This is a genomic window from Paraburkholderia graminis (genome assembly GCF_003330785.1).
Taxonomy (GTDB): Bacteria; Pseudomonadota; Gammaproteobacteria; order Burkholderiales; family Burkholderiaceae; genus Paraburkholderia; species Paraburkholderia graminis.
Genome location: NZ_CP024934.1, coordinates 1 through 115,343, shown reverse-complemented (window position 1 = coordinate 115,343; position 115,343 = coordinate 1). Strand labels below are relative to the sequence as shown.

At 60.1% G+C, this 115,343-nt stretch carries 88 protein-coding genes and 7 pseudogenes (1 of these 95 running past the window's edge); 27 read left to right on the top strand and 68 right to left on the bottom strand.

The annotated features are described in order from the left end of the window. Window positions 1–261: the 5' portion of a helix-turn-helix domain-containing protein gene (locus tag CUJ91_RS00465; protein ID WP_114155664.1), read on the bottom strand. 108 nt of this gene lie to the left of the window's left edge; 261 of the gene's 369 nt are visible here — the first part of the coding sequence; the start codon lies at window positions 259–261; the stop codon falls past the left edge of the window. 236 nt (window positions 262–497) lie between these two features. Here CUJ91_RS00465 and CUJ91_RS00460 point away from each other — a divergent pair, with 236 nt between their 5' ends. Both CUJ91_RS00460 and CUJ91_RS00455 read left to right on the top strand, forming a co-directional pair. Beyond that, window positions 498–2,219: a hypothetical protein gene (locus CUJ91_RS00460; protein ID WP_153067605.1), complete on the top strand. Its 1,722-nt coding sequence runs from the start codon at window positions 498–500 to the stop codon at window positions 2,217–2,219. 178 nt (window positions 2,220–2,397) lie between these two features. Continuing rightward, window positions 2,398–3,096 (top strand): hypothetical protein, encoded by a 699-nt coding sequence (locus CUJ91_RS00455; RefSeq protein WP_153067604.1) that lies wholly within the window; start codon window positions 2,398–2,400, stop codon window positions 3,094–3,096. A 274-nt stretch (window positions 3,097–3,370) separates the two neighbouring features. Here the strand turns inward: CUJ91_RS00455 and CUJ91_RS00450 are convergent, their stop codons facing one another. From CUJ91_RS00450 to CUJ91_RS00420, 8 genes and pseudogenes are all read right to left on the bottom strand, one after another. Continuing rightward, entirely contained in the window at window positions 3,371–3,661 is a 291-nt protein-coding gene (locus CUJ91_RS00450) for a hypothetical protein (protein ID WP_153067603.1), read from the bottom strand. Window positions 3,662–3,709: 48 nt separating this feature from the next. Next, window positions 3,710–3,934: a hypothetical protein gene (locus CUJ91_RS00445; RefSeq protein ID WP_244230957.1), complete on the bottom strand. Its 225-nt coding sequence runs from the start codon at window positions 3,932–3,934 to the stop codon at window positions 3,710–3,712. A 24-nt stretch (window positions 3,935–3,958) separates the two neighbouring features. Next, window positions 3,959–4,015, bottom strand: a pseudogene (locus CUJ91_RS35255) (hypothetical protein); the annotation flags it as partial. A 48-nt stretch (window positions 4,016–4,063) separates the two neighbouring features. Then, window positions 4,064–4,453, bottom strand: a complete 390-nt coding sequence (locus CUJ91_RS00440) for a hypothetical protein (RefSeq protein ID WP_114155659.1) — start codon at window positions 4,451–4,453, stop codon at window positions 4,064–4,066. Window positions 4,454–4,465: 12 nt separating this feature from the next. After that, window positions 4,466–16,372, bottom strand: a complete 11,907-nt coding sequence (locus CUJ91_RS00435) for a two-partner secretion domain-containing protein (protein WP_244230956.1) — start codon at window positions 16,370–16,372, stop codon at window positions 4,466–4,468. Window positions 16,373–16,497: 125 nt separating this feature from the next. After that, on the bottom strand, window positions 16,498–17,412 hold the full coding sequence (locus CUJ91_RS00430; RefSeq protein WP_114155658.1) for a peptidylprolyl isomerase: 915 nt from the start codon (window positions 17,410–17,412) through the stop codon (window positions 16,498–16,500). A gap of 10 nt (window positions 17,413–17,422) precedes the next feature. Continuing rightward, window positions 17,423–19,276 carry a ShlB/FhaC/HecB family hemolysin secretion/activation protein gene (locus CUJ91_RS00425; RefSeq protein ID WP_425273890.1) on the bottom strand — a complete coding sequence of 618 codons (1,854 nt, stop codon included), beginning with the start codon at window positions 19,274–19,276 and terminating at the stop codon, window positions 17,423–17,425. 44 nt (window positions 19,277–19,320) lie between these two features. Further along, window positions 19,321–21,486, bottom strand: a complete 2,166-nt coding sequence (locus CUJ91_RS00420; RefSeq protein ID WP_425273889.1) for a two-partner secretion domain-containing protein — start codon at window positions 21,484–21,486, stop codon at window positions 19,321–19,323. A 747-nt stretch (window positions 21,487–22,233) separates the two neighbouring features. Between CUJ91_RS00420 and CUJ91_RS00415 the strand changes: the two genes are divergently transcribed. Beyond that, window positions 22,234–22,518: a hypothetical protein gene (locus CUJ91_RS00415; protein WP_114155655.1), complete on the top strand. Its 285-nt coding sequence runs from the start codon at window positions 22,234–22,236 to the stop codon at window positions 22,516–22,518. 906 nt (window positions 22,519–23,424) lie between these two features. Here the strand turns inward: CUJ91_RS00415 and CUJ91_RS00410 are convergent. Continuing rightward, window positions 23,425–25,023, bottom strand: a complete 1,599-nt coding sequence (locus CUJ91_RS00410; protein ID WP_114155654.1) for a SagB/ThcOx family dehydrogenase — start codon at window positions 25,021–25,023, stop codon at window positions 23,425–23,427. A 179-nt stretch (window positions 25,024–25,202) separates the two neighbouring features. Beyond that, window positions 25,203–25,457 carry a DUF2513 domain-containing protein gene (locus tag CUJ91_RS00405; protein WP_244230955.1) on the bottom strand — a complete coding sequence of 85 codons (255 nt, stop codon included), beginning with the start codon at window positions 25,455–25,457 and terminating at the stop codon, window positions 25,203–25,205. A gap of 608 nt (window positions 25,458–26,065) precedes the next feature. Here CUJ91_RS00405 and CUJ91_RS00395 point away from each other — a divergent pair. After that, entirely contained in the window at window positions 26,066–26,332 is a 267-nt protein-coding gene (locus CUJ91_RS00395; protein ID WP_244230954.1) for a hypothetical protein, read from the top strand. Between the two features lie 77 nt (window positions 26,333–26,409). Here CUJ91_RS00395 and CUJ91_RS34255 read toward each other — a convergent pair whose 3' ends face one another. From CUJ91_RS34255 to CUJ91_RS00380, 3 genes and pseudogenes are all read right to left on the bottom strand, one after another. Next, entirely contained in the window at window positions 26,410–26,565 is a 156-nt protein-coding gene (locus CUJ91_RS34255) for a hypothetical protein (RefSeq protein ID WP_167450643.1), read from the bottom strand. Between the two features lie 544 nt (window positions 26,566–27,109). Next, a pseudogene (locus CUJ91_RS35345) lies at window positions 27,110–27,303 on the bottom strand (ATP-binding protein); the annotation flags it as partial. Between the two features lie 435 nt (window positions 27,304–27,738). Next, window positions 27,739–27,885: pseudogene (locus tag CUJ91_RS00380) on the bottom strand (ATP-binding protein); the annotation flags it as partial. A gap of 98 nt (window positions 27,886–27,983) precedes the next feature. Between CUJ91_RS00380 and CUJ91_RS00375 the strand changes: the two are divergent. After that, a complete protein-coding gene (locus CUJ91_RS00375; RefSeq protein ID WP_114155651.1) occupies window positions 27,984–29,282 on the top strand; it encodes an NRAMP family divalent metal transporter in 1,299 nt (432 codons plus the stop codon). An 8-nt stretch (window positions 29,283–29,290) separates the two neighbouring features. On the opposite strand, the gene CUJ91_RS00370 is transcribed toward CUJ91_RS00375, so the two are convergent. The 5 genes from CUJ91_RS00370 to CUJ91_RS00350 form a co-directional block, all read right to left on the bottom strand. Then, a complete protein-coding gene (locus tag CUJ91_RS00370; RefSeq protein WP_114155650.1) occupies window positions 29,291–31,024 on the bottom strand; it encodes a molybdopterin-dependent oxidoreductase in 1,734 nt (577 codons plus the stop codon). A gap of 87 nt (window positions 31,025–31,111) precedes the next feature. Continuing rightward, window positions 31,112–31,429 carry a chaperone modulator CbpM gene (locus tag CUJ91_RS00365; protein WP_114155649.1) on the bottom strand — a complete coding sequence of 106 codons (318 nt, stop codon included), beginning with the start codon at window positions 31,427–31,429 and terminating at the stop codon, window positions 31,112–31,114. Further along, window positions 31,426–32,448, bottom strand: a complete 1,023-nt coding sequence (locus tag CUJ91_RS00360) for a DnaJ C-terminal domain-containing protein (protein ID WP_114155648.1) — start codon at window positions 32,446–32,448, stop codon at window positions 31,426–31,428. The genes CUJ91_RS00365 and CUJ91_RS00360 overlap by 4 nt, the downstream gene beginning before the upstream one ends. A gap of 465 nt (window positions 32,449–32,913) precedes the next feature. Next, a complete protein-coding gene (locus CUJ91_RS00355) occupies window positions 32,914–33,120 on the bottom strand; it encodes a hypothetical protein (RefSeq protein WP_114155647.1) in 207 nt (68 codons plus the stop codon). Next, complete coding sequence (locus CUJ91_RS00350; protein ID WP_114155646.1) at window positions 33,117–33,371, bottom strand: hypothetical protein; 255 nt, start codon at window positions 33,369–33,371, stop codon at window positions 33,117–33,119. The genes CUJ91_RS00355 and CUJ91_RS00350 overlap by 4 nt, the downstream gene beginning before the upstream one ends. A 507-nt stretch (window positions 33,372–33,878) precedes the next feature. Between CUJ91_RS00350 and CUJ91_RS35250 the strand changes: the two are divergent. The 3 genes and pseudogenes from CUJ91_RS35250 to CUJ91_RS00335 form a co-directional block, all read left to right on the top strand. Beyond that, window positions 33,879–34,019: pseudogene (locus CUJ91_RS35250) on the top strand (BPSL1445 family SYLF domain-containing lipoprotein); the annotation flags it as partial. A 238-nt stretch (window positions 34,020–34,257) separates the two neighbouring features. Next, a complete protein-coding gene (locus CUJ91_RS00340) occupies window positions 34,258–34,908 on the top strand; it encodes a chemotaxis protein CheB (protein WP_114155644.1) in 651 nt (216 codons plus the stop codon). Between the two features lie 444 nt (window positions 34,909–35,352). Continuing rightward, on the top strand, window positions 35,353–35,589 hold the full coding sequence (locus tag CUJ91_RS00335; RefSeq protein ID WP_114156654.1) for a hypothetical protein: 237 nt from the start codon (window positions 35,353–35,355) through the stop codon (window positions 35,587–35,589). Window positions 35,590–36,115: 526 nt separating this feature from the next. On the opposite strand, the gene CUJ91_RS00330 is transcribed toward CUJ91_RS00335, so the two are convergent. The 5 genes from CUJ91_RS00330 to CUJ91_RS00310 all read right to left on the bottom strand — a co-directional run bounded on the left by CUJ91_RS00330 (window position 36,116) and on the right by CUJ91_RS00310 (window position 43,019). Then, complete coding sequence (locus CUJ91_RS00330) at window positions 36,116–36,706, bottom strand: glutathione S-transferase family protein (protein ID WP_244230953.1); 591 nt, start codon at window positions 36,704–36,706, stop codon at window positions 36,116–36,118. A gap of 191 nt (window positions 36,707–36,897) precedes the next feature. Beyond that, window positions 36,898–37,149, bottom strand: coding sequence for a PAAR domain-containing protein (locus tag CUJ91_RS00325; RefSeq protein ID WP_114155642.1), 252 nt, complete (start codon window positions 37,147–37,149; stop codon window positions 36,898–36,900). Window positions 37,150–37,158: 9 nt separating this feature from the next. Then, complete coding sequence (locus CUJ91_RS00320) at window positions 37,159–37,515, bottom strand: lysozyme inhibitor LprI family protein (protein WP_114155641.1); 357 nt, start codon at window positions 37,513–37,515, stop codon at window positions 37,159–37,161. Window positions 37,516–37,537: 22 nt separating this feature from the next. After that, on the bottom strand, window positions 37,538–40,456 hold the full coding sequence (locus CUJ91_RS00315) for a lytic transglycosylase domain-containing protein (protein ID WP_114155640.1): 2,919 nt from the start codon (window positions 40,454–40,456) through the stop codon (window positions 37,538–37,540). Window positions 40,457–40,508: 52 nt separating this feature from the next. After that, entirely contained in the window at window positions 40,509–43,019 is a 2,511-nt protein-coding gene (locus CUJ91_RS00310) for a type VI secretion system Vgr family protein (RefSeq protein WP_114156653.1), read from the bottom strand. Between the two features lie 406 nt (window positions 43,020–43,425). Between CUJ91_RS00310 and CUJ91_RS00305 the strand changes: the two are divergent. Then, a pseudogene (locus CUJ91_RS00305) lies at window positions 43,426–43,824 on the top strand (transposase); the annotation flags it as partial. Window positions 43,825–43,986: 162 nt separating this feature from the next. Here CUJ91_RS00305 and CUJ91_RS00300 read toward each other — a convergent pair. Further along, window positions 43,987–45,036: an IS110 family RNA-guided transposase gene (locus tag CUJ91_RS00300; protein ID WP_167450642.1), complete on the bottom strand. Its 1,050-nt coding sequence runs from the start codon at window positions 45,034–45,036 to the stop codon at window positions 43,987–43,989. A gap of 70 nt (window positions 45,037–45,106) precedes the next feature. Between CUJ91_RS00300 and CUJ91_RS00295 the strand changes: the two are divergent. After that, window positions 45,107–45,982: pseudogene (locus tag CUJ91_RS00295) on the top strand (IS3 family transposase); the annotation flags it as partial. A 238-nt stretch (window positions 45,983–46,220) separates the two neighbouring features. On the opposite strand, the pseudogene CUJ91_RS34655 reads toward CUJ91_RS00295, so the two are convergent. Then, window positions 46,221–46,457, bottom strand: a pseudogene (locus CUJ91_RS34655) (SET domain-containing protein); the annotation flags it as partial. A gap of 149 nt (window positions 46,458–46,606) precedes the next feature. Between CUJ91_RS34655 and CUJ91_RS00285 the strand changes: the two are divergent. After that, window positions 46,607–46,891 carry an H-NS histone family protein gene (locus CUJ91_RS00285; RefSeq protein ID WP_114155639.1) on the top strand — a complete coding sequence of 95 codons (285 nt, stop codon included), beginning with the start codon at window positions 46,607–46,609 and terminating at the stop codon, window positions 46,889–46,891. 178 nt (window positions 46,892–47,069) lie between these two features. After that, window positions 47,070–47,249: a hypothetical protein gene (locus CUJ91_RS00280; protein WP_020071541.1), complete on the top strand. Its 180-nt coding sequence runs from the start codon at window positions 47,070–47,072 to the stop codon at window positions 47,247–47,249. Between the two features lie 748 nt (window positions 47,250–47,997). On the opposite strand, the gene CUJ91_RS00275 is transcribed toward CUJ91_RS00280, so the two are convergent. From CUJ91_RS00275 to CUJ91_RS00260, 4 genes are all read right to left on the bottom strand, one after another. Then, window positions 47,998–49,230, bottom strand: coding sequence for an MFS transporter (locus CUJ91_RS00275; protein ID WP_114155638.1), 1,233 nt, complete (start codon window positions 49,228–49,230; stop codon window positions 47,998–48,000). Window positions 49,231–49,386: 156 nt separating this feature from the next. Next, window positions 49,387–51,258 carry an amidase gene (locus tag CUJ91_RS00270; protein WP_114155637.1) on the bottom strand — a complete coding sequence of 624 codons (1,872 nt, stop codon included), beginning with the start codon at window positions 51,256–51,258 and terminating at the stop codon, window positions 49,387–49,389. Window positions 51,259–51,320: 62 nt separating this feature from the next. Further along, window positions 51,321–52,580, bottom strand: coding sequence for a D-amino acid dehydrogenase (locus tag CUJ91_RS00265; protein ID WP_114155636.1), 1,260 nt, complete (start codon window positions 52,578–52,580; stop codon window positions 51,321–51,323). Between the two features lie 134 nt (window positions 52,581–52,714). After that, a complete protein-coding gene (locus CUJ91_RS00260) occupies window positions 52,715–53,599 on the bottom strand; it encodes a LysR family transcriptional regulator (RefSeq protein ID WP_114155635.1) in 885 nt (294 codons plus the stop codon). Between the two features lie 198 nt (window positions 53,600–53,797). On the opposite strand from CUJ91_RS00260, the gene CUJ91_RS00255 reads away from it, so the two are divergent. Both CUJ91_RS00255 and CUJ91_RS00250 read left to right on the top strand, forming a co-directional pair. Further along, a complete protein-coding gene (locus CUJ91_RS00255; RefSeq protein WP_114156651.1) occupies window positions 53,798–55,264 on the top strand; it encodes an N-acyl-D-amino-acid deacylase family protein in 1,467 nt (488 codons plus the stop codon). A 97-nt stretch (window positions 55,265–55,361) separates the two neighbouring features. Continuing rightward, window positions 55,362–56,339 carry an MBL fold metallo-hydrolase gene (locus CUJ91_RS00250; RefSeq protein WP_114155634.1) on the top strand — a complete coding sequence of 326 codons (978 nt, stop codon included), beginning with the start codon at window positions 55,362–55,364 and terminating at the stop codon, window positions 56,337–56,339. Window positions 56,340–56,489: 150 nt separating this feature from the next. Here CUJ91_RS00250 and CUJ91_RS00245 read toward each other — a convergent pair whose 3' ends face one another. The 6 genes from CUJ91_RS00245 to CUJ91_RS00215 all read right to left on the bottom strand — a co-directional run bounded on the left by CUJ91_RS00245 (window position 56,490) and on the right by CUJ91_RS00215 (window position 60,827). Next, entirely contained in the window at window positions 56,490–57,623 is a 1,134-nt protein-coding gene (locus CUJ91_RS00245) for a sensor histidine kinase (RefSeq protein WP_114155633.1), read from the bottom strand. A gap of 208 nt (window positions 57,624–57,831) precedes the next feature. Then, on the bottom strand, window positions 57,832–58,158 hold the full coding sequence (locus CUJ91_RS00240) for an H-NS histone family protein (protein WP_114155632.1): 327 nt from the start codon (window positions 58,156–58,158) through the stop codon (window positions 57,832–57,834). Between the two features lie 387 nt (window positions 58,159–58,545). After that, window positions 58,546–59,121: a hypothetical protein gene (locus CUJ91_RS00230; RefSeq protein ID WP_114155631.1), complete on the bottom strand. Its 576-nt coding sequence runs from the start codon at window positions 59,119–59,121 to the stop codon at window positions 58,546–58,548. Window positions 59,122–59,441: 320 nt separating this feature from the next. Beyond that, window positions 59,442–59,672, bottom strand: a complete 231-nt coding sequence (locus CUJ91_RS00225) for a hypothetical protein (RefSeq protein WP_114156650.1) — start codon at window positions 59,670–59,672, stop codon at window positions 59,442–59,444. A gap of 193 nt (window positions 59,673–59,865) precedes the next feature. Next, complete coding sequence (locus CUJ91_RS00220) at window positions 59,866–60,069, bottom strand: cold-shock protein (protein WP_025527573.1); 204 nt, start codon at window positions 60,067–60,069, stop codon at window positions 59,866–59,868. A gap of 305 nt (window positions 60,070–60,374) precedes the next feature. Continuing rightward, window positions 60,375–60,827 (bottom strand): DUF2934 domain-containing protein, encoded by a 453-nt coding sequence (locus CUJ91_RS00215; RefSeq protein WP_114155630.1) that lies wholly within the window; start codon window positions 60,825–60,827, stop codon window positions 60,375–60,377. A gap of 277 nt (window positions 60,828–61,104) precedes the next feature. Here CUJ91_RS00215 and CUJ91_RS35075 point away from each other — a divergent pair, with 277 nt between their 5' ends. Further along, complete coding sequence (locus tag CUJ91_RS35075; protein WP_279635406.1) at window positions 61,105–61,527, top strand: PAS domain-containing protein; 423 nt, start codon at window positions 61,105–61,107, stop codon at window positions 61,525–61,527. Further along, window positions 61,524–62,549 carry an ATP-binding protein gene (locus CUJ91_RS00210; RefSeq protein WP_279635429.1) on the top strand — a complete coding sequence of 342 codons (1,026 nt, stop codon included), beginning with the start codon at window positions 61,524–61,526 and terminating at the stop codon, window positions 62,547–62,549. The genes CUJ91_RS35075 and CUJ91_RS00210 overlap by 4 nt, the downstream gene beginning before the upstream one ends. A gap of 105 nt (window positions 62,550–62,654) precedes the next feature. Here CUJ91_RS00210 and CUJ91_RS33940 read toward each other — a convergent pair whose 3' ends face one another. Further along, a complete protein-coding gene (locus tag CUJ91_RS33940) occupies window positions 62,655–62,903 on the bottom strand; it encodes a hypothetical protein (RefSeq protein ID WP_153067602.1) in 249 nt (82 codons plus the stop codon). 229 nt (window positions 62,904–63,132) lie between these two features. Here CUJ91_RS33940 and CUJ91_RS00205 point away from each other — a divergent pair, with 229 nt between their 5' ends. Both CUJ91_RS00205 and CUJ91_RS35070 read left to right on the top strand, forming a co-directional pair. Beyond that, window positions 63,133–63,507 (top strand): DUF2471 family protein, encoded by a 375-nt coding sequence (locus tag CUJ91_RS00205; RefSeq protein ID WP_208716142.1) that lies wholly within the window; start codon window positions 63,133–63,135, stop codon window positions 63,505–63,507. A 95-nt stretch (window positions 63,508–63,602) separates the two neighbouring features. Further along, window positions 63,603–63,725 (top strand): hypothetical protein, encoded by a 123-nt coding sequence (locus tag CUJ91_RS35070; RefSeq protein ID WP_279635405.1) that lies wholly within the window; start codon window positions 63,603–63,605, stop codon window positions 63,723–63,725. A 1,836-nt stretch (window positions 63,726–65,561) separates the two neighbouring features. On the opposite strand, the gene CUJ91_RS00200 is transcribed toward CUJ91_RS35070, so the two are convergent. The 5 genes from CUJ91_RS00200 to CUJ91_RS00180 all read right to left on the bottom strand — a co-directional run bounded on the left by CUJ91_RS00200 (window position 65,562) and on the right by CUJ91_RS00180 (window position 69,282). Then, the gene (locus tag CUJ91_RS00200; protein WP_244230952.1) at window positions 65,562–66,827 is read right to left on the bottom strand and encodes a hypothetical protein; all 1,266 of its coding nucleotides are present in this window, start codon (window positions 66,825–66,827) and stop codon (window positions 65,562–65,564) included. A 79-nt stretch (window positions 66,828–66,906) separates the two neighbouring features. Further along, window positions 66,907–68,277, bottom strand: a complete 1,371-nt coding sequence (locus CUJ91_RS00195) for a DUF3987 domain-containing protein (protein WP_114155629.1) — start codon at window positions 68,275–68,277, stop codon at window positions 66,907–66,909. Then, window positions 68,277–68,624, bottom strand: coding sequence for a hypothetical protein (locus CUJ91_RS00190; protein WP_244230951.1), 348 nt, complete (start codon window positions 68,622–68,624; stop codon window positions 68,277–68,279). Before CUJ91_RS00190 ends, CUJ91_RS00195 begins: the two co-directional genes overlap by 1 nt. 14 nt (window positions 68,625–68,638) lie before the next feature. Continuing rightward, window positions 68,639–69,034, bottom strand: coding sequence for a hypothetical protein (locus CUJ91_RS00185; protein ID WP_114155628.1), 396 nt, complete (start codon window positions 69,032–69,034; stop codon window positions 68,639–68,641). After that, window positions 69,034–69,282, bottom strand: coding sequence for a hypothetical protein (locus tag CUJ91_RS00180; protein WP_114155627.1), 249 nt, complete (start codon window positions 69,280–69,282; stop codon window positions 69,034–69,036). The genes CUJ91_RS00185 and CUJ91_RS00180 overlap by 1 nt, the downstream gene beginning before the upstream one ends. A gap of 178 nt (window positions 69,283–69,460) precedes the next feature. Between CUJ91_RS00180 and CUJ91_RS00175 the strand changes: the two genes are divergently transcribed. Beyond that, entirely contained in the window at window positions 69,461–71,035 is a 1,575-nt protein-coding gene (locus tag CUJ91_RS00175) for a hypothetical protein (protein WP_114155626.1), read from the top strand. Between the two features lie 408 nt (window positions 71,036–71,443). On the opposite strand, the gene CUJ91_RS00170 is transcribed toward CUJ91_RS00175, so the two are convergent. Together CUJ91_RS00170 and CUJ91_RS00165 are read right to left on the bottom strand one after the other, a co-directional pair. After that, a complete protein-coding gene (locus CUJ91_RS00170) occupies window positions 71,444–72,820 on the bottom strand; it encodes a tyrosine-type recombinase/integrase (protein ID WP_114155625.1) in 1,377 nt (458 codons plus the stop codon). A 278-nt stretch (window positions 72,821–73,098) separates the two neighbouring features. Beyond that, window positions 73,099–73,584 (bottom strand): hypothetical protein, encoded by a 486-nt coding sequence (locus CUJ91_RS00165; protein ID WP_114155624.1) that lies wholly within the window; start codon window positions 73,582–73,584, stop codon window positions 73,099–73,101. Window positions 73,585–73,990: 406 nt separating this feature from the next. On the opposite strand from CUJ91_RS00165, the gene CUJ91_RS00160 reads away from it, so the two are divergent. The 5 genes from CUJ91_RS00160 (at window position 73,991) to CUJ91_RS00140 (ending at window position 79,734) form a co-directional block, all read left to right on the top strand. Further along, window positions 73,991–76,228 (top strand): TonB-dependent receptor, encoded by a 2,238-nt coding sequence (locus CUJ91_RS00160; protein ID WP_114155623.1) that lies wholly within the window; start codon window positions 73,991–73,993, stop codon window positions 76,226–76,228. Window positions 76,229–76,281: 53 nt separating this feature from the next. Further along, window positions 76,282–76,968: a Fe2+-dependent dioxygenase gene (locus CUJ91_RS00155; protein WP_029971146.1), complete on the top strand. Its 687-nt coding sequence runs from the start codon at window positions 76,282–76,284 to the stop codon at window positions 76,966–76,968. Between the two features lie 285 nt (window positions 76,969–77,253). After that, complete coding sequence (locus CUJ91_RS00150) at window positions 77,254–77,907, top strand: peroxiredoxin (protein WP_029971147.1); 654 nt, start codon at window positions 77,254–77,256, stop codon at window positions 77,905–77,907. A 78-nt stretch (window positions 77,908–77,985) separates the two neighbouring features. Then, the gene (locus CUJ91_RS00145) at window positions 77,986–79,056 is read left to right on the top strand and encodes an MBL fold metallo-hydrolase (protein WP_114156647.1); all 1,071 of its coding nucleotides are present in this window, start codon (window positions 77,986–77,988) and stop codon (window positions 79,054–79,056) included. A 90-nt stretch (window positions 79,057–79,146) separates the two neighbouring features. Next, window positions 79,147–79,734, top strand: a complete 588-nt coding sequence (locus CUJ91_RS00140; protein ID WP_006050565.1) for a LysE family translocator — start codon at window positions 79,147–79,149, stop codon at window positions 79,732–79,734. A gap of 28 nt (window positions 79,735–79,762) precedes the next feature. On the opposite strand, the gene CUJ91_RS00135 is transcribed toward CUJ91_RS00140, so the two are convergent. From CUJ91_RS00135 to CUJ91_RS35180, 7 genes are all read right to left on the bottom strand, one after another. After that, window positions 79,763–80,608, bottom strand: a complete 846-nt coding sequence (locus tag CUJ91_RS00135) for an AraC family transcriptional regulator (protein ID WP_114155622.1) — start codon at window positions 80,606–80,608, stop codon at window positions 79,763–79,765. 151 nt (window positions 80,609–80,759) lie between these two features. Next, window positions 80,760–81,554: an ABC transporter substrate-binding protein gene (locus CUJ91_RS00130; RefSeq protein WP_114155621.1), complete on the bottom strand. Its 795-nt coding sequence runs from the start codon at window positions 81,552–81,554 to the stop codon at window positions 80,760–80,762. A 130-nt stretch (window positions 81,555–81,684) separates the two neighbouring features. Continuing rightward, entirely contained in the window at window positions 81,685–82,839 is a 1,155-nt protein-coding gene (locus CUJ91_RS00125; RefSeq protein WP_114155620.1) for a pyridoxal phosphate-dependent aminotransferase, read from the bottom strand. A gap of 243 nt (window positions 82,840–83,082) precedes the next feature. Further along, window positions 83,083–84,486: an ATP-dependent RNA helicase DbpA gene (gene dbpA / locus CUJ91_RS00120; protein ID WP_006050569.1), complete on the bottom strand. Its 1,404-nt coding sequence runs from the start codon at window positions 84,484–84,486 to the stop codon at window positions 83,083–83,085. 35 nt (window positions 84,487–84,521) lie between these two features. Then, window positions 84,522–84,722, bottom strand: coding sequence for a hypothetical protein (locus CUJ91_RS00115; protein WP_006050570.1), 201 nt, complete (start codon window positions 84,720–84,722; stop codon window positions 84,522–84,524). Between the two features lie 44 nt (window positions 84,723–84,766). Continuing rightward, window positions 84,767–85,198 carry a Cd(II)/Pb(II)-responsive transcriptional regulator gene (gene cadR / locus CUJ91_RS00110; protein ID WP_029971152.1) on the bottom strand — a complete coding sequence of 144 codons (432 nt, stop codon included), beginning with the start codon at window positions 85,196–85,198 and terminating at the stop codon, window positions 84,767–84,769. Between the two features lie 48 nt (window positions 85,199–85,246). Then, window positions 85,247–85,513: a hypothetical protein gene (locus tag CUJ91_RS35180; protein WP_167450637.1), complete on the bottom strand. Its 267-nt coding sequence runs from the start codon at window positions 85,511–85,513 to the stop codon at window positions 85,247–85,249. Here CUJ91_RS35180 and CUJ91_RS00105 point away from each other — a divergent pair. Beyond that, on the top strand, window positions 85,508–87,619 hold the full coding sequence (locus tag CUJ91_RS00105) for a heavy metal translocating P-type ATPase (protein ID WP_341868924.1): 2,112 nt from the start codon (window positions 85,508–85,510) through the stop codon (window positions 87,617–87,619). The two genes, CUJ91_RS35180 and CUJ91_RS00105, sit on opposite strands and share 6 nt — an antisense overlap. Before the next feature lie 48 nt (window positions 87,620–87,667). Here the strand turns inward: CUJ91_RS00105 and CUJ91_RS00100 are convergent, their stop codons facing one another. Beyond that, entirely contained in the window at window positions 87,668–88,741 is a 1,074-nt protein-coding gene (locus CUJ91_RS00100; RefSeq protein WP_114155619.1) for a helix-turn-helix domain-containing protein, read from the bottom strand. Between the two features lie 345 nt (window positions 88,742–89,086). On the opposite strand from CUJ91_RS00100, the gene adh reads away from it, so the two are divergent. After that, window positions 89,087–90,607 carry an aldehyde dehydrogenase gene (gene adh, locus CUJ91_RS00095; protein ID WP_053857327.1) on the top strand — a complete coding sequence of 507 codons (1,521 nt, stop codon included), beginning with the start codon at window positions 89,087–89,089 and terminating at the stop codon, window positions 90,605–90,607. 72 nt (window positions 90,608–90,679) lie between these two features. Further along, window positions 90,680–91,075, top strand: coding sequence for a DUF779 domain-containing protein (locus CUJ91_RS00090; protein ID WP_114156645.1), 396 nt, complete (start codon window positions 90,680–90,682; stop codon window positions 91,073–91,075). Between the two features lie 8 nt (window positions 91,076–91,083). On the opposite strand, the gene eutC is transcribed toward CUJ91_RS00090, so the two are convergent. The 16 genes from eutC to dnaA form a co-directional block, all read right to left on the bottom strand. After that, entirely contained in the window at window positions 91,084–91,899 is an 816-nt protein-coding gene (gene eutC, locus CUJ91_RS00085; protein WP_006050577.1) for an ethanolamine ammonia-lyase subunit EutC, read from the bottom strand. Next, window positions 91,896–93,290, bottom strand: a complete 1,395-nt coding sequence (locus CUJ91_RS00080; protein WP_114155618.1) for an ethanolamine ammonia-lyase subunit EutB — start codon at window positions 93,288–93,290, stop codon at window positions 91,896–91,898. The genes eutC and CUJ91_RS00080 overlap by 4 nt, the downstream gene beginning before the upstream one ends. A 56-nt stretch (window positions 93,291–93,346) precedes the next feature. Beyond that, on the bottom strand, window positions 93,347–94,750 hold the full coding sequence (gene eat / locus CUJ91_RS00075) for an ethanolamine permease (protein ID WP_029971158.1): 1,404 nt from the start codon (window positions 94,748–94,750) through the stop codon (window positions 93,347–93,349). Between the two features lie 559 nt (window positions 94,751–95,309). Beyond that, window positions 95,310–96,047, bottom strand: a complete 738-nt coding sequence (locus CUJ91_RS00070; protein WP_053857322.1) for a putative type VI secretion system effector — start codon at window positions 96,045–96,047, stop codon at window positions 95,310–95,312. After that, complete coding sequence (locus CUJ91_RS00065; RefSeq protein ID WP_114155617.1) at window positions 96,044–98,881, bottom strand: T6SS effector BTH_I2691 family protein; 2,838 nt, start codon at window positions 98,879–98,881, stop codon at window positions 96,044–96,046. The genes CUJ91_RS00070 and CUJ91_RS00065 overlap by 4 nt, the downstream gene beginning before the upstream one ends. Before the next feature lie 104 nt (window positions 98,882–98,985). Beyond that, window positions 98,986–99,237, bottom strand: coding sequence for a PAAR domain-containing protein (locus CUJ91_RS00060; protein ID WP_053857320.1), 252 nt, complete (start codon window positions 99,235–99,237; stop codon window positions 98,986–98,988). A gap of 61 nt (window positions 99,238–99,298) precedes the next feature. Continuing rightward, a complete protein-coding gene (locus CUJ91_RS00055) occupies window positions 99,299–100,045 on the bottom strand; it encodes a putative type VI secretion system effector (RefSeq protein ID WP_114155616.1) in 747 nt (248 codons plus the stop codon). A gap of 19 nt (window positions 100,046–100,064) precedes the next feature. Beyond that, window positions 100,065–100,823, bottom strand: a complete 759-nt coding sequence (locus tag CUJ91_RS00050) for a putative type VI secretion system effector (RefSeq protein ID WP_114155615.1) — start codon at window positions 100,821–100,823, stop codon at window positions 100,065–100,067. Then, a complete protein-coding gene (locus CUJ91_RS00045; RefSeq protein WP_114155614.1) occupies window positions 100,820–103,702 on the bottom strand; it encodes a T6SS effector BTH_I2691 family protein in 2,883 nt (960 codons plus the stop codon). Before CUJ91_RS00045 ends, CUJ91_RS00050 begins: the two co-directional genes overlap by 4 nt. Window positions 103,703–103,738: 36 nt before the next feature. After that, window positions 103,739–104,746 carry a DUF4123 domain-containing protein gene (locus CUJ91_RS00040; protein ID WP_114155613.1) on the bottom strand — a complete coding sequence of 336 codons (1,008 nt, stop codon included), beginning with the start codon at window positions 104,744–104,746 and terminating at the stop codon, window positions 103,739–103,741. A gap of 7 nt (window positions 104,747–104,753) precedes the next feature. Then, on the bottom strand, window positions 104,754–107,312 hold the full coding sequence (locus CUJ91_RS00035) for a type VI secretion system Vgr family protein (RefSeq protein WP_114155612.1): 2,559 nt from the start codon (window positions 107,310–107,312) through the stop codon (window positions 104,754–104,756). An 835-nt stretch (window positions 107,313–108,147) separates the two neighbouring features. Further along, window positions 108,148–108,819: a hypothetical protein gene (locus tag CUJ91_RS00030; protein WP_153067601.1), complete on the bottom strand. Its 672-nt coding sequence runs from the start codon at window positions 108,817–108,819 to the stop codon at window positions 108,148–108,150. Further along, the gene (locus tag CUJ91_RS00025; protein ID WP_114155610.1) at window positions 108,761–109,390 is read right to left on the bottom strand and encodes a hypothetical protein; all 630 of its coding nucleotides are present in this window, start codon (window positions 109,388–109,390) and stop codon (window positions 108,761–108,763) included. Before CUJ91_RS00025 ends, CUJ91_RS00030 begins: the two co-directional genes overlap by 59 nt. 399 nt (window positions 109,391–109,789) lie before the next feature. Continuing rightward, a complete protein-coding gene (gyrB, locus tag CUJ91_RS00020) occupies window positions 109,790–112,261 on the bottom strand; it encodes a DNA topoisomerase (ATP-hydrolyzing) subunit B (protein ID WP_006050600.1) in 2,472 nt (823 codons plus the stop codon). A gap of 113 nt (window positions 112,262–112,374) precedes the next feature. Then, window positions 112,375–113,478 (bottom strand): DNA polymerase III subunit beta, encoded by a 1,104-nt coding sequence (gene dnaN, locus CUJ91_RS00010; RefSeq protein WP_006050601.1) that lies wholly within the window; start codon window positions 113,476–113,478, stop codon window positions 112,375–112,377. A gap of 236 nt (window positions 113,479–113,714) precedes the next feature. Then, window positions 113,715–115,343 carry a chromosomal replication initiator protein DnaA gene (gene dnaA, locus CUJ91_RS00005; RefSeq protein WP_029971174.1) on the bottom strand — a complete coding sequence of 543 codons (1,629 nt, stop codon included), beginning with the start codon at window positions 115,341–115,343 and terminating at the stop codon, window positions 113,715–113,717.

Sequence of the window (115,343 nt, the reverse complement as noted above, 5' to 3'; positions counted from 1 at the left end):
GCTCAAGTGACTCGCCTGATCGCTGGACCGGCTGCTGGCTTCCGTCAGCAAGTCGGCCGCATCACACTGAAAGATGTCTGCCAACTCGAACAGGCGCACGACTGTCGGGATCACTACCCCTCGTTCCATCCGTGAGACTGCCTCCAGACCGATTCCCAGCCGTTCGGCCACCTTGTCCTGCGTAAGACCGCTAATAACACGCTGTTTCGCAATCGCCCGCCCCACCACCACTGCCAGATCTTCGGTTTTCGATTTCGGCATGCACCCTCCAAGTCACCCCGAATGGTTGGGCATCACCCGTTTGACATGAAGGGCTTTTACGGTTGATATTCAACTTTTTGAGCGAATTGCCGTTGTACAGGTAGGACTTCAGGGGCGGTGCCGTCCGCCGGGCCTCCTGACTGTCGTCCAAGGCGATCGTTCATCCGTCAAGGGAAGCGTTTCTCCGGCTGCAGTGATTGGAGTGACGCGGCCCTTTTATCTACAAGGTGGAAACAATGAAAATGAAGTTTGATCCGGGGTTTGCCAAGCACATCTTGGGCGTAGCTATTGCGGCCAGCCTCACCGCCTGCGGCGGTGGTGGAGGCGGCAGCGCCTCATCGGGAGCCACAACCACGCCGACGTCCCAGTTGTCGGGCAAGGCGATCGACGGCTACCTCGTGGGCGCGACCGTCTGTTTCGACAACGGTCAGGGTGCGTGTGACGCGTCGCTGCCTGCCGCCACGACCGATGCAAACGGCAACTACGCTCTGCCTGACACCGGTGGACTGCTCGGCAAGACGCTGCTCGTGAGCATCACGCCGCATACGAAAGACCTCTCGCGCCCGGACTATGTCTTCCCGGCTACTGTCACGCTCAGCCAGATCGTGACAGCTACGGGTTCGCAGAACATCAGCCCCTTCTCGACGCTGATCACGGCCCAGATGGAAACGGGTCTCTCCCAGCAACAGGCAACGGCGGCAGTGAGCGCAATGCTCGGCGGCATCGACCCCAACGCCGATTACATAGCATCGGGTAACGCAAAGGCGCTGTCGACGGCAACGGCAATCGTGAACAAGCTGACCTCGCTCGCGACGAATGGGGTCACCGATCCGGCAACGGTTCGCAATGCAGCGAACGCCATGGTCGCGAACAACACTACGGACGTCACGGCTGACCAGATCGCAGCGCAAGCTTCGAAGCCGGTCTACGCCGGCGTCGAAGCCTCGCAAGTACTTTCGCAAACAACCTACGCGCTCGACGGCTACCTGCCGTACTTCGCGAACTACAACAGCGCCCCGGTGAGCTCGATCGTGCAGGACGTGCGCTCGATCAGCAACGGTTCTGTCGTGACACAGCAGCAGGAGCTTTCCTCGGGCACATGGCAGCCAGTCACGAACGGCAAGTACGAGACGATGTACGGTGTGTACGAAATGAAGAGCGACGCTTCCTGGTCGAACTTCGTTCCGGTGTCGACATATCGCGCTCCACTGCCGGTAACCGTTAACGGCGCTGTGCTCTCAGGCACGGACGCAACGACTGGCATCAGCTATACGTACGAGTTCCGTCAAGCCGACCTGTCGGGTCAGACGTTGGCAACGGCTGTGCCGACGAACTACGCGATCAACAACCTGTGGCAACTGCCGCCGCTCACCACGGCCACCTTTGCAAGCGGTACGAAGACGTATCTGGGTCTGCTGTCCTACACCGCCGACCAGGTCATCCTGCCGGTGTGGACGCCTGCCTGCGACAATCCAGCAATCGTCAATGGTCAGGTTTGTGACGGTTCGCAACCGGCAGTGTTTGAAGACGGCGTCATCTCCCTCATCACGGGCGATGCAGCGACGACCTATACCTCGGTGCAGCAGGCAGTCGGTCTTTCGTTGGAAGGTCGCGCCGGTGGGTTTGGCATGACCATCACGGCCGATGGCAAGATTACCTACAGCACGTATGACCAGAACGGTACGACCGTGAACCAGGGTGGTACCTGGTCGGTCTACAGCCGCAACAGCAACGTTCTCGTGCTCGATCTCTCGAGCACTGCGCTGTCGGCTATCGGTACAGACCCGCTGCTCTCGCCGCTGAACGATGGCGCAAAGCTCGTAATCGCGCTGCGCAATGGTCATCTGCGTATGGGCTGGCTGTATCCATCGACCTACGCGCAACGCACCTATCAGTTCACGGGCGCGCTCAACGCACAACTGCTTGCAGGCGTGCAGGCAGCAACCGCACCGCAGTAAGTCATGCATAGGAAAGGAGGGGGCCCGTCCCCTCCTTTCCTGCGCTTTCTTTCATTGCCCTGATGAGGCCAAACATGATTGCCTGGCTCCCTCTTGCCATACGACACCATGGCGACGTCGATGCGGGTGGCAGCGTCCAGCTTGGGCATCGCCCATAACTCGTAAAACACGCGTCTCCATGCCTGATCCGCCACAGGAGCGATCTATTTTTCTCTATCCCATCATCATGAAACAGAACATTCGTCTCTTCGCGATTTCAGTTGCGCTTGGCGCCGCCATGACGCTCTCCGCATGCTCCAACAGCCCCTCTGAAAGCGACGCGAGAAAGGTCGTCGAAAGCACGCTTGCCGGATGCAAATACCTCGAACTCAGGGACTTTCAGAAAGTGAACGGTATTCCGGGCGAGACCGGAAACGGCTACCGGGTCGACGTCAAATACACCATCCGCCTGTCGCCGGACAGCGACATCAAGGCCAACGCGAGGCAGTGGAAGGAGGAATACGACAAGTATCAATCGCTGAAGGCTGATGCCGATGAGAAAGCGAAACAGTACTACGACCAGCAGCAGGCGTATATCGACGCCAACCCGAGCGATCCTACCGCGCGGCAAACCTTCGAGCAGCAACATCAGGACAGGTATCAGGCCATGTCGAAGGCAAAAATCGAAGAAGGCAACTTCGCCGCGCTGCTGAACAACACCGCGCCCGGTCCGTTCTTCCGGCGAACCGTCGCTCAGGCCTGTCCAGGTATTGACCTTGGGCTGCTCGGCAGCTTCTTCAACGGGAAGGACACGGACTATAGCGATGATGTCGACGTGCAGTTCACCCAGACAATTTCCATGATGAAGACCGACAACGGCTGGCAGCAGGACCGCTAATTACGCTCATCCGGCAATGGAACCTCTGGCGCTGACGTAAGGTCAGCGCCAGAGGTTCCTCAACACACCAAACCTCAATTTTTTTTGAAACGTGAATGATAAGACGCCGACCTAAGTCGCGAACGGTAAGCAGCTGACAGCTCCCTACGTCTCAGAGGCATTCGCAGTTATCGGATGCAATCAGTGGCCCCTCACATGACGACTAAAGCCGCGGCAGTCCGACAATGAACACCTTCAAATTTTCGCGTCAAAGTAGGTAGTCCTGCTCGTGCGTTTAGCCTCGCACTATTTCATCAAGCTCCGTGAGGTATCGGGCTAGGTCGGCAGTGTGGAGTTCCTCCTGCTTCGGAGTGTCGAGGATCAAGAAGCGGAATGGACGGGATCTATCAGACAGATACGCCTCCAACAGAGCGGCGTGTATGGCGAGAACTAGTCTGATCGTCGTGCTGCTGCCGCCGCTGCCAATGACATCAAGCGTCTCGCCTTCGAACGTAAAGCGGAGATTCAAGTCAATGTCGACGTTCGTCGACACGTTCTTCATCTCAGGCCCCTGCATCCACTTCACGGTGAGTTCGCGTAGGGCCAGCCGAAGCTTGTCGAACTCATGGTCAGCTCAACCGGTGTTGGACAGCCCGTCAATGCGATCCTGGATACGATCGCGTTCTCGCTCCAGCTTGAACAGCTTCGAGCGTTCTTCCTTCAACCCAGAGATTCGGCCCAGTTCGCCCTGCACGCCGACAAGTTGCTTGGTCAAGGCCTGCACAGCCGTCACTAATTGATCGACGCCCGAGGTACTGGGCCACCCATCTGGAGTTTTCCCCGCCAATCGGCTATCCATCGTCGTTCCGACGGGTCCCTCGCTAACGACCGCTTGCACATCTTGTTGCGTACACCCACGAGCCCCAAGTTGGCCGCCGATCTTGCCGTCGATAATAACCTCGCCCGTGTTTGTGGCAACAGAAACACGTTAAAACCCGGGGGCGTCCCTCCAGCGGACGTTCGCAGGAAATGCCTCGCCGTTCAGGAAGGCGACAAACACCTCTGTCACTTGATTAGACATGAACCATTCATCAGATCGCATTGGAATATTTCCGGCGCGAAACGAAAGGATGGTGCCATCCGGACGGACAGTATTTGGCTTGTCATGAAACGCGCGAAAACGCTTTCGACTAGCTGCGTCATATCTCTCAATCATGCATGTCACTCCACCACCAGCGACCTGCACATAATTTCCTCTTGCATCTGTCAACGATGCATACGAGGAGGGACCATAGCTCTTCAGTGACTTAATTGCTCGCGCCACTTGAGATTCCCGTGGCTCGTGAATCTCAGGCTTACCTTCTGCTTCAAGTTTCATGGGCTGTATCTCTTACGGAACATATACCGTCGTTGCACTGCTTACGCTCTTTCCGGCGAATCGACCGGTGGCCGTAGCGCCAAACTGATTTACGAACTGATCCGTAAATTGTTGATATGTACTCGGGGTTGCACCGCCGCTTTTCACCTCGATTCCATGCAAAGCACCATTTGCATCCTGCGTAACAATATCGTAACGCCGCAGACCAAGCGGACCATTGACCACCACCTCCTGACCTACTACGTTAATGCCATTTTTGCTCAACAAATCCGCAAACTGTGACGCGGCTGTTGTTCCGGGTGGCGGACTTCCCGAGACACTTGCAAATTTTCCGTCCGGTGTTCTGAGACTACCATCCGGGTACAACTGGACATTGTTCCCGAGATTTTGTGGACCGGTCGGAGTGTTTGTGGCCGGTCCTTGACCGGTCGAGCTGCTACCCGAGTCGCCTCCACCGTTTCCGCTCGACAGACTCGCATTGCTTGGCGCACTGCCGCCCGATATGGGTGCCAGCGTCGCGCCACATCCGAGCCCGTCCGTGAACGCCATGCAAAGCGCCGCCGCGAACGACGTCACAGGTGCGGCCCCAGTATGTGGCGTGTTGCTGTTGTCTGCCCCCGGAATCTGGTTGTTTGCATCCGCCTGAGGGTTCTGTCCTCCGTAGTTAGCTTGTATCTGTGACACCACTCCCTTAAAGGTCGAACTCACCGTTTGACCCAGAGCCTGCGCCGCAGGGTTGCCCGGCAACCACGGCATAACCGAATAGAGACCGGCAAGAGCGACGGAGCCAAGCCCTCCGCTTTTCACGGCGTTGGCTGTATGCTCGGCAGTTCCCCCATCATTGTTTAACGCCTCGTTCTGTGCCGCAGTCCCGGCACCGCTTGCGTTCACGCCGGCCAGTGACCCAAGACCACCGCCCAGCAAGGTGGAAAAGCCTGCCAGTGCGGCCAGTTGCCCCGCATCGAGCCCAGCCCCCGTTGGGTCAATCGACTTGAGAAAGTCTGGCGAGAACGCCGCACTCGCCGCCCCGCCGATGGCACCGCCACCGCACCCCGTGCCGAGCGCCGCCGAGCTCACACATCCGAGAGCGGCGTGGGCCGCCACATAGCCCAGCTCACCGGTCGCCCCTGTCCCAAAGAACTCCGCTCCGTTCAGGTCGCCAATCGCATACGCCCCTGCAGCGGCCAAGTCGCTGACCGCGCTGGTACGCAGGTTATTGAGGAAGCTGCCACCCTCGATAGCGGTCTCAACACCAGCGCTGATCGTCGCACTAGCGCCCAGCGCAGCCAGTTGACCTGGCAGATTGCCGGCCGTCGTCGACGCGGCCTGCGCCACCTGCCCCAGCGAATTTCCAATGTTGCTGATCCCCGCCAGTTGCCCCAAGGTGCTAACCCCCTTTGGAAGCGTATTCAGTCCCTGGCTTAAGTCGTTAAAGCCGAACGAACCGGTCCCGCTGTTATAGGTTATTCCGTTCGTAATGCCTGCGGTGAGCGCGCCCACAGCGCCAGCCTCCAGCAGCGATCCGATGTTCAGGCCCTGTCCTGAGGCCAGTTGGCTTGCCGCACTGCCGGCCATTGCCGACAGAGCACCGACAACCATAGACTCACCAAGTGTCATGCTTGCCAGGGCAACGCCCATGGCTGCAGCCGCTGCTCCCGCCGTCACAATCGAAGCTGCAATCGCGATCGCCGCCACCACGAACGTCGGCAACCCGCCGCCATCCTTCACAAAGTCCGTGTGCAGGTTGTCGCTAACCGCAGTCTGCGTGAAATTCGTACCAAGCTGCTGCTGAAGCGCAGCCAGCACCTGCTCCGTACCAGCCTGATCGACCGTGCCGTCCGCGTTAAGCTTCTGCAATGCACCACCGATCTGATCCAACGTCTGAACGTTGAGATCCATGTTCGCCGCGCTCATGAAGCCGCCCGGCTGAACTGTCGTGCCAGTGGTATCGACGTAACCACCTTTGACCTTGGCCCAAATCTGACCGACGTCGACCTGGTTCGCCTGACTGGTCAATGTGTCGGTATCGACCGTCAGCGTGTCGGAAGCAGTAATGCTTCCGGTATTCAGAATGCTGCCGCCACTACCCTTGCCAAAATTGAGCGTGACATCCTGCCCGGAAATGTTGCCGCCGGCTGACATCGCACTTGTATTGCTGGGCAGATAGACCTGCGGCATCAGCGCCGTAATCGTGGGACACGTAGCCGTGCCGGTTACCGTGCACGATGGGTCCGGAACCGTCTGCTCCACGTACCAGAGCATCGGCTTGTCGAGCGCGTTGATCTGCGTCTGGGTCAGTGCAGCGCCGAGTTGCAGGTTGTTAGCTTTCGCATAATCGAGCGCGTTCTGATACAGGTATGCCTTTTCCTGCTCCGTGACGGATGTATTCGTCTTGCTGTCGTACGTCAGCCCGTCGATGAAGCTAGCCTTGCCAGTCTGCTGCAGCGCCGCCTGCTGCAGCATCAGGTCTTCTTCCTGCGGGTTGTAGTAGAACAGCGTCGAGCTCGGCTGCAGATTTGCCGGCAGTGCCGTGAGCAGATCCTGCGGCCCCAGATCGCCCAGCGCCGAGGCACCCAGTGAGTTGTTGACAAACGATGCCTTGCCAGCAACCGGCGTCGGAAGCGCGCCGCCCACCGCACGCGGCACCGAAAGGTTCAACCCTGGCAGATTCACTGGGCTAAGCGAGATCACCTGCGACGGCGCATTGACGCGCGGCGTGTAAGTGTTCGCCGTCGTAATTCCATTGATGAGTTTCTGCCCCGTCAGGGTTACTGACGTGCCGATCACATTCCCGACGTTCTCGATCTGACCACCCGAAGTGATCGACAGATTGGGCGCCTGAATCGTCGCCGCGATATTGCCGACCGGCTGCGGCGGATCGATCGTGCCGCCGGTGCTCGTATATGCGCTGCCGTACAGCGCCGTACATTCAGCTGGCGATCCACACGCCCACACATCGTGACGCTTGTCGCTGCTGAACATCCCGGTTTCCTGCACCCAATGCGAATGCCAGTACGCGTTGAGCGTCTGCGCTTCGTTGACCACCGGTCCAGCAACCGCAATCGTCGCAGTGTTGCCCGCCGCAATAAGGCTGCCGATGTTCGTCAGGCTGCCCGCGTTGATCTGCAGGTTGTTGCCGGCGCTAATGACGGACGAACTTCCTGACTGCTGATCGACGTAGCCTTCGCAGTAGCTTTCTTTGTAGCCGCCTGCCGTCATACAGCCGGAGTACTGTTCCTTCGAGCCGTAGTTTTCATGCACAGGTACGGGCGGCGGCAGGTTGTTGGTGATCGCGCCCGACACGTTGAGCGTGATGTTATTGCCTGCGACGATATTGCCCGACGTGTTGTTGAGGCTGCTGGCGGGCGTCGTGGAACTCGCCGTCGAGCCAACGCCACCGATCACGATGTCATGGCCTGCAAGCAGATTGCCGAACGTATTGTTGATGTCGCCCGCGGCGATTACAAGGTCGTTGCCAGCATATATCGTTGCGTCGTTCTGGTTATAGCCGAACGTCGTCGTGGTTGGATTGGAGCCGCGCGTAGAGCCAGCCGTACCGCAAGCGGAATTGGGCACACCCGCGGCGCAACCGGTCTGCGTCGAATAGTTCTGCTGGTTGCCGCCTTGGTTGGTCAGGCTCGCAGCGCCGATCTGCACATTGTTGCCTGCGTACAGCAGGCCTTCATTAACCAGATTGCCGCCATAGATGCCCAGGTTATAGCCGGCCGCGATCATGCCGGTCGGGAACGTGGATGTGGTGTAGCCAGTCGCTGTGGGCGCTGCACCGGGAGCTATATTGAATTCGTTCGGTGGAAGAACGTCGACAATGGCGCAGTAGTTCTGCGCATCGCAGCTTGTACCACTCGCGTTGCCCGTTCCCGCTACGGCGATTATTCCAAGGGACTTCAACTGCGCGAAAAACGCGGAATATTGGCCCTGGTCTATCGTCTGGACGGATTGATTCAACGACGCAGGCGCCACGGCACCATTGCTCAGCGACTGGACATTAAGCGTCACATTCCCTTGCGCCGCGATCTGGCCGCCACGGTTAGACAACGAATTGGCAGTGAGCGAGATCGAGTTACCGGCCGAAATGACGCCCGACGTTCCGGCTTGTTGCGTGGTCGTCGTTTGATTGATCGTGGGCAACGCCAGAGTAACCGACGCTATCGCGGTCGGGTCCGGCCCCGTTCCCACGTACCAGAGATCTTCATACACGGGCACACTGCTATCGCCGCTTGAACTCATGCCGGCCTGGACATGACGTTCATAAAAGGTCACAGTGCCCGAACCGGTTACGGGCTGTGAGGCGTTTGGCGCTGACGCATTAGCGCCAATGGCTTGTGTCCCTGTGGGGGAAAGAAGATCGCCGAGCGTTGCGCTCGTTGTCCCGGATGCGGGCTGCAGAAAGCCGTTCTCTCCGCCGTAGCTCTGCTCGTACCAGTATGTCTGCGTCCCCGCCACAGCCGACCAAAGCAGCGAAGGATTGGTGACTGTCGTCGTCGACGTCGAGGTTGCCCCGCTCGGCGCCGTCTGATCATTAACCACCGCCCCCGCATTGATATTGACGTTATTCCCGGCAAAAATAGACCCACTGGTATTCAGCAGCGTCCCTGCGAGATTGAAGTTCGCATCACCCCTCGACTGCGTCGTCGCACCCTGATTGTCGTAATTCCCGCCAGTGACCGACAGCAGCCCCCCAGCCTCAACCGTCCCACGATTCGTCGTATTCCCATTCAACGCAAGCGTGCCGTCCGCATGCATCACCGCGCCAGCAACATTATTCAATGTCCCATTGAACGTAACGTTGCCACCGCTCACCTGCCCAAAATTCGTAAACGTGCCATTGGTAGAAAGCGTCAGCGGCGCGGTCCCCGTCATCGTCCCGTAGTTATTGATGCCGTACACGCCGGTCAGCGTCACTCCCTGGCCACCGTAATTCCACGTACCGCTATTACTGATCGACGCCGCGGTAATCGACAGCTGCCCGCCCTGGCTGATGGTCCCCTGCGATGGATCGAACGCCATGTTCACCGCGCTCACGCCCATATTGCGCTGCGCGAGCAACTGGCCGCCGCCGTTATAGAACGAACCGTCACCGCCATTAATCGTCAGCGAAACGTCGCCGGTCGTGGGTCCATTCGGCGTGTTCGGATTCCCCGCAAAAATAATCCCGTTCTGGTTGTTGAGCGTCCCCGTGTTGATGTTGAGGCTATTGACCGCCATCAACGAGCCGCCGCTGTTGTTCAGCCCGCCCGCCACCGTGACATTGGTTGTCGAGCCGTTCACCAGACCCGCGTTGATGAAGTTCGTGGCGTTGATCGTCGTGGTAGTCGTCGAAGCCAGCGACGCATTCGCTGCGTTCGTCATATTCGGCGCCGACACATAGAGTGCGCCACCCGAAAGCACCTGACTCGCGTTATAGAATCCGTTGCCCGCGGTCAGCGTCGCCGCACCGACCGCGTCCACTGCGGCGCCCACGAGCGACAGCTGGTTCGACGCTGTGGCCGTCAAGGCGCCGCCGACAATCGCCGTCCCCAACGTTACGTTGGTGCCGCTGAACTGCATGTTCTGCGTCGACACCATCGACGCGCCGCTCGCATCGAGCGTCCCTTGCGCAGTCACGCTGACATTCTTCGAGCCGCCTTGCGAGCCGCTCAATGTGACGTTGCCGCCGCTCAGCGTGAACTGTCCTGCCACGGTGCTGGTGCCGCTGAGGGTGAGCGTCTGTCCGGCGCTCATCGTCGCATCGCCGTTGGACGACACACCCGCCACGCTCACATTGCCCTGCGTGCCAGTGACGTTCACAGTGCCCATCGACGACACAGCGCCCACCACCGTCGCACTCTTCGAAGCCAGGATCGTTACATTGCCGCCTGACTGTAGATTGCCGCCGACGCTTACGCTGCCGCCCGTCGACTTCGCACTCACATTGCCCACGGCCGTCGTCGCGCCAAGCGACATGTCGCCGACCGAGGTCGCCGTAAACTGACCCGCGCCCTGGATCGCGCCGAGCGCCACGCCACCACCCGCGCTCACAGTGATGTCCTTGCCGAACGTCAGCGAGCCACCGCCGTTCACCGAGCCGCCCGCGTTGATCGTCGCGAGACCGAGGCCGAGGAACGCGCCGCTCAGCGTCGCGGTGCCGCCCGCGCTCAATGTCGTATTACCGTTGACGAGTTCGCCGTTCAACGCAAGTGCGCCGCCGGAAGTCGCGTTGAAGTTGCCCTGACTCGTGACCGCACCGCCGACCGCCAGGTTGCCGCCCGTCGCCGTCAACGTCACATCGCCGTTTGCACCGGCGGTTCCGCTCGCGGTGACATTGCGCCCGGCGCTCACGGCGAGCGCGCCGCTACTGCTTGCATTGCCGCCGATCGTTGCATCCCGCGCGGCATTGACCGTCATGGCGCCACCGGACGCCAGTGCGCCGTTCACCTTCACGTCGCCGGCACCGTTATGGCCTTGCGCCTGCAATAGAAGCGCGCCGCCCGCCTGCGCGGAACCGATAGACAGATCGTTGCCCGCGGTCGCATTCAACGCGCCATTGGTCGCCACAGCACCGGTCACGCCGATGCTGCCGCCCGCATTCAACGTGGCCTGCTGACCGAACGCGACCGACGCCGCGCTGATCGAGCCGCCTGCCGCCAATGTGCCCGCGTTCTGCGCGCCGATGCCGCCCGTCAGCGTCATGTCGCCACCCGACGCGAGCTGCGCATTGCCACCCACGGTCGTGGCGCCCAAGATGCTCAGCGTCTGCCCGGAGCGTCCGGTCAGGTTGCCTTGCGTGGTGAGGTTCGCCGCGCTCGCGTTGCCGTTCGTCGCGGTGAGCGCAAGGTCGCCTGCCGAATTCACCTCGGCAAGCGTAATGTTGCGGGTTGCGTCGATTGTCGTCGTACCGCCGGTGTTGATCGCGCCGCTCACGCTGACATCGCGCGCCGCCTGCACAGCCAGCGCGCCGAGCGCGGTCGCTGCACCGCCGATCGTCACATCGCCACCACCTGCATTGCCGTTGGCCGTCACGCGCACATTGCCGGTCACTGCCTGCACGCTGCCGAGTCCGGCATTGTTGCCGCCCGTCACCGTGACGCTTGCGCCCTGCAACGCGCCAGTCAATGCCAGGTCATGCGAAGCGTTGAGCGTCGCAGCCTGAGCGAACGCAGCCGTGCCCGCTCCGGCAATATCGTTCGATGCGTTCAGCGTGCCGCCAAGCTGCCCGGCAAGTGCGCCGCTCAACGTAATGTCGCGGCCCGCCTGCACAGTGACATCCTTCGCCGCGTTGATCTGGCCACCGAGTTGCGTGTCAAGCGCCGAACTCAGATTCAACGCGCCGGATGTCGTCGTGCTTCCGGCCAGCGCGATACTGCCGGTCGCCGCCGTGGCGCTCAGATCGCCGGCTGTGGTTTGCAGCGTGCCGCTCGCCGATACATTGCGAAGCGCTGTGAGTGTGAGCGCGTCGCGGGTGGTCAGCGATCCGCTCACCAGCACATCGCGTGCGCCGCTCACCGTCACCACGCCTGGCGCCGTGGCCGTGCCGGTGATCGCCGCATCGCCACCGCCGGCGTTGCCGTTCGCGGTCAGCGCCAGCGTGCTCGCCGAGTTCACGTCGTGAAGCGCGGCGTTGTTGCCGCCCGTCGCCGTGATCACATTGGCCTGAACGCCGCCCGTCAATGCGATATCGCGCTGCGCCGTGTAACTCGCGGCTTGCGCGAAGGCCTGTGTCCCTGCGCCGCTGATATCGCGGGCCGCCGTCACCAGGCCATTCGCCTCGCCGATCAGCAGGCCGTTCAGCAGCGCATCGCGGCCCGCGCTCAGCGTTGCATCGCCGACTGCACTCGTGCTCGCACCGAGTGAGAGATCGAGCCCCGTCGCAATGTTGAGCTTGCCGCCGCTGTTGATGCCGCCCGTCGCATTCAGGCTGCCTTGCTGCGCAGTGAGCGCCGCATCGGCAACCGACTCGACGGCGCCACCAATGTTGATGTCATGCTGCGCATCGATCGCGACTGTCGTGCCGCTTGCGATCTTCCCGGTCGATGCGACGGATACGTCATTGCGCGCCGTCGCCGTCACCGCGCCCGCCGCGGCGACAGAACCGTTCACCGTCGCATTGCCCGGACCGTTAGCCGTGTTGGTGCCATTGGCATTCAACGCAACGGTGCTCGCCGACTCGACGTTGTTCACGCCGACATTGCCCGCAGCGTTGACCTGCACGGACCGGCCCTGGATCAGCCCGCCTTGCAAAACATCGCGACCAGCACTGAGCGTAGCCGCCTGCGCGAAGGTCATCGTGCCCGCGCCGCCGATGTCACGGCCCGCTGTCACGCTGCCCTGCCCTTGCCCGGCCAGCATGCCCGTCACGTTGACGTCGCGCGTTGCGCTGAGCGTGGCATCGAGCGCGGCGGTTGTCGTGCCGCCGAGATTGATATCTGAGCCGGCCTGCGCGTTGAAGGCACCATTGCTGGCGATCATGCCCGTCGTACTGACGCTGCCGTTCTGCGCGCCGAGCGTGGTGTCGTTAGCCGACTGAATCGAACCGCTGATACCGATGTTCTGGCCGGCGCTAAGTGCAACTGCCGCGCCACCCGTCACAGCGCCGGTAATGTTCAGATCATGAGTCGCCGCAAGCGAAAGGCTCGATGCGGCCTGCACGTCATGCAGCGATGCTGAGCCGCCCGCAGTGGTTTGAACAGAGCCGCCGCGCAGCGAGCCGGTGAGGTTCGTATCGCCGCCGGAAGCGACGTTCGCCGCGAGACCGAAGGCGCTGGCTGCAGCACCCGCTATCGCACCGCCCGCGGTCAGCGTGCCGTTGCCCTGCGCGACGACAGAACCATTCATCGTCAGATTCTGGCCGGCGTTGACCGCGAGGTCCCCAAGTGCGGACGTGCCCTGCGTGCCGAGATCGACCGACTTAGCCGCGTCGATCAGCAGGTTGTCGCCCGACTGGATATTGCCGGAACTGACCAGCGAACCGTTCGCATTTGTCAGCGTGACGTTCCCGTTCGACGCAACGCTGCCCGCAATCGACGTATTGCCGCCACTTGTCACGCTCAACGCATTGGCGCTCTGCAACGCGCCATTGATCGACGTGTCGCCACCCGAGTTCAACGACGCCGTGGAGAGCGAAGCGACGAGCCCGTTCACCGCAAGCGTGCCGCCCGTCGCCGTCACCTGCAGCGCGTTGTTGGCCTGCACATTGTTCAGCGTCACCGAATGGCCCGCCGTCAGCGAAACCACCGCGCCTTGCAGTGCGCCAGTCACCGAAAGATCGTTCGCCGCCGTGACGCTCGTGTCCTTCGCGAAGCCGCTGCTGCCGCCCGCAATCACGTCGTGGCCGGCATTGAGCGTCGCCGCGCCCTGGCCCGCGAATGTGCCGCCGATCACAACGTCGTGGCCGGCCGTGAGCGTCGTATCGCCGGTCACGCTCGTCGCGCCGGTCAACGCGACGTCCTGCGCGCCGCTGGCCGACAGGTTCGCCGCGCCGTTCAGCGTACCGCTCGAATTCACGCTGCCGTTCACCGCAGCGACTGACAGATCGCCGACGGCCTGCACCGTACCGCTGGTTGCCACCGTCACGTTGCGCTGCGCCGTCAGGGCGACCTGCGATCCGCCTGCGAGCGTTCCGTTCACGATGACATCGCGCGCGGCCTGCACGGTCGTCGCATCAACCGCCGCCGCATTGCCATTGAAGCTGACGTCGCCGCCGCCGGTCGGGTTACTGGTCGACCCATTCGCGGCGATGCTGAATGCACCGCCTGCCTGCACATCGGCGACGCTCGCGTTATTGCCCGCCGTCACGTTCAGACCGTTAGCCAGCAGCTTGCCGGTGAACGCCACGTCCTGACCCGTCGTCAGCGCGCCGTTCTGCCCAAACGCAACCGACCCGCTGCCCGTCAGATTGTTCTGCGCGTTGACCACGCCGTTCTGCTGCACGATGACGACGCCGGGCACATCGACATTGCGGCCTGCGTTCATCTGCGCATTGGTGCCGACGAGGAGCGACCCTGCCACGGACACGTCGCGCGCAACGTTCGCCGCGAGCGTCGTGCCGCTCGCGAGCGATCCGCTTACCGCGAGATCCTGGCCCGCTGCGACAGTGACTGCATTCTGCGCAGTGGCCTGCCCGGTCACGTTCGTATTCTTGCCGGAGGCCAGCGCAAGATTGTTGCCGCTCTTTACCGTGCCGCCCGCGTTCACGCTGCCCTGCGTGGCGTTCAGCGCAAGATCGCCCGATGTCTGCAACGCCGCGTTCACATTGACGTCGCGTTGTGCAGTCGCTTGCAGCGTGCTGCCGTTGGTTTGCCCGTTGACGTTGATGTCGCGCGCGGCCTGCAGGCCGGTCGCGCCGCTCACGACCGACGTGCCGTTCAGGTTGACGTCGCCCGCTCCGTCGTTACCTTGCGCCGCGACCGAAAGTCCGCCACCTGTTTGCACGTCGCCGAGCGTGACGTTCGCGCCGCCCCTGACCGTCATGTCGCCGTTCGACTGTGCGTTCGCGACATTCACGTTGCCGCCCGCGGTGACTGCAAGCTTGCCGCCGGTCTGGATCGTGCCGCTCGACGTCACGTCGCCGTTTGCATTGATCGTGTAACCGGCGACGCCCACGTGAGCGCCGGTCATCGACAGATTGCCGCTTGCCTGCAACGTCGCCTGCCGCTGAGCGGCCGAGCCGTTCACAGTGAGATCGCCGTTCGACGACAGCAGCAGGTCGCCGGTGTTCGCCGCCATTTGCGCATCGGTGCGCACGCCCATGCCGGCCGCCGTGCCGATCACCTGGATCTGGCCCGCGGTCATCGCGCCAAAGGCGGTTGCGTCGATTGCGAGACCGTTGTTGGCGCGGCCATTTGCGCTGTTGATCGCGCTCGCCGTGTTGTTCGCGCCATTGGCCGACGTCGCATACGTGGTGCCGCTGCCCGTCACGGCCGTGGGCAGCACGAACTGGCGGCCCGCGATCGCATTGATACGCTGGCCCGCATACAGCGGCGCATTGATGCCGATGGTTTCGCCGATCAGATCGATCGTGCCGACCGTGCCTTCGATGCCCGCGCCGGGACCGTTCACGCCCGCGTTGCCTTCGATCTGGATATGACCGCCGGTGACGCTATAGCCGATTGCCTGTGCGTTGCTGAAGTCGGTGACGGTGCCTTTGAGATCGCTCAGGAATTGCGGCGTGCCGGTCGATAACGTGACGCCGATCGTATTCGTGAAGCCCGTACCGTTCGTCGTGATGCCATTCGGATTCGCGATGATGACCGTGGCCGGCGCGCCGAACACTTCGAGCGGACCGTTGAGCAGGCTCGCGAATGCCGCGCCCGTCGACGTGACCTGGTTGACGATCACGCTTGCCGTGCGGCCGGAGAGATTCGGATTGGCCCGCACGTCGCCGCCGGTGAGCGACGTACCGGACATCAGGCTGTTGTTCAGGATCAGCCCGACCGGATCGATGTTGAAGCTCTGATACTGGTTCAGCGAAATGCCCGCGGCGTTCGGCGCGGTGATGTTGACCACAGGTACACCGCCGTTCGCACCCGTCGTCTGCGTGATCTTCGGCTGAAACGAAATGGGTGCAGTCGGGTCGACGATAGGCGCGGCCTGCGCCTCTCGCATCATGAAGTGAACGCGCAAGCCGGCGAGGTCCTGGATCTGCTGCCACGCTTCGTCATCGAGACGCTGACTGCCCGCAGCAAGCACGCCCGCCGCGTCGCGGCTTTGCTCGAATGTGATCGACAGGGGTCCCGCGAAAAGCGTCAACGCGACGAGCGCCGAGACGGCGCGCTGCCAGAGGTGATACATGCGATACATGCGCGCAGGCGTCGGCATCGACCAGCGTTCGCGCGCGGACTGTATGCCGCGTTCGTGCCGCTCGTCATGGATCTGACGGTTCTGTTCGAGTTGTCGTAAAGCGTGGCGCGTTGACGCGTTCATGATGCTCTCGTCTTTTTCTGGTTTTGGCACTTCAGGCACTTCTTCTCCGGCCCGGGCGTTCAAGCCCGGAACGGCGTGGCAGCGGTCGAACCCCCGTCCGCTGCCACCTTTGGAAAGCAAGGCTTTTACTGCTGCTGAATCCGTGCGTTCTTCATCAGATCCACAACCACCTGCGCGGTCGCTTTTTGCAGCGCGACCTGCTCGAGCTGCTTGCGCAGCGCGTCCTTGATCTGGTCGTATTGCGGAACCTGCGTCGCGCGCTTTTCGTCGACGCGCAGAATCCAGAACGCGTCGCCGACCTGCACCGGCGCGCTCGATACACCGCCTTGCGGCAGCTTCACCAGTGCTTCGGCAAGCGGCTGCGGCCAGTTCTGCGTGTTGCCCGGCTGAATCGGCGTCTTGAACGAAATCCAGTTCAGCGCACCGCCTTGCGCGGCGCCTGGACCCTGGCTGTACTGCTTCGCGAGTTGCGCGAAATCAGTGCCCTTCTTCAATTGCGTGAGCACCGTCTGCGCCGTGTCCGCATCTTTCGCGGCGATTGCGCTCGGCTTGTATTCGAATTCGCCGAGCGTGGCGACGATCGCGTCGTACTTCGCTTTGACGTCTGCGTCGGTTACCGGCGCTGGCTTCACCTGGTCGCGCAGATACGCGGCGGTCATCGCGACGGTCTTCGCCTGTTCCACTGCGGCCACCACCTGCGGACGCGATTCGTAGTGCTGTTTCTCCGCGGCCTGGCGGAACAGTTCGCGTGCGATCAGCTGGTTTTTTATCGACGTGCGCAGCACCGGCGTGTCCGGTGCATTCGACGCGCGCACAGCGTCGTCGAGTTGAGCCTGTGTAATCACAACATTGTTCACGCGCGCGACGGCATTCGCGGGTAGCGGACCCGTTGCCGCTTCCACGCTCTTTTCCGCCGACGGCTTCGGCGAAGGCTTGCTGGCCGCATGCGCGAGCGGCATGCCGCCAGCCAGGCCCGCTGTGGCAAGCATGACGAGCAGCGCGGCGTGGCGAAGCGTGACAGCGATCGGGCGATGTTTCATTTGAACCTCTTCAGAGTGACCAGTTGAGCGTGGCGAGCAGCACGGTAGCCTTCTTGCCGAGTGCGGCCGGTTGAAGCAAGGCCTGCCCGAGCAGCACCTCGCTGGTGACGGTTTGGGTTTTGTAGCGCCATTGCGCGCGTGCGCCGACGCCCGTGCCGATCAGCGTCGGCCAGCCGCCTTGCGCGACGAGATGCGATTTGCCGCCGTCGAGAAACACATACGGTTCGACACGCGCATCGTGCCAGGCGGGCACGTTCTGCCAGGCGGCCTCGTTGCGCAGATAAAAGCCGCTGTCGCCGGCAATGCCGCCTTCGGTGAAGCCGCGCACGGAGTCCATGCCGCCGAGGAAGATCTGCTCGTTGCCGAACAGCGCAACGCGGCTGTACTGGCCGCGCAAGGTTCCCCGATACGTCCATTGCGTGCCCGCGAGCGTGCCGAGCGCAACCTGGAGCGTGGCGGTCGCGTCGAGCCGCGTGAACTGACTGTGAGCCTCGACCTCGTCGATGCCGGGACTGTCGTGGCTCGCCGAAAGCCACGGCAAACCTCGCGACACGCCGACGTCCCATGTCGCGGCCGCGCCCTGATCGTTCGCAACGAAGCGGCGCAAACCATTGAGGCCGACACGCAATACGGTAAGGTCCTGCGGCGTCAGCTCGATGCCGTTCAGCGTGCGCTCGGTGCGCATCTTCGTGAGCGTGACGTCGACGCTGGTGCGTCCGGCGCGCGAGCGGCTCAGCACGTCGTTCCAGCCGAGAATCTGGCTGAAGGTGCGGCCCTGCAGCAAAGCGATATCGCCGATGGCCTGCTGATATTCGGACAGCGAGGTCGTATAGCTGAACGTCTGATAGCCGTACGGCGCGGCAGCGGAAAACACGACCGCGTTGCTGTCCTGCGTGCCGACGAAGTTGAACGACAGCAACTCCTGCAAGCCAATCAGGTTGTTCGCCTGCACACCGGCGCGATAGCGCAGCGTGCCGGTTTGCGAGCTGCCATAGTTGTCGATGCCAAGGTCGTAGAAGACGCGGTCGCCGTAGTGATTCGTGATCGCCACCACCGAATCGCCAGGTGTCTCGCCGGGCATGATCTGGATCTCAGCCTGGTTGCGGCGCAACCGGTTGATCTGATCCACGCCCTGCTCGAGATCGGGCAGGCGCAGCACGTCGCCTACGCTGTCGCCGAACGCCCACGCAGTGCCCGCGTCCGTGATGAGGCCGCCGCCGTGTGTCGTGTACCAGGGCTCTTCAGGATCGCGCGGACGCAGCGGGTGGCCATTGAGCGTGAACGCCGAAACCTTGCCGTCGACGATATTGATCTTCAGCGTGCCCGACGCGAGGTTCTGCGCGCCGAGATAGGCGCGCGTCGTGATGTAGCCGCGCGCGATGAACGCTTCGGTGACACGACGCAGCAGCAGGTTGATGCGGTTGCGGCCAAGCTCTTTGCCGATGAACGGCGCGGCTATCATGTCGAGTTCGCGCTGCCCGAGCACCGTGTCGCCGATGAATTCGATGTGATCGATTTTGAACAACGGCTCCACGTCCGGCAGCGTGTCGACATCAGCACCTTCGGGAAGATTGACCACGGTCGGCTGCGGCACCTCGATCTGCGCGGGCGCCTGCTGGATTTCGTCGCGCCGCTGACGGTCGCGCTGCTCCTGAAGCAGCCGTTGCGCCGGGTCCTGCTCCGCGCGCATCGGCACGCCGAATGAAGCGCCGGGAGCGCCTGCGAGTGCCGGGATGTTCGGCAAGCCTGGCGGCAGCGTTTGCGCGAAAGCTCTGGCTGATGCGGTGCCGGCAAGTAGCGCGAGCGTGCAGTGCGCGAGGCAGTGTATGCGGTGCCTGGACGCGTGCTTTCCAGCGCGCTTCATGGCCCGCTTCATAGCCTGCTTCGCGACCCGCCTCATGGCCCGCTTCAAAGCCCGAACCATGACACGAGCCCGAGGTGATTGTGATTGCCGATCGTGACCGGCGCGCGGTACGGCGCGCGAATCGTGTTCACACCGCCTGCGGCCTTGATACCGCCAGGCGCATTGAACGCGCCGCCTTCGATATCGGCTTCGCCGGTCAGCTCCACCTGGCCTGTACCGCCGGTGAAAACGCCGCCGGTATCCGCCGCGAAAATCGCGGACCACGAATTGCCGAACCACGCCTTCAGGTCGTGCGTGCGGTTGATCGCGCTGTAACCGAGCACCGCCTGAGCGAGCGTCTTCGGCGCGTCGAGTTTCAGCGCGTTGAGCGCGAGCACCGTGCCGCCGGTGTTGGTAATCTGCGCGCCGGCTTTGAGCGTGATGTCCTGCGACGCTTCGATCACGCCGCCAAACGCCTGCACGTTGCTCGATGAAGACGAGCTGCAGAAAAAAAAGCACGTCTGCCGATACGAAGCCTGGCCCGTGAACACGCCTTGCGTCAGCAACTGATTGCGCGCAGTGATCGCAATCGAGCCGCCGTTGGCGAGAATCGACCCGCCCACGTTCGCCACGTTTGCGCCGGAGATAGAGAGCTTGCCGTCGTCGGCCGTGATGTAGGAGAGCTTCGACGGGTCGGCGATGGCACCGTAATCCACGTTGAAACCGCTTTCGCGATGCTCGACGAAGACGAGTCGCCAACTGCGATCCGAATAGCCGACCGGCGCCCCGCCGTTCGTACCGGCCGAATGATCGACGATGTTGTTCACATCGCCGCCAGCAGCGATCGTCAGCGCCTTGTTCGACAGGATGCGGGCGTTCTGATTGGTCACCGAACCGCCGGCAGTAATCGATACGTCGCCCGCGACGCCGAAAAGAACTGCGAGCGCGCTATCCGCGGTGGAGTGGTTCAGCACGTTGCCCGTTGCGTTCAACGTCACTGCGCCGAGCGATGTGGTGTCGAGGGCGTTGCTTTGCTGGCCCTGGATGAGCGAGCCGAAGTTGGTGATGTCGCCGATGCTCGTCAGCACTACGCCGCTGTTGGCCGAGGCCACCACCGACTGCGCCGTGGCGTCCTGCGTCAACGCGATGCCCGCGCCGCTGATATTGATGCCCGTTGCGGCGAGCAGACTGCTGCCCGTCACCGTAACCGCGCCGCTTGCGGCGAGGGTAGCCGAGCCGTTGTTCGTGGTGAGCTTCGTGTCGGTCAGTGCGATGCTGTCCTGCACCTGCAAGTCGAGATTGTTCTGCGCAGTAAGCGTGGTGTTGGAGAACTGCACCGAACCGTTGGAAGACAGCGTGAAGTCGCCAAGCGTTGCGTTCATCGGCCCCGCGCTGCGCACACCGGGGCCCTTGTCGGTGACGATCAGTTGCACGCGGCCGCTTGTCAGGCTGCCTGCTGCGGTGATGTCGATGGCGAATGTGTTTGCGGTGGCGAGCGTTGTCGAGGGGCTCAGTGTCAGCCAGTCGTTGCCGTTGTCCGTCGGTGAGACTGCTGTGTTCAGCGTGACGTTGCTGTTGCCCGCGACCGCGCGTATCGCGGCGGTTTGCGACGTGAATGTGTTAGTCAGCGGGCCGTTGATCAGCAGGTTCTTCGCGATCAGGTCGAGACCGATCAGTGCGCCCGTCAATCCTTGTGGGCCGACGACGATGGTGCCTGTGCTCGTGTCGAGCACGATGTCACGTTCGGGAAGTCCGGCTACCGGCACTGTGTCCTTGAAGCTGACATGCCCGGTTGTCAACGCCACGCGGCCGGTATTGACGAACGATCCGCCATTCACCGTAATGCCGTTTGGATTGGCCAATATCACATTGGCGCGAGAGCCGAGTACGTCGATACGGCCACTGATAATGCTGGGATTAGTGCTGGTGACCTGATTGACAATCGTTCGGGCATTAATACCGACGTTGTTCAGCGAAGCGCCTGCCGCATCGACATTGAAACTCGTATAGGTGTTACTGGAAACACCGGCGAATGCTGGGGCGATATTAACGGTTTGGTGGCCATTTGTGGCAGTAGAAACCGTCGTCGCAGTCGCGCCGTCAATGACAATACCTGCCGCACTGGCCGGCATTGGCGCAGCAGCAATCAGCAAGGTAAGCAAACAGGCGACGCGAGCAATCGCGCGCCGGCTCCCACATTGGGGGAGTCGTTGATAATACCGGCCTTCCATGAAACCCCGTCGGACTGACTCTCTCGTTTGTTTTTTGTCTGGGCGCGGGTTCTGTTGACCCATGCGCTCGCATTACGAATGTCGGCCCGTGGAGAGAAAACTTTAGTAAGTTTCTGAGAGATTTTTCTTACTTTTTCATTACAACATCGACATAGAGGGGGAGAAGTGATCAACCGTCACCAATTATCTGTTTCGCATAATTTCTAATCTTTCGTTCAGGCTTTTGACATATACGGAAACTCGTCATACGCCGTGCTTTTTCACGGCCTCCCGGTTTCGTCCACTGCACCAACGAGTTGCGAAACCGGTAGGCGAACGCATCGTACGTTTCCTTCACGGCTAACTACGGGGGTCCGATACGCCGAAAGCCAGCGCACGCGCTGAAAAACGAATAGTGCAATGCCAAGACGCCAAAGATCTGTCGTCCATAGCCGATATTCAGTCACCGCGTGATCGTACAACGTGGGTAAGTCCTGGCAAGTACGCCGACTCCACCGCAAGCCTTTGCCCCGGACTTTCCGCCGGCCTCGCTTCCCCAAACTGGAAACTATCAATGCGTCTCGTCCCGCTTTCAGCCATCTGCGTCGTCCTTCTCTCCGCGTGTGCGGGAGCTCCGGCCACCAATTCACTACCTGCCGACAGCGGACACGAAGTGGGCGCGGTGCTCAGTGGCGGTGTAAGCGATCTGCAGATCGATGCAGGATCTTCGACATTTCCGCCGAAGCAAGGCAGGAAGTCGTCGGGGCGTTGCGTGCCGAGCTGACGAAGATCGGCGTGCCCGTCGCTGCGTCCGGTGCGCCGGTCGTTCTTCACGTCACGGAATTCAAGACGCGTCCCGTCGCGGCACGAATCATGTTTGGTGCGCTGTCCGGCAGCGACCACATCAAGGGAACGGTGACGGTCGCAGGAGCCACGTTTGAGGTGGCCGACACAGGCGTCACCATGATGGGCGGCCTGGGTGTCGTCGCGAGAAACGTGGGTAAGCAAACGGCAGATCGCATCGGACAGCTCGCCGGTGTCGCCACCCGATAGCAGGCGTAACATTCGTGCGCGGTCAGCACATCGGCAGACCGCCCATAACCCTTGAAGACACGATGAGAAGCAAGTCATCACTGGACATGAGCGATGCCAAAACCGAATCTTCGGTCGATGCGGCGATGCTTCGACGGGCGCTCGCTCTGGGGAACGTCCCGACAGCCCTCATGAGGCCGCAGTCGCGCCACTCCGGTCAGATAACTTTCTCCAAGCCGGTCAGTCAGCCAAATTTAGGTTTTGCGAACTGGAAAGCCAATAAGCAGCCCTTGGCGACCTTTTCGAGGTTTGCTCAGCGTTCACTCGCGTTACGGCCTGCACACTCGCGCTGCCACCAATTCGTGACACGCATCACCGAAGGCTTCAACCGTTTCGTTACCTGCACGATTGCTCCGGTAGCTTCCGGCTGGAGCATTTGCCGGGTGGGACTTACACCCACTGGAAAGCGCCACCTTTTCACGGCGCACACCCACTTCTGCCCTTCGACCTTGCGCGACCGCAACGGCAGCTTCCAAGGTGCAAAGGTCATTCTTGTAGTCAGGTGTGTCGGCCAGCAAGTGCTTGGCCTTATAGAAACTTCTCACAAGGCCGAGTACTTGCCTATCAGTGCGGCATCCCGAACCACCGTTCGTCGGCCGCGATAGGCGGTAGACCTTTGTCACCTTTGTCGCCGTTGCGCGCCCGGGCGGTCAGGCATGCAGCACAAGTTTCTCTAGGCGCCAGTTCAGCAATTCAGCGACGAATAGCACGTCTTCCGAAGGACCGGCCATTTGAACGGCGACCTTTCGATCCTTACGTTTGGTTCGCCACGCCACTGTAAGGAAAACGAGGAATACGTTCGCCGTTCATCTGCCGAGTGCCCCCGAAGAAAACCGTTTCGCCACGATCGGATGTGGGGCTCTCCCCTCAAGGCTGAACCTCATACGGCGGAACTACGGATAGGCGTTGATCGTCCACCGCGCCGCCGACGGTGAAGTGATACAGGCTTTGCCACGTGTGATCCTTCACCCCGAGTAATGTGTGCATTTCATCGTCAAAAAAGCAGCCGATCCCCGTGGCGCGAATTCCGGCTGCCTCAGCTTCGAGATAGAGCGCCTGGCCGAGAATGCCACATTCCCACAAAAGATAGCGATATCGCCATGGTTGATTCAAGGCGATTTCGAATCTCGCGATCATCCCCAGCGCAAAGCACGAGTCAGCGCCGATGTCCTGGTGGCAGCAGATCAACTTTGCCGCCGCGCGCAAATCGTAAGGCAGTAGAAGATAGAGCGGCAGATGGTTCGGCCCGGTCTGTTGCCACAGCCATTCTGGACGCAGAGACCGCTTGAGATTCGGCAGCGCTCCTGGATTTCTGACGAGCATATAGAGGCCCGGCTCCAGGCCGTCGACGCGGTGCACCAAGAGTGCCGCATGCACTTCGGCAGGAGACGTCAGCGCATTCCACGGCGGCGTGTCGGGATGTGTCAGCAGGCAGGCCAGCATGCCGAAAAACGCCGCGTCGCTGATGCGCGTCGTTCCATCGAAGTTCACGGCGCTGCGACGCTGTCTGGCGATTCGGGCGAAGCTGAGATCAAGGGCTGGCGTCGCCGGCGCTGAACGCCGCTCCGGATTCGGCGAGAATGGTTCACGAGTACGGGTCTTGTGCGTGGCGCGATGAATCGAATCGATGTCCGGCCACATCACGTGTCCCGAACTCAGCTGATTTGCGCGTCCGTGCCACTGTGCCTTATCCAAAGCGATCAGCATGCTCTCGAGATCGGGCCGCGTCTCAGGGTTGCCAATCCAGAGCAAAAGATCCGGCGCCTCCGTCTCGGCTTCCCTGAAATCTTCGCGGCGGTCCACTCCAAGCAGGTCGGCCACTGCATCATCCGCAACCGCCTCCATCAACCGCGTCTGCCAGCCGAGCGCCGCCGCTGCGTAACTCATCGCGGCGATGACATGGCCGCAATCCTGTTGGCAGTAGCGCCAAGCTCGCATGCCGTATTTCCACGCTTCGCGCCAATGGATCGAGCTTATGCCGATCAGCACACCACTTTCCGAAAACGCTTCCGTCCATTGTGGCTCGTCCAGCGCAGCGCGCTGTTCAAGCGCATGATCCCGGCTCAGGTAGTGATAGACGCCTGCGGACAAGCCGGATAGAGCCGGACACAGAAGATAGCCCTCGGTCGGATGCAGATTTCCGCTGGAAGGGTTGCAGCGTAGCGCCCACCGCTGGGCGCCATATGTTTTCCACGCCGACAAGCCGAGCGAGAGTTCGAACAGGATTGCCAGATTCGATAGATCGATTCCGTGTGCGGGCGGCAGGGTGCCGCAGCGTAACTCGTTGTAGAGTGTGGCCAGGGTGTCCGCGGCTAACGGCAGACCAACGCGCGGTGTGCCGCGAAACACCCGGAACGGATCCGGCTGGGTTGTCCAGTCGAGCCCCCCAGGGCCAGGAGCGTAGAAGTTGAGACGGTGCTTGCTGCGTTCGTGATAATCAAGCAGCGCATGCTTTAACTGATCCATGTCCACTCACACCTCGAATACCCGCACACACGGCTGTACAAAACGGGATGGCTCGACGTTGGAGCGTGGCCGTCATCGTGGACCCTGGTGCGCTTCGGCCAACTGCCATCGCCTTAGGTGCCCGCCGCGCCGTGCGCGGCACTCGGGCAGGGCGGCGTTTCTGGCGCGCGAGTCGCCCTTCAGGTGTTTACGAAGGCATTCGGAGCTGAAGACTTCAAAAACTCGTGGCCATCCCAGGTTAGCCGCCAGTCGCTTCCCAATGAGCGCACCAGATTTGCGTCGGCCAGCAGGTTCAACTGATACCATACCCCTCGGTTCGAAATATCGAACTCGTCCTTGAGCGCGCCCTCAAGGTCGAATTCACTGAGGTGCGGGGCCTTGTTTTCCTCGAGGGTCTTCAGTATGGCGATCGCCAGATTCATATTGCGTTTCACGATCTCATCGTCTCGTAGATAGGATCACTTCTCGGGATGACGCGACGGCGCAACGTCCACGCAAGCGCTCCGGGAGCGGTGTGCTGCACACCTGTCGCACTTCTTCAAGTTCCGCGGATCAAAGAAGCACACACAGTGTCTGGAAGCGTCGTAGGTGCGACTGGGATCAGGAAAGTTGAGTGTCACGTCACTTGTCGCCATCTAACCCTCCTGATAGATATAACGCCACTTATCGCGTTGACATTGATGCGGGCGTTGCTGCTATCGATGCAACTCCGAATACCGCACAGGCTTCTGCCACGAGCCGAACGCGCCGATTGACTCTCGGCACCGGTCGTGCGCATCGTTCGGGATTCAACGTCTGGATCCCTTCATACCTCCGGTTTCCATGGCCGCATTTCGCTCCTCGTTTGCCCCAATGGGGTCCATGGTCTCGTCGATGGAGGGTGTGGCGCGCTCGGTGGCCGATCTCGTTTCGTCGCCGGAGGTCTCCGATCCTCCAATACACTTTTCGCGGTCTTCCCTTGACGCCGGAGTTGACGGGCGATGCTTAAAAATATGCTGGAGCCTCCGCGCGACGAAGATAGGTCTACGGTTGGCTTCTCCGCATGGGCGCGGCGCTGGAACCCGAGGTCTTCGTGCAACGAACAGTCGAATATCGCGGATTCAAAATTCAGATCGATCTGCTTTCGACATCGACGGACATGTTCGATGTCTGGTTTCGCATTGAAGGGGCCATCAAGCCTCCTGGTGCGGCAGCACTTGGCCAGCGCATCAAAATTCGCGGTGGCCCATTTTCCCGCCGCTGGGCTTACCTTATTGCGGAGATCGCCGGCCAAGCCCCTATCGACGTAGTCCTCGGGCCCACTGAGTAGACGCGAACTGCGGGACGCGTCGTATCTCGTAACGATGGCGTTACACGCTGACCGGAACCGCATCGTTGACCGCGCCGTCAATGGTTACGGTGCATCCAACCCATGTGATGTGCATCAAGCCACCGAACCAACTCGTCACCCTTGTGATCGCGCATGTAACGTTGCGCCAGCACGAACGCGACGACCAATAGGACCGCAAGGCCGACCACAAAGCTGATCATGGACTGAGTCATGGCAGCCTCCTTACTAGGTCGTGCCCACCTTTACATTGTAGGCGATGCGCTCACGGATACCGGTATCCGCCCGGTTTCTGTCCCTCAGGAACAAATCAGCGATTCCCTGGCCCGGCGGTCGAATGGAGGCCGTCCGCTCCGCTTTGGTTCCGGCCAATTTCTCATACGCCAGGTAAAAAAGCGGCCGACTATCGCTGAGAGAGTTAAGCGTTTCCATATCAATCTCTTGAATGAACGGAGATCGATTGTGCGCGCCCCGCAGCGGTCGCTGTTCGACTCCCGCTCCAGCCGTTCGGCGAGTTTTTGCAAATGTCACTACGCCGTTCGAAAGCGGCCGTCCCAGTCGCTCAACGCGGGGCGGCCTCGGATGGAGCCGATCAACGCCGTTCCAGTCCATCTTCGCGAAACATGATGCCATTGTGGACCTCCCTGTGCGGGGCCATCAGCACGTCTACATTTGTCGCCGAGTTCCGTTTTTATGTAAACGATGCGCCCGCTATGCTGGGCACCCTTCTGGGCCGTGCTCGCCGCGCGGCGGCAAACACGCGTCACCAAATACCTCGCCCCATTCACCGAAGCTGCGGTCGGAAGTCAGGGCGATGGCGCACTTCTCGTGACACGCATTGACGAGCTGGAAGAATAGATTGCCGCCGTTCGAGCCGATCGACACCTACCAATCTCATCAACCATCAGCGAGCTGTTGCGCGCGAGGAATCGTACACGTTGCATGAGATACCCGTTCACCAAGGGATACGTTTTTGGGGGCAAGCTTAAGGGTGGGCACGCGACGCTAATTGCGAGGGCCTCGACGTGTTTTTGGATCGACCCATGTCTCCCGGAGGCGCGTCGCGTCGTACACTGTCAAACACCAGATAAAAGGAGGCCATCATGAGCAAAGCCCAAGACGCCAAGAAGACGGAAAAGAAAGTCGCCACCAGAACGCCCAAGGAGAAGAAGGACATGAAGAAGCTGAAGAAGGAGGCTTCGAAGCGTCAGTGATCTCGCAATGTCACGGGGCGCCGCTGGATTCGACTTCGGGACAGCGGCGCTCTTGTCAGTGTAGTAGCAACGGTTCCGCCTGATAAAAGCTTCAAATGAGGGGTTCGGTCGCGCCGACTCGCGAAAGAGCACGCCCCATCTTCGGGATGAAGTTCGGGCGGCATCTCGCTATCGGCTGGTGCGCGCGAACCGCACCCAGCAGCCAGCGTCGATCAGCGCGTGTCCGATGGCCGATCCCAGATGACTCTTGGCGGCGCCAGGCGGCCCGAACAGGAGAATCGTGGCGCCTTTCTCCAGCCAGGATTCCCCGGTTGCCAGCGCATGTCAGCGTCGGATAGATATTCCTCATTTGCAGGTGCGCCGCATAAATAGCTGATTCGCTACTACAATAAACAGATGCCGCACGACTCCGGGCGTTTATGGAACACGACACGGTCGCGTCCGCAAACATCGATATCCAAGCCGATAGTCAGGCCGACTCGTGGTTTGCGAAGCTCGGACCAGGACTCATAACCGGCGCGGCGGACGACGATCCGAGCGGTATCGCCACCTATTCGCAGGCGGGTGCGCAATTCGGCTTCAACATGCTCTGGACCGTCCTGCTGACGTATCCGCTGATGGTCGCCATTCAGGTCGTGAGCGCGAGAATTGGGCGGGTGAGCGGTCATGGTCTCGCGACGAATCTTCGGCGCCATTACCCGCGATGGCTGCTGTACGGCACCGTCATCCTCCTGCTGGTGGCGAACACGATCAACCTTGCAGCCGACCTGACGGCCATGGGTGCGGCCGTCAATCTGCTCGTCGGCGGCCCCACGCGCGCTTACACGGTCGGACTGGGTTTGGTTTCGCTGGCGTTGCAGGTGTTCGTGCCGTACCGCGGGTATGTTCGCGTGCTCAAGTGGCTCACCCTGACACTGTTCGCGTACGTCGGCGTCGTCTTTGCAGTGCAGATCCCGTGGGCGACTGTGGCGCTGCGGACGGTACTTCCGCACGGCTCGTGGAGCGCCGGCTACATCACGACGGTGGTCGCCGTGTTCGGCACCACGATCAGCCCGTACCTGTTCTTCTGGCAGGCGTCGCAGGAGGTCGAGGAACTGCATGCCAAGAAAGGACAGCAGGCGTTGACTAAAATGCCGTCACAGGGTCCGGCAAACCTGAGCCGAATCCGCCTGGATACGTCGATCGGGATGGCGTTCTCGAATCTCATTGCGTTTTTCATTATTCTCACCACCGCGGTCACACTGCATGCCCATCACATCACCGACATCCAGACTTCGGCGCAGGCCGCCTCCGCGCTGAAACCGATCGCCGGCCAGTTCGCGTTCCTGCTCTTCAGCCTCGGCATCATCGGCACGGGGCTGCTCGCGCTGCCCGTGCTGGCCGGCTCGGCCGCCTATGCGATGGCCGGCACTTTCCGGTGGAAAAACAGCCTCGCGCTCGAACCGCAGCTGGCGAAACGGTTCTACGCGGTTATCGTGCTCGCGACGGTCGTGGGCCTCGCGCTCGATTTCACGTCGATCGACCCGATCAGGGCGCTGTTCTGGAGCGCCGTCATCAATGGCGTCACATCGGTGCCGATCATGATACTGATGATGCTGATGGCGTCGAACCCGAAGGTCATGGGCACCTTCGTGACGCCCGCGCCGCTGCGGATGCTGGGATGGCTTTCAACCGCGGTGATGGCCGCCGCGGTGATCGCGATGTTCGTTTTCATCTGAGAAGTGACTCAGATCGGTACGCGGTAGCCGTAGAATTCGTGATCCTCGTTGTAGCCGCCTTGTCCCGCGCCGAGATCGGCGAAATCGTGCACGAACTCGATGGCCGCAACCCACTTAACCATCTTGAAGCCGAGTTCGTTCTCGCATCGCAGCCGCAACGGCGCGCCATGCAGCACGCTGAGCGGCGCGCCGTTCATCTCATAGGCGAGCATCGTCAATTCGTGCCGCATGTTGGCGATGCTGTGGACGTCGTAGTAGCGTCCGCCATCGCCACCATCGGCCAGTGAATAGAACACCGCGAAGCGGGCGTCGGCCGTCGGTTTCACCAGATCGAGGAGATGACGCATCGGAACGCCGCCCCACCTGGCGACGCCGGACCATCCCTGAATGCAGAAATGCGTGGTGATCTGTTCCTGCTTCGGCATCGCTTTCAGCTCGGCGTATGTGAGCTCTGCCGGCTTTTCGACCAGCCCATCGATTCTCAGCCGGTAATGCGCAAAGCCATCTCTCACGAGTTGATCGAACCCGGCCGATGCCGGCATCGTCCCGTTGGGCCAGAAGTACGGCGAGATGTCCTGTTCGGTGAGCTGGCTCGTCGGGTCCCACCACTGCGTCACGCTATTGAATGGCCGGGCCAGGAACGCTCCGATCCGCTGAACGAGACGCGCATGACGAAGCGTGAACGGCGACGCCAGCCACCAGGTGACGGCCACGAGGGCCATGGCCGGGACGAAGACCAGCACGCCGCTCCAGGAGTCGCCGTTCACACCCGCGAACATCATGTTCAGGTTCACCCGGGCTCCGGTGATGAACACCAGCGTCACGTGCGCGAGGATGTAGAACAGGAACCAGCACAGCGCGATGAAATGAATCGAGCGCGCGCGCTGCCGGTTCAACGCCCGGCCGACCCAGCCGAGCCGGTTGGAAATCGCCGGGCTCTGCACGAAGCCGGTCAGGATGGAGGTGGGCGCCGCGATGAACACGGTAATGAAATAGGTGATTTGTTGCAGGCTGTTGTAGCGCAGCCAGCTGTGATCGGCGGGGAACGTGAGCGACAGATACTGCAGGGCGGTCGAGGCCGCGTTGGGAATCACTTTCCATGTCGTTGGCACCAGCCGTAGCCACTGGCCTGTCGTGAACAGCAGCGCGTAAAAGACGATGCCGTTGATCATCCACAGTAGCGTGATCGAAAAATGCCACCATCGCGCAAGGCCGATGGAGTGACGGATTCCAGGAATGCCGAGCCACCCGGGGAGCGTGACCGAATCGTCCTTGGCGGTCCACACGCGGCCGGCGGGCACCGCCTTCTGGAAGCGAAACCATTCCGTGCCGGGCGTGCAGTCGCGTTTCCAGTACAGCCGCGGGTGGTCGGCGAGAATCTGAAATCCCGCGCGAATGATGAACGCCATGAAAAACAGGTTCAGGAAATGCTGCAGCCTCAGCCACGCCGGGAATCCCGTGACGACCGCCACCGCGGATGGCGGGATGCCCGGGTAGCGCACGAGGAATTCCTGCACCGCCGGGACTTGCCGCAGTGCTTGCGCGATGGCTACGCCGACAACCAGCAATACGAAAGCAATCGGCAGCGTCCACAGCACGTTGACCCAGCGCTGACCGATCCGGATCCTGGGCACAACGCCTGCCTGCGGCGGTAGCCAGTGATTCAGGCGAACCCGGTCGTCCGCGGGGCTTAGACTTGCCTCCACCGGATCATGCGGAGGTGCCGGGCGAATGTGTGCCATCCTTGTCTCCTCCTGCAGTCCCGCAACCTCGTGCCTGGACCACGTGTCTAGCGCGCCATCGAGTCGAGGAGGACGTGAAAAATTCGCTCAACGACCGGACGAGCGCCTGGAACGCGCCCGCAATGCGTTGATTTCATCGAGCAGGTCGAGGGCGAGCGCAATGCCCGGTGCGTTGATCTCCAGATCCTGTGCGAGCCGCCGGGCGGTTCGCACGCGGCGCAGTGCGACACCGCTGAAGCGCCATTCGCGCGGCGTGGTGCCTTGCGGCTCGACTGCGCCTTCTGCGATCCATAACGTCACTTGTTCTTCCGACGCGCCGCTTGCCCGGCACAATTCAACGAGCGTGAACTCGACGTCCTCCTCGACAATCTCACCTTCCACAAAGAGCGTCACCGATTCTTTCATGGTCGACCACCCGTAAAATGCGCGCGCGGATCGAAGTGGAATGCGTGCCGCATCGTTTCGTAGGCCGCCCGCGCGCTGTCACTGTCGGCCGGCGGCAGCACGATCGTCAATATGACGTACAGGTCGCCCGGCGTCTTCCCCGGAATCCCCTTGCCCTTTAGCCGCAGTCGCCGGCCGCTGGCCGATCCAGCTGGCACGGTCAGCTCCACCGAGGCATCAGGAGTAGCAACGGTGACCTGGGCACCGAGCGCGGCCTCCCAAGGCGCCACCGGTAGATCGAGCGAAACATCGCGTCCGTCGACACGAAAACGCGGATCGTCGCGAAAGGAGATTTCCAGATACAGGTCACCGGCCGGTCCGTGTCCCGGGCCGGCGCCACCCTGACCGGCAAGGCGCAGGTGCTGCCCTGCCCGCACGCCCCTGGGAATGGTAACGTTCAGCGTACGCAGTTGCAGGATGACCTGACCGTGGGCAAGGACCGGCATTTGCAGCGAAACGGAACGCTGCGCGCCGTAATAGGCGTCCACCAGATCGATCACGACTCTGGCGTGATGATCCTGTCCGGGGATCGGACGTCGCCCGCCACGATAGGCATCCTCGAGATCGTCCGCGGTCGCGGCGCCGCGATCGGGTGCCGCGCCATGTCTTTCCGTTTGCCGCGAACGTCCGCCTGTGTGCGCACCGCCGAACATCGCTTCAAAGAATTCACTGAAATCCGCATGGGCGCTGGGCCCGTTGCCTGCGCCGCTGAATTCGAAGCCCTCGTCCCAGTCGGGCGGCGGCCGAAAATCCTGGCCGTTCTGCCACTCGCGGCCCAAACGGTCATAGGCTGCGCGTTTCTCCGTGTCCTTGAGGACCTGATAGGCCTCGCCCAGTTCCTTGAAACGGTCCTCCCCATCGGCCTGCTGGCTGACGTCCGGATGATATTTGCGCGCGAGCTTGCGATACGCGCGCCGGACCTCGTCCTGCGTTGCAGTGCGTGGCACTCCTAGAACCTCGTAGTAGTCCTTGTATTTCATTCCAGAGTCCGCCTGATTCGAGCAGTGCAGCCCTTTCGTATTCCGTCGGCCTCTTGCGCCTACCTGTCGTGCTTCCTTCAGCTCACCATACGGGGTTTACGTGAGTAAAGGAATCGTCCGTTCAAGTTGCGTCAGGTCTCTTTCGCATCGGTAGCGCGGCATCAGGAGCATTGCAACGGTGATTCGGTGTCACCGAACAGCGCTGTGTCGGCCGGGCTACATGTCTACGCTCTATCGTACAGGGTGTGAGGGCCCCGGCCTTGTCACACGAGCCATCGATGGCTTCACCCGCGCGGCTTCACGTCGAAATCCATTCGGCCTCGCCTGGATGGCGGTATGGAACCGTACCCGTTCTTGTCATATCTGCGCCAGCAGACCTGACATCAGAGCCCCTTTATGATTCTTCTACCGGGACGATGCACGCGCCACCGGAAAAAAACCGGCGCTTCGCCGATTCTTCCACGTTCAGGGTCGCATAAAGCCGCTTCCAGCACCCAGCAATTTGCTTGCGTGCCTGACCCATTGCTTCGGCCGTCTGTACTGAGTCCCGTCGACGACCCGCTTTTGATCTTCGGGGGCCACCGGCATGCCATCATCCGTCGCATTCGCTGCGGCTTCTCTCCGCTTCCTGCTTTCTGCCAGTTCTTCGGCATTTACCTGGTCATCAATCATGATGCACTCCTGCTGTGGAAAAACTGGTTCGCCAAAAGGCAGTTGGCGTCGCCCACGGTGGCGGGACCTACCGCAACGAACAACGTTGCATAGCGCCGGGGCTTGACCTCGCTGGAGGGAATGGTGTCGATTCGCACGACGGATGAGAACTGGCGCGGACCTTTCGCATACGGGTCACGGTGCAGCGGGAATACCTGGTGAGAGTACGCACGTAGCTCGTCCCCTCTGTACTCGATGGTGGGGATGGTCATGATGGCGCGCTCCTTAAGCGATACTGACCGTCATGAACCCATGCCTGTCCGGATGCGAAAAAGGGCGGTCAGGTCATCTGGATCTTTTCACCATGCGCTCAATGCCATCGAAAAGCACACTAAATGGTGACGTGGTGAACCTGACAGCTTGCGTCGTGCTGGCATCGCAAAGACGACCTGCTGATGCACGTGGTTTTGGTGCTGCACGCGAGCCGCACACCGCAATCGCCTACGCAATGTATCCGGATCCAGATGTGGAGGCGTTAGTCGTGCAGCCAGCCCGAGCGAAGCCGCTCATCGCGAGGGCGGCGCTCGCGGTACGGCCATTCTGCGACCTTCGACTTGCTTGCGGGAACGGGCGCGGACCGTGGCGTCGATTAACGGCCCGTCCGAAAGCCCGCGACGTGGTGTTTGAACCGCGCAGTAACGCGGCTGTGGCAGAGACAGGCGAAGACCTGGATAACCAATAGAACGCCAACCGGACGCAGACTCCGGCCAACCGCCGCCAGCGGCTCGCGCGGGCTTGTCGCGAAAGCCCGCGCCATGCTGGTTTTCCCGTCAGTCCTCCGGGCCGGTTTCTGGATCGGCGGCCAGTACGGCGAAGGCGCACTGCGTGTACGGGGCGAGACGGCCGGCTACTCCCGCACGGCTGGCCACCCCGCCAGTTGGTCGCGCTGATCACAAAGCTTGCTCGGTGACGGGGGCGAACGTGCAGCCGTGCCGTACAGGCCGGCCAGCTTCTGGCGACATCTTCGGGCCGGTTTGCGCCCAGCTGCCTGACAGGAAGTTCAGACGGTGATCCATCTCTCACCGATTCGGCAGCGCTGCCACGAAAACAGGCGCGGCGTTTGCTCGGAATGCTATCGGGAACACAGGGTCAAAAAACATGAAAACGACGTCGAATGCGCGAGATATCGTGGTGGTGGCGGCCTCGTTTGGCGGTCTGCAGGCACTCAGAAAAATCCTGCCCTCGTTGCCCACTGATCTTCCCGCAAGCGTCCTCGTTGTCCTGCATATCGGGGCGTGGCCCAGCCTGCTACCCGAAATTCTTCAGACTGACTGCCTGCTGCCGGTCATGCATGCACAGGACGGCCAGCCCATCGCCCAGGCAACGGTCTATGTGGCGCCGTCCGACCGGCACATGCTGATGCGCAACGGCGTGATCGTTCTGTCGACCGGCCCCAAGGAAAAGTTTGCGCGTCCGGCCGCTGACCCCCTGTTCCGTTCCGCAGCAGTCGAGTATGGCTCCCGTGCGATCGGCGTTATCCTGACCGGAAAACTTGACGACGGCGCAGCGGGACTGAGGGCTGTCGACGCGTGCGGTGGTTTTACGATCGTCCAGGATCCGTCGTCCTGCCTCGCCGCGGATATGCCGAAGGCGGCCCTCCGGGCAGTTTCACCGGACAAGGTTGTGCCGCTCGAAGGCATCGCCGCAGCCATCGTCAGCGCGCTGACGGACGATTCGCGTAAAGGAGTCAGCATGGACGAACGCGAGCAGATTGCGCTGGAAACGAAAATCGCCTTGACGGGAAGATGATCGCCCGGCGACCTCGAGCAGCTCGGTCATCGGTCGGGCTTGACGTGCCCCCGACGGTGCCGGCGTCGTGTGGCGCATCAGGGATGACCTGCCGTTCCGGTACCGTGCCATACCGGGCATGCATTTTCAGCGCTGTCGCTCAGGTGCGAACAGCGCAGCGGGGCTGAAAAATGCGTTCTGGTCGGCGGTACGACGCCTGCAGTAGAGTTGCTACGGGCAGAAGAGCAGCTCTCGCTGACGGAAGCCGCGGGCAGCCCCGGAGCATCCGATTCGCGCGTGGAAAAACACCGTTTGCCGGCGGCCATCGAGGGTAACCAGGCGACTGGCGCCCGACTCGGGAACAGCGACGCCGGAAAGACCGACGTAAAAGGATGCATTCTGGTCCCGGCAGTAACATCTGAAATGGGTCACATGCTAGTCTCCGTCGACAGAGGGGAGGCTTCCATGCAGCGAACGATCACGTACCGCGGCTTCGAGATTCACGTCGAATTGACTCCGGCTGCAGAGGAAACGTTTGACGTGACTTTTCTGATCAAAGGCGGAACCAACCTCGAAGTGCTCGGCGCGCGGGGAGGCCGCATAAGGTTGCGCAACGGCCCTTTTACCGAACGATGGGCCTACCTGGTGGCCGAAATTGCAGGTCAAGCCGCAATCGACGTGTTACTGGGGCCAGTCGACTGATTCCGCTTCTGTTTCTTGACTCCGTATCGGCATAAAGGTGCAAGGTCGACGTCGGCCAGCGCTATGCTTATACCCGGACCAAGCCGGGTTTGGTTGAAGTCACACAGGTCATCGGGAAGCGTCTGCATCCGGGCATGCGTCCGCCCCCGGCGGACGAAGTGCCTCGGTGAGAACGGACATAGCGTCTTCCAAGATGAATGCGCACTCAGTATCTCGACCGTTTGATGTTTTCGAAAGCGACCGTTAGCAAAAGCCGATTTCCTTGATAATCGGATGCCCGCTTCGGCGGACGACGGGATATGCGCGATCGGCGGAGAATGTCCGTTATCTGTGGCGGAGCCGACGTCTGAACGTCCGACTGACGACACCGGCGAATGACGCTTCATGGCCGCCTTGAGGCAACACCGCTGTCAATTTGATCGCCGGAAACCGGTCATTGCGCGGGGACATACGAGACCTCGGGCATGTAAACTGGATAGACGCCTCGACCGGCGGCTCCTGGCCGTTGCGTGCCGCACGCGGCTGATCACGGCTGCGTCCGGAACATGCTGTCGCGGATGGCGAATCGTTGCCACCAGTAGATCAGTTTTTCGAATCCTTCCATTAGTGAAGCGGCTTCAGGAGTCTGCATGAAGCATGCGAAGATTGGCGCGGCGTACAGATCGGCAAAGGTCACGCCACCGCCGATCAGGAACTCTTGGTCGTCCATCAACCTGTTTAGCTCAGATAAACAGACAGTCGCGCGCGGCAGCGCGGCTGCGATCTTTTGTTCATTTGCTAACCGGCCGTCGCGAGTTGCAACGACTCTTTCAACGTATATGTCCCAAATGAGCGTTTGATAGGCGTAGGCGTCCAGTATCCCAACGATCTGGTTTACCTGGGCGCGAGCTTTTGGATCAGTGGGCTGCAACTTGCATCCCGGAAAAGCGTCGTCAATGTAGCGCACGATCGCGCCTGTCTCGTAAAGGTGGAAGCCGTTGTGCTCAGATGCCGGAATACGACCGAACGGGTGCCGTGTCAAATGCTCCTTTGGAACACCAGTCTCGGCGAACACATCGACTTCAACCAGGTCGTACTTGACCTGCTTCTCTTCCAGCGCAAGCCGGACGATCCGCACGTAGACGCTCCATGCGACGCCGTATACTGTCACCACTTCGGTTGCCGGGCATGGCATCGCCCCTCAGTCGCGCATGACAGGGCGCGAACACTATGATTTGCTTTAGCGAAGAACTGCGGCCTTCAATTCAACGTCGCGACTCGGACCGGCGCGCTGATTGTCGTCGATCTGGACATTCGCAATAATCGCAGTCAAATCAAACTCGAAATGAGGTGGCAGCCACACGTGGCCCGGTGACCATGGCGAGCAATCGGCATGCCGCCATCGGTCATCGACGGATCACCTTCCTCGATCAAGTTCGGCGACACGTCAGGATGCAGCGGGCACGAAACGCGGTCGCCTTTACGGGCGACGAAGCGGCCATCGTAACGCATCGTCGCCGAGCCAGTCAGCACTTTGCCGCCGTGATCCGTATCGTCACCGGTGCGAATTAAATTCATCATATCAACCTGCTACTTATCCAGAAGAGTCTTCAAATAGTCAACTCGTTGCCTGGTGATTGTGACGAGACAGTCTTTCGTGATTAAACCAGCGCCAACACCTTGAGATTGCGAGGCTTCAGCTGCAATATAGCCATTACACTGCTTTTCTCTGTAGTTAAGCCAGGCCTTCTGTGACTGTTCAAATTCATCCTTGTACTGGGTGGATGTATATAACTTTTGATAGATTGCATTCAGCTCTCTTTTTGAGCTATCCAGAGCGTGATTCGCGCAGGATAAATCGCCATATACGTTCCCGCCGTCGGCGCATGTCTTGGCAAAGGCACTCGGAGACAGCACTAAAAGGATCACACAAATGATTTTTCTCATAACACTCTCAACAGATTGTGATTTATAACTCTGGAAGCTCTATGGCATAGGGTTCTGGCCTAGAGGACATCAGCCCTTGCGTAGTGCCGTGCACATGAACCGCATGCCCACTTCCATACCTGTAGCCAGTAATGCTTGCTTGATGGATGACATCTTCAACCCATGCCCTCGTCGCCGCCGAAGCCTCGTCTAAAGCATATGGATTCGCATAGCTCAGGTTATTTCCAACCAAGGAAGGCCCGCCGTTGGCCCGATCTTGTAGATGAGCAATAACCAGGGACCTCACTCTCGGAGAAACCCGGCTCTCGGGGACATTTTGCACACTTCCATAAGCAGTTGGCCTCGGAGCATTGATGTCTGAGAATTGCCATCTTTCGTTAATTACACCTCTAATGGTGCTCCACTTTTCAAGCCCAGACATGCGACGGTTCAAAATGGTATCAACCACGGCACCCGCCTGCTTTCCCAAATTATCATCATTCAAGCTCAGCGCCACCTCGGTTGCCGTAACTTTAATCAGATCATCTACATCCTGAGCGGACAGCCGAAGAACCGTTGTCTTATCAATAGAGCCAATGAAATTTCCAATCAATCCGATGGGGTGCAAGTGCCACGGCGTTGGCTCCTTCGGGAAGCCCTCGACGCCCGTCACCTGTTCCCACCATTGCAGCTTGTTGATCCGCTCAAGCTCGCTTTTCCAGAGCCACAGAAGCTGTTTCATCAACGGTGAGAGGTCATCCCACTTGCCCGGTCCGCCACCCCATTCGCTCTCGCAACGCACTACCAGATGCGAAAGCGCTTCGGCGAGCCACGGCGTCTGTTGGGCCTGCCTCAACTCCTGCGCCGTTACCTTGCCGTCATGATTCGTATCGACTGCCTTTTCCAGCTTCGTGATGAGTTCACCACCATTCACGAGCGACGCGCTCGACTCGAATTCCGACTTGTCCTCGCCTTCGATTAACTGCTGTGTGACATGCAGGTAACGCTTGAGCATGTCAATCGGCTTGATACTGCTGTGATCGATCAGCTCAAAACCGGGCCAGTCCCACGGTCTACACATACGGGTGAGCGGATGGTCCTTCTCACACACCCAGCCCTGACGGGTTGCGCCGTCCTTCGTGCCGATCGTGATGTTCCACCAGCGCACGCCTTTGTCATCCTTCGCAACGTTCTGTGCGCCAAGCTTGTCCAGATCGACACGACGGAACACGTCACGGAAATCCGCACCGGGTCCCTTCGCGTTCGCGACCTTCAAAGGGAAGTCTTTCCAGCCTTTGACGACGCCTGTCGTCGTCTGGTTCGCCAAAGTCGCATCGACCCATAGCGGCGTTCCGGTGTTCTGGAGCGGCGGCGCTGGATGGTGCCCATGATGGCCGCCGGAATGACCGTGCGGGGTCTGAGCCGATGTGTTCGGCGTCGCTGGCGGAGCGATCTTCGGCTGCACCCTGACCCAGCGTGAGCCTTGCAGATTAGCGAGCGGCACCAGATGCAGGCCGGTCTGCGTCAACGTCTGGTCGGGTTCGGGAACATCCGTCACCAACAGTGCGCCCGGCGAAATTTCAAGGAACGCTTTCGACTCCGGCAACTGCTTGACCCGTTCCCGACTCCTGCTGATGAAGTCCTGCAGATCCGGTCCGGCAAACGTTTCCAGATGGAGCATGGGGTGCGTGCGTCCCGGCGGCAGTGAGCTTGAATCGCTGTAGTCCTGATACTGGCCGAGATAGCCGACCACCGTGCCCGCCGTCACGGCGAACGGGGTCTTGAGCACCACCACCTGATCGAGCGGCTTCGGGTCAATCACGACATCCAGTTCATTGACATACACCCAGCCATACGGCACGTGGGGCGACGCCGGCTGACCCGCTACCGCCCCGACCGGCGTGCCGCTCCTGATCGTCGCGATCTTCGCCCAGCCGGGCTTGTCCGATTTTTCCGTCGTGGAGACAATCAGTTCAGAGCCTGTCGGCAGCAGTCCGATAATCTTTCCGTTTGCTGAATCGCGCACACGGATGCCGGTGACGGGTGAAGGCGGGGGCGTATCGTCCTTCGCATCGCTGGCGTCGCCAGCGGCTGGCGGCGGCAATTTGAAATCATTCCGGATGAGGGTTGCGATCGGATCGCTGTCCTCGCTGCCTGTCTGTTGCGTCAGCGGTGCTGGCGACGCAGGGGGCTTCGGCTTCGGTACCTGCTGTTTGTCTTTTGCCTTCGCGCCGACCCGGTAATACCGGTCACCCTCCCAGAACGGCATCGGCTGGATTTGCGGCGCCTTCGGGTCAACGGGAGCCTCCTTCGCCGCTTCCATCGCGATTCTGTACCCGACCCAGTCCAGCAGGTGCATATACAGACTGAAAAACACCAGCGTGTCGGCGGCGGGAGCTCTCGGGGGCTGCGCAGGGGCGCCTGGAGTGCTCGCTGCAGCTGGGGCGCTCGCAGTGCTGGCCGCAGAAGCTGAGGCCGCGGGCGTGCTGGATGCGCCCGGCGCACTGGCCGCGTTCGGTGAGGCCGCATCCGGTTTCGGTTGCGGCGGCGGAAGCTGCAGCTTGTGACGGATGAGCACGAAGCCCGTCGAATACAGCGCCGAGCGCTTGTCCTTGTATTCGAGTTCGGGGTATTTCGAATCGAGCCGGTACGCAACCACTTCGCCATCCGCAATCGCGCGGATGCCAACGTCCTGCTTCAACGCGTTGCCGGTCTTTCCATCAAAGTGTATTCCGCCGTGCCACAGGCCATTTGCGCCGAGCGGGTAGAAGCCGTTCTGCGCATTGCCGAGCGCCTTCATGTAGGTCATCGGGTCGGCTGCGTCGTCCTTCCCTGCTGGCGCAAACGGAAAGCTGAAGCTCAGCGGCTTGTAGGGCGGTGAGGCAGGCATTGCGGGCGTCGCCGCAGCCTGCTGTGGATGCGCGGGTTGAGAATGATGCGCGCCGTGGTGCGAGTTACTCATGGGATTCAGTTCCCGTTGTTATTCAAGACAGATGGTCTGCAGGCAGAATAAGTCACCCGGAAAACGACAGGCCGCGTCCGCCCTTCGTCGCGACGGGTGTTACCTGCAACGGATCGAGGTTCGTCGCACTCGCCCCGCCGGGCTTGTCCCACGATGCGCAGCGCTCCAGAATGTGCCCGGTCGTGACGTTCTCGATTCCTGCACCCTTGATGCTGATGTACGAACCGCCCGCGCCGAGCCACACTTCTTCTTTGGCCGTGAGGATCAGACGACCCGTTGCGCTCTCCACTTTCACATCCAGTTGCGCAAGCAGGTTCATCGCGTCGCTGAGCGCCTGAACGTCAATCTTTCCTTTCCCCGCGATAAGCTTGATGCCAAGGTTCTGCGCGAACAGACTGATTCCATCCATCACACTCGCAAGCAGCGATTTACCCGCCGCGAAAATGACGTTCTTGCGCGCGACGGTGTTGACGTGCTCGTCGGCCGCCAGGTGGAGCGACTGCTGCGTGCTCGCCGCGATCCCTTCGGGACTGGACAGCAACATGACGGGCTTCGAGAAACCGTTCGCGTTGCCCGTCCCGCCGCCCGCCGTACGGCCACCTTTGCCGACCGAGGCCGCCACGCTGTGCTCGGTCGCGTCGGTGAACGTCTTGAGCGCATCATGCCCATCCTGCAGGCTCTCGCCCCGGTTCGTCTCGCTCGCCTTCGAGACGGTTTCGAGGACTGCCTCCGCGCCAGCCAATTGTCCGGTGGCTGCCGCGACATTCAGCGGCTGTGTGGAGACGGGTTGCGTCGAAATGACCATGCCCTGCGCCGCGCGCAATGCGCCATACGCTCCCGACCTCAGATCGAAACCGGTGCCGATGAACGGGCCGCGCGTATTGTCCGTATGCTGGATCAGATACCCCATGTGAAGGCCGGTGCTGTAACTCGTTGAGTACAGACTCAGCCGATTCTGCCCGCTGGCATCATCCATCAGGATTTCGTTAAAGCCGTCGCCCCCGTACTCCTTCGACCGGTGCCCGGAAAACAGCCCGTGAGAATGGAACACCGGTTTCGTCGCGCCTCCGTGCAGCCTCGAAATGATCACTGGCCGGTCGCAGTCGCCGTTCACGAAACCGACAAGTACTTCGTCCCCCTTCCTCAAGGCGAAGTGGCCGCCGCGTTGATTTCCCGCATCCGGCATCGCCGCGCGTATCCACGCCGACGCACGTTCGTTGCGACCCTTGCGACTCCACGAAAGCCAGACCTTCGAGCGGTTCAGGGAGTCGATAAAGATCTCTTCGTTGTCCGGCGTGCCGACGATGCCCGTCTGCAGATGCATCTCGGGCTTCTGATGTGTGAGTGGGCTGCGGAACGGTACGCGCCGCCGCTGCGCTTCGATCTCTACCTGAAAGAATCCCGCACTGCCGTCTGTGTGGCGAACAGTCGATCCCGCGCCCGCCGCCCGCGCCTGCTCGACTTCGGCGCGCAGGCTCTTCGGGAACCGCGCGAGGGCCTCAATACCCGGCACGTTGTTCTGGATCAGCCAGTCGACGGCGATGATCGCCATCTCACGTTCGTTTGCTGGTTCGCTGTCGTGAATGGGATGACCATCCAGCCTGTACCAGTAGCCGGGTAGCGCGCAACGCAGGCTGCCGACGCCGAAGTAACGTTTCGAGCGGCTTGCCATTTCCTCCGCGCGAATGCGTGCCTGCGCCTCGCCCATCTCGCTGTCCGACCATGAGTACCCGCCGGTATAGATGTACCTTTCACCCTGTGCAGGCAGCTCATCCCGATTGAACGCGGGGGAACTGATCTCCTTCGGCAGGTCAGGTCGCATGTAGTCGAAGGTGTTCGTCGTAATCGCTTCGCTTTGCGTATCCTGCTGCTCACTCCACTGTGTCAGGCCGTCGAATTCCTCGTTCGTGCCCGAGCGGCTGAACTTCACCACCTGTTCCGGCAAAGGCGGAACAAAGTACAGATCGTCCATGATGACGACGGTGTGTGACTTGCCGTCCTTCGCGAATTCGAAGCGCGGGAAGATGCCGACCTCTTCCATGCTACGGTAGACGAAGTTCCAGTCGTCTTCCCACTGCACGCGTTGCGAATACGAGCGGATCGGCGAGCGCAGATCGAAGCGATACTGGCCCTGCGCCTGCGGCGTTTTGGCGAACACATCGGAGAGAATCTGCCTGCCGTCAGCTTCCTGCCAGTCGCGGCAGTCACTGCTGAGCTTGAGAAAGCTCAGCCATGATGAAAATTGAAGCTGGTAATAGGTCATTGGCCCATCACTTCCCAGACGGCGGGCGTGCTGCACATAACCGTGGATCGGCATATAGCTGCCATCGTTCTGCTGAATCCACAGTGTGACCGGCTTCAGCACGAGCGCCCCAAGCTTGATCTTTTCACCATGCGCGGACACGGCATCAACAGTGAATTCGAAATTGCTACCAAGGCGGGCCGAACCTTTCACGTACATCGGTACGAGCCAGTCCTCGCCGAGCGGCGTGTCGAGCTTGTTAAGACGCCCCAACTGCGTGTAGCCGGCGCGCAGCGCCTCCTGCAGCCGTTCGTAAGCCATGCTGAACCCCGTGTATGGAAAACGCTTACGGCCGCCGCTCAAACCGGGGCAGCCGGTTTACTTCGAGATTGCCTGTATACGAGAAACGAAGCCTGCTGGGATCGGAGGTGCCGACCAATTCGACCGAAACAGGGAGAGACAAACCTGAATCCTTATATCAGCACGACTCCGATTACTCACGTCGCATAAACGCGAAAAAAGCTGACGTTATTACCATATTAGCCATGCGCGCGATTTTACCCGAATCGATAGCGGGCGCCATATTGGCATTGTGTCAAATCCTGTCTAATCGATGAATGCGATCAACCTTCATGGAGTAGCCCCTTGATTCTCAGGACACGAGACACCCCTTAAAATAAGAGGGAATCTTGTGACTAGTTTCAAGCCTAGGCAAATCGTGGAAAGCATTGAAGTTCTGACCGAGCCGGAGCGTCGTCGTCGACGTTCGGTCCAGGAGAAAGTGGCCATCGTGCAGGAAACCCTGGAGCCGGGAGCAACAGTTTCAGCGGTTGCCCGGCGACACGGGGTCAACCCAAACCAGGTGTTTGCGTGGCGCAAGCAATACGAGGAAGGCAGCCTGGCTGCGGTGAAGGCTGGAGAAGCCGTAGTGCCCGCCTCGCAGTTAGCCACGGCGATGAAGGAAATCAGGGAGCTGCAGCGTCTGCTTGGCAAGAAGACGCAGGAGGCAGAAATCCTGAAGGAAGCAGTCGAGTATGGCCGCTCAAAAAATGTATGGTCCGCTCCGGTTTTGCAAGCGGGTTTTTTAGGCGAGACAGTTTGCGTAAATGTATCCGGCCTCTCGCGAGTCAGCTGCTTTTGGCAGCAAGGCCATGATGGGATATGCGCGCTCGGTTCCCAATAAATGGACAGACCTCACGGGCCGGTTTTTTGTACCGGGCTTACCGAACGCCGGTGCACTGTTTCGTCATCAATTACCGTCCGCAAACTTTGAAGAGAGTACGACTGATCATCGCGCTTGGGGTTGTCGCAGGTAGAACGTTCCTTGTCGTGTGAGAATCGTCCACGCGATACGTGCGAGTTTGTTAGCAAGCGCAACAATGACTTTGTTTCGATGGATTCCCTTCGCCTCCATCTGCGAGATCCAGACTCCTAGGTGATCTTTGGTTCTGTCGAGATGTAAAACACACGCGCGTGCGCCGTGAATCAATAGTCTGCGCAGGTAGGGGTTTCCACGCTTCGTAATCCCGAGCAGATGTTGTTTGCCGCCGGTGGAAAACTCTCCGGGCACAAGTCCAAGCCACGCTGCAAAATGGCGACCGGATTTAAACTGCGTGCCGGTGCCCGAGAAAGCAGTAATGGCTGTCGCGGTGAGGTGTGCAATACCCGGAACCGAGGTCAGTCGCGTTGCGACATCGTCGGCGCCAGCGATTGCTTCGATCTGACGACGCAATTGCAAAAGCCGAGCTTCGACGGAGCGATATTCTTGCCACTGCTCCTGCAAAACTTGTCGCATCGATGCCGTCAGGCCATTGTTCTCGTCGGAGAGGATGCTCGGCATATCGCGAACAAAGTATGCGGGACCTGTGCCGATAGTAATGCCATATTCCAGCAAGAAAGCGCGGGACTGATTGACGATGGCCGTCTTGCAGGACACCAGGCGTTGCCTGACTCGATGGAGAGCCTGCAGATCGAGCTGAGCTTCGGTCTTGGGCTGGGTAAAGCGCATGGTAGGACGGGAAATCGCTTCAGCGATGGCTTCCGCATCGACGATATCGGTCTTGTTGGACTTGACGAAGGGCTTGACGAACTGCGCGGGGACGATGCGAACCTGATGTCCTTGGGCGGCCGCTTTGCGTGCGAGCCAGTTGCTACCGGGACAAGCTTCCATACCAACGATGGTCGAAGACGCGCGAGCAAGGAACTCCAATAGCCGTTCACGATTGAATCGGCCCTTGAATACTGGCTTGCCTTTCGCATCCAGACCGACGACATGGAAGACCGACTTCCCGATATCAATACCCATGCGGGCGACAATGGTGGAACTGGATTGACTCATGACACACCTCCGAAAAGGGCCGGCGTCAGCGTCGATTATGCCCCGAGGAGAGGAGCGGACCATCCTATTACTGGATTGCGCGCTCGCCCTTACTGCCCGGGGACGACCAATGAAAACGGTCTGCGATGTTCTCGGCGTAGCGCGCTCTGCTCTGGCAGTCAGAAAAGCCCGCTCCCCGGACTGGCTGGACGGCCGCCGTGCCCGACAGACCGACGACACGGCGCTGGTAGCTGCAATCCACGAGCATGTGGCGGGCTTGCCGACTTATGGATACCGGCGAGTTTGGGCACTGCTGCGACGTAGTCACGAAATGACTGGTGTGCCGTGCGTGAACGCCAAGCGGGTCTATCGCGTCATGCGCGACCACCAGTTGCTGCTTCGGCGCCTTGGCCAACGTCGCGATACCCGCCGGCATGACGGACGCATTGCCGTTGACCAGAGTAATGTCCGCTGGTGCTCGGACGGCTTTGAGTTCCGTTGCGACGACGGCTCGCCGTTGCGCGTGACGTTTGCGCTGGACTGCCATGACCGGGAAGCTATCAGTTGGGCAGCGACTACCGGCGGTCATAGTGGCGACGTCGTGCGTGATGTGATGCTCGCAGCGGTCGAGCAACGCTTCGGCACGACGCAGGCAGGCGCACCCATCGAGTGGCTGTCGGACAACGGCTCTGCCTACATTGACCATCGCACGCGCAGTTTCGCTCGCGAGCTGGGTCTGGAGCCGTTGACTACGCCCGTTCGTTCGCCGCAGAGTAACGGCATGGCTGAGTCGTTCGTGAAGACAATCAAGCACGATTACATTGCCTTTATGCACAAGCCTGATGTGCCAACAGCACTCGCGCATCTGGCCGGCGCCTTTGAACATTACAACGAACGCCATCCGCATAAAGCACTGAAGTACCGTTCCCCCCGGGAGTTCCGGCGAACCGCTGCATCGTCAACCTAACGGTGTCCGAGTGTCCTGAGTTACAGGGTCAACTCCACTTCAAATTGATGCATACATAAGCGTCATTTTTTGACGGACAGATTGCCCGGCATCAGGTCCTTCCTGCGCGGCACAGGACGCGGCAACATCAACCAGTGCGGTCCACCGGCCACATAGAACGCATGCTGTAACTTGCCACTGGCTAATGGCCGGCCCCCGTTGCCCGACGCTAGCAATCTGTCGGAATGAGAACTGCCATGTGGTTCAGCCAGCGCGCGCTGTTACCCCCGAGCGAACCGTCGATGACGCGGCCATCCGAAAGGCCAAAGAGGAACGTATGCCCCTCCTCTCCGAATCGCCGATGGCGACTGATCGCGCGCTGCCAGCTCATCACGGGGCCGGTGTACTCAAGGATAAGCTCGTTGGCGCATATTGGCCGCAGCGCAAAAACGCCGCGACCGTGAACGCCTGAGCGGCGGACAGAGATTCTCTTCATCGATGATCGAGACAGCGAATGTCGGAGTTAAACTATTTCTGGTGATGACTTGAGCAAACATTTCGCCTTGCGCCTTTCACCACGCATGGCGCTTGACGACGATTTTCGCCTGGTAGAATGGTCCATCATCCCAACGGAAATTCAAGACGATGGCAGGTTACAGAGAACTACTTGCGCAAAAAGATCAGCTTGAGAAACTGGTCGCTGAGGCGCGGGAGCAGGAAGCCGCGTGTGCGCTTGAAAAGGTACGCGCGACTGTTGCGGAGTTCGCATTTACGCCCGAGGATGTGTTCGGCAACCCTCGCAAAAAAACTCCCCGCGCGGCGGCAGCGAAATACCTTAATCCTGAGACTGGCGATACGTGGAGCGGGCGCGGGCGAGCACCGCGATGGCTTAAGGATCAGGACCTCGAACGCTTCCGCATCACCGAATAACCTTGGTACAGGACGGTATCGTTAAGGAGGAACGAATTTCGGTTCTGGAACATCTACGTGCCCGAGCACGCTCCACTTCGTGCCTGTCCGCGACGATGAACGAAGAATCATGGAGCCAACGGCCGCGCTAACGTATCGCCGTCCCAGGACGTTAAAGATTCAGATACTGGAGGTTTGAATGGTCTACGCCATCCTGATTCCCGGGGGAGACGCTCCGCTCGGATATTTCCTGTCGACCGATGCACCATCGCCAGAAGCGCTTGCCGATCACATGGCGAAAGAGGCGGGTTTCGCCGATCGCGAGGAATGGATGGAGCAGACGGGCGTCGGTGTAATCGGCTACGCGCCCGTGCATTGAGCCGGCCTCGGTCACCTCCACGAAGCCGTTACCTTCGCTACCAGGGTGTCTGCCGCGCAGCCAGTGGGTGGTGAAACTGGCGCCGCCCGAGGACACCCTTGCCATCATGAAGATCTGGGGCCGACGTTAAGAGTTTCGTTCTACGTGGTCGATTACCTTCTGCTCGCCGGCTCTGAATGCCGCGTCGACGATCTTCTGGATCATAGCCAACAACTCCTCACGCTTGTCACCCAGTCGGCGACCACGGCGTTGTTCGAGTGCAGATCAATTCCGCTAAATTTCATTTCAGCCTCCTGAACGGGTCGGTTGAGCGTTGCATCCCAACTCTAGACCTTGGCCGCCCCCTTCTCTAGGCGGCCAGGAGGCCGATACCGGGCACCTGAACGCCTGGATGGCAACGACTGACATGCATGGGCGGCACTTGCGCACCGGCTTGCGGTTTTTGAAAATACAGTGGCGACGACACAAGTCCTGCTACGTGCGTCGCGCAAGAATTGGCTAGACGCGACGTGATGTCTTTGCAAGACGAAACCATGTCGCGAAATGTGCAAGTCGCAGCCCACTATCCCGCGCCCGAACCGTGGCACGCCGAACAGTCTCTCGACGTATGTGGACTCGCCGTGATGTTGCTTTCTCGTGGTTTCGGTTTGCCATGCGGCGGGGGCCCGTTCGAAGCTTTAATCTGACGAGTTCCCGCGCCGCATAGGAGGACTTGCCGTGAAGCGGAGCATGACCTACGCGTCGGGAATCACGGGTTGGCCAAGGCTGCTCGCGCCGGCTCCTCATTAGCCCCTGGCGTCTTCAACGTGCACGCAATGGCGCTCGCTATCGCCGCTGACAGCACGAGGTAGAGGAAGGCCCCCACGTACGAGCCGTTGAAGGCTCCTATCAGATGACCCATTATCACCGGGGCGATGAATCCGGCCATCTGACCGCCAAAGTTGATCAGACCCGTTGCGCTGCCGACGTGCTCGTTCGGAAAATATTTGAGGGGAACGGTGAAAACGGTTGCGTACACCATCGTGAAGGCGCCGATACACAGCGTCCAGTACAGCACGAGCAGCGGCAGTGACGACGTTGTCATCATCAGGATCAGGAATAGTGCGCAAAGTAGCGCGCCGCATGCCATCAGCGGCCTGGATCGCTGAGCGCCCGCCTTGTCGATCACGTGGCCGACGGCGTTGGTCCCGAAGAATGCCACGACATAAGGGATCATCGACGCAACGCCGATGTGCTGGATATCGATGCCTCGTACCTTGAGCAGATACGATGGCATCCACGATTGAAGCCCGAGGAATAACGTGCTACTGCAGAACCAGATGAGGCCCACGCGCCAGGTCAGCGGATTACGCAGCAACTGCATGTACTGGGCGCGGTTCTGGGTGCCGCCGCTGTCGCGTTCAACGCGCATGCGCTTGCGCGGCTCCAGCATAAAGACGAATGCGGCGGCGACCATCACACCGCATACGCCCAGCGCAGGAAACGTCCATCGCCAGCCGTAAGCTGCAATAACGGTGGCGACAAAGATGGATCCGGCTGCGTTGCCCAGGAATACCGTGCTCGACATCAGCGATTGCACGCGGCCACGTTCGCGCTTCTCAAAGTTCTCGGCGATTGCTACCGCGTTCGCCGGAGCGAAACCGCCTTCACCGATTCCGAAGAGTAGGCGGATCACGAGAAGCGATGTGAACGACCACGACATCCCGGTGAGTGCGGTGAAGACGGACCACATCACGATACATGCGGTGAGTACACGCTTCGCGCCGTGGCGATCGGCCAGCCAACCTCCGCCAAGCTGCATGAACGCATACGTAAAGTAAAAAGCGCCCAGCACATAGCCGCGCTCCTGGTCGTTGAGTCGAAACTCCTGTGCGATCGGAATCACTGCCGTGCTCATCACGATCCTGTCGGCGTACGCGACCACCCAGGCGACGAAAATGACTGCGATGAGCGCCACTTTGCGCCAGTTCTTTGAACCCATTCCTGATGCCTCCATATATCGTTCTCGCTCTGTCAACCAGCCGAATCGGCCCGAAAGACCGCAAGGCTTCAATGTGCGACGGCCAATATGTCAATGCAATTGACGATATGGCACCGGCCTATAAACGCACGTTATGGTTCAGGGAACGACGCCCGGCTAACGCCGCACGCTGGCGGTCGTGTCGGAACATACCGGCACTGCATCCTCGGTGCTATTCGTCGTAGTGAGCCGGAACACAACATCGCCTCTTACCCATCGCGCGAGTTGGTGAGGCGCGAGCGTAAGCGTGTCGGTTCGCTGTCGTTCACCTCTCGCGACCAGGTTGGCGAAGACCGGACCGGTCGACTGATCGCGTGCCGCATGGACGGTGACCGCTATCAATCGATCGACGACGTTCGCCCCCACGGACGCCTCGTACCGCAGTTCTGCCGTCAGCACGTCCAGCGCATAGTCCACGCACACGCGGTCTTGATCGCCGCTTTGCGCGCGAAAGCAAACGCGTGCACGGATCGTACGGCCGGTTGACGACAGCGCGCCAATGGACGGCGTGGAAGCTGGCGCAGCGCGCGTCCATGCCTGGGCTTCCCACTGGCTCGCATAGCTGAGCAGGTCCTGCTCGCGATAGCGCGCACCCATCAGCTCGATGCCAACAGGCAGGCCGTCGCTCGTCCAGCCGGCCGGCATGACGATGGCGGGGAGCCCCGTGCCCGGTGCAAGCTGGCTATTCGCGGCGGGCAGGATTTCCCCGATCATCGTCGGCTTGCGGCGCAGCGCAGGATAGGCGAGCACCTGGACAGCGTGTCGCCCCATGCACGTTTCGACCATGTCGCGCAGTTTCGCTTGTTGCGCAATGGCCTGCCGGTACGCTTCGCTGTCGCGGTGCTGGATCGCATCTCTCGCCCTGAGCACGAATTCGAGCTGCTCGTGGTGCAAACCAGCAGCAATCGCATCGCTCAGTGAGCGTATCGCCGAAGCAGGATAACGGCTCAGGTAGTCAGCCAACGCAAACCGGAACTCGTGCGCGATCACGTTGCTCGCCCGCATCACCTGTTCGAGCTCGGGGATGTCAATGTCGACCAGTTGCGCTCCTAGCCGCTGCATCACTTCCAACGCGTGGCGGCTCAGCGCCGACACATCTTCTTCATCGGCGGCGCTGCCGAACAGCTGCGCCACTACTCCAATCCTGAGTCCGGCCAATGCATCGGCGCGAATTCCAGTCAGATAAGAGCGGGGGATATGGGCTCCCGCGCCGACCGTCGAAGCATCCGCGGGATCCGCACCCACGATCGCGTCTAGCGCGATGGCGAGATCATCGACGGTGCGAGCGAGCGGCCCGGGGATGTCCTGTGTCGTCGACAGCGGCATCATGCCTGACCGGCTTGCGAGTCCGCGCGACAAGCGCAGCGTATAGAGGGATTGACACGACGCCGGCACGCGCAGCGAGCCACAGGTATCGCTGCCGATGCCCACAGCGGCGAAGCTCGCCGCAATGGCCGCGGCCGTGCCGCCACTTGAGCCGCCGGGCACCCGACGCAGGTCGTACGGGTTGCGTGTAAAGCCGGTCAGAGACGAGACATTGGTTACCCCCGCGGCGAGTTCGTGCATCGTTGTCTTGCCTAACACAATGGCACCTGCCGCCCTTAGCTTCTGAACGAGAAACGCGTCGGTCTGCGGGTAGAGGTTGGCAAACGCAAGCGAGCCGCCGGACGTCGGCAGACCTGCAACGTCGATATTGTCTTTGACGAGTACCGGAATGCCATGAAGAAAGCCGCGCATGCCCTTCGCGCACCGCTCGGCGTCGAGCGCCGCCGCTTCGCCCAAGGCGGACGGGTTGATTGCAACGATCGAGTTCAGTCTGGGACCGGCCCGATCGAACGCTTCGATCCGGTCGATGTAACTCTGCACGAGTTCGACAGCCGTGAGCTGGCCAGAAGCCAGTGCGCGATGCAGCTGCTGCACCGACTTTTCGCTCGCGTCGCAGCTGGCCTCTGGTTTGAAGCCATGGTCTGCTGTATGGTCGATCGACATACCAGTTCATTCCCTGTTCGCGATCGCGGCGCGAACGTAGCACTTTTATCCTGCGCCCGTGCCTACGATGGCAACGCGAAACCGTCGAGTGGAACGGACGGCCTGCGTCCTGTGACGAGCTCGCTAATGAGCAAACCACTTCCAAGGGCCAGCGTGAAGCCGAGCGCGCCTTGCCCGAGGTTGAGCCAGAGATTGGCGAATCGTGTCGCGCCAATGACCGGTGTGCTCGTGGGTGTTGCCGGCCGCAATCCGCACCACGCCTGCGCTTGCGCATAGTCGCCAGCCAGCGGAAATGCGCGTGCGGCTTCGCTACGCAATGATTCGATCCGTGAGGGATCGGGCTTCGCATCGCGCCCGGCGATGTCAGCCATGCCCGCGATTCGAAGTCGATCGCCCAGCCGCGCGTAAACTATCTTTCGATCGAAATCGGTGACGCTCATGTGCGGGGCCGCATCGCGCGCGCGAATCTGGGCTGTCAGGCTATATCCCTTGAGCGGATAAAGCGGAATTCTGATGCCAAGCGGTCTAAGCAAATCCGGGCTGGCGGCGCCCGCACAGACGACGACCTGATCGGCAGCGATCTCCCGACCGTTGGCATGAACCGTGATGCGATGCGCTCGGCGTCCGCGGTCGGCGCGCAACGAGGTGACTTCCGTGCCGAGCAGCAAGCGTACCTTCTTCGACCTGAGCTTGGCGGCCAGGCCAACACAAAACTTGTAGCAATCGGCCGTCTCCTCGCTCGGCGTAAAAATGCCCCCCGCGAGATTCAACCCCAACCCGTCGAGCGAAGGCTCGGCTGCCGTGCATTCGCGAGCCGTCAGCACGTGTTGCTCGCATCCGAGAGATCGTTGAAAGTGCAGCAAACGGCGAGCCGATGCGAAGCTATCTTCGTTGCGGTACACGACTAACTTGCCCGTTTTCGCGTAATCGAAAGACAGCGTCGGCTCGCGGTTCAGCAGGTCCCGCATAAGGTCACGGCTGAGAAATGACAGCGCCACGAGGCGGCGCGTCGCTAGTTCGCTCTGTGCGCGGGTGCAAGCCAGGACGAATTTCAGTAGCCATCGCCATTGGTCGGGATCGGCACGTGGACGGAATTGCACCGGAGAGTGCGGTTGCGTTAGCCACTGCGGCAATTTCGAAAGCACACCGGGGCCAGCGAGCGGGGCCACGTAGCTGTACGAAAGCTGTCCGCCATTCGCGTAGCTGCTTTCTAGCGCGACCTCGGCATTGCGTTCCACCACCGTGACTTCATGGCCGTCACAGGCCAGGTACCATGCCGTCGCCAGGCCGGTCACTCCGCCGCCCAACACCATCACGTGCATTTGCGTGTCCGTTAAAAGTCTATTCACGCATTGTTGATTGCCTTGCTGATCTCGTCCAATATCGAAACAGCCCGCGGCGATAAACCGAGGTTATAGGCGTCTGGCCAATGCATTCGACCGGGGCTCCTTGCTGGTTACCCGGCGGCTTCGCGCAGGGATTGCAAAAGGCGCTCGCCGAGCTTGAGCGGCGGCCGCGAGCGCTCAGTGACGGCATAGACGTGCAGGGTCTGATCCGATGCGACCGGCCTCGTCTGTACGCTGTACCGCTTGCCTGTCGATCGGGCGGTTAGTGAATCGACGAGCGCGACCCCGACGCGGTTTTCGACGAGCGCATGCGCAAGCGGATAGGTCTGGACGGAGACCCGCGACACGACACCCGGTGTGTCGGCCACCCAGCTTGCGAGCAAGGCGCCCAGGTAGTCGTCCGCATCGATCGAGATCAGTTGCGTGTTGGCGAGCTCACTGGGCTGAACGGGGTAGGTCAGCAATTCCTCCGGCCACCAGCCCGCGGGCGCAATCGCGCAAAAGCGGCAATCCAGAATGGGCGTCGCGATCAGGTTGGGGTGCGAGATCGGTCGCATGGTCAGCCCCAATTCCGCTTCGCCGAGCAGCAGTGCCTGCTCGATTTCGCGTGTATGCGCGACGGCGAGCTCACAGTTTGCGTCCGGGAACGCTTCGCACCACGCGGCGACCGCCTGCGGCAACACGGTGTAGGCGATCGCCGGCGTGACCGCGACGGCCAATGGGCGGACAGCGCCGTGAGCCAACGTTGCCGATAACCGTCGAATGCGCCGCAACTGGTCTTCAAGCGGGCCGAGCTCTTCTCTGAGCCTCAATGCCTCCGGCGTGGGCACCAGTTTTCCCTTGTCCCGTATGAACAGCGCAAATCCGAGCGACTGCTCGGCGTGCTTGAGTACCTTGCTGATGGCAGGCTGCGATATATGCAGCAGTTTGGCTGCACCCGCCGCGGAGCCGGTTGAAATGATCGCGCTGAAGACCTCGATATGACGTAGCCTCACGCTGTTTTCCTTATCAGTCGGATTCGTCTGGCCGTCAACTCTACGCCACGCAAGACAAAGCGCGCAAACGCGACGGTGCCCATAAACTTCGGTTATGGCCAACCTACGTAAATTCACTAGACGACGTTTCCATCTCCGGCAATATTTAACACCGACGAAGGCCCGAAGCGCCTTCCCCCACTCGTGGAAGTGAATCGCATGACCCAGCGAAAAGATTTCAAGCTCGATACCTTGATCCGCGGTGGAACACTGATCGATGGAACAAAACGGCCTCGATACGATTCGGACATCGGAATAGCGGGCGGCGAGGTGGTCTTTATCGGCGATGCGTCGCATCTGTCCGCCGAGCGGGTTATCGATGCGTTGGGAAAGATCGTCGCCCCTGGATTCATCGATTCGCACACTCACGATGACGCCGCCCTGCTGCTGGATCCGCAGATGATGCCAAAAATCTCGCAAGGCGTGACAAGCGTCGTCACGGGCAACTGCGGCGTCAGCACGGCCCCATTGGCCAGCGGGGCGAAACGTCCGATGCCGCTCAGCCTGATTGCAAGCCGTGAGTTTCACGAAGCCGCCACCTTTGCCCGCTTCGACAGCTATCTGACGGCGCTCGAGCAGGCACCCGCCTCGGTCAACGTGATACCGATGGTCGGACATACGACGTTGCGCGTATCGACGATGGATGCCCTCGATCGCGAGGCGCGCGCGGACGAGGTGCAGGCGATGCGGGCTTTATTGGCGGAAGCGATGGATGCCGGTGCGGTAGGGCTATCCACTGGGACGTACTATCCGCCCGCAGCAGCCGCTACGACGGATGAAATCGTCAGCGTCTGCAAGCCGCTCGCCGAGAAAGGTGGCATCTACGTGACGCATATGCGGGATGAAGCCGACCGGTGCGTCGAATCGATTGAAGAAACGCTGCGAATTGGGCGGGCGCTTGGCATCCCCGTCATCATCTCGCATCACAAGTTGGCGCGCGAGCAGAACTTTGGCAAGTCGCTCGTCACGCTACCGATGATCGAGGCTGCGATGAGATGCCAATGCGTCGGTCTCGACTGTTACCCTTACGACGCGAGCTCGACGATGCTTCATCAGGACGAAACGCGTCTGCGGGGCCGCGTGCGGATTGCATCGAGCGGAGCCCACCCCGAGTTGGTCGGCCGTGAACTTGCGGATATCGCAGCATTATGGGGCGTCTCACTTGCGGAAGCGTCCAAGCGCTTGCAGCCCGCAAGCGCGATCTATTTCAGCATGGATGAGTCGGACGTCCAACGCATATTGGCGTTCGAGCAAACAATGATCGGCTCGGACGGTCTGCCGAGTAGTGAAAAGCCGCACCCGCGCCTATGGGGCACATTTTCACGTGTGCTCGGCCGTTATTGCCGCGAACTCAGCCTCTTTCCGCTAGAAACGGCCGTATGGAAAATGACGGGCCTCACGGCGAGAACCTTCGGCCTCCAGCGGCGCGGTACGGTCGAACTCGGCAACTACGCCGACCTCGTCGTGTTCGACGCGGCCACGGTCGGTGACCGGGCAACCTACGAAGATCCTGTGCAACCGTCCGCGGGCATCGAGACCGTTATCGTCAACGGCGAGGTCACGTTCGCAGGCGGCGCCCACACGGGGCAGCGAGCAGGCCGTGTTCTGAGACGACGAACCGCCTGACCGTACCCGGCAGCCTCAGCACAGCACTAGCGGAATCGGCGCGGGAAAGTCCGCCGCCGGTGGCCCCGGCATCCACAGGCTACTCTGGAGTCGAACCATGAAACTCTTGAAGACCCTATCGTATCTTCTCGGCTTAAGCTTCGCGGCACTTGCTACGGCGGTGGGCGCTTATGGAGGCGACAGTGCGCTCTCTCAGGCACCGTCTTTCTATCGAGGCACCCTTGGCCGGTTCCAGGTAACCGCGCTGTCAGACGGCGTCGCACCGCGTGACTTCGGCGACATCCTGAGCAAGAAAAAGGAAGTCCAATCCATCATCGCGAGCTACCATGAGCAGGAACCGATTCCTATCTCGGTCAATGCATACCTGGTCAACACGGGCAGCCACCTGGTGCTCATCGATACGGGCGCCGGCGAACTCTTCGGTCCGGATAGCGGCAAACTTATTTCCAGCATGGAGGCGGCGGGTTTCAGCCCGGATCAAATCGATACAATCCTTCTCACTCACATCCATGGCGATCACTCCGGCGGGCTGACGGTAGGCGGCCGAATGGTTTTTCCGAACGCGACCGTGTATGTCTCGAAGAAAGACGTCGATTACTGGCTCGACAAAGGCAACAGGCTTGAAGCACCGGATGACCGTCGCACGGTCGAGCAATCCAGGGCAACTGTTGGCCCCTACGTCGACGCAAACCGCGTTCACTACCTGACGTCTGATGGCGAGATCTTGCCAGGAATCAAAGCGGTCGCCTCCCCAGGCCACACGCCGGGCCACACCGTCTACTACGTCGAAAGCGACGGACATAAGATGTTGTTTTGGGGGGATACGATTCATTCTTCGGAAGTGCAGTTCGAACATCCCGATGTATCGGTAGCGTATGACGTCGTCCCTGCGCAGGCGGTGATGAGCCGCGAGAAGTTGCTCCGCGAAGCAGCAATTAGCGGGATTGTGGTTGCTTCCGATCACATCTCCTTCCCGGGGTTGGGTCACGTCAGGAAGGTTCATGGCGCATACCAATGGGCACCGCTTCCCTACAATGATGGTGTCACCGAGCTTGACCCAAGGCCAACGAACTGAACGGACTGCCTGTCCGGGAACACCGCTACGAGCGCGCTTGCCTGGACGGCGATAAATGAGGTCTGCGGATTTGCGCCGGATCGTGTCCCACGTGGGTCAGACCAATTCGACGGCATGCACGGAAAGGCTGGCCCCGGCAGCGACTCACGCTCATCGCCGCGCTCGTCGGATAACTGTCTGCCGCGGCAGGCTGACCGTAAAGACAGTCTCCTGGTCGTCCGACCGCACCTCGATCGTGCCGCCGTGCGCCGCGGCGATCTCGCGCGCGATATACAGTCCGAGCCCGAGATTGCCGTTCCCGGCGCCGGCCTCCGGGCCGCGCTGGAGCGGATCGAAGATCCTTGGCAGCAGCGCCGGCTCGATGGCAGGACCTGCATTTCTGACCTCGAACCGGACCCGCGTCTCGTCGCCTGTCATCACCACTCGCACCGGCATGTCCGGCGCGCCATACCGGACCGCATTCACAACGAGGTTGGCCAGCACCTGCTGCAGGCGTGGACCGTCCCACACCCCCGGCAGGCTGACGGGTGCTTCCAGCATGATGCGACGGCCGGGATAAGCCGCACGCAGCTGGTCCGTCTCATCGGCAAACACCGCCACAAGGTCGACCTCGGCTGGCACGCAGCTGATTCCCAGACCCAGTTCGGTCCGGTTGAAATCGCACAGATCGTCGAGCAGCAACTGCATCCGGGCGCCGGTCCGGATCAGACGGTTCGCGGCTGCCGCTACCGCTTCACCGGCATTCATCCCTGCGAGAAACGAAGCCGTCGCCTGGATGGTCTGCAGCGGGCTGCGCATGTCATGGCCAAGCATCCCGAGGAACAGGTTGCGTGCCTGGTCGACCTCCGCACTGAAAGAGCGGACCGATTCAGCAATCGCCTGATCGACCGCTTCATTGAAACGGATGATGTCATCCACATGCGGGCCTTCGGGCCGGCACTCATCTATCCACAGCTGAAGCACACTGGCGCGCAGCGCGCGGTACTCGGCGGCCAGCTGGTTGATGTCGAAGCCGCCTTGCGCGCGCAGAATGGCGTGCGTCTGTGCCGCGGTGTGCGATGCATCGGCCAGTTGCGGGGCCCGCCCCCTGGCTTTCTGCGATTGCGCTTCGGGCGTTTGCGACGTCGACAGGTCCGCCGCCATCGCTTCAAGCAGCGGCCGGGCATGGTCACGCAAAGCCAGTGAATCCATGCTTGCCGCCGCGGGCAGCAGGGTCACGGCGAACGCCTCCCATTGCGCCACGATGCGCTCCATATCACGCAGGATGAAATCAGCCAGTCGCAAGTCGTTCCTTGGAGAAGCAGAATGCCCTTGGGTTTGCCGATTGCGGTTCGTGCCGCTCAAATGCATCGGCCTGCGGCTGGTGTAACGCCCAGCAGGAACAGCTACCGCAGACTTGTCCGTCCCAAATTATCCGCCCCGAAGACGGAGATTCTATCAATGCGGGCGCACTGACCATCGCCCCGTAAACCAGAACGGCGCAGATTAACGCCTAGCGGTGGCTCGACCGTGCGAGCGGGCTTCCGGCGAAAGGATCGTTTTTCCAGTCCGCATCGCACGGCGTTGCCGGTTGCGCGGGTGCTCCCAGTGGAAGTTCGAAGTGCCCGATGGACTGTCCCGCGCTAATGGCCTGTTTCAGCCATTGAGGTGTCTCACCTTCACCGCTCCAGGTATCGCCACCCGCGCTACGGTAGCGACCCGTATCCGGTCCGGCAGGCCTGGTCGTCAGGAAAGAAGCAAGGTCATCCGGGCTGATGCCGAAGTCATCCATGCGGTGGCGCAGATACGCAATCATGCTGTCCCGTTTCCGTTCGTCCATCAGGCATTCCTGTAAAGTATTTTGCCGATGCTTCTCTCGCCGCACTAACAGGCGGCAAGGTGCAGTATGAAACCGCGCCTGTGTGCGGGCATGTACCGCATGTCGAGCTAGCCTTCCGGACCAAGAATAAGGTCGATTGACGCCTGCCCCGCAATCTCCGCGACAAGGTAAGCCCACCGACGTGAATACGGGTCCGCGAACCGGGATCAGAGTGCCAAAAGCAGCGGTTCGCGCATCGTGGCTCGGCCGGTCAATGCGGAGCCACGGCTCGAACATGTCTTTCGAATTGGGCCGCAGTTCCATGTAAATCTCGGGCCCGCTATAGCTCACGGTTCTTTGCATGGCGCCAATTTCCTTCACATCCGCAGCTGCGCGCTCAAGAACGCTTCACAGTGGCTGAACGGCCGCCGCGTAGGACTTCGCCGCTTCCCTCAGTTGCCCGGCCGCGGTCTGTATGGGCGTCGGCAGCTCGTTCAGCGCGAGCAGGGTGTCCGCACAGTCGAGCCGCCTGCAAAGTTCAATGACGAGATCCATTACACTGGCGTCACCTACCCGCCGGCGATTGCTTTGTCTGGAGCTCACCATGGAGCAGTCAACGAGGCGATCGATCTTGCGGAAGTAAGCCTGCGCAGCTATGCGATGCCTCGCATACAGCGAGGCAACATTTGTCTTTGAAAGACAGTCTTTAACCACCCCGGCATTCATGTCGAAATGAAGCTGCAGCGCATCGGCGGCATCCGCCCGATGAAAACATGCCACCTGATCAAGCAGCGTCTCGCCGTCCCGGTCGATGAGATCGATCCAGACCTCACCGTCTTCGGGGATCTGGCCGGCACGATAAATCACCCGCCCGTCCTCGTTTGCGCAGGCGAGCATGCGGTGTCCGTCAACGTCATCAACCGGCATCTCGAACACCTCCACCAGTTCTCCGCTCACTGCGACCTGCATGACCAATAAAGCCATCTCTGCTCTCGATGGGAATGACGGGAATACCGCTGCGCAGATCAGGCGATCCGACCTGGCGATATGAGCGCATGCGAGGGAGATGAGGCGTGAGCCTGACATCCTCGCGTTGTTCAGTACGACGTTTCACGACAATCTGGTTGACGTGGGTACCGGGTCTTCGTAATTCGGACACTGAAACACAGCCTGGGGGGCCATGAGACTGCGCCGGGCGACCTCCGGCGATACGGCGACACGCATAACCACAGGGACCAGATTCTGATCGGACCGGCGAGCGCCAGGCCAGGCAGCGCCGCTCATGCGGTGCACGCCATGCCGGCTTACCCGCGGCTATCGACCCAGCCGCGTGCCCATGCTGCAGCGTGCCCCAAGGCCTGCATTTCGCTATCGAAATAGTCGAGCGCATCAAACTGGTAAGAAACCGGCTCAGCACTGAGGGCGTCACCTCTGGTGAGCAGCAGATTTGCAGCAAACCAGCCGTCGGGTAAGCGGTGAGCGGACGGCGAGACTGAATAACCGTTGTAATGGTGAATGTGTTTATTCTTTTGCATAAGCGATAACCGGCCGCACGACATCAGATCGTACAGGCTATATAAATTGAAAAACGGGGCGAGACGGATCGTGTCGAAAGACAAATGACGCGCACGTTGAAACGCGGCGATCAGATCGGGAGCGCAGGGGCTCCGCGAGGATGCTGGTCAGGCTGACAAAGCTAAGGGCCGGCAGGCCGGCCCCTGAAATACGTTACTGCGGCGAGATATTCGCGGCCTGCATACCCTTCGGCCCGCGCTTGGTCTCGTAGCTCACCTTCTGGTTTTCGGCGAGCGTCTTGAAGCCATCGCCCCGAACTTCCGAGAAGTGAGCGAACAGATCGTCGCCGCCAGCGTCCGGAGTAATGAAGCCAAAGCCTTTGCTATCGTTGAACCACTTGACAGTACCGGTATCCATGAGAATTCCCTGAAATAAAAATAACAGCTCCGGTGCGGAGCGACAAAAACTTCAAGGAAGAAGAGAGGACAACGAGTACCGCGCAGATGCGGCGGAAAATGGTGATCAGCAATCGAGCTTCTTGAATATTTCGAGGCCCACAATATAGTGCCGGAGGAAGGCTGTCAATGCCTTTCGTCATGGGTTTCTCTTCCATCCGACAATCCGTCGGCGCCAATACGCTGACCTGGTCGACGCCGACGTCGTCACATGCTTGCCTTGTTATCCGTGCCTGACGCCCGGACGTTTGCCGGGCAGGCAAAAACTCACTGGGCCTGAAACTCGACCAGTCGACGCCAGTATTCGTCCTGTCGCCCTTCGGGACTGCCTTCCTGCTGCCACAGCACGTAAGCCCGCTCCCGAAGATGCTGGTCCAGAGCACGATGCCAGTATTCTTCCGCACGCCCTTCAGGGCGTCCTTCGTTCTCCCAGAGCAGGTAAGCACGTTCCCGGACAGCCTGCTCCAGACCCTGTCTGGTTTCCGAATTTCCTTGCAGGTCATCGCCGTAGGGCGCCATCTGACCGCCCCGACCCATGTGCATTCTGGCCGTCAGCGTGCCGAGTTTGTCGTCCGGCACCAGCCGGCCGTGCGCTGCCGCTTCCAGCGCCCTGGCCTGGTATTCGGAATCGTCCGCATTCACCGACTCGCCCAGCGCAACGGGGTAGGTATGCAGGACATTACCGCTGCCATCCATTACGTCAACCAGTCGCTCGGTCATGATCGTCTTCCTGTCGCTTCCTGTTTGAATCTGAGTGGTGGGCCGCCCCGGACCATCAGAACTGAGCGTCCAGAGGCCAATCCCGGCCGGGGTAACCGCGTATGATGCGCTGCCATGGCGCGCGTCTTGCTGGTATTTTCTCCATGACCTCTGCGGCTCCGCCTGACAAACTGCCGCCCACCAATACCATGACAGACCGCACACCGCCCCGCAGGGAAATTTCCGAAGAACAGTCTTTCCGGCTTCTCGTGGCGGGCGTGAGGGACTACGCAATTTCATGCTGGACCCGGACGGGGTCATCAAAACCTGGAATGCCGGCGCGGAACGGATCAAGGGTTATTCGCGCGAAGAAATCCTCGGCAAACATTTTTCCTGCTTCTATACGGAAGAGGACCGGGCCAGTGGTCTGCCTGCACAGACGCTCGCAACAGCCCGCGCGGAAGGCCGCTTCGAGCGGGAAGGCTGGCGGGTACGCAAGGACGGCTCGCACTTCTGGGCGCATGTGGTGGTCGATGCCATCCGTGATGAAGCTGGCGAGCTCGTCGGCTTTGCCAAGGTGATACGCGACGTGACCGAGCGTAGGCAGACCATGGAGGCGCTCGAGCGCGCCAACGCTGCTCTCTTCCAGTCGCAGAAGATGGAATCGCTCGGCCAGCTGACCGGGGGGTCGCCCACGACTTCAACAATTTGCTGGCCGTGATGTCGAACGGACTGGATGCGCTCTCCCTGCTGGCGCAAGGCCATGCCGATCTCAGGATGCTGGAAACCATGCAGCGCGCGGTCGCCCGCGGCGCCACCCTGACCCAGCAGCAGCTCTCGTTCGCGCGTCAGCAGCCGCTCAAGGTTGAAAAATGTAATCTGAACGCCGTGATCCGGGGCTTTGAGGCGGTCCTTCGCCGGGCCGCGGACGGCATGGTCGGGCTGGAGGTCCGGCCGGAGCCCGAGCCCCGGCCTGTGCTGCTCGATGTCGCCCGGTTTGAGTCCGCGCTGCTGAACCTGGTCGTGAATGCGCGCGACGCCATGCCCCATGGCGGAAAAATCGTCATCGCGGTCGGGAACATCGTGCTCGGCGAAGGGGCCGTGGGGACGCTGGCGCCGGGCCCGTATGTCAGGGTCGCCGTCGCGGACACCGGCTCGGGGATGTCGCCCGAGGTCGCGGCGCGTGCTTTCGATCCGTTCTTCACCACCAAGGAAATGGGCAAGGGCACCGGCCTGGGCCTGAGCCAGGTATACGGTTTCATTGCGCAGTCCGGCGGCGACGTGCTGATCGATAGCGAACCGGGCCTGGGCACGACCGTCAGCATCTATCTGCCGGTCGCGGAAGACACCTCTGGCGACGCTGACCCGTTGACCGGCCCGACGCTCGATACGGTGCTGGTCGTCGAGGACGAGCCGGATCTCCTGGACGCAACCGCGGCGCTGCTCCACAGCCTCGGCTACGAAGTACTGACCGCCAGCAACGGATCTCAAGCGATGGGCGTGTTGAATCGGCGCGACGACATCGGGGTCCTGTTTACCGATCTCGTGATGCCTGATGGTATCGATGGCATCCAGCTTGCGCGTTCGACGCGTGAGCTCCGTCCCGATGTCAGGATCGTGCTTGCGTCGGGATACCCTCTTCCCGCGCTGAGGGCGCAGCACGGCAACCTCAGCGACTTCGCATTTATCCACAAGCCGTACCGGCTGGCCGATCTGGTCCGCACGCTGGGCATGGCGACGTAGTCGCGGGCGCATTGCGGGTGACGCGCCGTGCCAGCGCTGATGCCCTCCGCGTTGCGCGTCGTCATGACAGCGAGCAAACCGCATCGCTAGTCCGCCATGCAGTGCTCAAGGGAGGACGCGCGGGTTGGCCGCATCGTCGCGGATGACTGGTCGAACGCTCGCCGTCGCATGAGCGAACGGCACCAGCGGCGCATCGTGGTAGCGAAAACCTGCGGATATCTCTTGAGAAATTTCTGCCGGACCCCTATTTTCAATCTCGTAAAGGCGCTGCGATTGCGCTGATGTTTCGTCGATGAATTGACCCCCACCAGCGCAACGTACATATTCCACTTTCCGTTCTATGGACAGGATCAATGCTATCTCGCAGCTGGGCGCGCACGCTGCGCCCGTTCTTATCGCCCTCGCCGCAGTAACCCTCGCTCTCTTTGGCGTTAGCCGGTGGCGGCGCAGGCTCCGTGTCAGCGCCGAATATGCTGCAGCACTGGCGTTAATACGCGCCCCCTACTCGCTGCGCGAAGCACTCTCCGAGTGCCGTTCGCACATCATCGAATCGGGTGAAACGCCGCCCGGCTGGCGAGGTCCCATGGACACCCTGATTGCGGCCGACGCCGCCGTCAGGGAGGCGCTTCCGGCGATTGTTCGAAGGTACAGGTCCTCAGGCGTCCTGACGTGGGCGTTGCTGCATGAAATCGAGGCGGACGTACTGGCGCATCTGGCATCCACGGGACAGCACCGCAGGCGCGTTCTTGACCTGATCCGCGCGCCTGCCAGCCTGGATTATCCGCGAGACGAGCGACCGGCATCCTTTGAAGGGTGCGACCTGGTGCCAGTCGTGTTTCAGGCGATTCAGGAAGCGTGGCGACGCGCCCGGGACGGAGAAAGAAGCGCGCCAACGCCGGTGGCTCCGCACATTGGGCACAGCGACACAAGGTGTGGCGAACTGAACGCTCACACCTGATGCCGGCGGCGAGATCTCCAACACTTCACAGCAGCAGAGATTTGGCGGGGTGCTACGCGGTTAATTGAAAAAGTCCATACGTAATGCGTACGAGCATGACGGGCAATTTGAAACTTGTGGGCTGCGCAGAAATGCCGCTGCGTTTTCCGTTGCGTCACGCGGGCAGCATCGACGGCATCGCCGACATGCCGCATATCGTTTTACCGATGGTGAAGTGATGTCCCACATCGCCGGCACGAAGGGGCTCGCCTATGCCTCGCCTCTCCTCGATCAAGGCCGAAATGTTGGTGGTCCGGGCATGGCTTTGAATCAATGCTTCTAGTCCGTAAGCTTGCGACGTTGCTCGGTCAGCCATGAACGGAAGAATTCCCTGTAAAATTTCGGGTGCAGTATATTTTTCTAATGCGGATAAGTTCCACACTTTCGTGACCTGATACCGATATCGTGTCCATGTCCCTGCTGGTCTTGTTTGCCCAGCAGGGTGATCCGTATCATCCCCTTCCCTAAAGAAAGAGTCCCGGGATTGGCCTCCAGCCAAGTCCCGGTTAGCCGAGTTTATATCCACCTGCGGCAGCAGCCTCCGGTTGCTATAAACTCTAGAAACAGTGCTGGTGAGGGGTTGTAAATGCCCCTCACCAGTGAAGAAGGAATAGCTTATATCCGCCTCACGGCTCCTATAATCTCTTTAACAGATCGCTTCACTCCGCTCGCTCACTATCACACAAACCCCCTCCTTAAAGGTTCCCCCTCACGCAAATTGCGTGAGAAAGAAGGTGATGTCACTGCATCACCCAACCTATATTATTGGTATCAGACGCAATAAAACTTACTTCGAAACACGACTTCGTTTTGTACAAACTATCAGACGCGCGCGACCTATCGTCTGGACAGAGGGATTCGTTGCGTGCTACGACGATCCTCCCGAAGGAAAGACGATTGCCACTTTTTCGATATTGCTCGCATAACGGCGTAACGAGCGATGCGCCTCAGTGAAAGCGTGAGCACGAAGCAGAAGTCGTCAAAACTACTGTGGAATTACTGCATGCGATAGTACCGTGACATTGATCGCGGAAAAGCTTAACCGCCGCTTCACCATCTGCAAACATTCTCTGACGCACATCACCTTGATCTTCGCCGAATGATGCGTGTTCCAGGGGGCCCGCTGCACGGGCGTTTCTGCTTCCGGAGGACACATTGGTCGATCTCAGGATTCCGGAGGGATTCCCGACCCGCCAAAAACTTCCTTCATGCATCGACCAGCCGCCTGAACGACACCTCGGCCAAGCCCGGATTCGCGACATGTCAAAGGAAGATCGGGAACAGTACAGCGCACAAAGGCAGCAGCTTTTCTGCTGGTGAAACGCTGGCAACGAATGCCGTGAAAAGCGTGTCAAAGCCTGTAGGCTACGCCTGCCGATAGCGATGAAACCCTGATTCAATTGCACATGCGCACCTTATCCGTTCCATTGGCTGACCGAAGACGGCGTACCCGCGATAAGAAACGCGTTCACACGCCGAATCCTGTACCGAAGAGTTCTCGAAGAATCTCTGCGTTGGAGACAGACCAGGATGCATCGCTGCAAGGAAGTGAAGGGCCAATTTTCGCAGGCGACTTTGCTGCTTAAGTACGTTCACTCCGTCACTGCCCGATCATCGACGTCGCGAACGGCAACAAGCATCCCACGCGTCTACACGCTGCCATCGGCCTGCTCGGATTTCCACTGCAGCGGACAGCGACAATTGAAGTGGCGACCCGTCACGATCATCGCGCTGACTGACCAACGATCTTCGAGAAATTTTCCAGCGATCTGCCGTTTGAAAATTCTGTGGCGTACGCGAAAATGCGGACAATTTTCTCGCCATGTTTCTTGCATGTGCTCGTTCGAGAATTTCTGCAAAACAGGAAGAGAAAGTTCGCTTCGGCGATCAACACCCTAGGGGCATTACGCCCAGCCCATGTGAAGCATCGCAAAATCAGCGAGCTAGTTAAATCAATGGGTTAGGCGTTTTGGATACAGATTTTTCCGGCGCGTTCCTCGAGCGCCGGCACAGACCTACCTCAACTTCTCGCCACCGCGGACCGACCGGCGCGAGGCTCGCGCCTTTCGCTCGCGCATTCCAAAATACTCTCCCAGAGGCTCGTCCTTGAGGCGCACCAGTGCGCGGCGCATCGCCAGATGGCCGAGCATTTCCTTGAGCCTTGCACGCCGTAAGGCGTCGCTGGCACAAACCTCTCCATGCACCGCGTCCCGACCATAGACCCAAGGGTTCTGGTCGCTACGAATATAGGCTCCCTTGCCCTCTGTCGCTGCTGTTACCCAATACCAGCCAATCTGATCAGCGTGGTCGCGAAGAACCGCGCCGATCAGATTGGCTTCGACAACTTTGTCGTCTAGTACCTTTTGCAGATCGGCGGTATCGAACAGCAGCGTAAGGTACAGGTCATACCCGCCCTCCAACGACGGCATGATGGCCCAGACGTACCCAGGGTTGACCGTGAACAGTGCCGGCTTCCGTCTCAGTCGGTCGAAGAATTGCGTCCGGCACGCCCGCAGTGTCTGAAGCTCACGATGCAGGTCCGCCGCCGATGCCGTAAGCAGGTTTAGACGCTCTTTGGAATGAAACAGGCGGATATGCAGCACGGTCAAGCTCGGGCGCTCCGCGAACAGGCCATCGAGGTAGGCACCCATATTTGCATCGTTTTGCCTGCTGCCAAGGTTCCAGTTGTGCAGTTCGTGTCGAAGCGACTTTTGGGAACGCATCGCCGCTCGGAGTCGATCCACAAAATCGTTGTAGACCTCGGCACGGATGCGGCCCGAGAGATCGACGGGGCCGTTAATATCGCGATCAAGACACATACAGATCGGATGACTGAAAAACACGTCCATCAACAACCGCAGATGGGGCGCGAGTAGTAGCTGCCCGGTTGCCGGATGCGATGCGGAAAAAAGCAATTGGTGAGCGGACATTACATTCAGGATGTACGCCATCTCCTCCGCGACGGTCGACCAGGTATTCGGATGTGCAGTTCTTGTGTCCGGCATCCAGTCGGTAAGATTATTCTTGCCGTAAGACCCCGTTGCATCCTCACGATCCCGGAAGATCGAGTCTGTGACGACGAAAGGTTTAAACCAGGCCGCCTGCGACAACCGGACGAGGCGGTCGAGCCTTGCCAGAAATCCGATCTCTGGACCGGCCAGGAGGAATTCGCGACCACCATGGTCGACGTGCGAGTTCAGGCTGCGATCAATGCGTGCGGCAAGTTCGTGGAACCTTTGGGGCGAAAATTCTGGCAAGTTCATGAAGAGATTTTGGCGCATGGTAATCGATACCGCGTGGCGCAGTATGGCCGGCAAAACGCCCCGTCTGCCGGGAGGCAAACGGGGTTCGACGGAATGATCAAAGGAGCGGCGGCATATAGGGCGAACTGACCGGCAGTTCCACGAAATCAACGCGGCGGCCATTAATCGTGCGCGGCACCAGCCGGAGCTGGCCTGCGGCGTAGAGCGCCATGAGAGCACATTTGGTGCGCGACGGCATCCACTTAATGTTCTTCGCCAATGTCACGATTTCCGATTCGCGGATACCGAACATGTTGCGTGCTCGCATTTCCGTGACAACCCTGGGCATCAGTTCACGCGCATCCAGTTCGTCCTGGGGCTCCGCTTCGGGCGGAAGCACGGTGCCAAGCCACTGGCCGGTGAGATAGTTAGCCACAACCGTTGCGGCGAACATCAATTCCCGCGTAATAACGCGCCCCGTACCCTCGTAGAGCTGGAAAAGGCCAGCCAGTACGCTCACGCGCTCGTGGTAACGCATCGCCATCGCCGAGGCCTCGCGAAACACGCCCTGTGCAACCATGAAGTCGATCTGCTGCTGTGCCCGATTCAGCACATAGGCAGCATCGACGGCCACATCAAGTGCAGGCAGACTGGCGAGATGGCGCTCGCCATTGGCCTTTGCCCGATCCAGCAGTACCGACACCGTCTCGTCCCAGTCGTCCAGCCCCCCCTCCGCCTGCGGGTACCATCCGATCGCGCTCCTGTTGCTTTCCTCGTGCGACCGGACCATCCACACACGCTGAAGAAAGCCAGATCCCAAGCCTTTCTTGCGATGCTTGCCGAGCCATTCGTCGTAACGATCTGGCTGAATCAAAACAACGATCGTGAAACGCGTCCGCGTTTTCTTCTTGCGATCGCCACCAAGGTCTTTCGCTCGCGTGACCACGGGAACGAATCCATCGCGCAGGCTGATCTGCAAGGCGAAGTCCTTGCCGAAGGTGGTCTCGAAGAACGCATCGCCTTCCTCGCACCCGCAGAGTCCGAGCACGGGCGACACGCGCTTGATGCCCTGCGGGGTCGAGTCCTCGAAGTCCCATTGATGCGGCCAGTCGGCCATTGCCGCATGAACCGGCCGCATCAGGCGCACGAAGGTTGCCGATTTACCGCCAAAGGGCACGCCGACAACATGGACGATGGTGCTCAGGGGCATGGGATCACCTTTGCTGTCGAGCACGTTGCTGACACCCTGGCACACGAAGCTCAATACGCCGAGCACATTACCAAGCGCTATATCCAGCGGCGCCCCGTAAGTGCCGTGCAGGTTGCAAACGACATTGCGCAGCCGCGGCGGCAATGCACTCACCGCGTCGAGTGCACTCGCGAACTGGCCGAATATGGGCGAGGTGTTAAGGTCGCCAGCGAACTGCCGCTGGCTGTAGTTCGGCGAGGGCATATAGCCCCCGCCAGACGTATAGGCGGGGGTGTGCATCAGCTGCCCTCCTCGTATGCACTGGCTTGCTGCACGCTATCCGACTCGACAGCAGCCGCGTCGTCGGCCACCTTGCCCGGCACCGGCTCGCCACGGCGTGTCGCTTCGGCTTCGAACAACTCGTCGAAGATCTTAATGTTGATCGACAGGCCGCACTCCGCCAACGTTTTAACGATCGCGCTCTTCGAAACGCCAGCATCAAGCTGCTCACGCATGACCGGGTACAGTTCGCCGAACGCCGCCATACGCTCGCGGTCACGCTTCGCCTTGGGCGACTCCAGCGCGAGGATCGCACTCTTGATCGCCGAGAGATCGACCATTGCTGCTTCGGAGAAGTTTTTTTTCATATTCATGCTCCGCATTAAGCCTGGCGCAGTTCAGCACGGATGGCGCGCAGTTCGGCCATGGCGTTCAGTTCGTGCAGTTCCACGTCTGCGAGGGCCGAACGGATTCGAGCCAACAGAGCATCTACGTCCAGCGCATTACTGAGGAGCTTCACCGTCACCGCCTTCTTCAAATCGCGTTTCAGTTGAGCACGCTTTTGGGCGCGCACCAGCTTTTCTTCCGTCAACGTGGCGCAGCGAGCCAGCCGATACTGAAGGGTCGCCAACTCGATCTCCGCGTCCATCTCCGGAGTCCAGGTCTCGGCAATACGACGATTGACGGCGTTGATCTCGTTGATCACCTTCATGCTCAAGCGCTTTCGTTTGACCTTTTTTTTATCTGGCGACAAGTTGTGTTCGATGGAAACCTTCATTAAGCTGCCTCCTTCGCTGCCATCGTGCTGTTCTGCGTTTCGAACAGCTTTTCGATTTCTGCAATCGGCCATGCGAGGCGGCGATTGGGCAGACGAACCGGGCGGACACCACAGTACGCACCATCACGGTTGTATGCCTTCAACACCGTTTGACGCAAAACGAGCAGACGATCGGCAAACTCGTCCGTCGAGATGTGACGGCGCATCGTCGCTAGCGTCACCGGAATATTCACTGCTGCTGCGGCCACGTTGTTTCTCCTTTTCCGTAAGTTAGGCGGCGCCAAAAGCGCATGCCGTTTCACCCCACTGACGCGTCAACCTGTCCTAATCAATGTGCGTCAATGTGATTGGAATTCTTGCCCGATCGCTCAGAACCGCGAATAAAATGTCCGCATTTGTCCGCACACGGGAAACTTGGGAAGCAGCATGAAGCAATACGAAAAAGAGAAAGCGGGGGAAATACTTCGGATCAGCCGACGCGTTAGCGATGCAGCCGCAGCGTATCTCGCACGGGAATCCTGGAGCCCGATCGTAGGGGCGATGTTGCTGTCCGGAATCCGGCCGTCAGTTCGTTGGGAGGACATTCCCGCGCTAGCTGATCACAAAGACGAGGAACCTGTCTCGTTTCGCGAGTTATTCCATTCGCTACGCAGGTCGATGAAAATGCCAGAGCGAGGCCTTGACGGAACGGATGTCACCCCCCAATCGGATCGTTTTCAGAATGCTGAAAATATTCTGGTTCTATGGGACGAGTACTGCCGTCATTACGGCGATTACCCGGCCGATATCAGCCCGAGGACATTTGCCCTTGGCATCCGTCGCATGGCCAGCGAGGGACAGGTTCATCTTCCTGAGTCGCAATGGATTCGCGCGTTCGCCGACCACTACCACCTGAAAGATCCGGATGGTTTCGTACCTCGGTCAGTGCTCGCGCAGCAGGAGATACAGCCTGAGGAGCGCCAGTTGATCCCAAAGCATAAATTTGGCAAATTCATCGCGGGCATCTGGGTTGAGACTGGAAAAGGCACCGACCCAGATGTAATCCTGTTCCGTCTGGCTGAACTGATCAAGAACAAAGGCGTGGCAGGTACCGAACTGGTTGGCGAATACTCGTACCGATCCGATCTTCGGTATAAGCAAGAAAACGACAGAAACTCTCGCGTGCTACGTCGCGATACGCTGGCTCGGCAGCTACGGCGCATGAAGGAAAGAGAGACCGCTGCTAGTGCGCAAGCGGAGCCAAGGACTCCGTCGACCGAACACATTCCATTCATCAAAACGGTTCCTGTGGCACCCGAGGATTTCAAACGGTTTTCCGAGCCCGAGCAATTAGCCGAAGTGGCTCGACAATTGTTGCTGGAAGGCACGCAGTACGTCCGATACGCTACGCTGCTTTTTCCTGACGATGGGTGGGGGCGAGATCATGCAGTCGTGGTTGGCAATATCGTCAGGCTGTCGAAGCTGCTTATCTCCGTTGCCACGCTGGCGCAAATCAAACTGCTTGACATGGTTATCATGACCGCATGCCTCGCAATTGAATCGATGATCGATATCAGATACTTGTGCGAAAACCTTGCACCCGATCTGATCGATGACTACGTCGAGACATCATCCGAAAGTGGCTTCGCCGGTGGTTCGTGGGGCGGGAGTGATTGGTATCAAAGGGCCAATGCCGTTGGCCTCAGCAACACGGACTTCTTCAACTTGACAGAAGCGCCGCTGCACCTTCACGGCTCATGGCAGGTACTCGACTCCCTACACTTGGGCAAAAATGAGAGCGGAAAATATTTCCCCTATTTTCAAGGGAATACGAGTCACCCGCAGGCTCTACTGTTACTCGGCAGGCTGTCACTCGAAACCATGCAAGGCTTCCTTCGGCACATTGAGCTTGGAGAGAAAGGCAAGAACTTGCCGAGAGCAATCGGAGATTTGCATGAGCGCCTGGCCAAGGCGGACGAACTCTCTGTCACATGGCTCGCCAAGTGGGAAGCTAACAAATAACTAGCTCCGCCTGCAACGCGCTGCCAGAAGGCCGGTTATGACATCGGGGTGACGGTACGCATCAGCTTTGACGATCTCCTGGCGCGTGCTCGGGCCACTCGCGACCATTAGGAGGCCGCTCTAGACGAACTGGCTGACAACGCCCACGAACTCAGCCTGGACTACTGAAATGGCAGGCAATGCGCGCTACACGGCACTTCCAGCATCAGACGGACCGCCTTGATCGCTGCAGTTTTCGGAGCAAGCGGTGCAAGCCCGGCCGCGATAAGGTCCGCATTCACAAAGCGGGGAAGCTGTGCCTCTGTGGGTAAGAACGATCGGGCGAACATTGTCTTGCCAGCCCCGTTTGGACCGGCAATGATGATGACCTTCTAGCTCGCCATATCAGTTTCCTTGCTCGGCAACCTTCTATGTCTGAGCGAGAGAAGGGACTGCGGCGCCCTCTGACATTGGAGTGAACCGAACCGCTGCCTGTTCCAGCATCCACGCCTCAATTCGATCATGCCAGAGGCGCAGCAAATCGAGCGGGCGGCGGCGATAGTGCTTCTCCGCGATGGCAGACGGCTTATGACCCTGAATCTGCGCTACGACGCCGACCGGAACCTCCACCCACTCGGCCAGCGTGCCGAATGAACGTCGAAGGCCATGCAGAGTGACGTGGGGCAGCCCTGCGGCGGCGAGCGCCTTGTTATGCGCGATGCGCGGTTCGGCAATTTTGCCGTCCTCCGACGTCTTGCTGGAGAAGACCCATTCCGATGGCATCCATTCCTCACCGCGCTCCTTCAAACGCGCAAGCTGCCGCCGCTCAGGCGGTGTCTCGTTCAGCCGTTTCAGATTCGTCAGCAACGTCGCCAAATATGGCGTCAGTGGAATCGTGCGTCCTCCCGTTCCCTCAACCTTGTCATCCAGCACAAGGCTGCGCCAGCGGAAATCGACATCTTCCCACCGCAATCCCGCCCACTCTTCCCGACGCGCCCCGGTAAGCAGCAATCCTTGCAGGTAGGCGCTATGTACGGGATTAGCGAGTTGGCGAACCTCGCGAAACCACACGGTCAGTTGCTCGCGTTGCAATGAGTCGCCGTCCTTTGCTTTGACGCGCGGGACGACATCGCGAACATCGCGCGCCTTGTACGCATCCGCCGGGACGATATTCTTGTAGATTGGCATGTCGTCAGCCCAGCGGATGAATCCTCGCAACAGACGGAACGACAGGGCCGACATAGTCGGACGCTCGCTCGATTCGACTACGAGCCATCCGGCTATCCGTTCGCTGCTCAGTTCAGATAGTTTCAGCGGACGGAGCGCTGCCAACGGACCAGGTTGGGTGAGTCCCTTGCCACGCTTCTTCGGCTGGCCACCTACATCGGCATGCTGCAAGTGATCGCGATAGTGCCGCTCGCCCCAGAACGCCTTACGGCTCTCGACGTACTGATCCCATACCGAGCCAAACGTCGCATCCTGCCGTTGAGCCTCGACACGACGCGCCTCGTGTGCCGCCTGTTGCTCCGCTCGTACTTCTCGTGGGTCCTTGCCGTCGTCTATCAGCGTCTTTAACCGGGCGGCCTCCGTGCGAGCGCGACCTAGATCCCATGCCCGAGCGTCGCCGATCGTCAGTCGAATCGTCCTTCCGAACAGACGGGATTCGAAGACGTAGGCCTTTGCCCCCGACGCGGTGGCGCGCAACCCAAAGCCCGGCGTCTTGGCGTCCCAATATATCGTCTGCTGCTTGCCCGACTCACACTTGAAACCCTCAACGCGCGCGGCCGTGAAGCTCTGTTTTTCCATCTCGCAATTCCATGTAGGCACCGTGTAGGCAAATCATGCGGTAACTGATGAAACTAGGTCAAGAAAAATCCGTTTGTCGCTCCGCGAAGCCCTTGTATTTGTTGAATTTTATATTCCTACATGGAACCCAATCAAACTCTATGAATTGAATATCGCTCGGACTCTTAATCCGTAGGTCGAGTGTTCGAGTCACTCACGCCCCACCAAAGAATTTCGAAGGGTTACAAGCGATTGCTTGTAACCCTTTTTGCATTGGTTCAGCGCCGACAGCAAACCCGTCAGTCGTAGCTGACCACGACCGTCACCGGCTTGTTCGCCGAAGGCACATTGCCGCTTTTCGCGCCGAGCGACAGTACGCCACCCGCGCCGCCCAAGTGATACTGACCGTCCGCTCCTGGCCGGGCCGTACGGCCAGTGCCGTCGATGAAAGACGTCGCGACGGTATCCAGCGCGGCGGCGCCGATGCGTGACGCCGCGCCGTCGTTGATCCGCAACGTCACATCAGCGCTTGGCGCACCGCCGGGTGGCGCCGCGAACGTCACGGTGACCGCGGACCCGTCGTGTCCAGTCCAGAGCGTATCCGACCGCGGCGCAGGTGTTTGTCGCACGGTCGTGATATTGAACTGCGGACCGACGAGCGCGCCGGAGAAATGTATCGTGCCGCCATTCGCCGCGGATGCCGCTCCCGGAACCGCCAGGAACGCCACCGTACCCCATGCAGCCACGCGGGCCAACCGCCCAATTCGCCGACTCTTCGCTTTCATCACGACCTCCGTGCGGGCAATCCTCTGTGCCGCCTTGCGGCGGATCCAGTGCATCAAGCCTTGTTTACGGCATGTCACGAATCTGTCTTGAATATGACGAAATATAGTAGGCAAATCGTAAGACGGTGGATCTTTTCACAATCCGCCGACAGCGCCCAAGGTTGAGCGCGTCATGCGCCGTCATTCCCACATCCCGCCAGAACCCCCGCACATTCGCCCCGCCACCGTGTTACCGATGCGTAACGAATTATTGCGAACTATTATCATCCGTGTAATGATACTGATTCTCATTTGAGAACAAGACGATGGGTCCAGCCCTTTGCCGCAGACAGTCCGGCTGTCGGTGCTGCAACGGGCGCTGGCGTCCGTCGAATCAGAACAATAGCGACAACGACAGGGTATTGAGATGTTCCGAAACACGCCTCTCGCGGCGGCCGTTCTGGTCGCGTTCGCGACGCCGCTTTACGCTCAAACGACGACAACGCCCGCGACCGGCGCCCAGCCCGCGTCATCCAGTTCGACTCCGACTTCGACTTCGACTTCCACGCCCACCCAGACCGCCGATAGCGCCACGCTGCCCGCCGTCAAGGTGACCGGTCAAAGCGGCGCGTCCACGGAATTCGCGGCTGACGTCTCGAGCGTCGGCGCAAAAGTGCCGACCGCGCTGCGCGACATTCCGCAAGCCGCCGTCGTGGTGCCGAAGTCGGTGCTGCAATCGCAAGCCGCGAGCTCGTTTACGGACGCGTTGCGCAATGTGCCGGGCATCACCATCGGCGCCGCGGAAGGCGGACAGATCGGCAACAACATCAACCTGCGCGGCTTCTCGGCGCGCACCGACATCTATCTCGACGGTTTCCGCGATCGCGGCCAGTACTATCGCGACACCTTCAACCTCGAATCGATCGACGTGCTGTATGGCCCGTCGTCGCTGTACTTCGGACGCGGCTCGACGGGCGGCGTCATCAATCAGGTCAGCAAGCAGCCCACGCTTAAGCCGCGCGCGGACGTGTCCGTGCAAGCGGGCACGCACGACCGCTATCGCACGACCGTCGACCTGAATACGCCGATCACGTCGACGTCCGCGTTCCGCATCAACGCGTTCGGCCAGGACCTCGGTTCGTCGCGCGACGTGATGAAGAGCAAGGATTACGGCGTCGCGCCCGAAGTCAAATTCGGCATCGGCACGCCGACCGAAATCACGCTGTCCGCGCTGATCCAGCACAACCGCGATCAGCCCGACTACGGCATTCCCGCGCTCAACGGCCACCCGGCGCCGGTCAATCGCGGCACGTTCTACGGCTTCACCGACGACCGCACGATGCAGGACGTGCAAACGCTCAACGCGCGCATCGAACACCGCTTCAACGACAACCTGAAGGTGCGCAATCAGACGCAGTTCAGCCACTACAGCACGGAAGCCCGCGCGACAAACGCGGCTTCGGTGCTGACGGGTCCGCTGCCGACATCGACGGCGCTGACCAACGGCAATTTCACGAGCATCGATCCGTCGAAACTGTTCGTGAAGCTGCAGGGCAAGGACCGCAACATCAACGACCACTCGGTCTACAACTCGACGGACGTCGAGGCAAAATTCAACACCGGCTTCATCAAGCATGAGGTGGTTGCGGGCGTCGATCTGAGCCACGAGACGTACAGCAACCAGAGCTTCACGACGACGACGCCGGGCTTGCCGTCGAACACGATCGCCATCGTGCCGCTCGTCGATCCGTCGTACACGAAGCGTCCGTCGAATGCGAAGACCGTTGCGACGAATCTCGCGGGATCGAGCGCGAACGGCGTCGGCATTTATGCGAACGATACGGTGTCGATCGGCGAACACTGGAAGGTCGTGGGCGGCCTGCGCTGGGACCGCTACGAAGCGTCGATTCACAACTCGATCAATGTGCCTTCGTATGCGACGCAGACGAATTACTTCACGAGCGTGCGCGGCGGCGTGATCTGGCAGCCGACCGACTGGCAGTCCTACTACGTGTCGTACGGCACGTCGTTCAATCCGTCGCTCGAAGCGCTGACGCTCACGAACCAGCAGCAGAATCTGCCGCCGGAGCATAACAAGTCGTATGAAGTCGGCGCGAAGTGGGACCTGCTCGGCGGCGGTCTGTCGGTCACGCAATCGCTCTTCAACATCGAAAAGACGAACGCGCGGACGTTGAACTCGGACGGCAGCTACACGCTCGACGGCGACGTGCGCGTGCGCGGCTACCAGCTCGGCGTGGCCGGCCACATCACGAACAAGTGGCAAGTGTTCGGCGGCTACACGTACATGGACGCGACGATTCTGAAGGCGCTCGACGGCACCGCCGGCAAGACGCCCGCGAACACGCCGCGCAACATGCTGACGCTGTGGACGACCTACGCATTCACGCCGCACTGGGAAATCGGCGGCGGGCCGATCTACACGTCGTCGCGTTACGCCGCGAACAACAACTTCGTGAAGGTCGGCGGCTATACGCGCTGGGACGCGATGGCCGCGTATCACGCGAAAAAGTACGACGTCCAGTTCAACGTGCTCAACCTGACGGACAAGAACTACTACGACGCGCTGATTCCATCGGACGGCGGACGCGCGGTGCCGGGCAACGGCCGCACGTTCCTCGCGACGCTAAACTATCGGTTCTTCTGATCGCCGAGGCGGCGATCAGCAGCACAACGCGCGGTTTCGCAGGAAGTCCAACGATGATTGTCTCGATCCCCGATGTATTCAGTCCCGCCGACACCTCCGCGATGCGTGCCCAACTCGAAGCGGCCACGGACGCCTGGGTCGACGGCCGCGCGACCGCGGGCTATCAGGGCGCGCCCGTCAAGCGCAACCAGCAGATCGCGGAAGGCTCATCCATCGCGCTGGAAATGGGCGACAGAATCATCGCGGCGCTCGAACGGCATCCGCTTTTCATCAGCGCCGCGCTGCCGAACAAGGTTTATCCGCCGCTCTTTAACCGCTATGAAGGCGGCATGCATTTCGGCAGCCATGTCGACGGCGCGATTCGCCTCGTGCCCGGCAGCGGCGTACGCGTGCGCACCGATCTATCGGTCACGCTGTTCCTCACGCCGCCCGACGAGTACGACGGCGGCGAACTGCTGATCGAAGACACCTTCGGCGTGCAGGAAGTGAAGCTGCCCGCGGGCCATGCGATCCTTTATCCCGGCACGAGTCTGCACCAGGTGCGGCCCGTGACGCGCGGCGCGCGCGTGTCGAGCTTCTTCTGGGTACAGAGCCTCGTGCGCGACGACACGCAGCGCGCGATGCTGTTCGACATCGACGGCGCGATCCAGCGTTTGAACGCCTCGAACGCGGACGATGCCGCGCGCCGCACGCTCGTCGGCTGTTATCACAACCTGCTGCGCATGTGGAGCGAAACATAAATCGGCAATAGCGGCGGATTTGCCCTGCAAGCTGGCTAGAGCGATGCGCATTTTTGTCCTACGCTTTAAGCGCGACGCGTGGCGCATCCGTGTGTTTGCGCACCACAGCAATCCGGCGAGCACTCGCCTTCACGCGTGCGCAAGGTCCTCCCGCACAATCACAGTCCAGGTGGCTGGAGGCTGATCGTGAGTCAAGCAATCGCCTGATCGAAGATTCAGGCAGCCCGGGGATTGCAGCTCCGAGAACCGGTGCACCTCCCCGGCGCATTCTCATGGAGGATGACGATGTCGATTCGACTTGGAGAAGAAGCGCCCGATTTCACCGCGGAAACCACCGAAGGCACAATCCGTTTCCACGAATGGATCGGCGACCATTGGGTGATCCTGTTTTCGCATCCAAAGGATTTCACGCCCGTCTGCACGACCGAGCTCGGCTACATGGCCGGCCTCAAGCCCGAATTCGAAAAGCGCAACACGAAGATTATCGGCCTGAGTGTGGACCCCGTCAGCGATCACGAGAGGTGGGTGAAGGACATTGAAGAGACGCAGGGCCACGCGGTCAACTATCCGCTCATCGGCGACGCGGATCTGAACGTCGCGAAGCTCTACGACATGATTCACCCGAATGCGGGCGGCGGCTCGCGCACCGCGGCGGACAACGCGACGGTGCGTTCGGTGTTCATCATCGGCCCGGACAAGAAGGTCAAAGCCATGCTCGTGTATCCGATGAGTTCAGGGCGCAATTTCGACGAAGTGCTGCGTCTGCTCGACTCGTTGCAGTTGAACGCGAAGCATACGGTGGCCACGCCCGTGAACTGGAAGCCGGGAGACGATGTCATCATTCCGACATCCGTCTCGAACGATGATGCGGCGAAGAAATACCCTGAGGGCTTCAAGACCTTGAAGCCGTATCTGCGGTACGTTGCACAGCCACGGTGAGATTGCGGCGCAGTAAAACCGGGCGCCGCCACGCGCCCGGTTGTCTCGACGATGCGCGCCACGGAGAAAACAACTTTGCTGATTTTCCGCCAACTAATCGACCCGCAATCGTCCACGTACACGTATCTTCTCGCCGATAGCACGACGCGAGAGGCCATTCTGATCGATCCGGTATTCGAGCAGGTGCGCCGCGATACGGCGCTGATCCAGGAACTCGGGCTGCGCCTTCTCTATACGATCGACACGCACGTCCACGCAGATCATGTGACTGGCGCCTGGATGCTCAAACGCCGAACCGGCAGCGCGATCGCCATATCGACGGCAAGCGGCGCGGAAGGTGCGGACCGCTATCTGAATCACGGCGACCGATGCGAGTTCGGCACGCGCTGGCTCGAAGTGCGCGCGACGCCAGGCCACACGAACGGCTGCATCAGCCTCGCGCTCGACGACGGCACGATGATGTTCACCGGCGACTGCCTGCTGATCCGCGGCACGGGCCGCACCGACTTCCAGAAGGGCGACGCACGCGCGATGTTCCGCGCGATCCACGGCGAGATTTTCAGCCAGCCCGAAAGCTGCCTGCTTTATCCGGCACACGATTATCGCGGCTTGACGGTGACGAGCGTCGGCGAAGAGCGGCGCTTCAATCCGCGCCTCGGCGGCGAACTGTGCGAAGACGACTTCGTCGGCTATGTGACGAATCTGCGGCTGCCGCATCCGAAACAGATCGACATCGCGGTGCCCGCGAATCTCAAGTGCGGCGTTGCGGCCAGCGATCCCACGCAAGCGGCCGAACCTGATTGGGCGCCGCTCGTCTACACGTTCGCGGGCATCTGGGAAATCGGCCCGCAATGGCTCGAAGACAATCTGCGTTCCGTGCAGATAGTCGACGTGCGCGAGCCCGATGAGTTCAACGGTCCGCTCGGCCGCATTCCGGCAGCGCGGCTCATCTCGCTCGGCGAGCTTGCCACGCGCGCCGCCGAGCTCACGAAAGAGCGCCCCATCGTGACCGTGTGCCGTGCGGGCGGCCGCTCCGCACAAGCGACGGTGATCCTGCGCCAGGCCGGATTCGACGAAGTCGCGAACCTTGCGGGCGGCATGCTGCGCTGGCGCGCGGAAGGCCGCGTCGTCGAAAATGCCGGCATGTAGCGCATATAGCAATTTCCTTCAATACACACCGCCCTGCCGCCGATACCGTTGAACCGCGTCAATCCCGCGCATTCACGTATCGAGGCACCGATGTCCGCTTTGCTTTCCATGGCCGCGTTCGCGCTGGCTTCGTCGATTTCGCCAGGTCCCGTCAACGTCGTCGCGCTGAGCGCCGGCGCGCAGCATGGGTTCGCCGCGAGCATGCGGCATGTGAGCGGCGCGACCGTCGGCTTTACCGTGCTGCTTCTGCTGATCGGCCTCGGGCTGCATGAACTGCTCGTGCATGTACCCGCGCTCGTTAGCATCGTCAAATGGGCCGGCGTCGCGTTTTTGCTGGTCATGGCCTACAAGCTCGCCGTCGATGACGGCCAACTCGGCGCCGACAAACCATCGCGCGGCCCGTCGTTCGCCTATGGCGCGGCGATGCAATGGCTCAACCCGAAAGCATGGCTTGCGTCGCTGGCCGGCATGGGCGCGTATGCCGCCGATGGCGACGGCAAACTCGTCTGGCAATTCACTGTGATCTACTTTGTGATCTGTTATGTGTCGATTGCAAGCTGGGCCTACGCCGGGACGTTTCTGCGCAAGTACTTGCAGGCGCCGCAGCGCGTTAGGTTGTTCAATCGGATCATGGCGGCGTTGCTTGCCGCGAGCGCGCTGTATTTGCTTGTGACGTGAGGCGCCGAAAACTGCGGCAACCCCGCAGTCAACTGCGATATTGCCCCGGCGTCGCGGCGACGAGCCGCTTGAACGTGCGCTGCAAATGCGCCTGATCGGCGAAGCCGGCGTCGAGCGCGACGTCGGCGATCAATCGGCCGCGCCTCAGTTGAGCGCGGCTGTACTGAATGCGCCGATTGATCAGATACGCGTGCGGCGTCATGCCGTAGCGCTCCTTGAACGCGCGAATCAGATGCGACGCGGACAGGCCCGCGGCCTCGCATATGTCCTCGAGCTTCAGCGGGTGCGTGCAATTGTCGGCGATGAATTCGGCCGCTCGCGCGAGTTGACGGCTGGCGTCGTCGTGTGAAAGCGGCGCGGGGTTCAGGCGCTGCTGCACCTCAGTGAAAAATGCCACGGCGGCGCTTTGTTTGCGCAGCAAATCCGCATCGTTGCCGACCAGAATTCCATGCAGCCGATTGAGGCCGTCGAAGAGTTCGGCGTCTGTCGTCATGGTCTGCGAGAACGCGCGAAACGCGTAGTTCTCGCTGAAGCCGAGTTCGTGTTGCAACGACGTGAGCCACGCGACGTCGACGTGAAGCATGCGATACGACCAGCGCTCGTCGGCGATGGGATTGCATGCATGAACGTCGTCGGGATTCATCAGAACAACCGCGCCCGCGCCGGTCCATTCGCGCGCGTGGCGGTTCACGTACACGCTGCGTCCGCCAGTGACCGCGCCGATGGAGAAGGTTTCGTGAGAGTGCTTCGCGTAGCAGATTTCGCGGCCGTCTTCGATGGAGCGCGCCTCGATGAAAGGCAACGCCTCGCTACGCCAGAAATGCGGCTCGCTTGCGCGCTTCGCATGAATTGCCGCCGCTGTCGTTCCGCTCATTCGCGCGCCCTCCTCCGGTGTACGTGGGCCTCGCGGAAATGGACGGCTGTCAAAAGCCGCAAGTTCGGCGAGGCCACTTATCGTAGCCGTCAAACGCGCGGCCAACAAGCGGGCTTATGCGTGCGCTGCTGACGCTGCGCACCGCAAGCGGTTACTTCGCGGAAACGTCGATATTGCCGAGGTATTTCGCTGCGAGCGTCTTCACGGTGCCGTCCGCCTGCACCTTCGCAATCGCCGCGTTCAAGCGCTCGCGCAATGCTGTATCGCCCTTGCGGATGCCATAGGCGATACCGCTGCCGAGAATCTTGTCGTCGCGCACCGGCTGGCCGACGAATGCGTAGTCCTTGCCGTTCGGCTTCGACAGGAAACCGGTTTGTCCGGCGGGCGCGAGCACGAGTGTTGCATCGACACGCCCCGCGACCAGGTCCGTGTACACCTGATTCTGATCCTGATACGGCACGACGGTGACGCCCGCGGGTTCCCAATGCGTCTTCGCAAACGTCTCCTGAATCGACGCCTGCAACACGCCCACGCGTTTGCCCTTCAATGCTTCGGCAGTCGGCAGCAGACCGCTGTCGCGCTTTGCGATCAACTGCGTCGGCACGCGATAGACGACCGTCGTGAAGTCGATCGCCTGGCGACGCTGTTCGGTCGCATTCATCGCCGAGTTGATCGCGTCGAATTTGCGGCCTTGCAGCGCCGGAATCAAACCGTCGAACGATGTCTCCACCCATTTGCAGGTCATCTTCGCGGCGGCGCACACTGCATTGCCGACGTCGATGTCGAGACCTTGCAGCTCGCCGCCCGGCCCCTTCGATTCGAACGGCGGATACTGCGCTTCGAGCCCGAAACGCAGCGTCGATGTGTCAGCGGCAACGGCAGCGGACGATGCCGCCACCGATGCAAGAGCGCAAGCGAGCGCCAACAAAGACTTGAGCAGTTTCATAGCAGGTCCCTTTCCTTCGGTTTCGTTGTAGTACGCGTTGTAGTACGAATGCGTAGCGTGTGAATATGCAATGGCGCGACGATCATACTGCGTTCAAAAATGACAGCGCCGCGCTCACGCGCACGCAGTTTCATATCTCGCACAAACGGCGCGCGCCTTCGATCAGCGTCGCGTCGTCTTTCGAAAAACTCAGGCGAATCAGGCCGGAATCCGTACCGTCGCTGTAGAACGCCGAGAGCGGAATCGTCGCGACGCGCGCATCGCGAATCAGGCGCAACACGAAGTCGCTGTCCGTTTCATCGGAGAAGCCGCGAAAGCGCGCGAGCATGAAAAAGCTGCCTGCACTCGGCAGCAACTCAAAGCGTGATTCGCGAAGCCCATGTGCAAGCAGATCGCGTTTTCGCTGATAGAACGCGGACAAGCCGAGGTAGCTTTCGCGATTCGCCAATGCATCGACGAACGCGTACTGCATCGGGGTATCGGCGGAAAACACCATGAACTGATGCACCTTGCGGATCTCGTTCATCAACTCGGCGGGCGCGAGGCAATAGCCGACGCGCCAACCCGTCACGTGATACGACTTGCCGAACGACGACACGATCACGCTACGTTCGGCGAGCTCGCTGTGGCACGCCATGCTCTGATGCTTCGCGCCGTCGAACACCACATGCTCGTAGACCTCGTCCGCGAGAATCACAATGTCCGTGTTGCGCGTGAGCGCTTTCAGGCGCGCGATGTCGGCCTCGTCGAACACGGTCGCGGTCGGATTGTGCGGCGTGTTGATGATGATCATGCGCGTCTTCGGCGTGATCGCGGCGGCGACCTCGCCCCAGTTCACGCGGAAATCGGCGAGCGACAATTTGATCGGCACGGGTGTCGCGCCTTGCAGCCGGACGATCGGTCCATAGCTGTCGAACGAAGGCTCGAAGTAGATCACTTCATCGCCCGGATGCACCAATGCGCTGATCGTCGAATAAAGGCCCTCGCTGGCGCTCGCGATCACCGTCACCTCGCTGGCCGGGTCGTAGCGCACGCCGTACAGCGTCTCCACTTTGTCGGCGAGCGCGTCGCGCAACGCCGCGATGCCCGACATGGGCGCGTACTGGTTGTGACCCGCGCGCATGGCGTTCGCCACGCCGTCGATGAGCTTCGCGTCCGGCGCGAAATTCGGCGCGCCTTGCGACAGATTCAGCGCATCGTGTTGCGCGGCCAGTTGGCCGATCACGGTAAAAATCGTCGTGCCGACATCAGGCAATTTCGAGCGGGCTTGCATGGCGCTCTGCATATGGCTTCTCCCTATCTTCATCCGGCGGCGGACTGACGGCGGCGAAGTATGCAGCCGTCCATTGCGCTCGAGCGCCGGTTGAATGATTAGGCATCAGCCAAAGAACCATCACAATCGAAACTTTGTCATGCAGCGCATGCGTTTATTTCATGGCTTAAACGCACGCGCGATCGTGACGGCGACGCGGCGTGGAAAACAGCACGCGCCGCTTTTCGCACGCGCGCCGCCGCCCACGCCACGAGATCAGGCGTCTTCCATCAGCCGGACCTTGACCTTCTTACCCTTCACCTTGCCCGCACTGAGCTTGCGCACCGCTTCGCGCGCAATGCTGCGCTCGACGGCCACATAGGTCGACATCTCCGTCACGTTGATCTTGCCGATCTGCGAGCCGGCGAAACCGGCGTCGCCGGTGAGCGCGCCGAGCACGTCGCCGGGACGGATTTTTTCCTTGCGGCCGCCGAGAATCTGCAGCGTTTCCATGGGCGGCAACAGCGGCTCATTGCTCTTTGGCGTGAGCTCGGACAGCTTGTGCCATTCGACGTCGCGCTTGTGCGCCTGCTCCAGACCGCCGACGCGCCCCATTTCATTCATGCTCGCGAGGCTCAATGCCCAGCCTTCCTGATCGGCGCGACCGGTGCGGCCGATACGGTGCACATGCACTTCGGGATCGGGCGTCACGTCGACGTTGATCACCGCCTCCAGTTGCGCGATGTCGAGGCCGCGGGCGGCGACGTCGGTGGCGACCAGCACCGAGCAACTGCGATTCGCGAACTGGATCAGCACCTGATCGCGCTCGCGCTGATCGAGTTCGCCGTGCAGCGCCAGCGCATGAAAACCCTGCGCGCGCAAAACGTCGAGCAAATCGCGGCATTGCTGCTTGGTGTTGCAAAACGCGAGCGTGCTGACCGGACGATAGTGGTTGAGCAACAGACCGACGGCATGCAGACGCTCGTCTTCGGTCACTTCATAGAAGCGTTGGCGGATCTTCGTATTGTCGTGCCGCTCGGCCAGCTTCACTTCCTTCGGATTCCGGAGGAATTGCTGACTCAACTTGACGATGCCCTCGGGATACGTCGCCGAGAAAAGCAGCGTTTGCCGTTCCTTCGGGCATTGCCTGACCACCGTCGCGATGTCGTCGAAGAAACCCATGTCGAGCATGCGGTCGGCTTCATCGAGCACGAGTGTATTGAGCGATTGCAGCGGCAGACTGCCGCGCTCGAGGTGATCCATGATGCGGCCCGGCGTGCCGACCACGATATGCGCGCCGTGTTCGAGACTCGCGGTTTGCGGACGCATCGGCGTGCCGCCGCACAAGGTCAGCACCTTGATGTTTTCTTCGGCGCGCGCGAGCCGGCGGATTTCCTGCGTGACCTGATCGGCGAGTTCGCGCGTGGGACACAGCACCATCGCCTGCACGGCGAAGTTGCGTGTGTCGAGACGCGCGAGCAGCGCGAGAGAAAACGCCGCGGTCTTGCCGCTGCCGGTTTTTGCCTGCGCGATGAGATCGTGGCCGGCGAGTGCGATAGGCAAACTCGCGGCCTGAATCGGCGTCATCTCGACATAGCCGAGTTGCGTGAGATTCGCGAGCGTGGCGGCCGGCAGCGGCAGTTGGCTGAACGGCGCGCCGGCCGTAGTGGGACTGTTCATAAATGGTTGGCTCGTGATCGGCTAAAGGCTAGGGACTATTCGGCGATGGGTCCGGGCGACGGGCGGCCGTCCATCTGCTCGTACAGCACCGCGCCGTCGTCGCCTTCGAAACGCTCGACGTAATTGCGCGCGCCACACAGCGGGCAACGGAACAGAAGCCCTTGCCCTTCGTTTTTGATGATGACGTCCGACTGCTCCCACTGCGCGCCGCAGGACTGGTTTCTACATGTAAACACGTTGCTTCTCCAACTGGATTCGATTGTTGATTCGACTGGCCGCATCAACCGAGATGCGTGTGCCGTGTGCGCGGCGCGCTGACGTCCATTTCGCTGAGACCTTGCACGATGCCGCAGTCTTCGACCGCCTGTTCGCCGTGGCATTGCTCGCGCAGCACGTGCAATTGCGCCTTGAGCTGTTGCAGTTCGTCGATACGCGTATCGACGTGCGCAATATGCTCGTCGATCAGATTATTGATGCCGCCGCAGCCGTTAGCCGGCGCGTCGGTCAGACGCAGCAGCGCGCGAATTTCGTCGTGCGTCATGTCGAGCGCGCGGCAATTGCGGATGAAGCGCAGCCGCTCGACGTGCTTCGCCGTATAGCTGCGGTAATTGGCCTCAGTGCGCTCCGCTTCGGGCAGCAGCCCTTCTTTCTCGTAGAAGCGGATGGTTTCGGTCGTGCAATGGGCGATTTTCGCCAATTCGCCGATTTTCATGGGCCCTCCGATACCGGCCTTGACCTTGTAGTGGCTTCAAGGTGTTTACTAGACCACAAATCGAACGAGGAAGCCACCATGCAGCACGCGCAAGACGCGAAAGACGACCGTCTGGAACAAGCGGAAGCAAGCTCCTGTGAGCAAGGGCATGAACATGAGCATGGGCATCGGCACGAAAAGCACGCACATGACCATGCGGGCGGAGGCTGCTGTTCTGCTGCCGCCGATGCTTCCTTGCCATTGCCAGCCGCAGATTTGCCGCAATCCGAACGAGTGCAAGGCGGCGATGTGCGCACGGCGATCCGCATCATGCAAATGGATTGTCCGACCGAAGAAGCGTTGATCCGCAAAAAATTCAGCCGCATGGCGGACGTGCGCAGCATGCAGTTCAATCTGATGCAGCGCGTGCTGACCGTTGTGCATGCACCGAATGCGCTCGACTCCATTCTCGACGCGCTGCGTTCGCTGGACTTCACGCCGGAACTCGCGGATGCCGACGCGCCGAATGCATCGGCGACGACGCGGAACGCTGCGCAAGATCAGCGAAAGCGCGTGTCATGGTGGCCGCTCGCTCTCGCAGGTGTCGCCGCGGTCGCTTCAGAGGCCGCTGGCTGGCTCGGCGCGCCGGTCTGGATGGCAGCGAGTCTCGCGATCCTCGCGATCGTCTCCTGCGGGCTCACGACCTACCGCAAGGGCTGGCTCGCGATTCGTCACGGCAACCTCAACATCAACGCGTTGATGAGCATTGCCGTGACCGGCGCGCTGATCCTCGGGCAATGGCCGGAAGCGGCGATGGTGATGGCGCTTTTCACCGTCGCCGAACTGATCGAGGCGAAGTCGCTCGACCGCGCCCGCAATGCGATTCAGGGACTGATGCAACTGACGCCCGAGCAGGCGAGCGTGCAGCAGCGCGACGGCGACTGGCGGCTCACCGATCTCAAGGCAATCGCGCCGGGCGCGCTGGTCCGCGTGAAGCCGGGCGAGCGGATCGCGCTCGATGGGGAAATCATCGCGGGACGCTCGAGCGTCGATCAGGCGCCGATCACAGGAGAAAGCCTGCCCGTCGACAAAACCGTGGGCGACGCCGTGTTCGCGGGCACCATCAACCAGGCCGGTTCGTTCGACTATCGCGTGACGGCCGCGGCGAGCAACACGACGCTCGCGCGCATCATCCATGCAGTCGACGAGGCGCAAGGCACCAAAGCGCCCACGCAACGTTTCGTCGATCAGTTCGCGCGCGTCTATACGCCGCTCGTGTTCGCCGTCGCGTTGGCGGTGGCGCTCGTGCCGCCGCTCTTTTTCGGCGGCATGTGGCACGCGTGGATCTACAAGGCGCTCGTGATGCTTGTGATTGCGTGCCCGTGCGCGCTCGTGATTTCGACGCCGGTGACGATCGTCAGCGGGCTCGCGGCGGCTGCGCGTAAAGGGATACTCATCAAGGGCGGCGTGTACCTTGAACAGGGTCGCAAGCTGAGCCGTCTCGCGCTCGATAAAACCGGCACGATCACGCACGGCAAACCTGTGCAGACCGATTTCGCGATGCTCGCCGAAATGCTCGCGGATGCGGATGCCGACGCAGCGCGTTGCCGTACGCTCGCCGCGAGTCTTGCGGCGCGCTCCGATCATCCCGTTTCGATGGCGATTGCAAGCGCGGCGCAAAAAGACGGCGTGACGAGTCTCCTCGTCGATTCCTTCGAAGCGCTCGCCGGACGCGGCGTGCGCGGCGAGATTAACGGCGCGACGTACTGGCTCGGCAATCATCGGCTCGCGGAAGAACTCGGGCGTTGTTCACCGTCCCTCGAAGCGCGGCTCGACGCGCTCGAGCGTCAAGGAAAGACCGTCGTGCTGCTGAGCGACGCGCAACGCGTGATTGCGCTATTCGCCGTCGCCGATACGGTGAAGGAGACGAGCCGCATGGCTATCGCCGAATTGCATCGCGCGGGCGTGCGCACCGCAATGCTCACCGGCGACAACCCGCACACGGCGGCGGCCATCGCGGAACAGGTTGGCATCGACGAAGCGCGCGGCAATCTTTTGCCGCAAGACAAACTGGACGCGGTCGCGCAGTGGTCGGCCGAGGGCGCGACCGTCGGCATGGTCGGCGACGGCATCAACGACGCGCCCGCGCTGGCCCGTGCCGACATCGGCTTTGCGATGGGCGCAATGGGCACGGGCACCGCAATCGAAACCGCCGACGTCGCGTTGATGGACGACGACTTGCGCAAGATCCCGCTGTTCATCCGCCTGTCGAAAGCGACGCATTCGGTGCTGGTGCAAAACATTACGCTCGCGCTCGGCATCAAGGGCGTCTTTCTCGTGTTGACCGTGATGGGTCTCGGCACCATGTGGATGGCCGTGTTCGCCGATGTCGGCGCGAGCCTGCTCGTGGTCGCGAACGGTTTGCGGCTGCTGCGCAAATAGTTAGTCATCCAATGCAATGCGTCGCACCGCGATGCACGTTCAAAGCCGCTAGTGCGCGAACGAGCGGGTATTCGTTGCCGAATGCGTGCCGATTGCGGCCTTCAACGTATCCGAAGGCCGCATGCCGAAGAGCTTGCGATAATCGGTTGCGAACTGGCTCATGTGCCAGAAGCCCCACGCGGCCGCCACGTCCTGCACCGAGCGCGAATCGCGCGATGCGTTGCACAGATCGCGCCGCGCGCCGTTCAATCGGATTACCCGCACATAAGTAGCGGGCGCCATGCCGAGCACGTCCTGAAAGCAGTATTGCAATGTGCGCCGGCTCACATGCAGACGCTCGCACAGTTCCGGCACGCTGACCGCGCGATCGCGATTCGCGAGCACATAATCGCGCGCCTCCGATACGATCGACTGACGACGTGCACGCGCCGGCATCGCAATCGGTTCGGAGCACGCGGGCAACGCGCCCACGTCGAACAGGGAAGCAAGCACGGCGGCCTGCAAGTTCTCGCGCGCAGACGATGACAACGGCGCGGCACTTGCGGCGCTCTGCTGAAGCAACTCGCGCAACGATGCACATAAACGCTCTTTGCGCGCCATGCCGATCTTCACGACCTGAGTGTCTGCCCACTGCTCGGCCAGCCCGACGCGCTCCACTTGCGCTGCATAGCGGCGCAACACTTCGCCCTTCACGACTACACCGAAAATCTCGTAGCCCGCCGACGTCAGCAATTCGAATTCGATGCCACCCGGACGAAACGCGAGGGCATCGCCGGTAATGATCTGCGCGTCGATGCGGCCCGATCCGGCGCGGCATGTCGGAATGCCGAACCAGTACGCGTCTTTCTGCACTTCGCAGGTCTGCCGCAACGTGTGGCTCGTCGTTTCCACGAACACCTGCATATGGTCGAGGCACAACTCCGTGAGACCGCCGACAAAGCTCCCTGCGGTCAACTGGTCGTAGGTCTGATGCCAGCCGTGAAGATTGCGCGCCTGCTCGTCGGCGTCGTGAGCGATGCGGGTCTGTACGCGAAAGCTCGGCTGCGGCGCACGCGTCGAAGCCGCACAGATGGCCGAGGTGGTCGGGGTTGTCGCGCTGTCGCTGAGGGTTTCGATCGTCATGGCCAATCCGCGCGATGGAGTATCGAAGAGAAAAAACAAGGCAAGTCCCATGCCGATCGCGAGCGCCCATTCAACACGCCGATTGCTCCAACCCGTGCCAAGCTCCTGTTCAATTGATGAACAGCAACAACTGCACTGCTCACAAACGACGCGCGCACCGGCCGCCGATTCGACCTTGAAACACAGGCTGCGGTGCGCGCGTGCTTGCCGTGCGTGCACGCCTCACCAGCCAGGTGCATTGGCATGGTTCTGGCTCTATGGGTCACGCGCCCGCTTCAACGGATTGCAAACCGGTCGCGACATCGCGCCGACTATAGCCCAATCAAACATGTGAGGAGCACACAGATGAATCACGCGGAGATGCAGTTTCTGACGACCGAATTCCCGTTCAAAAAGCAGTATGCGAACTTTATCGGCGGCGAATGGGTGAAGCCCGTGGGTGGCGAGTACTTCGACAATGTGTCGCCGATTACGGGCGAACCGTTCACCTCCATTCCGCGCTCGCGCGAAGCGGATGTCGAGTTGGCGCTCGATGCCGCGCACCGAGCCAAAGCTGCGTGGGGCAAGACGTCGACGACGGATCGCGCGAACATTCTGAACCGCATTGCCGACCGTATGGAAGCGAACCTGCAGCGCCTTGCAGTGGCGGAAACGATCGACAACGGCAAGCCGCTGCGCGAAACGATGGCCGCCGATATTCCGCTTGCCATCGATCATTTCCGCTATTTCGCCGGCGCCGTGCGTGCGCAGGAAGGTTCGATCTCCGAGATCGACGACGACACCGTGGCCTATCATTTTCATGAGCCGCTCGGCGTAGTCGGTCAGATCATTCCGTGGAATTTCCCCATTCTGATGGCCGTGTGGAAGCTCGCACCCGCACTCGCCGCCGGTAATTGCGTCGTGCTCAAACCCGCGGAGCAAACGCCCGCGTCCATTCTCGTACTCGCCGAACTGATTCAGGACTTGCTGCCCGCCGGCGTGCTGAATGTGGTGAATGGCTTCGGTCTCGAAGCTGGTAAACCGCTCGCGTCGAGCAAACGCATCGCGAAGATCGCGTTTACCGGCGAGACGACGACAGGCCGTCTGATCATGCAGTACGCGAGCCAGAACATCATTCCGGTGACGCTGGAACTCGGCGGCAAAAGCCCGAATATTTTCTTCGCCGACGTGATGAATCAGGACGACAGCTATTTCGACAAAGCACTCGAAGGCTTCGCGATGTTCGCGTTGAATCAGGGCGAGGTGTGCACGTGTCCGTCGCGCGTGTTGATCGATGAAAAGATCTATGACCGCTTCATGGAACGTGCGTTGAAGCGCGTCGCGGCGATCACGCAGGGTCATCCGCTGGATACGAAAACGATGATCGGTGCGCAGGCTTCGCAGGAACAATTGGAGAAGATCCTGTCGTATGTCGATCTCGGCAAGCAGGAAGGCGCCGAGTGTCTGATCGGCGGCGAACGCAATACATTGAGCGGTGAATTGAGCAAAGGCTATTACGTGAAGCCGACCGTGTTTCGCGGCAATAACAAAATGCGCATCTTCCAGGAAGAGATCTTCGGGCCGGTGGTTTCGGTCACGACGTTCAAGACCGAAGAAGAAGCACTCGAAATCGCCAACGACACGCTTTACGGTCTCGGCGCCGGCGTATGGACACGCGACGGCACGCGCGCCTATCGCTTTGGCCGGCAAATTCAGGCGGGCCGCGTGTGGACCAATTGCTATCACGCATATCCCGCTCACGCGGCGTTTGGCGGCTACAAGCAATCGGGCATTGGCCGCGAGAACCACAAGATGATGCTCGACCATTATCAGCAGACGAAGAACCTGCTCGTCAGCTATAGCGAGAAACCGCTCGGCTTCTTCTAAGGATTCAACCCTAGCGATTCTATTGAAGCGGGCCGCTTGCGCGGCTCGCTTTATTTCTGCGAGGACCTATTGATGGCCGACGAAAAAGAAGTGGCTCGCGTGATCGCAACGCCCGCCGCAAAAGAGCTGATCGACAAATTGCGCGCGGAACATGGCGATGTACTGTTTCATCAATCCGGCGGATGCTGCGACGGCAGTGCACCGATGATGCTTCCGCAAAGCGAATTCATGGTCGGTTCTTCCGACGTGAAACTCGGCACGCTTGCGGGCGTGCCGTTCTACATGAGCGAATCGCAATTCGAGTACTGGCAGCACACGCAGTTGATTATCGACGTCGTGCCAGGCAACGGCGGTATGTTCTCTCTCGAGCGGCCGAGCGGTCTGCGCTTTCTCACGCGCTCGCGACTTTTCGACGACGATGAGAATGGGTGGCTCGCAGTGCATCCTGTGCAACGCGCCGATGCGTGAAGGTGCTTTTACTTTACGTCGGAGTTTGAGTCTGGTTTTGCATTCGCTTCGCCGCCGATTGCGGGCGCTATCGGCGCAGCGGCGAGCAGCGCGTCGCTGTCGTCTTTCAAACCAACGCCGGTGAGGCCGAGGCGCCGCGCATGCGTCAGCAGATAATGCAGCTTGTGCGCGGCCAACGGATAGTCGAGTCCTTCGGGACGCACGTTCGAAATGCAATTGCGCTGCGCGTCGCTGCAACCCACTTTCGGCGCGTACGTAAGGTAAATGCCGAGGCTATCGGGCGAACTAAGTCCAGGCCGCTCGCCGATCAGCATCACGACGATCTTTGCATGCAGCAACTCGCCGATCTCGTCGCCGAGTGCAACGCGTGCCTGCCGTGCGACGACGACAGGCGCGATCTTCCAGTCCGCGAGTTGCGGAGCGACGGCTTGCAATAGCGGCACCGCTTGCTTCGATGCAGCGAACGCCGACAAACCGTCGCCGATCACGAACACCACGTCCGGCGCTTCGTCCGCCAATTGCGCGAGCGCGACGCGACTCTCTTCCGACAAGCGCCGGCCGAGATCGGGGCGGCGCAAGTAGTGCTCGCGATCGGGCGCAGCGCTATGCACGTCCAGCGTCTTGAAGTTCAGCACATGCAACTGCTGATGCAATGCTTCGGTGTCCAACGGATGATGCACCGCGTCCCGCGCTTGCGCATGCGAGAGATTGAACGCAAGTAAAGGCTCAGTGGGCACGCTGTTGCCCGCGCGACCCAACGCAATGCGCGCATTGGTGAACTGACGCAGCGCATTCCACGAGTTCTTTTCGACAAAGTCGCTCATGCGATGCCCATCCAGTCGCGCGCGCCCTCGAGCAGCGGTTGATGTGTCGACGCACTCAGCAATGCGCCGCGCGCGTCGGTAATCTGCATCGACTCGAGCCACTCTTCGAATTCCGGCGCGCGGCGCAAGCCGAGTACGTCGCGCACATAAAGTGCGTCGTGGAAGGACGTGCTTTGATAATTGAGCATCACGTCGTCCGCGCCCGGAATGCCCATGATGAAATTGATGCCCGCCACGCCAAGCAGTGTGAGCAGGTTATCCATGTCGTCCTGATCGGCTTCCGCGTGATTCGTGTAGCAGATGTCGCAACCCATCGGCACGCCGAGCAGCTTGCCGCAGAAATGATCTTCAAGGCCGGCGCGCGTGATCTGCTTGCCGTCGTACAGATACTCGGGGCCGATAAAGCCGACCACGGTATTCACGAGAAACGGATTGAACTTGCGCGCGACCGCATACGCGCGCACTTCGCAAGTTTGTTGATCGACGCCGAAATGCGCGTCCGCCGACAATGCGCTGCCCTGCCCCGTTTCGAAGTACATCAGATTGCTGCCGACCGTGCCGCGTTTGAGCGACAGTCCCGCTTCATACGCTTCTTGCAGTAGCGCGAGCGAAATGCCGAAGCCGGCGTTGGCTTTTTCTGTGCCCGCAATCGATTGAAACACGAGGTCGACGGGAGCGCCTTTTTCGATCGCGGCAATCGTGTTGGTGACGTGCGTCAGCACACAGGATTGCGTGGGCACCTGATAGCGTTGACGGAAGTCGTCGATCATCAGAAGCAGTCGCGTGATCGCGGCGAGGTTGTCGCTGGCCGGATTGATGCCGATCATCGCATCGCCGCAACCGTACATCAGGCCATCGAGCATCGAGGCTGCAATGCCTTTGACGTCATCTGTCGGATGATTGGGTTGCAGGCGCACCGACATGTGGCCCGGCAAACCCACCGTGTTGCGAAAGCGCGTGATCACCGGACGCTTGCGCGCCGCTGCGATCAGATCCTGGTTGCGCATCAGCTTCGAAACGGCCGCCACCATTTCCGGCGTGAGGCCCGCCGCGATACGTGTGAGCGCGTCCGCATCCGTCGACGTGCTCAGCAGCCAATTGCGAAAGTCGCCTACCGTGAGATGCGAAATCTCGGTGAATGCCTGCGGCGAATGATCGTCGATCACGAGACGCGTGACTTCGTCGCTTTCGTACGGAATCAGCGCTTCGTTCAGGAACGTGCGCAACGGTACTTGCGCCAACGCCATTTTTGCGGCGACGCGCTCCTCTTCGCTTGCTGCCGCGACGCCCGCGAGTTGATCGCCGGAACGTTGCGGGCTCGCCTTCGCCATGAGTGTCTTCAGATCGGCAAACCGATACGTGCGGCTGCCGATTGTCTCCGTATAGCTCATCTTTACGACTCCAGCTTACGACTCAAACGCGGCTGCGCGCGCAGCGGCTTCGACCGTCATTCTTCGAGCAATGCGTCGGCCGGTGCGGCCTCGCGTTGATGGCGCGTCATGAGGAAATAGACGTAGCCGAGTGCGAGGAAGATGGCGAACACCACTGCCACCAGAAAGTTAAAGTACACCATAGTGGCCAGACAGATTACCGCGGCCACCAGCGCGAACGCCGGAAAGAACGGAAAAAGCGGCGCGCGAAACGGACGCTCCATGTTCGGCTCGGTGCGGCGCAGCTTGAACAGCGACAACATGCTGATGATATACATCACGATAGCGCCAAACACGGACATCGTCACGATGTTCGCCGTGAGCGTCTGGCCGCCGAACTGAATTAACTCGTCGCTGTAGATCGCGGCGATGCCGATCACACCGCCGGCGAGAATCGCGCGATGCGGCGTCTTGAAGCGCGGATGCACGCTCGAGAGCCACTCCGGCAAATAGCCCGCGCGAGCCAGCGCGAAGATCTGCCGCGAATAGCCGAGGATGATGCCGTGAAACGACGCGACGAGCCCGAACAGTCCGAGCCACACGAGCATATGCATCCAGCCGCTATGTTCGCCGACGATGTACTTCATCGCTTGCGGCAGCGGGTCGTTGATATTCGACAGCTTGGTCCAGTCGCCGGCCGCGCCAGCAAACACCATCACGCCGATGGCGAGCACCACGAGCGTGAGAATGCCCGCGACGTAGGCGATCGGAATCGAGCGCTTCGGGTTTTTCGCTTCTTCCGCGGCCATCGCGACGCCTTCGATCGCGAGGAAGAACCAGATCGCGAACGGGATCGCTGCGAACATGCCGTTGAATGAGCCCATGCTGAACGTGTCCGCGCCGGCCCAGCCGCCCTTCGTAAAGTTCGACCATTGAAAGCCCGGCGACACGACGCCCATGAAGACGAGCAATTCGAAAATCGCGAGCAACGTCACGCACAATTCGAATGCCGCGGCGATCTGCACACCGACGATATTCAACGCCATGAAGACGAGGTACGCGCCCATTGCCGCGTGCTTCGGTTCGAGACCCGGGAACTGCACGTGCAGATAGGCGCCGATGGCGAGCGCAATGGCCGGCGGCGCGAACACGAATTCGACGAGCGTGGCCGCGCCCGCGAGATAGCCGCCCGTCGGGCCGAATGCGTGACGCGCGTAAGCGAACGGACCGCCGGCATGCGGGATCGACGTGGTGAGTTCGGTGAAGCTGAAGATGAACGTGGTGTACATCGCGGCGATAAAGACCGCGGTGACCACGAAGCCGAGCGTGCCCGCGCTTGCCCAGCCATAACTCCAGCCGAAGTATTCACCGGAGATCACGAGGCCGACTGCGATTCCCCAAAGTTGCCACGTGCCGAGCGTCTGCTTCAACTCGTGATGCGTGACTTTGCCGACGTGCTGACTGGTTGACTCTGATTTCATCGGACGCTCCCGGAGTTTGCCGCTTGCTCGGCGCCGCAAGGTTTTGCGGTGCGTGGGCGGGCAGGCTTTCGCCGATGGTAGTGAGCCAATATTCGAGGTGTTATCGAAATTCGGCAAAGTTTGGGGGGTGGTTTGTGGGGGGAGTGCTTAATTCGGGGGGCACTCGTTTTGGCTTGCGTGTATATCGGGCTGGCGAGGGTGATTGTGGTTCTTCTGGTTTTTATTGTCTTTGTATTTGTATACGTAGTAGTAGTTAACAAGCGGCGTTGGCGGTTGTGGATAAGTGCGAACCTTCGTTTGGGATCAAGAGGTTGCGCGGGCGATAAGCTTGCGGAGTAAGCGTGGATAGTGCGGTTGAGTTGGGGAAAAGTTTTGGTGCGTTTCGGCGGCTGTGGTTTTTATCAAGGTTTGTCCCACAGGATGTCAGCGGGTTTTTACAGCGGTTGTGCAGAGGGGGTTGTTGATAAGTTGGGGGAGGTCAGGTGTGGCGGGGAGTCACTGCTGGGCCACATTCGTCTATTAAAGCCGCCATTTGACCCGCCAGCGATGTCTCGCACCATCAATATCTAAAATAGAGAACCCCAAGCGCACCCGGTTCACCTGATGTTTTGCTCTTTTTGGTGATCGCTGGCAGATCAATGTCCCTAACGTTCTTCCAGCCAAACGCTTGGAAAATGCCTTCGGCGAGGCCAACAAAGCCCATGAATTTGCGTGACATCCGGTAGGCAATCGCGCCAAGGATTGCCAGGATACCCAGCCCACCGAAGGCCCACATTTGCACCATACCCGCCCAATTATCCACCGAGTCAAAGAAAGCAATCGCACCGGTCAAAAGGTACATAAACAGGAGCAGCGGCACACAGACTTTCAGCCACAACCGCAGCGAAGCCTTGTAGTGCGCATACCTGCCCCTGCTGCAATGCGGATGCAGAGCCACTATCTTGTCGCTTATACGTCGTATGCCATACCCCTGCCAAGTGTCGCCCCACTGCTCGGCGACGACTTCCACTTCGTCGCCCTCGTCGAAGACTGACTGCCACACCCACGCCTTGACGGGCTTACCGTCAAGATCGAACTCCAGAAGGTCCGCTTCCTCGGTCGTATCCATCGCCATACCACTTAGGCCAACTGCGATGCCGCCCAACCCAGCCAGCCCTGCCGCAATGGCCGTTGCACCCATTTTCTTTCGGTCGGAGTCGGTAAAGAAGAAGTCCTGACTGCGACGTGTTTTACGCAAATTGGCGATGCGGCCACGCAGCAATGTTGCGGGCGCCGGCGATGTCCTTTCAATAGTCATTCCGAGCCCTCGCTTGCCGTCAACCCGACGCCTTTGAGTGCCTTTTCAAATTCTTCATGCTGCTTGCCCGCTTCCCATGGAGGACTATTCGGCGACTTGCCAAACGTACATTTTTCAAACCAGCTCTGCAAATCGTTATCCGAGAAATACCAGATCAGAACTTGTATCACGGTGATTACCACAGCGACCTCCCAGCCAGCCAGGAAGAGTGCCGCCCGTCCTATCATGAGCAACGCACCGCGCTCGCCGACGGCAACAACCACCTCGCCCGCTGCCACACCGACTGCTTCCCGGCCCGCTGCGTTCGCTGCGGCAGCCCGTGCAGCTGCGGTCGTACCTCCTTCGGCGGCTGTTGCGAGGCTGGCAGTTCTTGCGGTCGCTCCGGCAATACCAGCACTTGCCTTTCCTAGCCAAACGACACCGCGTCCACCGGTAATTCTGGCTATCATTGGCGCGCTTGATGTTAGAGCCGTCAAAAGGTTAGCGGTGGTCGCGGCGAATCCCAAGCCGCTCTTGATGAAATAGAGTGACGCCAGACAAATCTTGCTGTCCTTTACTTGATCCACACCTTTTCTCGCGTCGAAGAACGCGCCAATTGCGGCCGATGCGCCGCCAAAATAACCCGTGATGGCCTTCAGATTAGCCGCAGTCTGAGCGGCGTCTTTTGCCATCGCCGCCATTGCTTTGCTCGATGCTTGCAAGCAAGCAGATGAAGCAGAAAATCCGCTCGCCACCAGCATCGCATAATCTTCTCCGCTCTTATCGACTTTCGCCAGACTCGCACCAAAGCCAAACAGCTCGATGATCGCCAACGTCCCGCCGATTCGAATCCCCGCAGCCGCCTCGGCGCCCTCACTCGTCAGCTTGACAGCGTTCCACTTCGCCCGAAGCACGAGCCCCCTTTCATCCGATGCGAGAGTCTCTAGCGCTTGCGCATATGCTTCCGCAGCTTTCACGCCCCTTGCCCGCAACGCACGGTAACCGCTTTCCAGCTTGGCGCGCAACTTCGGCTCGACGTTCGCCGATTCCTTCACCAGGCCAAGAGTGTCAGTCTGGCTAATGCCGACCCGCATCATCAGCGCACCGCGTATCAGGAACGCTCCCGCGCAGTCGCTTACTTTCCCCATCCCCGTCCACTTGAAAAGCGCATTGGCGATCGTGATGCTTAACCGGTCGACTTGAAGTTTCTTTACCGCACGCTCCGTAGCCGAGATCGCGTACTGGTGCTCCTTGACTTCGCCCATTTTTTCGCGGAATTCGACGAACGTTTTCAACTTCTCCAAAGGCTTGACGATCTTTTCGAGAATTTCCGCGATATCTTCCGCGCGCGTCGCCTTGTACGCTGTCGCCTTTGCGAGCAATTCCTTAATTTCCACCTTCGGTGCTTTCTGGTTGAACGCGAAGGCCCGCCACACCAGACTTGTCGGTTGTGTCGGATCCATGTCGTTCACCAGATCGACTACAACCTGAGCTCCCTTCTCTTCTGAAGGTAGCCCATTGATCGCCTCGTTCACCACGCCCTCGAACGCAGTGCCATTAGGTACGTCGTTTTCATGGTAATCATGAAGCGTAGCAAGCAGCAGCGGTGCTTTCAGCCATGCGGCAACGTCTGCCGTTCGGTCAGCCTGTAACTGGTTCACTGCGGTTTGCATAGATTGGAATGCACCGCGAAATTGCTGGAACCGGGCTTTATTAAGCTTATCCAGGTATTTCGGCCACTCCGCCTCGCCGATCTCTTTCGCTTCCGACGGGCTGATCTTTCCCGCGTCGTCTATGTTCTTTTGTGAGGCAGCTTCCTGTTCGGGCGAAAGCATCGTCGGTATGCCGTCCATTGCGCCCGGCGAATTGATCATCGCCTCCCAGCCCGCTTGGCGGGCCGAACGCCAACGGCTTTTGGAGGCCACTGCACCGTTCTTTACGGCAACCTCCGCCGCTTCGATCGATTGCAGCGCATCGATTTCTTTGGGTAATTCCTGTATGTAGCGTGTCATCATAACGGCAGCGTCGTTGCGATAGCCGTTCAGTTCGTGCACGTTGCCGATGCCGTCCCAAAGTGCCAACAGCATCGGGGGATGATGCTTGCCGCCTTTGATTTCACCAACGCCATTCATAAGTTTCACAAGCGCAGCGCTCGCCGAGGCCGGTGTAGCCTGGCGGATATGCAATGGATAGCGCGTCGCTTCGTGCTTCAATATATTCGCGTTGACGCTACCGTTCGAATTGCTGACTTTTTGCTTTGGCAATTGCAGCAACCTGGGGTCGAAGCCCGGCATGTACTCGACGACGGTATCGACGCTCTGCTCGGTCGCAACCGCAGCGTGCTCATTGTGTGCGCCCGCAATCCATTTCGCCGGTTGGATGCGCTGCATGCGCTGCGCACGAAGTGCCGCGTCGCCCGCATACAGTTTGAAGATGTCCTTGTGCCATGGGTACTCGGAGAAGGCGATATAAACATCACCACATTTTTCCGGGCGTTCGATCGCAATAATGTCCATCTGCACAGCGATGCTCTTTTGCGCGCACGCAGGATGGATCGTCGGTGCAGTGGCAAGGGGCAGCGGCTGCTTCCACAAGCGCCCATCCTCCGTTACGGTGTACGCTTCCCAGTAGTTGTTGCCGCGCGCGCCCTTTGCATAGAAAAGGTAGAGCCACCCTTCGCGCAATGTGCGCAGACCGTAGTGATGCGCCGTCAGGGGGACATCTGTCACGCCTTTACCGCTAATGCCGGCCGGCAGTTTCGCCCCCACGGTCTGCGGCAGTACGGTATACCGCACCGGGAGGATCGGTAAACCGGTCTTTTCGCAGTTAGCGCATTTTGGGTCGGTCGTTGCCATGATGATTTTTCGTGTTCGATTATTGGACGCAATGGTCGGAGTCTTTCACGCCGTCGCTACTCAATGATTAGTCTGTGCTTCAGGGGATCACGGACTCGTCACATTCAAACGAGGCTCGATATCAGCCTGCATCCACAGGTTGCCTGATTGCCATGACGCGCTATAGGCATACCGTTGTCCATCATCGATTCGTCCCCCTCGACGATGACATTGGGTTTGACGTCCTCATGCTTTGGACAGGAGACTTCGTCACCCTTGCGTGCAACAAATCGGCCGTCAAAAGACATGGTCCGTGATGCTGTGATCACTTTGCCGCCGTGATCAGTGTCGTCATCGAGACGAATGAGATTCATCATGGAGTCGCCTCCTTCTCTACCGTGAAACATTGCCAAACCTTATTGGTGTCCATCGCGTCGTCTACGAACGATTTACTTTGTAACGGAAGTAATAGCGGCCGTAATTCGCGAGGGTATTGGTTCCGCGGTGCTCGCGTGAAGTCTTGCGAAGGTTGATGTTTTCCACGTCCGGCCAGCCATAGGTCCTGAAAATTGCTTCGGCAAGCCGAACAAGGCCCATCATTTTTCGGGTGACACGGTAAAAAATAATTGCAAAGACGACAAGACTTGCCGCCATCGCGACGCCCATGAACGCAGCAAACGAAAGAAATCTTTCGCCAAAGTCTCCCGGCCTGTGCATCGCAAACACGCCGATTGCGTTGACGAGCGCGAAAGCCCAGAACATGATTTTTGCCATGCTGCGATAATGCTGCTTGCGGCCCGCGGTAGCATGCGAATAGACGGAAACGATATCGTCTCCGTCTCGCTTAACCGAATAGACGACGTATCGGCTTTCTCCCACCTTCTCGGCTACGACTTCTACAACGTCGCCATTGCGCATCGGCATGAGCCAAAGCCAGCCTTGCATCTGTATTCCGTCCAGTTCGAACTCGACCCAGTCGGCTTCCTCATCTGCGTTGGATGCCATATTCACGAGTCCAATACCCGTTGCGCCCAAACCCATTGCGGCCGCACCCACGGCCGTTGCGCCGACCGCATTTTGCTGGAATTGAGTGAGCACAAAATCATGAGTACGCCCGGAGCGCTGCAGGCGGGCAATCGTGCCGCGCAGCAGTATCGGTTGCACCTGAACTTTGGGTTCTCGCATAGCCTCGCCTGAGCCGCACTTACGCCTGTGAACCAGCATTTAGTTTGTATCGGAAGTAATGACGCCCATAGTTCGATAGCGTATTAGTGCCCCGGAATTCGCGTGACGTCTTTCGCAGGTCAATGTTCTCCACGTCCGGCCAGCCATAGGTCCTAAAAACTGTCTCAGCCAGGCGGACGAAGCCCATCAGCCTCAGGGAAACCCGATAAAAGATGATGCCAAATGCGACAAATCCGCCAACACCGATCGTGGCCATGGAAACTGCATAGGCATACAGATCGCTTGAAATTCCACCCTTAAGATAGGTCCCGATTACCAGGATTGCATAAAGGATGAAGAAGGTCCACAGCATGATCTTCGTCATGCTTCGGTAATGCGCCCTTCTTCCTGCCGTGGCGTGTGGATACATCGCTACTATGTCGTCGCCATCGCGCTTGACCGAATAGACGATGTATCGATCGTCTGCCAGCTTCTCTGCGACTACTTCGACTTCGTCGCCGTTGCGCATTGGCAATAGCCATAGCCAACCCTGCATCTTCTTGCCGTCGAGTTCGAACTCCACCCATTCAGCTTCTTCGTCCGTGTTGGACGCCATACTGACGAGTCCGATGCCTGCCGCACCCATACCCATCGCTGCAGCACCGACGGCGGTCGCACCAAGCTGTCGTTGCTGCACCTGCGTCAATACGAAGTCGTGACTGCGTCGCGAACGCTCAAGCTTCGCGATGGTGCCGCGTAGCAGGACGGTGGAGACGGGTTTTTCCCTGTTTTTTTTCATGAGACCTGGGCCATGGCATCCGTAAAATCTTTGTCTTGTTCCGAGTTCTTCGTGTAGACGGGGACGCTGTGATCCGTCACACGATAGATCGTTTCCCGTCCGGTCCCGAAAGCGCATCGCGAACACCACGCCTCTAGGGCATCGGGTGTCAGCCAGTCAGCTAGCAGCTGTAGCAGGACCAAACCGATCGTTGCTTCCCAACCCGCTAACATACCGATCGCGCGCAACCCCGCAATTACGGCGATTCGTTCGGATACCGCCTCAACTGCCGCAATCACTGCTTCCGTACCATAACGAGACGCGATCTTCTTAAGCAACGGAGCTGATGTACTGATGGCGTCCAGAAGAACTGCAGTACCGGATAGGCCGCCTGCAAGCGTCTTGATACCCAAAGCCCCGACTACATCAAACTGGTGTTTCACAATTGCCGTGTCTACATGTTCCCAATCTGTCCATGCTGAGACAAATGTACCAAAGCTGCTCAGGCTTGCCCCCAACAGCTTCCAGCTCAGGGAACGCGTCGAATTTTTCAACACCGCGTAGTAAGGCGTCATGCTGATCGTGATAAGCGACGAGCACAGAGACGCGCCAGATTGAACCAGCTTGAGCTTGGTATCTTTGTCCTGTGCCCCGGCTAAAAGATGGACGAAGTTCACCGTTTCCAGCAGTGCACTTACAACTGCAATACGTCCCATGAGAAGCGGTTTTTTGCCCTCGTCAGCTAACTTTAGCTTGTCCCATGTTTCGTACAATTCTTTGGTTGCTTTAGATGCCCCCTCAGGCGCAGCGCTGCGCAAAGCCGCACGCGCCACCAGCAAACGTTTGATTGTATCGAGGCGGCTTATCTTCTCGAGCTCAGCCTGTTTGCGAACCAGTGCGATAGCGTCCTCGTAGGGCACGCCGGCGCGCTGCAACAGAATCGATTGAATAAATTTTTCACCGACAAGATCACCAAGCTGGTTAACTCTGAACTTGGCGAAGATCGCATCGCCGACGCTCATACCGAATTGATCCGCGCCGAGGCGTTGCATTAGCCCTGCGAGCGGCGTGATTTTCTTGGGGTCGGTTTCCAGCGCCGTTTGAGCGAGGCTTTTATAGTAGCCAACCAGTTTTTTGGTGGAAGCCGCAATCGAGAGGAATTCCTCGAAGGCTGTTTCTAGCGGCGTAGCCTTATGGGCTTGTGCGGCCTTCAGCGCCTGGCCAAGTTCCTGGCGGGCATCCATCTGATTCATGGCCACGACACGCCAAATCAGGCTGCCCGGCTGCGTCGGATCCCATTGGGTGAGCAAACCATCCACAACCGCTTTACCCTTTGGAGTGGACGCCAGACCGGCAACGGCGTCGGACACGATGGTTTCGAAGAGCAACGCATCGTGCATGTCGCCGGCGTGGCAGTCTTCGAGCGCCGTTAGCAGCAGCGGCGCATTAATCCATTTCCCCACGTCGTCGCTGCGCGTTTCCTGCAACTGATAAACCGTCGACTGCAAGTCTTCGTACTTTTTTCGGAACGCCTCAATGTCATCCCGTTTCAGTCGTGCTTCGTACACCGACCACGCACGCTTCGTACTGTCCTTGACGTTGCGATCGTGGAATCCGGGGCGCGCCTGCGCATAAGCGCGCGCCTTATTCATGACATCATCGCGGTATGCGCCGATATAAGGCGCAGTCGAGCCGGCACTGCCCGCGCTGCTCATCCGTCCCATCTGAATCAACTGCATTTGATAACTGCCCGGAATGTCGTTGGCAGCCATCCAGTCCATGTCGTCGTAATAAGCGTTGATCTGGTTGGCTCGCGCCGCGTCAGCACCGGCTAGCGCTCGGGCGCGTTGCGCCGCCAGCGCCGTCCGCGCCTCCGGTCGGCCAAGCGGTGTCATTTCATGCGCTTGCCTCGCCATACTCTCCTGGTCATTGAGCGCTTGCTCCATGCGAGACTGAACGATCTTGTGCGCGGCATCGATGTTATGCATCGCGGTAACCTGCAGCGCGCGCTCGGCGACGTACTGATCAAACCACGACGCGGGATCGTTGCGGAATCCGTTCAATTCGTGCACGTTACCGATGCCGTCCCACAAGGCCAGCAGCATTGGCGGGTGATGCTTGCGGTCTTCCGTCTCGCCAACGTTGTTCATCAATTTAACGAGCGAACCACTCGCCGACGCAGGGGTGGCTTGACGGACGTGCAGTGGGTACCGCGTCGCTTCTTTCCTCACCCAGTCTTCTTTGTAATTGCCGCTCTCGTCGCTTAGCGCAGCATTTTTTGGGTCGAGCAACCGCTGCGGTTCCAACAGTTTCGGATCCAGGCCAGGCATGTACTCGACCACATCGTCGATACTTGCTTCGGTGGCAACGACAGCATGACCGTTTTCGTCTTTGCTGCCCTTAATCCATCTCGCAGGCTCGATCCACTGCATCCTCTTGTTTCGCAATGTCTCGTTGTCTGCGTACTGTTTGAAGATATCGCTATGCCAGGTGATCTCGGAAAACGCAATGTACACGCGGCCTGTGCATTTTTCCGGTTGCTCAATCGCAATGAGGTCCATTGGCACGGCAATGCTCTTTTGCGCGCAGGCGGGATGTGTAGTTGGCGCATTCGTGAGAGGTAGCGTTTGCTTCCACAAACGACCATCTTGTGTGACCTTGTACGCCTCCCAGTAGTTACTACCGCGCGCGCCCTTGACGTAAAACAGGTATAGCCAGCCTTCACGCAATGTGCGCAAGCCGTAGTGATGCTCATGCAGCTCGATGTTCGTGACACCTGTACCGCTCATACCGCCCGGCAGCTTCGCAGTAACGGTTTTCGGAAGTACGGTATAGCGCACAGGCAAGATGGGCAACCCGGATTTTTTGCAATTAACGCAGTGTTGTTCGGTCGGATCCATACGTACTCTGACGGCTTGAAAATGGTTTGACGTCGATTACCGCGCCGCGGACGAAAGCGACTTGTCGTCCACCCAGTTACCGCGCCGGATTTCTTCTATTTCGTCCGGAGACAGTTCGCTCACAGCCGCCGTATAAAAGTCGTCCGGTTCTCTCTGTCGCAGTGCCTGTGTCACTTTTGGATGTCGATCGAATACAGGGTGCCAGGCCAGCGCATGGCCGATGAACGCGATGATGTCATCGCGGTCGCTTAATCCGTATTGCTCCGCACGAGCGGCGCTAGCGACTGCCGCCTCGACCTCTTGCGGATCGGGCTGCCGCCCCGTTGCCTGCATATGCAGGCCAAGTGCGCGGTTGACCAGTCCGTGGCGATGAGTTGCCTGCCACTGTGCATCGGTTAGAGTCAGATCGGCTAGTGATGTATCCGTACTCGTGTAAATGCATGGCTTGCCGCACGCATCTAATGCGTGCCAAGCGCTCACCGGTCCTAGTAGTGCTTGCTGCTGACCGGGTGACAACATCGGCCAAAGCAGGCTGAGCGCGCGCGAGTCGTAAAAGCGCAATGCGCACTGGCGCCCGCGGTTATCCGCCTGCAATACTTGTTGTGACCAATGTGCGGCGACGACGTCAGCCGAGCCGTTGCTGGCCAGCCAGCCGCCGACACGTTGTCCAAGGCCTTGCGCTATGGAGTCCGGATGCCGATCATCGAACGCAAGGCGCACGCTTTCCGCCAGCAAGTCCACGCCGTCCGGCGTTGAGAGATCGAGTTCGACGAGGTAAGGACGGTGTTCGTCAGGAAATGCTTCGTGCGCGATTGTTACGATCGCGTGAGGTTGTTCGGAGATGGGTATCTTTTGTTCCAGACTCTCCGGGAAACCGAGTCGACTCGGATCGATCGCAAGGAGACAATGCATATCAGGACGTTGGCTGAAATACGCCCTCAGCACGCGGACTGTCTGCTCAACGGCCGAAACTTCAGCCGCTTGCTCTTTCGTATGCGCTGCAACGCGCGGCGCACTCGCATCGCGATAGTTCAACGATTCCATGGCCGCCTCAGTCCAGTATGACGCTAGACGCACTGTCCGCCGATGCCGCCGCGGTCTTCCACGAACAACCCTTCACTACGCTAGTGAGGGGGGAGGGAATACGCATCGACGCGGGCCCGGATTTGTCCCATGCCGCGCATTTTTCGAGGATCTTGCCCGCTGTCCCGTTCTCGATCCCGTCGGGTGTGATCTTGATATACGATCCGCCTGCGCCGATCCAGACTTCCTTGTCGGCCGATAGCACGAGTTTGCCTTCGCTGCTGGTGATCGTGAAATCCTTGAGCGCGGCGAGCGTCATCTCGTCGCTTAGTGCTTTCATTTCTACTTTGCCCTTGGCCGCGAACAGCTTCATTCCCGCGTTCTGCACGAAGAGACTGATTTTTTCCGAAACGCTTGCGAGCAAAGACTTACCCGTTGCGATGTGAGTACTTTGCCCACTTACGATATTGACGTGCTGATTGGCCGTGATTTGCGTCGAGTCCTGCGTCGACAGGCCCAAGCCGGAAGGACTCGCCACCAGCATGATCGGTGTCGAGAAACCGTTGGCGTTCCCTGTGCCACCGCCGGCAGTATGGCCACCTGAGCCGCTGCTGCCGGACGTGCTGTGTTGGGTGGCATCAGTGAACTTTTTCAGTGCATTCTGACCGTCCTCGAGACTCTCCGCCTGGTTTGCGCTACTTGCTTCCGACAGCATCTCGACCACGCTTTCCGCGCTGACCAGTTGTTTGTTCGCCTCGCTTACATCGAGCGGCTGGTTGACCGTGGCCGAATACGTGGATACGTACAAACCTCGCCCTGCACGAATTGCGCCGTAGGCATCCGATTTCAGATCGAAGCCGTTGCCGAGAAACGCACCGCGGTTGTTATTCGTGTGCTGCACGAGATAGCCGAGGTGCAAATGCGAATTCGCGCTGCTGCTGTAGAGTTGCACGCGGTTCTGGCCCGTGGAATCGTCCATCACCATCTGGTTATAACCGGTGCCTCCGTACTCTTTCGAGCGGTAGCCGGACAGCAAACCGTTGGAATGCCATTGCGGCTTGGTGTCGCCGTTATAGAGCCGCGATATGACAACCGGCCTGTCGCAATCACCGCCGACATAATCGATCAACACTTCTTCACCGACTCGGGGCATGTGAACGCCGCCGTAGCCGTTCCCGGTATCCGCTTGTGCCGCGCGCACCCAACACGAAGCCTGTTCGTCGCCGCTGTTCAGGCGGTCCCAAATGAACTGCACCTTGATGCGGTTCAGTTCGTCTGTATAAACCTCTTCACCGCTCGGTCCGACGACGATCGCCGACTCGAGATGCGTCTGCGGCTTCCTGTGTTCGAATGGGCTGCGATATGGAACCGTCGTGCGCTGAGCTTCTATCTCTACACGATAAAACCCTTCCGAGCCATCCGCGTGCGGCACTTTGAATGTGCCCACTCCCGTGTGGCTGTCGCGCACTTGCAGCAATGTCGCTTCCAGGCTGTTCGGGAAACCCGCCGCCGGTCCGCCGATCGGCAAGTTGTTTTCGATTACCCACGCGGCCTCGATCACGGCGAACTCTCTCTGATCAGCCGCGTCCCGATCGTGATCGGGATGGCCGCTCAGTGTAAAGCGCAGTCCGGCGTCGATCCCTCGCAAACCACCTTCGCCATGGAAACGCTTCGCGCGCGATTCCCATTCTTCCATCCGGAATTTGGACAACTGGTCTCCGCGTTCCTGTTTCGGATAGGTGTACGCTCCGGTGTACTCGTAAACCTCGGCTTGATCCGGTAGCGAGCCCTGATTGGGCATGGTCGGCACGTTGGTGCCTTTCGGGTTGAATTGGGTGGAGGGACTTTTGTAGTCGAAGGTGCGTGTGGTGAGCGTCGTGCTCTGCAACGTGCGCGTACCCGACCACTGCGTCAGCGCGTCAGTCTCGCTGCTGATCCCCGCCCGGTAGAACTTGACCGTTTCAGGAGACATGGCCTTCGCAGTTGCCAATCGATCTGTGATCACCAGCGTATGCGATTTGCCGTCCTGCGCCTGTTGCCAGAGACCGAACAAACCTTCCGACTCCAGCAAGCGATGCACAAAGTTCCAGTCGTCTTCATCTTGCCGGCAGTATGAACGGGACGGCAATGGCTGCGACAAGGCGAACTGAAACATCCCATGCGCCTGAGGATGGGCATTGAATACGTCCGTCACGATTTCATCAGCGGTCTTGTCCTGCCAGATGCGCTGGTCGCGGCGAAACTTCAGAAAGTACATCCACGACGCGAAGCCCAATTGATAGCTCGTGAGCCCACTGTCCGAACCGAGACGTCGTGCGGTGTGCACATAGCCGTTGTGCGGCAGATATGATTTGTCGGCTTGCTGGATCCACAGCGTAACTGGCTGCGCGATCAGGGTCTTGAGCTCGACGCTGCTCGACGCGGATACCACGTCGATGGTGAATTCGAAGTGGCGGCCAATACGCGAGCGGCCTACCGCACGCTGGGGTACCAGCGCGTTCGCCCCCAACGGCGTATCGAGTGTAAGCAGGCGGTCTTGCTGAATTAATCCGCCCGTGATGGCGTTTATCCCGTCTTGCGTGCTCATCGCGAATCCTTTCGTTTTTCGCTTTCTTGTGGATGAAAGCCCACCCGGTTATTGCCGTCGGTCATCACATAAGACCGACCGCACTGTTAAAAGCAACCGGGCGCAATTCCAATCTGTTAATGCATCAATCGCAGCGCGTCAAACTCGTGCCAAACGCTGACCCGCATTGGTGTCGAATGGAATATGCGAATGGCACCGCGCGACGCCACGGGCGAAGCTCGCAGCATTATCCGCGATAATACAAAAGGTAAGACAAAAGCAGCAATCTAAACGGGAAATCAATTGTTAAACCGGTAGTTATTGCGGAGTGGCCCCGGCACGCGCGTTGCTGGCGAACTTTTTACTTGCATCTTGGCGACGGACCGCCGGCCACCCAATTGTTTGTTGTTAATACTGCGCCGGAAACCACCCTACGGTCAGGCGAAAACACATCTCCGTTAGTCGCTCACGGTATGGCGCAGATGCGGCCGACGCCATTTGACCGCTAGGTTGCGCTCGCACAATCGAGTAATGCGCATAGATCTACTTTGAACGCCCTTTCAAATCGAGCAAAAATACTGATCTCCGACGCATTGAACCAAGGAATATGGTCCTTTTCTGTATCGGTCGATGGTGCAGCTCACTAGAAAACGTCTTCCGGAGGGCTTCACATATCTCACGTTATACGATCAGTGCGCGTTGCACCTTCGTATAACTCAAAACCGGGTTCTAACTGATCTGCGATTTATGGCAAAGTGGTAGCGGACGACCCACCTGACATACCGAAAGCACTGAGCGCGTGGCGCACGGGCGACGAGAGCGAACCGCCCGACAAATGCTTGCCACCCCTTGGTGGCTACACCGAGTGAATTGCCCGACTCGGCGCGAGCGGCGAGCCCAGCTCAAGGAGCTCGTAAACAGTGGCGACAATCCGTTGCCTGCGTGTTGGAAAACCGGCTTTCCAGCGCCAGCGCAGCGTAAGAAGCGGTATAGCGACGGCAGACCAGACAGCGAGTACTCCACAAAGGAAGAACGCGACAAATGACGGATCTTTCCGCTGCAGCACGGCTAGCGCCAGGAACAGCGTGAGCATTAACGCGGCAAGCGCGAGCAGGTAGCGGTGTTCGCTCCCCGGCGGAATGCGCGTTGCGGCAATCCGTGCATCGTCCCCTTGCCACCGATAGTGGGCCACATAGGCGCAATCGTCTTCAGCGTTCTGCAGCGCGTACACGCGCCTTGCTCCGCCCGGCACAGTAACTTCGTCGAGCACGGCGACGATCGCCCGATCACCTTCGGCTAGAAACGGCTCCGAGTCCCATTGCCAGTGGCTGGTGAAGAACACCATCTTTTCGCCGGCGATCTCAAATCTGTAGGTTGCGATCTCAAGGAGTGACGTAGTAGCGAATGGGGTAGATGTGTCCAGCGCCACGTTCTTTAGACGTCCCTCAATGCGCTTGATGTTGGGCAATTCAGCTGACATGAGATTCACCGTCTGGTTCGACTGCTGCACGCGCGGACGATCGGGCAAGATAGCGCGCCATCACCGTTTCCATCAGGTCGAGGACGCGGCGACGCCGAAAGCAGTTCCACAGCTTGCCGATAGACCCAAGGCACATCACCAGGGCGAATGTGGCGACGGAGCCGGCCAGTGCGCCTGCGACTCCAAACAGTAGAGCCCACCCGTATGGGACATGGAGCATCAGGAAAAACATCAGAGCCGCGATTGCCGAGCCCATGCCCAGAAACTTCAACGTCGTGGGCATCTCTCGCCATGTTTGCTGTGTCAGCGCTTGCCTCGAATCCCGCGCGACGATTGCATGGCCCTGATAGATCAGCCAGTCAAGTTCATGTGTGCCATCGATCTTTTCGTAGACGCCGGCCATCACCGATGCACGATCGTCGGCGATTTCCCGCAGCGATTGCGAGTTAGCATGAAGCCAACGTAGTTCGCCATCGATTCTGGTTCCATTCAGAACGAAACGCACGCGGCCGCGGTCAGGCGGACGGGTGACGGCTACGCGGTAGTGTTCAATTGTCCCTTCCAGTACCTTGATCGCCAACGCATAGCGGTCGCATTCGAGTGGAATCGTTTCTTTCATTGCGGTGTGATCGCAATGTACCGTTCGAATAGTACCGGCGAACGGCTCGCTGTAGTGACACCGTGACGGACACTCACACCGAACATGCAAAATGCTTTAATCGCATTAATCGAATGCCTGCAGAGATCCGCCGGGGGTATTTTTCGGCAAACTGACGCGCTGATTACACGATGTTTCTCAGGAATAGTCTTGGACTAACCTTCTTGTTCTTCCGCTTATTAGGCTGCTAATAGTCATGGGTATCATTGTGATGCCGTTCATGTCCAGCAGTTTCAAAGACAGTCCGCGCCAATTGGCGCGGATCGCATAAGCCGAATCGTCGACGCAACGATATCCAGCGGACTGCCCCACCATCAACTGCTGCTAGCTTCGCCTCTTTCTGACGTCGCGCGAAAGCGCTCAAACATCAATATTCCCCGCCCTCAATGCATTCGACTCAATGAAAGCCCGCCGCGGCTCAACATCATCCCCCATCAGCGTCGTGAAAATGCCATCAGCCGCGATAGCATCCTCAATCTGCACACGAAGAAGACGACGCACGGTCGGGTCCATCGTAGTCTCCCAAAGCTGCCCGGGGTTCATCTCACCGAGCCCCTTATAGCGTTGCTTCGAGATATTGCGTTCGGCATCAGCCAGCAACCACTTCATCGCAGACTTGAAGTCAGTAACAGCCATACTCCGCTCACCGCGCTTGATAACGGCGCCAGCGCCAATCAACCCCTTAAACGTATTCGCGGTGTTCACCAACTGCTGATAGTCGGCAGTCAATTGAAACTCTTCATCGAACACGGAGATTTTCTGATTGCCGTGATGCGTCCGCGCGACCTTCAGCGAGCGCAATTCACGCACCGGGTCATACATGGTCGTAACCCTAACCTCGGGCTTCAGAGCATCATCGCGAAGCTTAGCCTCAAGCGCTTTTGCCGATGTCTCAGCGGCCGCCTCGCTGGAAAGATCAATAACGACCCCGTCCATCACAGCCTCTAGCGCGCCCGCGTCATACAAGCGGCTCAACCGGTTCACCACCGCCTGCGCCAGCAAATAAGCCCGAGCCAATTCGCCCAACGCATCGCCGGTAATCGGCGTTGCATTCTCAGAAGCCAACAGTTCGGAACCCTGCAACGCGAGCTTGAGGATGTGAGCATTAACCTCGCTCTCGTCCTTCAGATACCGCTCGTCCTTGCCCGCCTTGATCTTGAACAACGGCGGCTGCGCGATGTAGATATACCCGCGCTCGATCATCTCCGGCATCTGCCGATAGAAGAACGTCAGCAGCAGCGTGCGGATGTGCGCGCCGTCCACGTCAGCATCGGTCATGATGATGATGCGGTGATAACGCAGCTTATCGAGGTTGTAGTCTTCCTTGCCGATACCGCAGCCGAGCGCCGTGATCAGCGTCACGATCTGCTCCGAAGAAAGCAGCTTGTCATAACGCGCCTTCTCCACGTTCAGCACCTTGCCGCGCAGCGGCAAGATTGCCTGGAACTTGCGGTCGCGTCCCTGCTTCGCCGAGCCGCCTGCCGAGTCGCCCTCGACGATATAAATCTCCGACTTCGCCGGGTCCTTCTCCTGGCAATCCGCGAGCTTGCCCGGCAAACCGACGCCATCGAGCACGCCCTTGCGGCGCGTCATCTCACGCGCCTTGCGAGCGGCGTCACGAGCGCGCGCGGCGTCGACGATCTTGCCGCAGATGATCTTCGCGTCATTCGGCGTTTCCAGCAGGAATTCCTCGAGCGCCTTCGCGACCACGTCTTCCACGGGCGCGCGCACTTCCGACGACACCAGCTTGTCCTTCGTCTGCGCGCTGAACTTAGGCTCCGGCACCTTCACCGACAACACGCATGAAAGCCCTTCTCGCATGTCGTCGCCGGACGTCTCGACCTTCGCCTTCTTCGCGACTTCATGATCGGCGATGTACTTGTTCAGCACACGCGTCATGGCCGCGCGCAGGCCGGTCAAGTGCGTGCCGCCGTCGCGCTGCGGAATGTTGTTCGTGAAGCACAGCACGTTTTCGTTGTAGCTGTCGTTCCACTGCATCGCCACTTCCACGCCCACGCCGTCTTTCTCGCCGCTCACGTGGAAAATGGTCGGATGCAAGACACTCTTGGTCTTGTTGATGTACTCGACAAAACCCTTCACGCCGCCGACAAACGCGAAATCATCCTCTTTGCCCGTACGCTGATCGGTCAAACGAATCCGCACGCCGTTATTCAGGAACGACAGTTCGCGGATGCGCTTGGCCAGAATGTCGTAGTGATATTCGACGTTGCCGAAGATCGTCTCGTCGGCCATGAAATGCACTTCGGTGCCGCGGTTTTCGGTATCGCCCACCACTTGAATCGGCGACACGGCCACGCCGTCGATCTCTTCGATCACGCGATTCTGCGGCACGCCACGGTGGAATTCCATGAAGTGCTTTTTGCCGTCGCGGCGAATCGTCAAACGCAGCCACGCCGACAGCGCATTCACGCACGACACGCCGACGCCGTGCAAGCCGCCCGACACCTTGTAGCTGTTCTGGTCGAACTTGCCGCCCGCGTGCAACTCGGTCATCACGATTTCGGCGGCGCTGCGCTTCGGCTCGTGCTTGTCGTCCATCTTGAGACCGGTCGGCACGCCGCGGCCGTTGTCGGTGATCGAGATGGAGTTGTCCGCGTGAATGATCACCTGGATGTCGTTGCAATAGCCGGCCAACGCTTCGTCGATCGAGTTGTCGAGCACTTCGAACACGAGGTGGTGCAAACCGGTGCCATCCGATGTATCCCCGATGTACATCCCCGGCCGCTTGCGCACCGCCTCCAGACCTTCGAGGATCTGAATGGACGAGGCGCCGTAGCTGTTGTCGGGTTGCGTATTGTTCGTTTCAGTCATGGATTTTTTCCGGTTCTGCATTACTGCTGGGTTGCTGCTCGGGACTTTTCAAAACACCATAAAAACGCCAAAGGGGCGCTGCGCCCCTTGGTGTGTTCTTGGTGTTGGACGCGTTAGATGCGCATCGGCATCACGACGTATTTGAATTCGTCGTTCTCGGGAATCGTGATCAGCGCACTCGAGCTGGCGTCGCCAAGGCTCACTTGCAGCGTGTCGACCTTCAGGTTCGCCAGCACGTCGAGCAGATACGTGACGTTGAACCCAATGTCGACGCTGTCGCCGTCGTACGCGATTTCCAGTTCTTCCTGCGCCTCTTCCTGGTCGGCGTTGGTCGACATGATCTTCAACTGGCCCGGCTCGATGATGCAGCGCACGCCCTTGAATTTGTCCGACGTCAGAATCGCGGCGCGTTGCAGCGAACGCTGCAGTTCTTCACGGCCGATCACGAACTGATTCTTGTGCGACTTCGGAATCACGCGCTGGAAGTCGGGGAATTTGCCTTCCACCAGCTTCGACACGAGTTCGACCTGGCCAAACGTGAACTTCACCTGCGTTTGCGCGATGTCGATCTTCAGCGTGTCGTCGATGTCTTCCAGCAGACGCTGCAGTTCCAGAATCGTCTTACGCGGAATGATCACTTCCTGGCGCGCAAACGAGCCTTCAATCTTCATCGACGAAAACGCGAGGCGGTGGCCGTCGGTCGCGACTGCCATCAACTGGTCGCCGTCCACCACCAGCAGCATGCCGTTCAGGTAGTAGCGAATGTCCTGCTGGGCCATCGAAAAATGGACCATGCCGAGCAACTGGCGGAACGTCTTTTGGGGAACCACAAGGTTCGCACCGTAGTCTTTAGCTTGCGCGACGGTCGGGAACTCGTCCGCGGCGAGCGTTTGCAGCGCGAAGCGGCTCTTGCCGGATTGCACCGTCAGACGCTTGTCGTTCAGCGTGAGCGTGACCTGGCCGTCGGGCATGGCGCGCAGGATGTCGAGGAGCTTTCGCGCTGCCACCGTGGTCGCCACGGTATCGCCGCCCACGCCGAAATCGGCGCGCGTGGTGATCTGCAACTCCAGGTCGGTTGACAGGAACGACACGTCGGGGCCGTTTTTGGTAATCAGCAAATTGGCGAGGATCGGCAACGTATGGCGGCGTTCGACAATGCCGCTCACGGTTTGCAGCGGCCTGAGGAGGTTATCGCGTTCGGTCTTGACCAGTTGCATAGAGTTCCTTCGTTGATATAACGGCCTGCGCGCCTTCGAGCCGTTCAAGGCATTTCCGGCATGCTGCCGTGGCTCCCCGCCGGCGCCACGCAGCGCCCGTCACGGCGTGAAATCCGCCCGCGGCCGCGCCGGGCGGTTAAACCTGTATTGTGCCTGAAAAAGGAACCGCCTCACTAAATTGGGGGCGACTTTGGAAATAAACAGGTCGATTTTCCCGCCCACCACCTAGCCCTTGCCTAGCCCTTCAGCGTCTGCTCCAGCACGTGCAATTCGTGATTCAGCTGCGCGTCCTTGCTGCGCTCGTCGGCGATTTTGCGCACCGCGTGCAGCACCGTGGTGTGGTCACGTCCCCCGAAAAGCTCGCCGATTTCCGGCAGACTTTTCTGCGTGAGCTCCTTCGCCAGATACATCGCGATCTGCCGCGGCCGCGCGATGTTCGCCGGACGCTTCTTCGAATACATGTCCGCGACCTTGATGCTGTAGAAGTCAGCGACGGTCTTCTGAATGTTCTCCACCGAAATCTGCCGGTTCTGCACCGTCAGCAGATCTTTCAGCGCTTCTTTCGTCAGTTCGATCGTGATCTCGCGGCCGTGGAACTTCGAGTACGCGAGAATTTTCCGCAGCGCGCCTTCCAGTTCCCGCACGTTCGAGCGCAAATGTTTCGCGACGAAAAACGCCACATCTTCATTCAGGCTCACGAATTCCGACTGCGCCTTGCGCATCAGAATCGCGACGCGCATTTCCAGCTCGGGCGGCTCGATGGCGACCGTCAGGCCGGAGTCGAAGCGCGAGATCAGACGGTCGTCGATACCCGAAATTTCCTTCGGATACGTGTCGCTGGTGATGATCACCTGCGCCTTGTTCGCGACGAGCGCCTCGAACGCGTAGAAGAACTCCTCCTGCGTGCGCGATTTGCCCGAAAAGAACTGAATATCGTCGATCAGCAGCAGATCCAGCGAATGGTAGTAGCGCTTGAAGTCGTCGAACGCCTTACGCTGATACGCCTTCACGACATCGGACACGTACTGTTCCGCGTGGATGTAGCGGATGCGCGCGCCGGCCTTGTCCATCAGCAACTGGTTGCCGATTGCGTGGATCAGGTGAGTCTTGCCGAGGCCCACGCCGCCATACAGGAACAGCGGGTTGTACGAGATGCCCGGATTGTCCGCGACCTGGATTGCCGCGGCGCGCGCCAACTGGTTCGCCTTACCGGTCACGAAGTTGTCGAAGGTCAGAACCGGGTTCAGCTTGGAACGCTCGTACATGGAGTCGTTCTCGCCGTTGCCATTCGAACTCGCGCTCTGGCCCGGACGCCATGTGCGGCGCGCCGCGGCGGCTTCGTTCGCGTCGAGGCTCGGCAGATCGAGGTCGGCGGCATCTTCGGCCGCCGCGCGTGCGTTGGCATTGTGCTCGGCTGCCGCGCGGGCATTCGCGTTGAGGTTGGCCATTGCGCTGTTAGCGCTGTTCGGGCCGTTCGCGCGCGTGGCCTGCGCCGCTTGCACGGCGCCAACGGCCGCGTCCACGGCAGCGGCATTGCCCGCGCTGCCGCCCATGGAATTCGGCGCGGAAGCCGGACGCGCCGCAGCCGGCGCGGCTGCCGCAGGGGCGCGCATGCCGGCTTTCGGGTCCAGTACGAATTGCACGTCGACAGGCGCCTGCCAGAAATCGCGGGCCATATCAGCGATGCGACCGGAGAACTGGCTCTTGACCCAGTCGAGCTTGAAGCGGTTCGGCGCGGCAATGCTGAGCGTGTTCGCAGCGGCGTCGAAGGCGACCGGGGCCAACGGTTTGATCCACGTCACGTACTGCTGGGGCGTGAGCTCACGCTCCAGCAATGCGGAACAGTGTTGCCAGAATTCGTTCAT

What these genes read in the sequence shown, in the direction of transcription:
- CUJ91_RS00040 (WP_114155613.1), bottom strand. Translation starts at nt 104,746, where the DNA reads ATGGAATCGTTGAACTATCGCGATGCGAGTGCGCCGCGCGTTGCAGCG.
- CUJ91_RS00060 (WP_053857320.1), bottom strand. Translation starts at nt 99,237, where the DNA reads ATGATGAATCTCATTCGTCTCGATGACGACACTGATCACGGCGGCAAA.
- CUJ91_RS00430 (WP_114155658.1), bottom strand. Translation starts at nt 17,412, where the DNA reads ATGAAACATCGCCCGATCGCTGTCACGCTTCGCCACGCCGCGCTGCTC.
- CUJ91_RS00455 (WP_153067604.1), top strand. Translation starts at nt 2,398, where the DNA reads ATGCCTGATCCGCCACAGGAGCGATCTATTTTTCTCTATCCCATCATC.
- CUJ91_RS35070 (WP_279635405.1), top strand. Translation starts at nt 63,603, where the DNA reads ATGACGGGCAATTTGAAACTTGTGGGCTGCGCAGAAATGCCGCTGCGT.
- CUJ91_RS00275 (WP_114155638.1), bottom strand. Translation starts at nt 49,230, where the DNA reads ATGGGTTCAAAGAACTGGCGCAAAGTGGCGCTCATCGCAGTCATTTTC.
- CUJ91_RS00320 (WP_114155641.1), bottom strand. Translation starts at nt 37,515, where the DNA reads ATGAGAAAAATCATTTGTGTGATCCTTTTAGTGCTGTCTCCGAGTGCC.
- CUJ91_RS00090 (WP_114156645.1), top strand. Translation starts at nt 90,680, where the DNA reads ATGGCCGACGAAAAAGAAGTGGCTCGCGTGATCGCAACGCCCGCCGCA.
- CUJ91_RS00185 (WP_114155628.1), bottom strand. Translation starts at nt 69,034, where the DNA reads ATGAAGGTTTCCATCGAACACAACTTGTCGCCAGATAAAAAAAAGGTC.
- CUJ91_RS00370 (WP_114155650.1), bottom strand. Translation starts at nt 31,024, where the DNA reads ATGGCACACATTCGCCCGGCACCTCCGCATGATCCGGTGGAGGCAAGT.
- CUJ91_RS00340 (WP_114155644.1), top strand. Translation starts at nt 34,258, where the DNA reads ATGAAAACGACGTCGAATGCGCGAGATATCGTGGTGGTGGCGGCCTCG.
- CUJ91_RS00420 (WP_425273889.1), bottom strand. Translation starts at nt 21,486, where the DNA reads ATGGAAGGCCGGTATTATCAACGACTCCCCCAATGTGGGAGCCGGCGC.
- CUJ91_RS00365 (WP_114155649.1), bottom strand. Translation starts at nt 31,429, where the DNA reads ATGAAAGAATCGGTGACGCTCTTTGTGGAAGGTGAGATTGTCGAGGAG.
- CUJ91_RS00140 (WP_006050565.1), top strand. Translation starts at nt 79,147, where the DNA reads ATGTCCGCTTTGCTTTCCATGGCCGCGTTCGCGCTGGCTTCGTCGATT.
- CUJ91_RS00300 (WP_167450642.1), bottom strand. Translation starts at nt 45,036, where the DNA reads ATGAGTCAATCCAGTTCCACCATTGTCGCCCGCATGGGTATTGATATC.
- CUJ91_RS00165 (WP_114155624.1), bottom strand. Translation starts at nt 73,584, where the DNA reads ATGAAAGCGAAGAGTCGGCGAATTGGGCGGTTGGCCCGCGTGGCTGCA.
- CUJ91_RS00125 (WP_114155620.1), bottom strand. Translation starts at nt 82,839, where the DNA reads ATGCAGAGCGCCATGCAAGCCCGCTCGAAATTGCCTGATGTCGGCACG.
- CUJ91_RS00070 (WP_053857322.1), bottom strand. Translation starts at nt 96,047, where the DNA reads ATGACTATTGAAAGGACATCGCCGGCGCCCGCAACATTGCTGCGTGGC.
- CUJ91_RS00080 (WP_114155618.1), bottom strand. Translation starts at nt 93,290, where the DNA reads ATGAGCTATACGGAGACAATCGGCAGCCGCACGTATCGGTTTGCCGAT.
- dnaA (WP_029971174.1), bottom strand. Translation starts at nt 115,343, where the DNA reads ATGAACGAATTCTGGCAACACTGTTCCGCATTGCTGGAGCGTGAGCTC.
- CUJ91_RS00135 (WP_114155622.1), bottom strand. Translation starts at nt 80,608, where the DNA reads ATGAGCGGAACGACAGCGGCGGCAATTCATGCGAAGCGCGCAAGCGAG.
- CUJ91_RS00285 (WP_114155639.1), top strand. Translation starts at nt 46,607, where the DNA reads ATGGCAGGTTACAGAGAACTACTTGCGCAAAAAGATCAGCTTGAGAAA.
- CUJ91_RS00435 (WP_244230956.1), bottom strand. Translation starts at nt 16,372, where the DNA reads ATGAACGCGTCAACGCGCCACGCTTTACGACAACTCGAACAGAACCGT.
- CUJ91_RS00335 (WP_114156654.1), top strand. Translation starts at nt 35,353, where the DNA reads ATGCAGCGAACGATCACGTACCGCGGCTTCGAGATTCACGTCGAATTG.
- CUJ91_RS00100 (WP_114155619.1), bottom strand. Translation starts at nt 88,741, where the DNA reads ATGACGATCGAAACCCTCAGCGACAGCGCGACAACCCCGACCACCTCG.
- CUJ91_RS00225 (WP_114156650.1), bottom strand. Translation starts at nt 59,672, where the DNA reads ATGCAAAAGAATAAACACATTCACCATTACAACGGTTATTCAGTCTCG.
- CUJ91_RS35075 (WP_279635406.1), top strand. Translation starts at nt 61,105, where the DNA reads ATGCTGGACCCGGACGGGGTCATCAAAACCTGGAATGCCGGCGCGGAA.
- CUJ91_RS00205 (WP_208716142.1), top strand. Translation starts at nt 63,133, where the DNA reads ATGGACACCCTGATTGCGGCCGACGCCGCCGTCAGGGAGGCGCTTCCG.
- CUJ91_RS00190 (WP_244230951.1), bottom strand. Translation starts at nt 68,624, where the DNA reads ATGAAAAAAAACTTCTCCGAAGCAGCAATGGTCGATCTCTCGGCGATC.
- CUJ91_RS00265 (WP_114155636.1), bottom strand. Translation starts at nt 52,580, where the DNA reads ATGCACGTGATGGTGTTGGGCGGCGGAGTGACCGGCCTGGCGACGGCA.
- CUJ91_RS00195 (WP_114155629.1), bottom strand. Translation starts at nt 68,277, where the DNA reads ATGCACACCCCCGCCTATACGTCTGGCGGGGGCTATATGCCCTCGCCG.
- CUJ91_RS00270 (WP_114155637.1), bottom strand. Translation starts at nt 51,258, where the DNA reads ATGTCGATCGACCATACAGCAGACCATGGCTTCAAACCAGAGGCCAGC.
- eat (WP_029971158.1), bottom strand. Translation starts at nt 94,750, where the DNA reads ATGAAATCAGAGTCAACCAGTCAGCACGTCGGCAAAGTCACGCATCAC.
- CUJ91_RS00155 (WP_029971146.1), top strand. Translation starts at nt 76,282, where the DNA reads ATGATTGTCTCGATCCCCGATGTATTCAGTCCCGCCGACACCTCCGCG.
- CUJ91_RS00035 (WP_114155612.1), bottom strand. Translation starts at nt 107,312, where the DNA reads ATGAGCACGCAAGACGGGATAAACGCCATCACGGGCGGATTAATTCAG.
- CUJ91_RS00240 (WP_114155632.1), bottom strand. Translation starts at nt 58,158, where the DNA reads ATGGACGAACGGAAACGGGACAGCATGATTGCGTATCTGCGCCACCGC.
- CUJ91_RS00280 (WP_020071541.1), top strand. Translation starts at nt 47,070, where the DNA reads ATGGTCTACGCCATCCTGATTCCCGGGGGAGACGCTCCGCTCGGATAT.
- gyrB (WP_006050600.1), bottom strand. Translation starts at nt 112,261, where the DNA reads ATGACTGAAACGAACAATACGCAACCCGACAACAGCTACGGCGCCTCG.
- CUJ91_RS00170 (WP_114155625.1), bottom strand. Translation starts at nt 72,820, where the DNA reads ATGGAAAAACAGAGCTTCACGGCCGCGCGCGTTGAGGGTTTCAAGTGT.
- CUJ91_RS00255 (WP_114156651.1), top strand. Translation starts at nt 53,798, where the DNA reads ATGACCCAGCGAAAAGATTTCAAGCTCGATACCTTGATCCGCGGTGGA.
- CUJ91_RS00150 (WP_029971147.1), top strand. Translation starts at nt 77,254, where the DNA reads ATGTCGATTCGACTTGGAGAAGAAGCGCCCGATTTCACCGCGGAAACC.
- adh (WP_053857327.1), top strand. Translation starts at nt 89,087, where the DNA reads ATGAATCACGCGGAGATGCAGTTTCTGACGACCGAATTCCCGTTCAAA.
- CUJ91_RS00045 (WP_114155614.1), bottom strand. Translation starts at nt 103,702, where the DNA reads ATGGATCCGACCGAACAACACTGCGTTAATTGCAAAAAATCCGGGTTG.
- CUJ91_RS00355 (WP_114155647.1), bottom strand. Translation starts at nt 33,120, where the DNA reads ATGATTGATGACCAGGTAAATGCCGAAGAACTGGCAGAAAGCAGGAAG.
- CUJ91_RS00065 (WP_114155617.1), bottom strand. Translation starts at nt 98,881, where the DNA reads ATGGCAACGACCGACCCAAAATGCGCTAACTGCGAAAAGACCGGTTTA.
- CUJ91_RS00215 (WP_114155630.1), bottom strand. Translation starts at nt 60,827, where the DNA reads ATGACCGAGCGACTGGTTGACGTAATGGATGGCAGCGGTAATGTCCTG.
- CUJ91_RS00025 (WP_114155610.1), bottom strand. Translation starts at nt 109,390, where the DNA reads ATGAAAGAAACGATTCCACTCGAATGCGACCGCTATGCGTTGGCGATC.
- CUJ91_RS00325 (WP_114155642.1), bottom strand. Translation starts at nt 37,149, where the DNA reads ATGATGAATTTAATTCGCACCGGTGACGATACGGATCACGGCGGCAAA.
- CUJ91_RS34255 (WP_167450643.1), bottom strand. Translation starts at nt 26,565, where the DNA reads ATGACTCAGTCCATGATCAGCTTTGTGGTCGGCCTTGCGGTCCTATTG.
- cadR (WP_029971152.1), bottom strand. Translation starts at nt 85,198, where the DNA reads ATGAAAATCGGCGAATTGGCGAAAATCGCCCATTGCACGACCGAAACC.
- CUJ91_RS00310 (WP_114156653.1), bottom strand. Translation starts at nt 43,019, where the DNA reads ATGGCTTACGAACGGCTGCAGGAGGCGCTGCGCGCCGGCTACACGCAG.
- CUJ91_RS00250 (WP_114155634.1), top strand. Translation starts at nt 55,362, where the DNA reads ATGAAACTCTTGAAGACCCTATCGTATCTTCTCGGCTTAAGCTTCGCG.
- CUJ91_RS00360 (WP_114155648.1), bottom strand. Translation starts at nt 32,448, where the DNA reads ATGAAATACAAGGACTACTACGAGGTTCTAGGAGTGCCACGCACTGCA.
- CUJ91_RS00230 (WP_114155631.1), bottom strand. Translation starts at nt 59,121, where the DNA reads ATGGCTTTATTGGTCATGCAGGTCGCAGTGAGCGGAGAACTGGTGGAG.
- dnaN (WP_006050601.1), bottom strand. Translation starts at nt 113,478, where the DNA reads ATGCAACTGGTCAAGACCGAACGCGATAACCTCCTCAGGCCGCTGCAA.
- CUJ91_RS00460 (WP_153067605.1), top strand. Translation starts at nt 498, where the DNA reads ATGAAAATGAAGTTTGATCCGGGGTTTGCCAAGCACATCTTGGGCGTA.
- CUJ91_RS00395 (WP_244230954.1), top strand. Translation starts at nt 26,066, where the DNA reads ATGGGCGCGGCGCTGGAACCCGAGGTCTTCGTGCAACGAACAGTCGAA.
- CUJ91_RS00350 (WP_114155646.1), bottom strand. Translation starts at nt 33,371, where the DNA reads ATGACCATCCCCACCATCGAGTACAGAGGGGACGAGCTACGTGCGTAC.
- CUJ91_RS00175 (WP_114155626.1), top strand. Translation starts at nt 69,461, where the DNA reads ATGAAGCAATACGAAAAAGAGAAAGCGGGGGAAATACTTCGGATCAGC.
- eutC (WP_006050577.1), bottom strand. Translation starts at nt 91,899, where the DNA reads ATGAGCGACTTTGTCGAAAAGAACTCGTGGAATGCGCTGCGTCAGTTC.
- CUJ91_RS00160 (WP_114155623.1), top strand. Translation starts at nt 73,991, where the DNA reads ATGTTCCGAAACACGCCTCTCGCGGCGGCCGTTCTGGTCGCGTTCGCG.
- CUJ91_RS00410 (WP_114155654.1), bottom strand. Translation starts at nt 25,023, where the DNA reads ATGGATCAGTTAAAGCATGCGCTGCTTGATTATCACGAACGCAGCAAG.
- CUJ91_RS00105 (WP_341868924.1), top strand. Translation starts at nt 85,508, where the DNA reads ATGCAAATGGATTGTCCGACCGAAGAAGCGTTGATCCGCAAAAAATTC.
- CUJ91_RS00055 (WP_114155616.1), bottom strand. Translation starts at nt 100,045, where the DNA reads ATGCGAGAACCCAAAGTTCAGGTGCAACCGATACTGCTGCGCGGCACG.
- CUJ91_RS00425 (WP_425273890.1), bottom strand. Translation starts at nt 19,276, where the DNA reads ATGAAGCGCGCTGGAAAGCACGCGTCCAGGCACCGCATACACTGCCTC.
- CUJ91_RS00050 (WP_114155615.1), bottom strand. Translation starts at nt 100,823, where the DNA reads ATGAAAAAAAACAGGGAAAAACCCGTCTCCACCGTCCTGCTACGCGGC.
- CUJ91_RS00220 (WP_025527573.1), bottom strand. Translation starts at nt 60,069, where the DNA reads ATGGATACCGGTACTGTCAAGTGGTTCAACGATAGCAAAGGCTTTGGC.
- CUJ91_RS00200 (WP_244230952.1), bottom strand. Translation starts at nt 66,827, where the DNA reads ATGCGCCAAAATCTCTTCATGAACTTGCCAGAATTTTCGCCCCAAAGG.
- CUJ91_RS00130 (WP_114155621.1), bottom strand. Translation starts at nt 81,554, where the DNA reads ATGAAACTGCTCAAGTCTTTGTTGGCGCTCGCTTGCGCTCTTGCATCG.
- dbpA (WP_006050569.1), bottom strand. Translation starts at nt 84,486, where the DNA reads ATGAACAGTCCCACTACGGCCGGCGCGCCGTTCAGCCAACTGCCGCTG.
- CUJ91_RS00315 (WP_114155640.1), bottom strand. Translation starts at nt 40,456, where the DNA reads ATGAGTAACTCGCACCACGGCGCGCATCATTCTCAACCCGCGCATCCA.
- CUJ91_RS00375 (WP_114155651.1), top strand. Translation starts at nt 27,984, where the DNA reads ATGGAACACGACACGGTCGCGTCCGCAAACATCGATATCCAAGCCGAT.
- CUJ91_RS00440 (WP_114155659.1), bottom strand. Translation starts at nt 4,453, where the DNA reads ATGAAACTTGAAGCAGAAGGTAAGCCTGAGATTCACGAGCCACGGGAA.
- CUJ91_RS00445 (WP_244230957.1), bottom strand. Translation starts at nt 3,934, where the DNA reads ATGGATAGCCGATTGGCGGGGAAAACTCCAGATGGGTGGCCCAGTACC.